This window comes from Pseudarthrobacter sp. L19 (assembly GCF_050859435.1).
Classification (GTDB): Bacteria; Actinomycetota; Actinomycetes; order Actinomycetales; family Micrococcaceae; genus Arthrobacter.
In genome coordinates this window covers 2,278,494-2,393,836 of record NZ_CP193935.1, presented here as the reverse complement: position 1 = coordinate 2,393,836, position 115,343 = coordinate 2,278,494, and the positions used below count along the sequence as shown (strand labels likewise).

81 protein-coding genes, 2 tRNA genes, 24 pseudogenes and 1 riboswitch (2 of these 108 cut by a window edge) are annotated in these 115,343 nt (G+C 70.2%); of the genes and pseudogenes, 37 read left to right on the top strand and 70 right to left on the bottom strand.

Going from position 1 to position 115,343, the window contains the following annotated elements; genetic code table 11:
- From ACRQ5B_RS11385 to ACRQ5B_RS11375, 3 genes and pseudogenes are all read right to left on the bottom strand, one after another.
- Positions 1-2,268: pseudogene (locus tag ACRQ5B_RS11385) on the bottom strand (NAD-glutamate dehydrogenase) (it extends 2,597 nt beyond the left edge of the window).
- Positions 2,269-2,327: 59 nt separating this feature from the next.
- A pseudogene (locus tag ACRQ5B_RS11380) lies at positions 2,328-3,643 on the bottom strand (AAA family ATPase).
- Positions 3,640-4,281, bottom strand: a complete 642-nt coding sequence (locus ACRQ5B_RS11375; RefSeq protein ID WP_432393914.1) for a hypothetical protein — start codon at positions 4,279-4,281, stop codon at positions 3,640-3,642. The pseudogene ACRQ5B_RS11380 and the gene ACRQ5B_RS11375 overlap by 4 nt, the downstream one beginning before the upstream one ends.
- Before the next feature lie 149 nt (positions 4,282-4,430).
- Here ACRQ5B_RS11375 and ACRQ5B_RS11370 point away from each other — a divergent pair, with 149 nt between their 5' ends.
- Positions 4,431-4,646 (top strand): helix-turn-helix domain-containing protein, encoded by a 216-nt coding sequence (locus tag ACRQ5B_RS11370; RefSeq protein ID WP_290255681.1) that lies wholly within the window; start codon positions 4,431-4,433, stop codon positions 4,644-4,646.
- A 10-nt stretch (positions 4,647-4,656) separates the two neighbouring features.
- On the opposite strand, the gene ACRQ5B_RS11365 is transcribed toward ACRQ5B_RS11370, so the two are convergent.
- A complete protein-coding gene (locus ACRQ5B_RS11365; RefSeq protein WP_432393912.1) occupies positions 4,657-5,220 on the bottom strand; it encodes a hypothetical protein in 564 nt (187 codons plus the stop codon).
- 212 nt (positions 5,221-5,432) lie between these two features.
- On the opposite strand from ACRQ5B_RS11365, the gene ACRQ5B_RS11360 reads away from it, so the two are divergent.
- Both ACRQ5B_RS11360 and ACRQ5B_RS11355 read left to right on the top strand, forming a co-directional pair.
- The gene (locus ACRQ5B_RS11360) at positions 5,433-5,981 is read left to right on the top strand and encodes a hypothetical protein (RefSeq protein WP_432393910.1); all 549 of its coding nucleotides are present in this window, start codon (positions 5,433-5,435) and stop codon (positions 5,979-5,981) included.
- Positions 5,982-6,240: 259 nt separating this feature from the next.
- The gene (locus ACRQ5B_RS11355; RefSeq protein ID WP_432393908.1) at positions 6,241-6,660 is read left to right on the top strand and encodes an Rv3235 family protein; all 420 of its coding nucleotides are present in this window, start codon (positions 6,241-6,243) and stop codon (positions 6,658-6,660) included.
- A 91-nt stretch (positions 6,661-6,751) separates the two neighbouring features.
- Here the strand turns inward: ACRQ5B_RS11355 and secA are convergent, their stop codons facing one another.
- The 7 genes and pseudogenes from secA to mtrA form a co-directional block, all read right to left on the bottom strand.
- Complete coding sequence (gene secA, locus ACRQ5B_RS11350) at positions 6,752-9,490, bottom strand: preprotein translocase subunit SecA (protein WP_432393906.1); 2,739 nt, start codon at positions 9,488-9,490, stop codon at positions 6,752-6,754.
- An 84-nt stretch (positions 9,491-9,574) separates the two neighbouring features.
- Positions 9,575-10,857: pseudogene (locus ACRQ5B_RS11345) on the bottom strand (winged helix-turn-helix domain-containing protein).
- A 27-nt stretch (positions 10,858-10,884) separates the two neighbouring features.
- Positions 10,885-11,604 carry a ribosome hibernation-promoting factor, HPF/YfiA family gene (hpf, locus tag ACRQ5B_RS11340; protein ID WP_290255687.1) on the bottom strand — a complete coding sequence of 240 codons (720 nt, stop codon included), beginning with the start codon at positions 11,602-11,604 and terminating at the stop codon, positions 10,885-10,887.
- A 130-nt stretch (positions 11,605-11,734) separates the two neighbouring features.
- Positions 11,735-12,736 carry a ComF family protein gene (locus ACRQ5B_RS11335; RefSeq protein WP_432393904.1) on the bottom strand — a complete coding sequence of 334 codons (1,002 nt, stop codon included), beginning with the start codon at positions 12,734-12,736 and terminating at the stop codon, positions 11,735-11,737.
- A 254-nt stretch (positions 12,737-12,990) separates the two neighbouring features.
- A pseudogene (locus ACRQ5B_RS11330) lies at positions 12,991-14,657 on the bottom strand (LpqB family beta-propeller domain-containing protein).
- Positions 14,658-14,728: 71 nt separating this feature from the next.
- The gene (gene mtrB, locus ACRQ5B_RS11325; protein WP_432398748.1) at positions 14,729-16,555 is read right to left on the bottom strand and encodes an MtrAB system histidine kinase MtrB; all 1,827 of its coding nucleotides are present in this window, start codon (positions 16,553-16,555) and stop codon (positions 14,729-14,731) included.
- 151 nt (positions 16,556-16,706) lie between these two features.
- Complete coding sequence (gene mtrA / locus ACRQ5B_RS11320) at positions 16,707-17,381, bottom strand: MtrAB system response regulator MtrA (RefSeq protein WP_432393902.1); 675 nt, start codon at positions 17,379-17,381, stop codon at positions 16,707-16,709.
- Between the two features lie 130 nt (positions 17,382-17,511).
- Here mtrA and ACRQ5B_RS11315 point away from each other — a divergent pair, with 130 nt between their 5' ends.
- A complete protein-coding gene (locus ACRQ5B_RS11315) occupies positions 17,512-18,222 on the top strand; it encodes a DUF4166 domain-containing protein (protein WP_432393900.1) in 711 nt (236 codons plus the stop codon).
- Between the two features lie 18 nt (positions 18,223-18,240).
- On the opposite strand, the gene ACRQ5B_RS11310 is transcribed toward ACRQ5B_RS11315, so the two are convergent.
- The 8 genes and pseudogenes from ACRQ5B_RS11310 to ACRQ5B_RS11275 form a co-directional block, all read right to left on the bottom strand.
- Entirely contained in the window at positions 18,241-19,284 is a 1,044-nt protein-coding gene (locus ACRQ5B_RS11310) for a hypothetical protein (protein WP_432393898.1), read from the bottom strand.
- Positions 19,281-19,703, bottom strand: coding sequence for a chorismate mutase (locus ACRQ5B_RS11305; protein WP_432393897.1), 423 nt, complete (start codon positions 19,701-19,703; stop codon positions 19,281-19,283). Before ACRQ5B_RS11305 ends, ACRQ5B_RS11310 begins: the two co-directional genes overlap by 4 nt.
- A 109-nt stretch (positions 19,704-19,812) precedes the next feature.
- The gene (locus ACRQ5B_RS11300) at positions 19,813-21,525 is read right to left on the bottom strand and encodes an ABC transporter ATP-binding protein (RefSeq protein WP_432393895.1); all 1,713 of its coding nucleotides are present in this window, start codon (positions 21,523-21,525) and stop codon (positions 19,813-19,815) included.
- Positions 21,522-22,535: an ABC transporter permease gene (locus ACRQ5B_RS11295; protein ID WP_432393893.1), complete on the bottom strand. Its 1,014-nt coding sequence runs from the start codon at positions 22,533-22,535 to the stop codon at positions 21,522-21,524. The genes ACRQ5B_RS11300 and ACRQ5B_RS11295 overlap by 4 nt, the downstream gene beginning before the upstream one ends.
- Before the next feature lies 1 nt (position 22,536).
- Positions 22,537-23,628: an ABC transporter permease gene (locus tag ACRQ5B_RS11290; RefSeq protein ID WP_432393891.1), complete on the bottom strand. Its 1,092-nt coding sequence runs from the start codon at positions 23,626-23,628 to the stop codon at positions 22,537-22,539.
- Positions 23,629-23,759: 131 nt separating this feature from the next.
- Positions 23,760-25,394: an ABC transporter substrate-binding protein gene (locus ACRQ5B_RS11285; RefSeq protein WP_412883521.1), complete on the bottom strand. Its 1,635-nt coding sequence runs from the start codon at positions 25,392-25,394 to the stop codon at positions 23,760-23,762.
- Between the two features lie 215 nt (positions 25,395-25,609).
- A complete protein-coding gene (gene mnmA / locus ACRQ5B_RS11280; protein WP_290255698.1) occupies positions 25,610-26,734 on the bottom strand; it encodes a tRNA 2-thiouridine(34) synthase MnmA in 1,125 nt (374 codons plus the stop codon).
- Positions 26,735-26,876: 142 nt separating this feature from the next.
- Positions 26,877-28,102 (bottom strand): annotated as a pseudogene (locus ACRQ5B_RS11275) (cysteine desulfurase family protein).
- 111 nt (positions 28,103-28,213) lie between these two features.
- On the opposite strand from ACRQ5B_RS11275, the gene ACRQ5B_RS11270 reads away from it, so the two are divergent.
- Positions 28,214-29,224, top strand: coding sequence for a DMT family transporter (locus tag ACRQ5B_RS11270; protein WP_412883524.1), 1,011 nt, complete (start codon positions 28,214-28,216; stop codon positions 29,222-29,224).
- Here ACRQ5B_RS11270 and ACRQ5B_RS11265 read toward each other — a convergent pair.
- The 4 genes and pseudogenes from ACRQ5B_RS11265 to ACRQ5B_RS11250 all read right to left on the bottom strand — a co-directional run.
- Positions 29,131-29,739 (bottom strand): hypothetical protein, encoded by a 609-nt coding sequence (locus ACRQ5B_RS11265; protein WP_432393888.1) that lies wholly within the window; start codon positions 29,737-29,739, stop codon positions 29,131-29,133. The genes ACRQ5B_RS11270 and ACRQ5B_RS11265 overlap by 94 nt on opposite strands.
- A gap of 84 nt (positions 29,740-29,823) precedes the next feature.
- Positions 29,824-30,423: a hypothetical protein gene (locus ACRQ5B_RS11260; protein ID WP_432398747.1), complete on the bottom strand. Its 600-nt coding sequence runs from the start codon at positions 30,421-30,423 to the stop codon at positions 29,824-29,826.
- A pseudogene (locus ACRQ5B_RS11255) lies at positions 30,424-30,693 on the bottom strand (hypothetical protein); the annotation flags it as partial. It lies immediately after the preceding gene.
- Positions 30,600-30,917: pseudogene (locus ACRQ5B_RS11250) on the bottom strand (hypothetical protein); the annotation flags it as partial. The pseudogenes ACRQ5B_RS11255 and ACRQ5B_RS11250, both read right to left, overlap by 94 nt.
- On the opposite strand from ACRQ5B_RS11250, the gene ACRQ5B_RS11245 reads away from it, so the two are divergent.
- The 4 genes and pseudogenes from ACRQ5B_RS11245 (at position 30,894) to ACRQ5B_RS11230 (ending at position 34,093) form a co-directional block, all read left to right on the top strand.
- Positions 30,894-31,865, top strand: coding sequence for a J domain-containing protein (locus ACRQ5B_RS11245; RefSeq protein ID WP_400160340.1), 972 nt, complete (start codon positions 30,894-30,896; stop codon positions 31,863-31,865). The pseudogene ACRQ5B_RS11250 and the gene ACRQ5B_RS11245 sit on opposite strands and share 24 nt — an antisense overlap.
- 29 nt (positions 31,866-31,894) lie before the next feature.
- Entirely contained in the window at positions 31,895-32,362 is a 468-nt protein-coding gene (locus ACRQ5B_RS11240) for a tRNA (cytidine(34)-2'-O)-methyltransferase (RefSeq protein ID WP_432393885.1), read from the top strand.
- Positions 32,363-32,569: 207 nt separating this feature from the next.
- Positions 32,570-33,172: a sigma-70 family RNA polymerase sigma factor gene (locus tag ACRQ5B_RS11235; protein WP_432393883.1), complete on the top strand. Its 603-nt coding sequence runs from the start codon at positions 32,570-32,572 to the stop codon at positions 33,170-33,172.
- A 1-nt stretch (position 33,173) separates the two neighbouring features.
- A pseudogene (locus ACRQ5B_RS11230) lies at positions 33,174-34,093 on the top strand (anti-sigma factor).
- 93 nt (positions 34,094-34,186) lie between these two features.
- On the opposite strand, the gene ACRQ5B_RS11225 reads toward ACRQ5B_RS11230, so the two are convergent.
- The 6 genes and pseudogenes from ACRQ5B_RS11225 to ACRQ5B_RS11200 all read right to left on the bottom strand — a co-directional run bounded on the left by ACRQ5B_RS11225 (position 34,187) and on the right by ACRQ5B_RS11200 (position 40,654).
- The gene (locus ACRQ5B_RS11225) at positions 34,187-35,596 is read right to left on the bottom strand and encodes a gluconate:H+ symporter (RefSeq protein ID WP_432393882.1); all 1,410 of its coding nucleotides are present in this window, start codon (positions 35,594-35,596) and stop codon (positions 34,187-34,189) included.
- Positions 35,597-35,631: 35 nt separating this feature from the next.
- Positions 35,632-36,165, bottom strand: coding sequence for a gluconokinase (locus ACRQ5B_RS11220; protein WP_290255708.1), 534 nt, complete (start codon positions 36,163-36,165; stop codon positions 35,632-35,634).
- Between the two features lie 70 nt (positions 36,166-36,235).
- Positions 36,236-37,014, bottom strand: a pseudogene (locus ACRQ5B_RS11215) (PIG-L deacetylase family protein).
- Positions 37,015-37,018: 4 nt separating this feature from the next.
- On the bottom strand, positions 37,019-37,969 hold the full coding sequence (locus tag ACRQ5B_RS11210; RefSeq protein ID WP_432393880.1) for an electron transfer flavoprotein subunit alpha/FixB family protein: 951 nt from the start codon (positions 37,967-37,969) through the stop codon (positions 37,019-37,021).
- An 11-nt stretch (positions 37,970-37,980) separates the two neighbouring features.
- A pseudogene (locus tag ACRQ5B_RS11205) lies at positions 37,981-38,780 on the bottom strand (electron transfer flavoprotein subunit beta/FixA family protein).
- A gap of 254 nt (positions 38,781-39,034) precedes the next feature.
- Positions 39,035-40,654 (bottom strand): S1C family serine protease, encoded by a 1,620-nt coding sequence (locus ACRQ5B_RS11200; protein ID WP_432393879.1) that lies wholly within the window; start codon positions 40,652-40,654, stop codon positions 39,035-39,037.
- Between the two features lie 262 nt (positions 40,655-40,916).
- Here ACRQ5B_RS11200 and ACRQ5B_RS11195 point away from each other — a divergent pair, with 262 nt between their 5' ends.
- From ACRQ5B_RS11195 to ACRQ5B_RS11185, 3 genes and pseudogenes are all read left to right on the top strand, one after another.
- Complete coding sequence (locus tag ACRQ5B_RS11195; protein ID WP_432393877.1) at positions 40,917-42,968, top strand: TPM domain-containing protein; 2,052 nt, start codon at positions 40,917-40,919, stop codon at positions 42,966-42,968.
- A 151-nt stretch (positions 42,969-43,119) separates the two neighbouring features.
- Positions 43,120-43,881 carry a PspA/IM30 family protein gene (locus ACRQ5B_RS11190; protein WP_432393875.1) on the top strand — a complete coding sequence of 254 codons (762 nt, stop codon included), beginning with the start codon at positions 43,120-43,122 and terminating at the stop codon, positions 43,879-43,881.
- A 194-nt stretch (positions 43,882-44,075) separates the two neighbouring features.
- Positions 44,076-45,499, top strand: a pseudogene (locus tag ACRQ5B_RS11185) (cryptochrome/photolyase family protein).
- Between the two features lie 126 nt (positions 45,500-45,625).
- On the opposite strand, the gene ACRQ5B_RS11180 reads toward ACRQ5B_RS11185, so the two are convergent.
- The 4 genes and pseudogenes from ACRQ5B_RS11180 to ACRQ5B_RS11165 form a co-directional block, all read right to left on the bottom strand.
- Positions 45,626-45,699: transfer RNA gene (locus tag ACRQ5B_RS11180), tRNA-Met, on the bottom strand.
- A gap of 128 nt (positions 45,700-45,827) precedes the next feature.
- Positions 45,828-45,901 (bottom strand) — tRNA-Met (locus ACRQ5B_RS11175).
- 128 nt (positions 45,902-46,029) lie between these two features.
- Positions 46,030-49,034 (bottom strand): annotated as a pseudogene (locus ACRQ5B_RS11170) (UPF0182 family membrane protein).
- A gap of 91 nt (positions 49,035-49,125) precedes the next feature.
- Positions 49,126-50,337, bottom strand: a complete 1,212-nt coding sequence (locus ACRQ5B_RS11165) for a YlbL family protein (protein WP_432393873.1) — start codon at positions 50,335-50,337, stop codon at positions 49,126-49,128.
- Positions 50,338-50,571: 234 nt separating this feature from the next.
- Between ACRQ5B_RS11165 and ACRQ5B_RS11160 the strand changes: the two genes are divergently transcribed.
- Positions 50,572-52,029, top strand: a complete 1,458-nt coding sequence (locus ACRQ5B_RS11160) for a zinc-dependent metalloprotease (protein ID WP_432393871.1) — start codon at positions 50,572-50,574, stop codon at positions 52,027-52,029.
- Positions 52,030-52,144: 115 nt separating this feature from the next.
- Here the strand turns inward: ACRQ5B_RS11160 and ACRQ5B_RS11155 are convergent, their stop codons facing one another.
- From ACRQ5B_RS11155 to nudC, 3 genes and pseudogenes are all read right to left on the bottom strand, one after another.
- Positions 52,145-52,750: a M48 metallopeptidase family protein gene (locus ACRQ5B_RS11155; protein ID WP_432393870.1), complete on the bottom strand. Its 606-nt coding sequence runs from the start codon at positions 52,748-52,750 to the stop codon at positions 52,145-52,147.
- Positions 52,750-54,841: pseudogene (locus tag ACRQ5B_RS11150) on the bottom strand (ATP-dependent DNA helicase UvrD2). The gene ACRQ5B_RS11155 and the pseudogene ACRQ5B_RS11150 overlap by 1 nt, the downstream one beginning before the upstream one ends.
- Before the next feature lie 117 nt (positions 54,842-54,958).
- The gene (nudC, locus tag ACRQ5B_RS11145) at positions 54,959-56,041 is read right to left on the bottom strand and encodes an NAD(+) diphosphatase (RefSeq protein WP_432393868.1); all 1,083 of its coding nucleotides are present in this window, start codon (positions 56,039-56,041) and stop codon (positions 54,959-54,961) included.
- Between the two features lie 166 nt (positions 56,042-56,207).
- Here nudC and ACRQ5B_RS11140 point away from each other — a divergent pair, with 166 nt between their 5' ends.
- The gene (locus ACRQ5B_RS11140) at positions 56,208-57,581 is read left to right on the top strand and encodes a macrolide 2'-phosphotransferase (RefSeq protein WP_432393866.1); all 1,374 of its coding nucleotides are present in this window, start codon (positions 56,208-56,210) and stop codon (positions 57,579-57,581) included.
- A 6-nt stretch (positions 57,582-57,587) separates the two neighbouring features.
- Here the strand turns inward: ACRQ5B_RS11140 and ACRQ5B_RS11135 are convergent.
- From ACRQ5B_RS11135 to ACRQ5B_RS11125, 3 genes and pseudogenes are all read right to left on the bottom strand, one after another.
- A pseudogene (locus ACRQ5B_RS11135) lies at positions 57,588-61,061 on the bottom strand (ATP-dependent helicase).
- Positions 61,058-64,341, bottom strand: a pseudogene (locus ACRQ5B_RS11130) (ATP-dependent helicase). Before ACRQ5B_RS11130 ends, ACRQ5B_RS11135 begins: the two co-directional pseudogenes overlap by 4 nt.
- Before the next feature lie 65 nt (positions 64,342-64,406).
- Positions 64,407-64,823: an MGMT family protein gene (locus tag ACRQ5B_RS11125; RefSeq protein ID WP_432393864.1), complete on the bottom strand. Its 417-nt coding sequence runs from the start codon at positions 64,821-64,823 to the stop codon at positions 64,407-64,409.
- 85 nt (positions 64,824-64,908) lie between these two features.
- Between ACRQ5B_RS11125 and ACRQ5B_RS11120 the strand changes: the two are divergent.
- The 4 genes and pseudogenes from ACRQ5B_RS11120 (at position 64,909) to ACRQ5B_RS11105 (ending at position 68,460) form a co-directional block, all read left to right on the top strand.
- Positions 64,909-65,618, top strand: a pseudogene (locus ACRQ5B_RS11120) (3'-5' exonuclease).
- A gap of 380 nt (positions 65,619-65,998) precedes the next feature.
- On the top strand, positions 65,999-66,949 hold the full coding sequence (locus ACRQ5B_RS11115) for an ABC transporter substrate-binding protein (RefSeq protein ID WP_432393862.1): 951 nt from the start codon (positions 65,999-66,001) through the stop codon (positions 66,947-66,949).
- A 12-nt stretch (positions 66,950-66,961) separates the two neighbouring features.
- The gene (locus ACRQ5B_RS11110) at positions 66,962-67,726 is read left to right on the top strand and encodes an amino acid ABC transporter permease (RefSeq protein ID WP_432393861.1); all 765 of its coding nucleotides are present in this window, start codon (positions 66,962-66,964) and stop codon (positions 67,724-67,726) included.
- Complete coding sequence (locus ACRQ5B_RS11105) at positions 67,723-68,460, top strand: amino acid ABC transporter ATP-binding protein (protein ID WP_412883549.1); 738 nt, start codon at positions 67,723-67,725, stop codon at positions 68,458-68,460. The genes ACRQ5B_RS11110 and ACRQ5B_RS11105 overlap by 4 nt, the downstream gene beginning before the upstream one ends.
- Before the next feature lie 65 nt (positions 68,461-68,525).
- On the opposite strand, the gene hemL is transcribed toward ACRQ5B_RS11105, so the two are convergent.
- The 11 genes and pseudogenes from hemL to hemE form a co-directional block, all read right to left on the bottom strand.
- A complete protein-coding gene (hemL, locus tag ACRQ5B_RS11100) occupies positions 68,526-69,857 on the bottom strand; it encodes a glutamate-1-semialdehyde 2,1-aminomutase (RefSeq protein ID WP_432393859.1) in 1,332 nt (443 codons plus the stop codon).
- 13 nt (positions 69,858-69,870) lie between these two features.
- The gene (locus ACRQ5B_RS11095; protein ID WP_432393858.1) at positions 69,871-71,004 is read right to left on the bottom strand and encodes an LLM class flavin-dependent oxidoreductase; all 1,134 of its coding nucleotides are present in this window, start codon (positions 71,002-71,004) and stop codon (positions 69,871-69,873) included.
- Positions 71,001-71,984: a porphobilinogen synthase gene (gene hemB, locus ACRQ5B_RS11090; protein WP_432393856.1), complete on the bottom strand. Its 984-nt coding sequence runs from the start codon at positions 71,982-71,984 to the stop codon at positions 71,001-71,003. Before hemB ends, ACRQ5B_RS11095 begins: the two co-directional genes overlap by 4 nt.
- A gap of 10 nt (positions 71,985-71,994) precedes the next feature.
- Complete coding sequence (locus tag ACRQ5B_RS11085) at positions 71,995-72,921, bottom strand: uroporphyrinogen-III synthase (protein WP_432393854.1); 927 nt, start codon at positions 72,919-72,921, stop codon at positions 71,995-71,997.
- Positions 72,922-72,938: 17 nt separating this feature from the next.
- Complete coding sequence (hemC, locus tag ACRQ5B_RS11080; RefSeq protein ID WP_432393852.1) at positions 72,939-73,937, bottom strand: hydroxymethylbilane synthase; 999 nt, start codon at positions 73,935-73,937, stop codon at positions 72,939-72,941.
- Complete coding sequence (locus ACRQ5B_RS11075) at positions 73,934-75,235, bottom strand: ferrochelatase (protein WP_432393850.1); 1,302 nt, start codon at positions 75,233-75,235, stop codon at positions 73,934-73,936. The genes hemC and ACRQ5B_RS11075 overlap by 4 nt, the downstream gene beginning before the upstream one ends.
- Positions 75,232-75,933, bottom strand: coding sequence for a hydrogen peroxide-dependent heme synthase (gene hemQ / locus ACRQ5B_RS11070; RefSeq protein ID WP_290255731.1), 702 nt, complete (start codon positions 75,931-75,933; stop codon positions 75,232-75,234). The genes ACRQ5B_RS11075 and hemQ overlap by 4 nt, the downstream gene beginning before the upstream one ends.
- A 102-nt stretch (positions 75,934-76,035) precedes the next feature.
- Complete coding sequence (locus ACRQ5B_RS11065) at positions 76,036-76,698, bottom strand: hypothetical protein (RefSeq protein WP_432393847.1); 663 nt, start codon at positions 76,696-76,698, stop codon at positions 76,036-76,038.
- A gap of 109 nt (positions 76,699-76,807) precedes the next feature.
- The gene (locus tag ACRQ5B_RS11060) at positions 76,808-77,419 is read right to left on the bottom strand and encodes a hypothetical protein (protein ID WP_432398804.1); all 612 of its coding nucleotides are present in this window, start codon (positions 77,417-77,419) and stop codon (positions 76,808-76,810) included.
- Between the two features lie 418 nt (positions 77,420-77,837).
- Positions 77,838-78,353, bottom strand: a pseudogene (locus ACRQ5B_RS11055) (protoporphyrinogen/coproporphyrinogen oxidase); the annotation flags it as partial.
- Between the two features lie 53 nt (positions 78,354-78,406).
- Positions 78,407-79,539: pseudogene (gene hemE / locus ACRQ5B_RS11050) on the bottom strand (uroporphyrinogen decarboxylase).
- A gap of 158 nt (positions 79,540-79,697) precedes the next feature.
- Here hemE and ACRQ5B_RS11045 point away from each other — a divergent pair.
- A complete protein-coding gene (locus tag ACRQ5B_RS11045) occupies positions 79,698-81,029 on the top strand; it encodes a glutamyl-tRNA reductase (RefSeq protein WP_432393846.1) in 1,332 nt (443 codons plus the stop codon).
- Positions 81,030-81,105: 76 nt separating this feature from the next.
- Here ACRQ5B_RS11045 and ACRQ5B_RS11040 read toward each other — a convergent pair whose 3' ends face one another.
- Together ACRQ5B_RS11040 and moeB are read right to left on the bottom strand one after the other, a co-directional pair.
- On the bottom strand, positions 81,106-82,107 hold the full coding sequence (locus ACRQ5B_RS11040; RefSeq protein ID WP_432393844.1) for an SDR family NAD(P)-dependent oxidoreductase: 1,002 nt from the start codon (positions 82,105-82,107) through the stop codon (positions 81,106-81,108).
- An 11-nt stretch (positions 82,108-82,118) separates the two neighbouring features.
- Positions 82,119-83,330, bottom strand: coding sequence for a molybdopterin-synthase adenylyltransferase MoeB (moeB, locus tag ACRQ5B_RS11035; protein ID WP_432393842.1), 1,212 nt, complete (start codon positions 83,328-83,330; stop codon positions 82,119-82,121).
- A gap of 82 nt (positions 83,331-83,412) precedes the next feature.
- Here moeB and ACRQ5B_RS11030 point away from each other — a divergent pair.
- From ACRQ5B_RS11030 to ACRQ5B_RS11020, 3 genes and pseudogenes are all read left to right on the top strand, one after another.
- A pseudogene (locus tag ACRQ5B_RS11030) lies at positions 83,413-84,077 on the top strand (TetR/AcrR family transcriptional regulator).
- 63 nt (positions 84,078-84,140) lie between these two features.
- Positions 84,141-84,365, top strand: coding sequence for a DUF3107 domain-containing protein (locus ACRQ5B_RS11025; protein ID WP_412883562.1), 225 nt, complete (start codon positions 84,141-84,143; stop codon positions 84,363-84,365).
- An 8-nt stretch (positions 84,366-84,373) separates the two neighbouring features.
- Positions 84,374-84,676 (top strand): hypothetical protein, encoded by a 303-nt coding sequence (locus tag ACRQ5B_RS11020; RefSeq protein ID WP_432393841.1) that lies wholly within the window; start codon positions 84,374-84,376, stop codon positions 84,674-84,676.
- 4 nt (positions 84,677-84,680) lie between these two features.
- On the opposite strand, the gene ACRQ5B_RS11015 is transcribed toward ACRQ5B_RS11020, so the two are convergent.
- From ACRQ5B_RS11015 to thiO, 4 genes and pseudogenes are all read right to left on the bottom strand, one after another.
- On the bottom strand, positions 84,681-85,043 hold the full coding sequence (locus ACRQ5B_RS11015; RefSeq protein ID WP_432393839.1) for a VOC family protein: 363 nt from the start codon (positions 85,041-85,043) through the stop codon (positions 84,681-84,683).
- A 44-nt stretch (positions 85,044-85,087) separates the two neighbouring features.
- A complete protein-coding gene (locus tag ACRQ5B_RS11010) occupies positions 85,088-85,909 on the bottom strand; it encodes a thiazole synthase (RefSeq protein WP_290255750.1) in 822 nt (273 codons plus the stop codon).
- Between the two features lie 5 nt (positions 85,910-85,914).
- Entirely contained in the window at positions 85,915-86,151 is a 237-nt protein-coding gene (gene thiS, locus ACRQ5B_RS11005; RefSeq protein ID WP_432393837.1) for a sulfur carrier protein ThiS, read from the bottom strand.
- Positions 86,148-87,442: pseudogene (gene thiO, locus ACRQ5B_RS11000) on the bottom strand (glycine oxidase ThiO). The gene thiS and the pseudogene thiO overlap by 4 nt, the downstream one beginning before the upstream one ends.
- A riboswitch (TPP riboswitch) is annotated at positions 87,433-87,550 on the bottom strand. (Overlaps the previous pseudogene by 10 nt.)
- 26 nt (positions 87,551-87,576) lie before the next feature.
- Between thiO and thiE the strand changes: the two are divergent.
- Positions 87,577-88,269, top strand: coding sequence for a thiamine phosphate synthase (gene thiE / locus ACRQ5B_RS10995; RefSeq protein ID WP_432393835.1), 693 nt, complete (start codon positions 87,577-87,579; stop codon positions 88,267-88,269).
- Between the two features lie 34 nt (positions 88,270-88,303).
- Here thiE and ACRQ5B_RS10990 read toward each other — a convergent pair whose 3' ends face one another.
- The gene (locus tag ACRQ5B_RS10990; RefSeq protein WP_432393833.1) at positions 88,304-89,017 is read right to left on the bottom strand and encodes a ferritin-like fold-containing protein; all 714 of its coding nucleotides are present in this window, start codon (positions 89,015-89,017) and stop codon (positions 88,304-88,306) included.
- 41 nt (positions 89,018-89,058) lie between these two features.
- On the opposite strand from ACRQ5B_RS10990, the gene ACRQ5B_RS10985 reads away from it, so the two are divergent.
- From ACRQ5B_RS10985 to ACRQ5B_RS10975, 3 genes are all read left to right on the top strand, one after another.
- Positions 89,059-90,600 carry an RNB domain-containing ribonuclease gene (locus ACRQ5B_RS10985; RefSeq protein ID WP_432393831.1) on the top strand — a complete coding sequence of 514 codons (1,542 nt, stop codon included), beginning with the start codon at positions 89,059-89,061 and terminating at the stop codon, positions 90,598-90,600.
- A 296-nt stretch (positions 90,601-90,896) separates the two neighbouring features.
- Positions 90,897-92,717 carry a DEAD/DEAH box helicase gene (locus tag ACRQ5B_RS10980; RefSeq protein ID WP_432393829.1) on the top strand — a complete coding sequence of 607 codons (1,821 nt, stop codon included), beginning with the start codon at positions 90,897-90,899 and terminating at the stop codon, positions 92,715-92,717.
- Between the two features lie 8 nt (positions 92,718-92,725).
- Positions 92,726-93,607 (top strand): DNA-methyltransferase, encoded by an 882-nt coding sequence (locus ACRQ5B_RS10975; protein WP_432393828.1) that lies wholly within the window; start codon positions 92,726-92,728, stop codon positions 93,605-93,607.
- A gap of 16 nt (positions 93,608-93,623) precedes the next feature.
- Here the strand turns inward: ACRQ5B_RS10975 and ACRQ5B_RS10970 are convergent, their stop codons facing one another.
- A complete protein-coding gene (locus ACRQ5B_RS10970) occupies positions 93,624-94,226 on the bottom strand; it encodes a MarC family protein (RefSeq protein ID WP_432393826.1) in 603 nt (200 codons plus the stop codon).
- Between the two features lie 15 nt (positions 94,227-94,241).
- A pseudogene (locus ACRQ5B_RS10965) lies at positions 94,242-95,086 on the bottom strand (PHP domain-containing protein).
- Between the two features lie 84 nt (positions 95,087-95,170).
- Here ACRQ5B_RS10965 and ACRQ5B_RS10960 point away from each other — a divergent pair.
- Positions 95,171-96,748 (top strand): aminopeptidase P family protein, encoded by a 1,578-nt coding sequence (locus ACRQ5B_RS10960; protein WP_432393824.1) that lies wholly within the window; start codon positions 95,171-95,173, stop codon positions 96,746-96,748.
- A 72-nt stretch (positions 96,749-96,820) separates the two neighbouring features.
- Here the strand turns inward: ACRQ5B_RS10960 and ACRQ5B_RS10955 are convergent, their stop codons facing one another.
- Positions 96,821-97,696, bottom strand: a complete 876-nt coding sequence (locus ACRQ5B_RS10955) for a general stress protein (protein ID WP_432393822.1) — start codon at positions 97,694-97,696, stop codon at positions 96,821-96,823.
- A gap of 77 nt (positions 97,697-97,773) precedes the next feature.
- Here ACRQ5B_RS10955 and ACRQ5B_RS10950 point away from each other — a divergent pair, with 77 nt between their 5' ends.
- The 3 genes from ACRQ5B_RS10950 to ACRQ5B_RS10940 all read left to right on the top strand — a co-directional run bounded on the left by ACRQ5B_RS10950 (position 97,774) and on the right by ACRQ5B_RS10940 (position 100,910).
- A complete protein-coding gene (locus ACRQ5B_RS10950; RefSeq protein ID WP_432393820.1) occupies positions 97,774-99,057 on the top strand; it encodes a magnesium transporter MgtE N-terminal domain-containing protein in 1,284 nt (427 codons plus the stop codon).
- Between the two features lie 66 nt (positions 99,058-99,123).
- Positions 99,124-99,753: a DUF1003 domain-containing protein gene (locus ACRQ5B_RS10945; protein WP_432398746.1), complete on the top strand. Its 630-nt coding sequence runs from the start codon at positions 99,124-99,126 to the stop codon at positions 99,751-99,753.
- Between the two features lie 14 nt (positions 99,754-99,767).
- A complete protein-coding gene (locus ACRQ5B_RS10940; protein ID WP_432398745.1) occupies positions 99,768-100,910 on the top strand; it encodes an Mrp/NBP35 family ATP-binding protein in 1,143 nt (380 codons plus the stop codon).
- Between the two features lie 506 nt (positions 100,911-101,416).
- On the opposite strand, the gene ACRQ5B_RS10935 is transcribed toward ACRQ5B_RS10940, so the two are convergent.
- From ACRQ5B_RS10935 to sigE, 3 genes are all read right to left on the bottom strand, one after another.
- Positions 101,417-101,794, bottom strand: coding sequence for a twin-arginine translocase TatA/TatE family subunit (locus ACRQ5B_RS10935; protein ID WP_290255766.1), 378 nt, complete (start codon positions 101,792-101,794; stop codon positions 101,417-101,419).
- Positions 101,795-101,884: 90 nt separating this feature from the next.
- On the bottom strand, positions 101,885-102,952 hold the full coding sequence (locus ACRQ5B_RS10930; RefSeq protein WP_432393817.1) for a hypothetical protein: 1,068 nt from the start codon (positions 102,950-102,952) through the stop codon (positions 101,885-101,887).
- 88 nt (positions 102,953-103,040) lie between these two features.
- Positions 103,041-103,670: an RNA polymerase sigma factor SigE gene (gene sigE / locus ACRQ5B_RS10925; RefSeq protein ID WP_412883577.1), complete on the bottom strand. Its 630-nt coding sequence runs from the start codon at positions 103,668-103,670 to the stop codon at positions 103,041-103,043.
- A gap of 241 nt (positions 103,671-103,911) precedes the next feature.
- Between sigE and ACRQ5B_RS10920 the strand changes: the two are divergent.
- Positions 103,912-104,543, top strand: a pseudogene (locus ACRQ5B_RS10920) (O-methyltransferase).
- Positions 104,544-104,626: 83 nt separating this feature from the next.
- On the opposite strand, the gene ACRQ5B_RS10915 reads toward ACRQ5B_RS10920, so the two are convergent.
- From ACRQ5B_RS10915 to ACRQ5B_RS10900, 4 genes are all read right to left on the bottom strand, one after another.
- Positions 104,627-104,794: a DUF3117 domain-containing protein gene (locus ACRQ5B_RS10915; protein ID WP_290255770.1), complete on the bottom strand. Its 168-nt coding sequence runs from the start codon at positions 104,792-104,794 to the stop codon at positions 104,627-104,629.
- Positions 104,795-104,984: 190 nt separating this feature from the next.
- Positions 104,985-106,238: a hypothetical protein gene (locus ACRQ5B_RS10910; protein WP_432398744.1), complete on the bottom strand. Its 1,254-nt coding sequence runs from the start codon at positions 106,236-106,238 to the stop codon at positions 104,985-104,987.
- A 74-nt stretch (positions 106,239-106,312) separates the two neighbouring features.
- A complete protein-coding gene (locus ACRQ5B_RS10905) occupies positions 106,313-106,714 on the bottom strand; it encodes a DivIVA domain-containing protein (RefSeq protein WP_432393814.1) in 402 nt (133 codons plus the stop codon).
- Between the two features lie 65 nt (positions 106,715-106,779).
- Entirely contained in the window at positions 106,780-107,508 is a 729-nt protein-coding gene (locus tag ACRQ5B_RS10900; RefSeq protein WP_432398743.1) for a TIGR00730 family Rossman fold protein, read from the bottom strand.
- A gap of 311 nt (positions 107,509-107,819) precedes the next feature.
- On the opposite strand from ACRQ5B_RS10900, the gene ACRQ5B_RS10895 reads away from it, so the two are divergent.
- From ACRQ5B_RS10895 to ACRQ5B_RS10880, 4 genes are all read left to right on the top strand, one after another.
- Positions 107,820-108,575: an amino acid ABC transporter ATP-binding protein gene (locus tag ACRQ5B_RS10895; protein WP_290255773.1), complete on the top strand. Its 756-nt coding sequence runs from the start codon at positions 107,820-107,822 to the stop codon at positions 108,573-108,575.
- A 213-nt stretch (positions 108,576-108,788) separates the two neighbouring features.
- Entirely contained in the window at positions 108,789-109,538 is a 750-nt protein-coding gene (locus tag ACRQ5B_RS10890; protein WP_432398742.1) for a glutamate ABC transporter substrate-binding protein, read from the top strand.
- A gap of 61 nt (positions 109,539-109,599) precedes the next feature.
- Positions 109,600-110,247 (top strand): amino acid ABC transporter permease, encoded by a 648-nt coding sequence (locus ACRQ5B_RS10885; protein ID WP_432393812.1) that lies wholly within the window; start codon positions 109,600-109,602, stop codon positions 110,245-110,247.
- A complete protein-coding gene (locus ACRQ5B_RS10880; RefSeq protein WP_432393810.1) occupies positions 110,244-111,095 on the top strand; it encodes an amino acid ABC transporter permease in 852 nt (283 codons plus the stop codon). The genes ACRQ5B_RS10885 and ACRQ5B_RS10880 overlap by 4 nt, the downstream gene beginning before the upstream one ends.
- 109 nt (positions 111,096-111,204) lie before the next feature.
- Here the strand turns inward: ACRQ5B_RS10880 and dapE are convergent.
- Positions 111,205-112,340: pseudogene (gene dapE, locus ACRQ5B_RS10875) on the bottom strand (succinyl-diaminopimelate desuccinylase).
- Positions 112,341-112,411: 71 nt separating this feature from the next.
- Between dapE and dapD the strand changes: the two are divergent.
- Positions 112,412-113,422, top strand: coding sequence for a 2,3,4,5-tetrahydropyridine-2,6-dicarboxylate N-succinyltransferase (gene dapD, locus ACRQ5B_RS10870; protein ID WP_432393808.1), 1,011 nt, complete (start codon positions 112,412-112,414; stop codon positions 113,420-113,422).
- A gap of 65 nt (positions 113,423-113,487) precedes the next feature.
- Entirely contained in the window at positions 113,488-114,336 is an 849-nt protein-coding gene (locus tag ACRQ5B_RS10865) for a hypothetical protein (RefSeq protein ID WP_432393806.1), read from the top strand.
- Positions 114,337-114,387: 51 nt separating this feature from the next.
- On the opposite strand, the pseudogene ACRQ5B_RS10860 reads toward ACRQ5B_RS10865, so the two are convergent.
- A pseudogene (locus ACRQ5B_RS10860) lies at positions 114,388-114,998 on the bottom strand (hypothetical protein).
- A gap of 108 nt (positions 114,999-115,106) precedes the next feature.
- A protein-coding gene (locus tag ACRQ5B_RS10855; RefSeq protein WP_432393804.1) for a TetR family transcriptional regulator C-terminal domain-containing protein crosses the window boundary here: on the bottom strand, positions 115,107-115,343 show its 3' portion. Its footprint extends 120 nt past the window's final position; the window shows 237 of its 357 coding nt (coding positions 121-357); its start codon lies off the right edge, out of view; its stop codon occupies positions 115,107-115,109.

The window sequence follows — 115,343 nt, the reverse complement described above, 5'->3', positions numbered from 1 at the left end:
TGCGGAGCACGCGGTCGGCGTCGAGGGTGGCAACCTGTTCGATCGCCGTGTCGAGCGCGGCGCGGACCTCGGCCTGCCGGGCCTCACGGTCGCCGTCGTTTACGGCCGGATCGAACCGGGCGGCGAAGAGGGCGTTCAGGCCGCGGGCGACCTCCGGGTTGGCCAGGAGGGTGTCGGCCATGAACTCGAAGGAGTTGGTATTGCCCATCTGGCGCATGTACTTGGCGTAGGCGCGCAGCACCACGACCTGGCGGGGGTGCATTCCTTCGCGGAGCACCAGCCGGTCGAAGCTGTCCGATTCGACGGCGCCGGAGACGGCGGCGCCGAAGGATTCCGCGAGCAGGGTGCCCGTCGTGACGGGATCGACGCCGGCCGGGTATTTCAGGCCGAGGTCGTAGAGGAAGAAGTCGCGGTGGTCCGCGGTCTCGATTTCGAAGGGGCGCTCGTCCAGGACCTCGAGGCCGAGGTTGTGGAAGAAGGGCAGGATCTGGCTGAGGCTCTTGGGCTCGAGCATGTAGAGCTTGACGCGGGCGTCCTCTTCCAGGATTGCTCCGGCGCCTTCGGGCAGGTACACGTGGACGCCGGGCTGCTCGGCGGCGTGGTCTCCCCGCGTTCGGCGGCGGCACCGTACTTCTCGAACCGGGCGATGTCTTCGAGCGCGTCCTCGACCTCGTAGTCGACCCGGTAACTGGCCGGGAAGGCCTCGGCCCAGACCGCGGCGAGTTCCTTGGAGCCGTTGCCGCCGTCGGCCTCAGCCCGGGCGCGGAGGACCTCGGAGATACCCTCGCTCCAGGACCGGGCTGCGAGGACCAGCCGCTTCTCCAGGTCCTCGGTGTTGACGTTGGTGGTGTCGGCGTCCTTGGGGAGCCGGATCCGGAAGAACAACCGCGCCAGTGCCGACTCGGTCATCCGGGCCTCGTAGTCGATGGAGACGGCGTCGAAGGTTTCGCGCAGTTCCTTCTCGATCCGCAGGCGGACGTTGGTGGTGTACCGGTCGCGGGGCAGGTAGACCAGCGCCGACATGAAGCGGCCGTATACGTCCGGGCGGAGGAACAACCGCGTCCGCCGGCGTTCCTGCAGCCGCTGGATGCCGGTGGCGATGGCGGCGAGGTCCGGGATCTCGATCTGGAAGAGCTCGTCGCGCGGGTAGGTCTCGAGGATGCCGAGCAGGTCCTTGCCGGAGTGCGAGTCCGGCGGGAAGCCGGCGTCGCGCAGCACAGCGTCGACCTTTTCCCGCACCACCGGGATGTCGCGGACGGAGCCCGCGTAGGCGGTGGTGGCGAACAAGCCGATGAAGCGGCGTTCGCCATCGACGTTGCCGGCGGCGTCGAAGCTCTTGACGCCGATGTAGTCCAAGTAGGCGGACCGGTGCACGGTGGAGCGGGAGTTCGCCTTGGTGATGACCAGGGCGCTCTTCTCGCGGGCCTTCTTGCGGCCGGTTTCGGTGAGGTGCTGGATCTGGTGGCGGGTGTCGCTGCTGTCGCGCAGCAGCCCGAGGCCGCTCTCCTCGCGCAGTTCGAGGACGTCCTCGCCGGATTCGTTCCGCAGGTCGTATTCGCGGTAGCCCAGGAAGGTGAAGTTGCCGTCGTCGAGCCAGCGCAGGAGTTCCTGCGCCTGCCGCAGGCCGGCCACGTCGGCGGCGTTGGTGACCTTTTCGAGGCCGTCGGAGACCTCGTGGGCCTTGTTGCGCATCTTCGGCCAGTCCTCGACGGCGGCGCGCACGTCGCCGAGCACCCGGTTCAGGCCTTCGATCAATTCCGCCCGGCGGTCCTCGTTGACGCGGTCGATTTCGACGGCGATCCAGGATTCCATGTGGGAGGCGTTGTCGCCCTGGGCGATGAGGTGCGAGAGGTTGGGCATCGCGGCCGTGTCGCCGCTGGAGATGCCGAGGTGGGAGGGGACCCGCGCCACCTTGACCAGCCGGCCGGTTTCCCGGTTGCGGGTGACGACGAAGAGCGGGTGCATGACCAGGTGGATAGGGGACTTCTGCCGGACCAGTTCGGCGTTGACGGAGTCGACGAGGAAGGGCATGTCGTCGGTGACGATGTAGACGACGCTGGCATCCGCCTCATCGATGACCTCGATGTTGGCGTGGCCGGGCTGCCGGGCGGCGGCGGTCCGCAGGTGGGCCTGGGCGCGGGCCGAGAGCGTTTCCTGGCCGTAGCCCTTGGCATCCTCCTCGGCGAGGTGCTCGTAGTAGTCCGCGAAGAACCTCTCATCGGCTCCGATCGAAACGGGTTGATCCTCCACGCTGGACCCTGACGACATCGACAAACGCCTCCATTAAGAAAGTTCGCGGCCGCACCGTTGCAGCCCTCATGAGGAGCCTAGTCTTTAGCCCACCGGCTTGCTGTGGAAGAAAAGACAGAGGTTTTAGATTTTCGCTGGGCAGGTGCACAAACCAGATGTGCGATGGCGCTGCGGAGGGGCGAATCGGGGGCCGTCTCGTGCAGCAGCGAGCCTGCCAGCAGAGCGGCGTCGCAGGCCGCAGCGTCGGAGGGCAAGAAGGCGGTGACGGGCGCCGCCGGACCATAACGGGCCCACGCCTCCTTCAGTTGACGCTCCGGTGCCCGGCCGACGGCGGCGGGTCGAACCTTGTTGAGGACGACCCGCGGCAGCGCCTCGGGTACGGCGGCCGAGAGCTCCGCCAGGCCGCGGACCAGCCTCGGAACGCCGACGGGGTCTGCGGAGCCGACGGCGTAGACGGTGTCAGCCAACTGCAGGCTGCGCAGGGTGGAAGCGTTGCGGCGCGGTGCCATCGAGTCGAAGCTCAGCTCCTCGTCGGCTTCGAGGCAAAACCCGGTGTCGATGACGGTGACATCGGCGATCTCGCGCGCCCGGCGATAGACCAGGGCCAGGGCCGCCGCGCGGAGTTCGGTCCAGCGGTCCGCGCGGGTGATCCCCGTGAGGACCCGGAAGCTTCCCGCCTTTGTGGCCACCGGCAGGGCCAGACGAAGGAGGGCATCCCCATCGAGGGAACCCTGGTCCGCGAGACGGCACGCCTGGGCGAGACCGGCCGCCTCGTCGAGCAGGCCCAGGGCAGCGGCGACGCTGGCTCCGTAGCTGTCGGCGTCGACCAGCAGGACCGACCGGCCGTCCGCCGCCAGTTCGCCGGCCATGTTGACCGCGAGCGTGGTCCTCCCGGGTGCCCCCGCCGGCCCCCAGACCGCGATGATCTCTCCGGTGCCCGTCTGCATCCCGGAGGGCTCCCGCCGTCGGAACCCGCCACGTTCCCTGGTGTACGCGGCGCGACGGCGGCGGTAAAGGCGTCACTGCCGGCCTCCGGCCCGGCCGCGGAGAGTCCGGCCACCGCGGAGGCGATGACCGCCGCGAGCTCTTCGGCCGCCACATCGGTGGGGCGCGCCGTCACACCGATGCCGCGCAGCCGCGCCGCCTCTTCCGGACTGTCGGTCAGGGCGACGACGGCGACCCCCACGGCGGAGAGCCGGTCCACCAGCGAGGCCGTGAGCTCCCCCGCGTCCCCGGCCACGACGGCGGCCCGGGCCAGGCCACTCTGGCAGGCGGCGAGAAGTTCGGCCAGTTCTTCGCAGCGCCGGACCACCGAGACGGGGCCGTGGAGCCGCTCCAGGCTGCCGACCAGGAGTTCGGTGCCGTGCCCGACCGTGACGACGGGAATGCTCATTGGCCAGACCCGCCCGGATTCCACACCACCGAGATCCTGGCCTTGTTGGCCTGGGCGCCCAGCAACTTGGGCATCTGGCCGTCAGGGACCAGCACCATGACGACCGTGGAGCGCTGCGCCCCCAGGGCGTTGCTGCCCGGGGTCAGCTGTGCGATCTCGGCCCCGCGGAGCAGCAGGGCGGGTTCACTGAAGCCGTTGCGGTTGTCCGGCAGGGCGACCCACACGTCGACGCGGGAGCCGGCCACGGCCTGCGGCGGCAGTGCCTCGTCCACGGTGACGGCCACTGGTTTGCGGGCCAGCGCATCGGGCTGGCCAAAGCTCTCCCGCGGCAACAGCTGGTCCTTGCCGATCCGCTGGATGGCGACCAGGCCCTCGGAGAGTCCCGCCTCGGGGGTCAGGTAGCTCCCCTTGACGTCACCGAGGCGGACGTTGACCCGGTGCAGTTTCTCGGGAGTCAGCTTCTCCCCGACGGCGATCGGCTCGCTCGCAGCGAAGGCCTCGGTGGTCCGGTCCGCGGCGGCGACCAACGAGACGACCCCGGCCGTTGACGCCAGCACGAGCAGGACGCCGACCAGCAGCCTCGGGTCTTTCCACGACGGCTTCTTCAGCCTGGCCCCGCCGCCCTCTGTCTCCGCCATGCGCAGTTCCCCCATCTGTGCGTCCGCGCCGCCGGCGCCGGTTTCCCCATTGTCACGAATTGTGGGCCCTGCGGGAAGACCGGGAACCCGGGGGACTGCAAAGTGTGGATAACCGCATCAATGTCGACGCCCGGTGGCAAAATGGGAGCATGCCCCGATTCCTCACCCTCGCGGATGTCGCCGAACAGCTGCAGATCAACTCCCCCGCCGCCTACGCGCTGGTGCGGAGCGGTCAGCTCAAGGCCATCCAGGTCGGCGGCCGCGGTCAGTGGCGGGTGGAGGAAGCCATGCTGGAGCAATACATCCAGGAGCGGTACGCCGAGGCCAGCCGGATGATCGAGGAAGCCAAGGCCAAGGGCTCCTGAGCCCGTCGGGCTAGCTTCCTCCGCGCCCGGACCGGATGGCAGCGAGGGCGCCGAACGGCACCGTTGACACGGCCCGGACGTTGGCGGCGCGGCGTTCTTCGCCGGGTTCCGTCTCCGCGAGATCCAGGAAATCCCTCCCCACCCGATCGATAACCCCATGCAGGGCCGGGCCGCCCGCGGCGCCGATCAGCTGAACGGTCAGCCGGGATCGATCCCTGGCCAGTTCCCGCAGTGCACTCGCCAGGCCAAGGCGGCCCGACGGCTTCCCCGCCGGAACCGCCTGGAGCGCAAGACCGGTGAAGCGGACGGCGGCAGCGTGCGGAATCAGCACCTGATGCCGGCCTGTCGCCAGCACCAGCCATCCCAGGCCCACGTGGTCGAGCCGCCCTTCGCAGATGTCACCCGTTGTGAGGTGTACCGCGATCCCTTGTCCCACCGTGCCGCGAAGCCGGTCGGCCAATTCCACGCCGGTGGCGTCGACCCGGGCGCGTTCGTCCACCTCGGCGTCTAAATCGAGCCGCCGTTCGGCGGCGAGTTGCGCTTCGAGGTCCGAGAAGAGGGCGTCCCACCGCATGCGGGCCAGCGTAGGCGCCTCCCGCGGACGGGGTCAATGGGCCGCTCGCGCATGCATTCGCCCGCCTCCGGGCGGTATCGGCCGGTTATGCACAACCCGTCCCTTGCCCTAGACACCCGATCGCACACGGGTTCACACTATGAAAAGCGCATCAAACAGCACCAAAGTGCATCAAACTTTATCTAACCCACTTAAATCCCTGGGAGGCCGGGATGACGATTCGGCAGCATCTACCCGTCGGCACTTCCACCGGCCGCTCCGGCGATGCGGTGGTGGCGGCGCTCATCCTGCTCCTGGGCGGGCTGCTCACGGGGTCGGGCATGATCCTGGCCGCCCACCTGCGGACCGCCGCGGTGCGCAGGCAGGCCGTGGGTTTCGACACCAGCCTGGGCGTCACGGCCACCACGGCCGGGCTGATCGTGGTGGTCTGGTGGGTGCTCTCGTTCCTCCTCGCCTTTAGCTCGGCGTTGCTGGAGCGCGGCGGCCGCACCCGGGCTGCCGCCGCCACGGGGAAATTCAGCCCGGCGTTCATGCGCCGGCTGGCCCTGGCCGCCATCGGTCTGCAGCTGGTGACGGCTCCCCTGGCCCGAGCGGCAACCGTCCCCGACGGCGGGGACACAGGTACTTCCCTGCCGGCGGCCGTGGCGGCCGCCTGGGCCCCGCAAGGGAACGCCGCAACAGTCGGGCCGCGTGCACCGTCGCCGCCCCGGCCGGACCCGCGGTGGCTGCCCTCCCCGTCCCCGCCCCGCCGGGCGCCCTGATCCAGCCCCAGCTGAGACCGGAGCCGCCGGACACCGGCGGCCGGCAGGTGACGGTCAGAACCGGCGACTCGCTGTGGAGTCTCTGCGTCGCGGAGCTCGGGCCGTTGGCCTCCGACGTCGACATCGCGACCGCCTGGCCGGAGCTCTACCGGACCAACCGACCCGTTATCGGTCCCGACCCCGGGCTGCTTCGACCGGGCCAGGTCCTGGTCATCCCGCCGTCGCTTTCATCCAGCTCCCCGTCCGCCGAAGGAACCCCATGAGCCCGCTCGCTGAACCCCGTCCCGGCTACGCCGCCCCGCAGTCCCCCACCGCACTCCGCCCGGTCGACCCGGACCGCGACATCGAGGCGCTGTGCCGCTCCACGGTGCAGGCGGCCATCGAAGTGCTGGCCGGAACCCGGCCGGCGCAGCAACTCGCCCGGCGGCTGGATGAACGGTGCCTGACCGCCCTCCAGCACCGCGCCGCGCTGACCCGCCGGGTCGCCTCCGGCACGTCGCCAACGGCGGGGCGCCTGCACCGCAACCCGTGCGTGCGGTCGGTCCACGCCTGCCGGATCTCCGAGGACGTGTACGAGGCCAGCGCCGTGGTGTCCGACGAACTCCGGGTCCGGGCCGTAGCCCTGCGGCTGGAACGGAGCCGGCTCGTCTGGCGGGTCACCGTGCTGGAAATCGGCTGAACCCGCAACCCAGGCTCACGCCCCAAAGGAAACACCGCGGGTCCGGAACACTACGTTCCGGACCCGCGGTGCAGGTGGTTGGACCTGTTGCCTAGCGGCGCTTCTTCTTGCTGGCGCGGCGCGGGGACTCCTGGGCCGCGGCCTTCGCCGGGTTGCCGGAGCGTCCGGAGGACTTGGCCTCGACGCGGGTCTGCGCCGTGCCGTCCTCGCTCGGGGCCGTGTACTGCAGCTGCGCCGGCTTTTCCGGAGCCTCCAGGCCGGCGGCGTGGATGTGCGGTTCCTGGTGTTCGGTGTGCTGGCCGGACTCGTCGGCGACCACCACGTCCTGGGCCGGGGTGACCTCGACCTCAAGGTTGTACAGGAAGCCGACGCTCTCCTCCCGGATGGCCTCCATCATGGCCTGGAACATGGTGAAGCCCTCGCGCTGGTACTCCACGAGCGGGTCACGCTGGGCCATGGCCCGGAGGCCGATGCCCTCCTTGAGGTAGTCCATCTCGTAGAGGTGTTCCTGCCACTTACGGCCAATCACGGAGAGGACCACACGGCGCTCGAGTTCGCGCATGCTCTCGGAACCGATCTGCTCCTCCCGGGCCTGGTAGACCAGGCGCGCGTCGGAGAGGATTTCCTCCTTGAGGAATTCGACCGTGATCCGGGACTTCCCACCGGCCTCGTCGATGACGTCGCGGGGCGTGAAGCTGACCGGGTACAGGGTCTTGAGGTTGGACCAGAGCAGGTTGAAGTCCCAGTCGTCGCCGGTGCCTTCGGCCGTGGCGGCGTCGATGAACGCGTTGATCGTGTCCTCGATGAAGTACTGGACCTTCTCGTGCAGGTCGTCGCCTTCGAGGATGCGGCGGCGGTCGCCGTAGATGGCCTCGCGCTGGCGGTTCAGGACGTCGTCGTACTTGAGGACGTTCTTGCGCTGTTCGGCGTTGCGGCCTTCCACCTGGCCCTGGGCCGAGGCGATGGCACGGGAGACGAGCTTCGATTCGAGGGCAACGTCGTCCGGGACGGAGCTGCTCATCAGGCGCTCGGCGGCGCCGGAGTTGAAGAGCCGCATCAGGTCATCGGTCAGCGACAGGTAGAAGCGGGACTCGCCCGGGTCGCCCTGGCGGCCGGAGCGGCCGCGGAGCTGGTTGTCGATGCGGCGGGATTCGTGCCGCTCGGTGCCCAGCACGTAGAGACCGCCCAGGTTCAGGACCTCCTCGTGCTCGTCCTTGACGGACTGCTTGGCTGCCTCGAGGGCGGCGGGCCAGGCGGCCTCGTACTCCTCCGAGTTCTCCTGCGGGTCCAGACCACGCTTGGCGAGCTCGGCGACGGCGGTGAACTCGGCGTTGCCGCCGAGCATGATGTCGGTACCGCGGCCGGCCATGTTGGTGGCCACGGTGACGGCGCCCTTGCGGCCGGCCTGCGCGACGATCGAGGCCTCACGGGCGTGGTTCTTGGCGTTGAGGACCTCGTGCCGGACGCCCTCCTTGGCCAGGAGGCGGGAGAGGTATTCGCTCTTCTCGACGCTGGTGGTGCCGACCAGGACCGGCTGGCCCTTCTCGTGCCGCTCGGCGATGTCCTTGACGACGGCGTCAAACTTCACGGTCTCGTTCTTGTAGACGAGGTCCGGCTGGTCGATGCGCTGCATGTCCCGGTTAGTCGGGATGGCGACGACGCCGAGCTTGTAGGTGCTCATGAACTCGGCGGCTTCGGTCTCGGCGGTACCGGTCATGCCCGCGAGCTTGTCGTACATGCGGAAGTAGTTCTGCAGCGTGACCGTGGCGAGAGTCTGGTTCTCGGCCTTGATCTCGACGCCTTCCTTGGCCTCGATCGCCTGGTGCATGCCCTCGTTGTAGCGGCGGCCGGCGAGGATACGGCCGGTGTGCTCGTCGACGATCAGGACCTCGCCGTCGAGGATGACGTAGTCCTTGTCGCGCTTGAAAAGTTCCTTGGCCTTGATGGCGTTATTCAGGAAGCCAATCAGCGGGGTGTTGGCGGACTCGTAGAGGTTGTGGATGCCGAGGTAGTCCTCGACCTTTTCGATGCCGGCCTCGAGGACGCCGACGGTGCGCTTCTTCTCGTCAACCTCGTAGTCGGTGTCGGGCTGGAGGCGCAGGACCACCTTGGCGAACTCGCTGTACCAGCGGTTCGTGTCGCCCTGGGCCGGGCCGGAGATGATCAGCGGGGTACGGGCCTCATCGATGAGGATGGAGTCCACCTCATCGACGACAGCGAAGTTGTGGCCGCGCTGGACCAGCTCGGACTTGTCCCAGGCCATATTGTCGCGCAGGTAGTCGAAGCCGAATTCGTTGTTCGTGCCGTAGGTGATGTCCGCGGCGTACTGCTCGCGCCGGTGGGCGGGGTCCTGGTTGGCCAGGATGCAACCGCTGGTCAGGCCCAGGAAGCGGTACACGCGGCCCATCAGGTCGGACTGGTACTCGGCGAGGTAGTCGTTGACCGTGACCACGTGAACGCCCTTGCCGGCGAGGGCGTTCAGGTAGGCCGGAGCGGTGGCCACCAGAGTCTTGCCTTCACCGGTCTTCATTTCGGCGATGTTGCCCAGGTGCAGGGCGGCGCCGCCCATCAGCTGGACGTCGAAGTGGCGCATACCGAGGGTGCGTGAGGAGGCCTCGCGGACGGCGGCGAAGGCCTCGGGCAGCAGGTCGTCGAGCTTCTCGCCGTCGGCGTGCCGGGCCCGCAGCCGGTCGGTCTCTTCGCGCAGCTCGGCGTCGGTGAAGGTCTGGAAGGAGCTTTCCAGGGCATTGATGGAGTCGGCGTAGTTCCGAAGTTGCCGCAGGGTCTTTTTGTCACCCGTGCGGAGAAGTTTTTCGATCAGTGATGCCACGTGAAATTGCTCCCAGTCTCAAGCTGCCGAATTCCGGCGTGTTTAGTCTACGGGAGGGACACAGCGCGGACCGCGCCTGTTCCCTCAAAGCGGATGCAGGCCAGCCACCGCCTGTGCGAGCGCCGGCGCCAGATCGCCCACGGGGGCCACGATAATCCGGTCCAGCTCCAACCACTCTGCCATGAGCTGCAGTTCTGCCGCGAGTTCGACGGCGGTGTCCCCCGGCGCGTCCGGCTCCGCGAAACTGCCGCGGACCAGCAAGCTGCCGGCGGCTCGGTCCGCTTTGAGATCGACGCGGGCGACGATGCCGTCGCGGAGCAGGAAGGGAAGGACGTAGTAGCCGAAGCGGCGCTTGGGCTCCGGCGTATAGATTTCCAGCCGGTAGTGGAAGCCGAAGAGTTCCTCGAGCCGCCGTCGTTCGAAAACCAGGGAGTCGAACGGGCTCAGCAGGGCCCGGCCGGTGGCGGTGCGGGGCAACCGCGCCTCCACGTGCCGGTAGACGGGCCGGTCCCAGCCGGCCACGGTCACCGGTTCCAGCCGTCCGGCGTCGACGAGGTCGGCGAGCGCCTCGGCGGCGGCCCGCTGCGGGGTGCGGAAGTAGTCGGCGAAGCAGCGCAGGGTGCCGATCCCGTGGGCCTGCGCCGCTGCGTCGATCAGGCGGAGCATGGCGGCGCCGGCGTCGGGCCGGCCGCCGCGCTGCTCTTCGCCTGCCGGTCCTGTGCTTTCCGGTCCTGGGATTGCCAGTCCTGCGGCTGCGGCCACGGCGGTGGACGGCAGGACCCGGGAGGTGAGGGTGTAGCGGCGTTCGAAGCTGCCCGTCCGCGACGCCGCCGTCACCGTCCCCTCCTCGAAGAGGTGCTCGAGGACCCGTTTGACGGTGTTCCAGTTCCAGCCCCAGTTGTCCGTGCTCCGGGTTTCCACGTGTCCCAGCCGGGCGGTGAGTTCGGCGGCGGTCAGCGGCGGCCCCGCGGCCAGCTCGGACAGGATCCGCCCGGCAACGTCGCCGCGTTCCTCCGGGTCCATGGCGTGGGCGCCGACCCACTTCCGGTTCTGCCACAGCCTCAGGTCCTCGAAGTGCTCGGGCCGGATGAAGCTGGCCTCATGCGCCCAGTACTCCATCATCCGGCGCGGATGCACCCCGGAGAGGCGTTCCAGGATGCTCCGGTCGTAGTTCCCGAGCCGGGAGAAGAACGGCAGGTAGTGGCTGCGAGCCAGCACGTTGACCGAATCGATCTGGACCAGCTGCAAGCGGGCAAGGTCCGGCCCACCGCCCGTGAACTTACCGGGGCGGCGGGCCGGACCTTGTCCAATCCCTGGGCTGCCAGTGCGATCCGCCGTGCCTGCTTGAGGCTCAGCGTTGCGGGCACATCTTTCCCTTCGTCGGTTGGCCCCGCCTAGGCGGTGGCGGGCTCTCCTTCAGAACGATAGGCGATGATCTTTTCCTCCAGGGGAGCCTCGCCCGGGGCGCAGGTCTGGTCGAGGCTGATCACGCCGTAGGTCCAGCCTTCGCGGCGGTACACGACGGAGGGAGCCTTCGTTTCCTTGTCCACGAACAGGTAGAAGTCGTGGCCGACCAGTTCCATGTTGTCGACGGCTTCGTCGAGCGTGAGGGACGCCGCGGGGAAGACCTTGCGGCGGATGAGGACCGGCGAGTCCCCGGCGGGGAGATCGTTCTCCACCTCGTAGGGGGATTTCTCCTCCGGCTTCGCCTCGGACCAGTGGGCCGCCTCCTCGTAGATCGGTTCGCGGGTGCTCGCCGGTTCCAGGGAGGCCGTCGCCTCGGTCACGGATTTGGGGGTGTGCCGGCCGTGGTGGACCTTCTTGCGGTCCTTGGCCCGGCGCAGCCGCTCCAGAAGCTTGTTATAGGCCAGATCGAAGGCGGCGAATTTGTCCGCCGCGCTGGCTTCGGCACGGATCACCGGGCCGCGGCCCAGGACTGTCAGCTCAACCGTGAGCAGCTCTGCAATCTGCCGGACTTTGGTTTCCTTGGTGACCTTTGCATCCACCCTCTGGACCTTGTCGCCGAGGGAATTGATCTTCGAGATCTTCTCCTCCGCGTACTCGCGGAACCGGTCGGAGACCGTCAAATTGCGACCGCTGATCATGAACTCCATGGTGCCCTCCAAATGACTTCGGTGACACGACGGCGGCACTTCGGGGGGCTCATCTGACGGACAGTCGAGCCCCTTTCCGAGCCGCTATCGACAGGTACATCTGTTCTTGGTACCCATGTTCGACGTTAGTTCATCGCCACCTGTTCTTCACCCTTTTGTGGTTTATTTTTTCCATTGCGGCCCCGTCCGGCGTCCTGCCGCGGGTCTCGGGTTCCGACATATGGGAGGCGGGCGGGCGTGTCGCGGCGAGCACGACCGCTCCCCTGACGTCGGCTCCCGCTGACCGCAGAACCCGGGCCGCTTCCGCCAGCGTGGCGCCGGTGGTGAGGACGTCATCGACGAGGAGACAGGGGCGTCCGGCCAGCGCCGGCCCGGTCAGCCCGCGGCGGATCCGCATCGACCCGCGCAGCCGCCGGGTCCGCCCGGCGCGGTCCAGACCCTTTTGAGACGTCCCGCCCTTCCGAGAGGTCCCGCCCTTCTGAGTAGTCCCGCTCTGCCGGGTGGTCCCGTTCCACGCAACCGCAAGGTTTCGGGTCTTGCGTAGTATGTCGGCGGTTTCCGTCCCGGGCGGCAGGCGCCCGCGGGCCCGGGCGAGGGAGAGAACCAGGTGGACCGGGCTGAAGCCCCGACGTCGGAAGGCGGCGGACGTCGTGGGCACAGGGACGAGCAGGGTGCCCGGGGGCGGTCCGGCGGCCACGAGCGCGGCGCCCAGACACCGGACGAGGTCCTCGGCCACCGCCCGCTGGCCGTGTTTCTTGAACGACAGCAGGGCTTGGGCGAGCTCGGCGCGGTAGACCCCGGCCGCGACCACCGGCAGCAGGACCGAACCGTCCATGTCCATCAAGGCGGGGGCGCGCGACTCGGCCCGGAACGGCCTGCGGGTCAGCTGCCGGAGCCTTCGGCCGCAGGCCGGGCACAGGACCCGGTCCTCCGCCCCGCAGCAGACGCATTCCGCGGGGAGGACGAGCGTCAACAGTTCGGCTGCGGCGGCTGCCACGGCGTCGGCCAGGCGGGCCGACCACGATCGGTAGCGGCCGCGGTGCCCAGCAGCCTCGGGCGCCGGGAGGAGGTCCGGGTCCGCGCCCCGCGCCGGTCGGCGGTGCTGCGGTCGTTCGTACCCGGCGGACGTCATGGCCGTGGCCCGTCCCGGCAGGGGTTGTCGGAGTGGCAGCGTCCCGGGACCAGGCGGCCCCGAGGCCGACGGTTGCCGGGACGGCAGCGCCCCGGGACCGGGCGGTCCCGGGGCGGGAAACAGTGGACGGGGCGGTCCGGGAGCGGGCGGCGGGGCACCGGGTTGAGTCATGGTTCCAGCCTGCACCGCCCCCGTGGCCGCGCCCGCGTCAGGATGCGGCTATGTGGACAACCGGCCCGGCTCCCCGCAGGCTCCTACCCCGGGAAGGCCGGGTCGATGGCGCCCTTGAGTTGCAGGGACCAGCCGTTGCCGAGCCGCTGGAAGATGCCGTCCGCCGATTGGCCGTAGATCTCCGCCGTGCCGTTGCCGGCACTGAGCCCGGTGAGCCCGGCCCATGGGGCCAGCTCCTGCGGGGCGGTGCCGGTCATCGACAGCAGCTCCGGGGTGACGTTTTCCGTCGCGGTCCCCTTCATCACGGCCACCGTCAGGTCGTTGACCCACACCCCTGGTCCGGGTCATGCGCGGTGAGCAGGGTCACGGGGGCGGTGAGATCCTTGGGCGTGCCGTCCGCGTTGCGGATGATGCCGGTGAGCTGCACGCGGGTTTTGCCGTTCAGCGACGAAATCACCATCGCGCGCGTCCCGTCCCGGGCCACCCGGAATTCCTTCACCACGGCTCCGGCGAGCCAGGCGCCGGTGAGCGTCACCGTCGGAACGGTGCCGCCCTCGGCCACCCCGGTGGGCCGGTAGGCGGCGACCTCGGTGGCACCGTTCGCCCCGGGACCGGCGCTCCAGACCCAGTCGAAACGGTCGAACGAGGGCCGGGACAGCGTGCCCCGGTTCGCCAGGGCCCGGGCGGGCTGCCCGGGAATGATCGAGTACAGCGTGGTGCGGCCGGCGTTCAGGAACGCCGCCGCCTGGCTGGCCGGAGACTCGGCGGGGAACCGCGGGCCCAGGGCGCTGACGGACGCGATGTCCGGGAGCGGCCCGATCTTGTTGTTCTCCACCCGGACCAGGTCGTTGTTGCTGACGGCGATCTGCCGCGCCGGCACGTCCTTGTCGCGGATCGGGGGCAGCACGGAGCCGTTGTCGTCCACCCGAACCAGGTCCTGGTTGGCGCGCAGCTCGACGTTGATCACGTCGGGCTGGCTGCGGAAGGTGAGCGCCAGCTGGGTCTGCATCCTGAGCCGGTCCTCGTTGGAGGCGTCGGTGAGGTCCTTGGCCGTCAGATCCACCTGGGCGGCGCCGGAGACCACGGGCACGGATTCCCGGGCCAGTTTGATGCCGGCCGGGAAAGCGCTGACCGCCGCGCCCTTCAGGTACGGGGCGGGTCCGCCCAGCAGGGCGCTGGTCATGGCCTTGACGGTCTTCTTCTTGATGAACCAGCGCACGTCCGGGACCGCGTACGTGAATGTCGGGTCGTAGAAGTAGATCGGGTACGCGCCGTAGATGACCTTGAAGGTCTCCTCCGGGATGGCGGTGCCGTCGGGGATGTCCGCAATCCGCCACTCGCCGTCGACCTTGGTCAGCGTCGCGGGGACGTTCTCGGTGGTGCCCTCCGGCAACTGGGTGGCGATCCCGTCGGCGTCGACCGTGTACGCCAAATCAAGCCGGTAGTTGTAGACGTTCTCGACGGCGGTGGGCACCACCTGCGCCGAGCGGTAGACCAGTACCCGCTGGTCCGGTTTCCACTTCACCGAGGACGCCTGGGTCAGGTACTGCCGCGCCACCGCGTAGTCGTCCTCGTAGCCGCTGCCGGCCAGGTAGAAGTCCTCGATCACGGATTCGGGTCCGGCGCCGGGGCGTGGCGCGACGGGGAAGAATACCGGGGCGTTGTTTGGCTTGCCGGCGCTCTCATCGCTGCTCTTGCCCACCGGGCCGGAGCGGGGAATCTGCGCGCAGGCGCCCAGCAGCAGCACCATCGCCAGCAGGGCCGCCGCGAAGCGGACCAGCCTCCCGGCCCGCGTGCCGGCCGAACGTCCCGTGGTGGTCCTCATGCCTGGTCCTCCCCTGCGGCGGGGCTGTTCGCCGGGCCGCCTGATGTCCCGCCCGCGCCCGTGCCGGGGACCGCAGCCGCACCCGTGCCCGGAACTGTTCCGGGGCCGGCATCCGGGGCGGCGTGGTTCAGAAGCACCATCTGATTGCCGGCGCCGCCGTCGAGTCCGACGTCGGCCGGCTCGAGCTGCAGCGGCGACCGGCCGATGCTCTCGCCCTGGCGCAACGGGAGGGTGAGCCGGAAGTTCGAGCCGCTGCCCTTCTTGCCCCAGGCCTGCAGCCAGCCGTTGTGCAGCTTGGTGTCCTCGGTGGCGATCGAAAGGCCCAGGCCGCTGCCGCCGGTGGTGCGGGCCCGGGCAGGGTCGGCACGCCAGAACCGGTCGAAGACGCGCGCTGCCTCGGCCTGGGTCATGCCGATGCCGTGGTCCCGGACGGCGACGGCGACGGCGGTGTCGTTCGCGGCGACGGAAACGTTGACGGGCCGGCCTTCGCCGTGTTCGAGCGCGTTGAGGATGAGGTTGCGCAGGATCCGGTCGATCCGACGGTCGTCCATTTCGACGATGATGCTGCCCTCGGGCGCGTGCAGGGTCACCTCGGAGCCGTATTCGGCGGCCACGGGGGCGACGCCCTCGAGGACGTGGTCCACCAGCTGCAAGATGTCCGTGGGTTCGGCGTCGAGCATGGCCACGCCGGCGTCGAAGCGGGAGATCTCCAGCAGGTCCGCCAACAGCGACTGGAAGCGTTCCACCTGGTGATAGAGGAGCTCGGCGGACCGCTTGTTGATCGGGTCGAAGTCCTCGCGGGCGTCGTAGAGGACCTCGGCGGCCATCCGGACGGTGGTCAGCGGCGTCCGGAGCTCGTGCGAGACGTCCGAGACGAAGCGCTGCTGCATCTGGGACAGGGTGGCGAGCTGGGTGATCTGTTCCTGCAGGCTGGCGGCCATGTGGTTGAAGGAGGCACCCAGACGGGCCACCTCGTCCTCGCCCTTGACCACCATGCGTTCCTGCAGCTGGCCGGCGGCGAGCTTTTCGGAGACGACGGCGGCGTGGCTGACCGGGCTGACGACGTTGCGCGTGACGTACCAGGCGACGGCGCCGATCAGCAGCACCAGCACGGCCGCGCCGACCAGCAGGACATTCTGGATCTCGTCCAGGGTTTTCTGCGCCGTGTTCAGGTCGTAGATGAGATAGAGCTCGTACACGGTGCCGTTGAACGTCACCTTGTTGCCGACGGCGATGCCTGGCCGGTCCTCGGTGCCCACCGGGAACTCGGTGGAGGCCCAGAACTGGTCCTTGCCCGACTGCTGCACGGCCTTGCGCAGGTCCGGCGGGATGACGGCGATGGTGAGCTGGTCCGAGGCCCGGGATTCCACCCAGCGGTTGCGCGGCTTGGTCTGCTCCGGCATCGCCTCGAAGACGTACCGGCGCTGGATGACCGAGCCGCGGCCCTCGACGGCGTTCAGGGTGTCGTAGACCAGGGTGATGACGCTGGACTGGTCCGTGACCTGGGCGCCGTCGAAGGTGTCCTGGACCTGCTTGACGTTGTAGCGGGTCTCCGATTCGGCCTGCGCCAGCCGCTCCTGGAAGAGGTTGTTGGCGATCTGGTTGGAGAGGTAGGCGCCGACGACGGCGAAGGACCCGATGGCCAAAAGCAGGGTGGTCAGCACGGTCCGGAACTGCAGCGACCGGCGCCAGCGGCGCTGCAGGGCGCGCAGCAGGTAGCGGGTGGCAGGCAGGGTACGGGAGGCGCCGATGAGCACCAGGCGGAGCACGCGGACGGCGACGATCCGGGCGCGGCGGGCCCAGATGCCGGCGCGGAACACCATGGACCGGCCGCGGCGGGTGGTCAGGGCTTCATTCTCCGGCCGCTCCGAAGCGGGCTCGGAGGAAGCGGGCTCGGGGGTCGCCAGCGACGGAGCCTCCGGCCCGGACGTGGCCGGTGCGGGATGGGCCGGTGCGGGGGTACCGCTGCCGGGCTCAGGACCCTGCTTTGTAGCCGACACCACGGACCGTCAAGACAACTTCGGGGGCTTCGGGGTCGCGTTCGATCTTCGAGCGCAGCCGCTGGACGTGGACGTTCACCAGGCGGGTGTCAGCCGCGTGGCGGTAACCCCAGACCTGCTCCAGCAGCAGTTCCCGGGTGAAGACCTGCCACGGCTTGCGGGCCAGGGCCACCAGCAGGTCGAACTCCAGCGGCGTCAGCGAGATCCGCTCGCTGTCGCGGCTGACCACGTGGCCGGCGACGTCGATCGTGACGTCGGCGATGCGCAGGGTCTCGGGGGCCTTCTGGTCGCCCGGGCGGAGGCGGGCGCGGACGCGGGCCACGAGCTCGGCGGGCTTGAACGGCTTGGGGACGTAGTCGTCGGCGCCGGATTCCAGACCCCGGACCACGTCGGAGGTGTCCGCCTTCGCGGTGAGCATCACGATCGGCACGTCGGATTCGGCGCGGATCTGGCGGCAGACCTCGATGCCGTCGATCCCCGGCAGCATCAGGTCCAGCAGGACCAGGTCCGGCTTGGCGGAGCGGAAGACCTCGAGGGCCTGCCCGCCGTCCGCGCAGAAGACGGGGTCGAAGCCGTCGTTGCGCAGCACAATGCCGATCATCTCGGCCAGGGCCTCGTCGTCGTCCACTACCAAAATCCGTGCCTTCATACGTTATATATTCCCTTATTGAAATGGCTTTGTCGTATTCGTGCGGCTCCCGGCATGGCGCGGACCGCCGGCCGGGGCGGGTAGATTCGTCTCAGGGCCGGCGGGCGGCCCGCAGTCCGAGGAGGATGCCGTGAACCGTGTGGACCCCATCTACCGGCTGGGCCTGGGCGGGGACTTCGCCCGGCTGCAGCCCGAACTCCAGGACTATTTCTCCCTCGCCCAGGGCTCCGGCCACTACGGGGTGGGCGAGGGCGTGTTCGACGTCGTGGGCTGCCGGCAGCGCTGGCTGCGACCCTTCATGCGGGCCGTCACCGGTGAGCAGGCGTTCTTCCCCGAGTACGGCGAGGGCATCCGGTTTCGGATCGAAAACCACGCCCACCTGGACCCCTTCGGCCGGCCCAGCCTGACGGCACGGCGCGAGATCTTCTTCCCGGGCGTCACCCGGGTCTTCTCCGACACCACCAGCTGGGACACGACCGGCGGCCGGCACCGGCTGGTGGACTATGTGGGCCGGTACCGCCGGCTGGCCACGGACCTGTTCCTCAGTGTCACCCCGGAAGGCCGGCTCCGCGGTATCTCGGAGGCCTCCCGGTTGCTGCTGGGGCCGCTGCGGCTGCCGCTCCCGGGCCCGCTGGACGCCAAGGCCTACGCCGAACAGTGGTGGGACGCAGCGGAGGGCAAGCACCGGATCCAGGTCAAGGCCATCCAACCGCAGGTCGGCCTGGTGCTGGTCTACGCCGGCCGCTTCGACTACCGGCTGGAACCGTACCCGGACGGGACCGGAGCCCCCGGCTACCTGCCCGCGCACGCCCGGCCGGACCGCTGGGAGTCCCGGGTCTGAGGCGGGGGCTCCGGGCCGCTAGCCCAGGGCGATCTGGTTCAGCGCGTCGGCCGCGTGGGTCAGCCGTGCCAGCACCCTGGTGGCCGACGTCGGCGAGTGGCCGGCCAGTCCCCCGGCGGGGGTGAGCCGGACGGCGCCGAGCGAGGAGGCCGGCAACCCGAGCTGGCGCCAGGGCCGCCAGAGCGCCTCGGCCAGGGTCCGGGCGGGCGGCGGCTCCGCCGCGGGGTCCTCCACCGGCAGCACCCCGGCCCAAATCTTCCGTCCGGACTCCACCGCCCCGGCGAGGAGTTCCCACTGACGGGAGGTCAGGGCGCGCAGCGGCACGGCGATGCCGTCGGCGCCGGCGGCGAGGATCCTCTCAAGCGGTGCCTCCACCTCGGGGACGGCGATAACGACCTCGTCCGCGCCGGCGGCGTGCAGGGCGTCCACCACCAGGCGCCAGGATCCGGTGACCTCGGAGCCGGCCACGGCCCGCAGGGTCCGGTAGCCGCTGGCGGTGGGAATCGTCCCGGCCAGGACGGCGGCGGCGTCGGGCTCCTCCAGCTGGACCACCAGCCGGGCGCCCGGTACGGCGGCGGCCACGGCGCGCAGGTGGGCGCCGACGCCGGCGGCGAGGGACTCGGCGAGGTCCCGCCGCGCGCCGTGGTCCAGCAGTGCCCGCTCCCCGCTGTGCAGGTGCAGGCCGGCGGCGAGGCTGAGCGGTCCGCGGAGCTGGATTTTCAGGGCGTCGGCGGACACCGTCTCGGTGCCGGCGACGTCTGCGAGGACGTTGATGTCGGTGGCCAGCGCGGACCGGGCCCGGCGGGCGTCCTGGCCTGGACGGTCCACCAGCCGCCAGCCGTGCGGCTGCACGTCGACGGCGAGGCCCTCCAGGAGCGCGGCGGTCCGGCCCAGGGCGTCCGAGCCGACGCCGCGGGCGGGCAGTTCCGCCAGGAACGGCAGGTGCGGCCCGCCGAGTTCGCCGCGGATGATCCGGGCGGCTTCCAGCGGGTCCGTCCCCGGCCAGGGCCCGTGGGCGGTGGCGGTGACCTTGCCGGCGGCCCCGGAGTCGGCGCCGCTCACGCCTGAGTGGAGACGGCGGTCCCGGCGGCGTCCGCCCGGCCCGCGGCCTGGTGGTCCTCGGCGATGGCCTCGTGGTGGCGGATGACCTCGCCGATGATGAAGGTCAGGAATTTTTCCGCGAAGGCGGGATCCAGGTGCGCCTCGGCGGCGAGCCGCCGGAGCCGGGCGATCTGGGCGGTTTCGCGGCCCGGGTCCCCCGCCGGCAGCTGGTGCCTGGCCTTGAGGTGGCCCACCTTCTGCGTGGCCTTGAACCGCTCGGCCAGGAGGTAGACCAGGGTCGCATCGATGTTGTCGATGCTGGACCGGATGGAGAGCAGCTCTGCCATCACCGCGGGATCGACCTGGCCGGCCAGGGAACTGGCGGCGGGGTCGTAGTCGTCATCGGCGTCGTGGTGGAGGCTGTGGCTCTGCTCGGTCATTGCTCCAGTCTAGGGGCTGGCCGCCCGATGACCCGGGTGTTAAGCGGCGCTGCCCGCCGTCCGGTGCGGACGGCGGGCAGCGCTGTGATGCTGGGTGCGGGCGCGGGCGTCAGCTGCCCAGGACGGCGCGGAACTGCTCCCGGCGCCGGGCCTGCTCCTCCGGGTCGGGGACCGGGAGGGAAGCGATGAGCTTCTTCGTGTAGTCGTGCTGCGGGTTGCCCATGACCTGGCTTCCCAGCCCCTGCTCGACCATCCGGCCCTTGTAGAGGACGCCCACCCAGTGCGAGAGGATGTCCACCACGGCGAGGTCGTGGCTGATGAACAGGCAGGCGAAGCCGAACTCGGCCTGGATGTCCTTGAACAGCTCCAGGACCTTGGCCTGCACCGACACGTCCAGCGCCGACGTCGGTTCGTCGGCGATCAGCAGTTTCGGGTTCAGGATCAGGGCCCGGGCCAGGGAGGCGCGCTGCCGCTGGCCGCCGGAGAGTTCGTGAGGGTACCGGTCGGCGTAGGCCGCGGGAAGCTGCACGGACTCCAGCAGCTCGCGGGTCCGCTGCCGGGCCTGCGCCGGCGTCGGCTTGGAGTGGATGACCAGGGGCTCGGCGATGCACTCCCCGATGGTCAGCTGCGGGTTGAACGACGCCGCCGGGTCCTGGAACACGAAACCGATCTGCTTGCGCAGCGGTTTGAAGGTGCGCTCCTTGAGGTTGAGCATCTCGTAGTCGAGAACCTTGAGGCTGCCGCCGGTGGTCTTGTTCAGGCCCGCGATGGCCCGGCCGATGGTGGTCTTGCCGGAGCCGGACTCGCCCACCAGGCCAAAGACCTCGCCCTCCGAGAGGGTGAAGTTCACCCGGTCGACGGCCTTGAATGCCGGGCTGCCGAGGCGGCCCGGGTATTCGATGGTGAGGTCCCTGGCCTCGACCAGCACCTTCCCGCCCTGGTGGGCGCGTTCGGTCATCCCCGCCGAGGCGGAGTTGCGGCCCAGGTGCGGGACGGCGGCGAGGAGCTTCTTCGTGTAGTCCTGCTTCGGCTCCGCGAACAGCACCCGGGAGGTGGCCTCCTCGACGACGTCGCCCTGGTACATCACGACGACGCGGTCGGCGAGGTCGGCCACGACGCCCATGTTGTGGGTGATCAGCACGATCGAGGTGCCGTACTGGTCCCGGAGGTCACGGAGCAGTTCGAGGATCTCGGCCTGCACGGTCACATCCAGTGCGGTGGTGGGCTCGTCCGCGACGATCAGTCCCGGGTTCAGGGCCAGCGCGGCGGCGATAACGACGCGCTGTTTCTGGCCGCCGGAGAACTGGTGCGGGTAGTAGTTGACGCGGGTCTCCGGGTCCGGGATGCCCACCTTGCGGAGGGCTTCGACGGCGCGGGCCTTGGCGTCCTTGGCGCTGACCTTGCCGCCGTTGCGGCCGGCGTGCGCGCGGATGCCTTCGGCGATCTGCCAGCCCACCGTGAACACGGGGTTCAGGGCGGTGGAGGGTTCCTGGAAGACCATGGCGACGTCGCGGCCGCGGATTTCCCGCAGCTTGGAGGCGCTGACGCTGATGACGTTGTTGCCGTTGATCAGCACCGCACCGGAGCTGATGGCCGTCTCCGGCAGCAGGCCCAGGATGGTCTTGGCGGTGACGGTCTTGCCGGAGCCGGATTCGCCGACGATCGCGACGACCTCCCCCGGGTTGACCTCGAGGCTGACGTCCTTCACGGCGTAGACGTCCCCGGCGTCCGTGGCGAAGGTGACCTTGAGGTGGTCGATGTCCAGCACGGGGCCGGCGCCGCGGCCGTGCTGGTCGGCTGCGTGGCCGATATTGGTGGTCATGACGTGCTCACTTCTGCTGTTGGTGCTGCCGTGGCCGGGCCGGGTCCGGCTTTGCCGGAAGCCGCCTTCTTGCGGCCGCGCAGCCGGGGGTCGTTGAGATCGTTGATGCTCTCGCCCACCAGGGTCAGGCCGACGACGGTCAGGACGATGGCCAGGCCGGGGAAGACGCCGGTCCACCAGATCCCGGAGGTGGTGTCGGAGAGGGCCTTGTTCAGGTCGAAGCCCCACTCGGCGGCAGACGTCGGTTCGATGCCGAAGCCCAGGAAGCCCAGGCCCGCGAGGGTCAGGATGGCCTCCGAGGCGTTGAGCGTGAAGATCAGCGGCAGGGTCCGGGTGGCGTTGCGGTAGATGTGCCGGGTCATGATGCGCACGTTGGAGGCGCCCACCACCTTGGCCGACTCGACGAACGGTTCGGCCTTGAGCCGGATGGTCTCGGCGCGGATAACCCGGAAGTACTGCGGGATGAACACCACGGTGATGGAGATCGCCGCGGCGAGGATGCCGCCCCAGAGGCTGGAGCGGCCGCCGCTGATCACGATCGCCATGACGATGGCCACCAGCAGGGACGGGAAGGCGTAGACGGCGTCGGCGATGACCACCAGGATCCGGTCCAGCCAGCCGCCGATGTAGCCGCTGACCAGGCCGAGGATCACGCCGATGAAGATCGACATGATGACGGCGACGACGATCACCATGGCGGCGGTCTGGGCGCCCCAGACGACGCGGGAGAACACGTCGTAGCCGCCGACGGTGGTGCCGAGCAGGTGCTTGCCGCCGGGTGCCTGCTGGGCGGGGAACCCGCCGTCGGCGTCGGAGATCTGCGCGAAGCCGTATGGCGCGATCAGCGGGGCGAAGACGGCGGTGAGCAGGAAGATGGCGGTCAGGATCAGGCCGGTGACCAGCATGCCGCGCTGCAGGCCGACGCTCTTGTTGAAGTGGGACACGACCGGCAGGCGCCGGAACCACGGTTCCCTGCGGTTTTCCGCGGCGATGGTGGATTCAGTGCTCATGTCAGTACCTCACGCGGGGGTCGATCAGCGCGGCGACGATGTCCACGATGAAGTTGGTTACGGCCACGATCACGGCCAGCAGCACCACGATGCCCTGGACGGCCACGAAGTCGCGGGCCGTCAGGTAGGTCGCGAGCTGGAAGCCCAGGCCTTTCCATTCGAAGGTGGTCTCGGTCAGCACGGCGCCGCCGAGCATGACCGCGATCTGCAGGCCCATGACCGTGATGATCGGGATCAGCGCGGGCTTGTAGGCGTGCTTGGTCACCAGGCGGTATTCGCTGACGCCGCGGGAACGCCCGGCCTCGACGTAGTCCTTGCCGAGGGTGCCGATGACGTTGGTGCGCACGAGGCGCAGGAAGATGCCGGCGGTGAGCAGGCCGAGGGCGACGGCGGGCAGCACCGCGTGCGCGGTGACGTCGCCGAGCGCGGCCATGTTGCCGCTGCGCAGCGAGTCCAGCCAGTAGATTCCGGTCGGTGCGGACAGCGCGGTGAGGGCCAGTTCCGTGGAGGTCTTGGCCCGCCCGGCGACCGGCAGCCAGCCCAGCCACACGGAGAAGGTCAGCTTCAGCAGCATGCCGGCGAAGAACACCGGGGTGGCGTAGCAGAGGATCGCGAAGATGCGCAGGACGGCGTCGGGGGCCTTGTCGCGGCGGTGCGCGGCCAGCATGCCCAGCGGAATACCTACCACCAGGGCCACCAGCAGGGCGTTGATGGACAGCTCGAGGGTCGCGGCGCCGTAGGTGGTGAGCATCTCGGAGACCTGGCGGTTGTCCGAGAGCGTGGTGCCGAAGTTGCCGGTGATCAGCTGGCCCAGGTACTCGAAGTACTGGACGAAGATGGGCCGGTCATAGCCGGCGGCGTGGATCCGCTCGGTCAGCTGCTCGGGAGGGAGCCGGCCGCCGAGGGCGGCCGTGATCGGATCGCCCGTGATGCGCATCAGGAAGAACACGAGCGTCACGAGGATCAGGATGGTCGGAAAGATCAGCAGGAACCTGATCAGGATGTATTGGCCCAGTCCCCCGCCGGACGACTTCTTCTTGGTCGGCATCAGGCCGTCGGCATCGCTGGGCGGTGCCTCGATAAGTGTTGTCATTGGTACCTAAATGTGTGTTTCCGTCGGCTTCGTGGGCCTTGGGAATCGGTTGTCCTGCCCTCAGCACGGAGGCGGGACGCCGCGCGGGCGCCCCGCCTCTGTGGCTGGTCAGGACCGGATGGGGATGGGACCTACTTGGAAATTACGCCAAGCCGGGTCTTGAAGGATGCGTCGAGGGTCTTGTCGACGCCCTGGACGTCCTTGCCGGCAACCATGAGCTGGGCGCCCTGGAGCAGCGGCAGGGAGGGCAGGTCCTTGGCGACGGCCGTCTGGGCGTCACCGAGCACCTTTTCGCGCTCACCCTTGTCAACGGTGGTGAGCTGCTTCTTGATCAGGTCCGTCACGGCCGGGTTCTCGTAGTGGTTCTTGAGGAAGTTACCCGGGATGAAGAACGGGGTCAGGTAGTTGTCGGCGTCGGAGTAGTCCGGGAACCAGCCGAGCTGGTAGACGGGGTAGACGTCCTTGGTGCGGTCCTTGGAGTAGGTGACCCACTCGGTGGACTGCAGGTCGACCTTGAAGAGGCCGGACTTCTCCAGCTGTTCCTTGATCATGGCGTACTCGTCGCCGGAGGACTTGCCGTAGTGGTCCGGGTTGTACTGCAGCTTCAGCGTGACCGGGCCGGTGACGCCGGCGTCGCTGAAGGCCTGCTTGGCCTTGTCCAGGCTGGGCTTGCCGTTGCCGTCGCCGTACATGTCCTTCATCGGCTTGATGGCGCCGACGAAGCCGTCCGGAACGACGGAGTACGCGGGCAGGTAGGTGCCCTTGTAGACCTGGGAGGCGATCGCGTCGCGGTCGACGATGTCGGCCATGGCCTGGCGGACGGCCAGGGCCTTCTTCGGGTCGGCCTCGGGGGTCTTGGCGCCGAAGGGCATGGTGTCGAAGTTGAAGACGATGTAGCGCAGCTCGCCGCCCGGGCCCTTGTGGACCTTGACCTTGGAGTCCTTCTCGAGGTCGGCGGCGTCGGTCGCGGTCAGGCTGCGGCCGGCGACGTCGATGTTGCCCTGCTGGACATCGAGCTTGAGGTTGTTGGAGTCGGCGTAGTACTTGATGGTGGCGCTGTCGTTCGCCGGCTTGCCCAGGAGGCCCTTGTAGTCGGGGTTGGCCTTGAGGCTGATCAGTTCGTTCTTCTTGTAGCTCTCGATCGTGTACTGGCCGGCGAAGGGCTTGGCCTTGACGATGTCGTCGTCGCTCATCAGCTTGTCGGCCGGGAAGACTTCTTCGTCCACAATCGGGCCGGCGTTGGCGGCGAGCACGCCCGGGAAGACCTGGTCGTTGCCCTGCTTGAGCTTGAAGACGACCGTGGTGTCGTCCTTGGCGGTGACCGAGTCGAGGTTGCCCAGCAGCGATGCGGGGCCGTTGTCATCGTTGATCTTGACGACGCGGTCGATCGAGAACTTCACGTCCGAGGAGGTCAGGGCGTGGCCGTTGGCGAACTTGAGCCCGGACTTGAGCTTGACGGTGTACTCGGTGGGGCTGGTGAAGGAAGCAGACTCGGCAATGTCCGGGCTGGAGTCGGCCGTGCCCGGCTTGGAGTTGAGCAGGAACGGGTAGATCTGGTTCATCACCATGAACGAACCGGCGTCGTAGGAACCTGCCGGGTCGAGGGTGACCACCTTGTCGGTGGTGCCGTACGTAATGGCGCCGCCGGAGGCCGAGCCACCGGAGGACGTTCCGCCGCCGGAGGGGCCGGTGCAGGCCGTCAATGCAAAGGCGGAAACCCCGGCCAGCGCGATGGCGCTCTGCAGGGCCTTTTTGTTCATTGCCATCTGTGAACTTTCTGTTCGATGAGTGCTCGTGGGCCGCCGAAAAGCTCGACTCGGGGCGGCGCACGGTCCTGATTTTCTGATTCAACCAGAACACCGCAGGGTGTACCGCTAAATCTTGTGAGTTGAGACACAAAATTTACACCACGCGGGGCATCTCATCGTTTCCTTCAGGTTTCGGGCCGGTTTCCGGCCCTCCGGAAGGAAGGCAGCGGCGGCTAGAGGGCCGCCCTCTGCAGGGAGCGGGCGGCGTCGATCGTCGCCTGCCCCAGGACCCGGCTGCCCTGGTAGAGCACCACGGTCTGGCCCGGGGCGACGCCGCGCAGCGGCTCGGCCAGCGTGACCACCAGCTCGCCGGATCCGGCGTCGTGCTCCATCCGGGCCGACGCGGGCACGGGGTCGCCGTGGGCGCGGACCTGGGCGTGGCAGTCGAAGTCGGCGCCGGTGGCGATCTCGGCGATCGGCAGGCCGGCCCAGGAGACCTTGATGCCGCGGATCTCGTCGATGGCCAGGAGCGCCTCGGGGCCCACCACCACCTTGTTCTCCTTTGGGCGGATCTCCAGGACGAAGCGGGGCTTGCCGTCGGCGGCGGGCGTGCCGAGCTTGAGGCCGCGACGCTGGCCGACGGTGAATGCGTTCGCGCCGGGGTGTTCGCCCACCTTGGCGCCGGTCTCGTCCACGATGTCGCCGCCGGTCATCTCGATCTTCTCGGCGAGCCAGCCGGCGGTGTCGCCGTCGGGGATGAAGCAGATGTCGTGGCTGTCGGGCTTGTTCGCCACGGACAGGCCGCGGCGTTCGGCCTCGGCGCGGACCTCGGCCTTGGAGGGGGTGTCCGCGAGCGGGAACATCGAGTGCTTGAGCTGTTCGTGGGTGAGCACGCCCAGGACGTAGCTCTGGTCCTTGGCCCAGTCCGCGGCGCGGTGCAGCTCAGGGTTGCCGTCCGCATCGGTGATGACCTTGGCGTAGTGGCCGGTGCAGACGGCGTCGAAGCCGAGTGCGATTGCCTTCTCCAGCAGCGCGGCGAACTTGATCCGCTCGTTGCAGCGCATGCACGGGTTGGGCGTGCGGCCGGCAGCGTATTCGTCGATGAAGTCCTGGACCACGTCCTCCTTGAACCGCTCGGAGAAGTCCCAGACGTAGTACGGGATGCCCAGCACGTCGCAGGCCCGCCACGCGTCCCGGGAGTCCTCGATGGTGCAGCAGCCGCGGCTGCCGGTGCGCAGCGTTCCCGGCATGCGGGAGAGCGCCAGGTGGACCCCGACGACGTCGTGCCCGGCTTCGACCGCGCGGGCTGCTGCGACGGCCGAATCGACGCCGCCGCTCATGGCTGCAAGAACTCGCATACTGGCTTTCTCTGGGGATTGGGAGGAGGGCGCCGGAATAACACACCGCCCAGCCCCGATTCTACCGCCGCGCCGGAGGCTGCCCCAAAAACCGCCCGGACCGACGTCGGCGGTGTACCAGCCGGCGGCGCCGTCGGGAGGCCTAGCCCGAAGCGTTGCGGCGGGCCAGGGTGCCCGCGGTCTGGATGCTGGATTCGTGGCCGGCCATGCCGGCCTGCCGGGCCCGGGCGTACGCGCCGGGCAGGGCGGCCAGCAGCGCGTCGACGTCGGCGTCGGTGGAGGCGTGGCCCAGGCTGAAGCGCTGGGCGCCGCGGGCGGTGTCCTCCTCCAGCCCCATGGCCAGCAGCACATGGGAGGGACGCGGGACCCCGGCGGTGCAGGCGGAACCGGTGGAGGACTCCACTCCGGCGAGGTCGAGGAGGAACAGCAGCGAGTCGCCCTCGCAGCCGGGGAAGGTGAAGTGGGCGTTGCCGGGCAGCCGGCCCTCCCCCGGGGCGCCGCGCAGCACCGCCTCGGGCACGGCGGCGCGGACGCCGTCGATGAGCCGGTCCCGCAACGCCGCGATCCGGGCGGTCTCCTCCCCAGCCGGGCCGTGGCCGCCTCGCCGGCGGCGGCGAACGCCGCGATCGAGGCGGTGTCCAGCGTGCCGGAGCGCACGTCACGCTCCTGCCCGCCGCCGTGCTGGACCGGGGTGAGGGTGACGGCGCGGCCCAGGACCAGGGCCCCGACGCCCACCGGGCCGCCGATCTTGTGGCCGGAGATGGACATGGCGTCCAGGCCGCTGGCGCGGAAGTCCACCGGCAGGGATCCGAAGGCCTGCACGGCGTCCGAATGGACCGGCACGCCGGCGGCATGGGCAAGCCGCACGGCCTCGGCCACGGGCTGGATGCTGCCGACCTCGTTATTGGCCCACATCAGCGTGAGCAGGGCGATCGATTCCGGATCCCGCTCCAGCTCGGCCGCGAGCGCGGCCAGGTCCAGCACCCCGTCGGAGTCCACGGGCAGCCAGGCCACCTCGGCGCCCTCGTGCCGTTCCAGCCACTCGACCGTGTCCAGCACGGCGTGGTGTTCAATCGTGGAGCACAGGATCCGGGTGCGGCGGGAATCCTGGCCGCGACGGGCCCAGTACAGGCCCTTGACGGCCAGGTTGTCCGCCTCGGTGCCGCCGGAGGTGAAGATGATCTCGGAGGGGTGCGCCCCCGCAGCGGCGGCGAGCGCCTCGCGGGCATCCTCGACGGCGCGGCGGGCCCGGCGGCCGGAGCCGTGCAGCGATGAGGGGTTGCCGGTGCGGGCAAGCTCCCTGGTCAGGGCGGCGAGCGCCTCCGCGGCGAGCGGGGTGGTGGCGGCGTGGTCGAGGTAGGCAGGCACCCTCCAATTCTATCGGCGGCGCCCGGCACGCCGGCGGGGGCCGAAGAAGGGTTGCGGAACGACGTCGAAACGGTTGCCAATCCGGTCCCCGCGCTGGTGTACATTCAAGCGGTGAAAGCGCCCCTGTACCTGGTCCTGGCTACCTTGTTCTGGTCCGGCAACTTCGTCGTCGGGCAGGCCGCCGTGGCGTCCATGTCGCCGCTGGACCTGACCTTCTGGCGCTGGACCCTGGCCGCCCTGCCGCTGCTGGCCCTGGCCCACTTCGTGGAGAAGCCGGACTGGCGCGCGGTGTTGCGCCGCTGGCCGGTGCTGCTGCTGCTCAGCGCGTTGGGGATGAGCGGCTACACCCTGCTGCTGTACGGGGCATTGGGCTTCACCTCCGCGGTGAACGCCTCCCTCATCACCGCGGCGAACCCGGCCCTGATCGTGGTGCTGGCGGTGCTGTTCCTGGGCGAGCGCACCACCCGGCTGGGCTGGCTGGGCATCGGCCTGGGACTGCTGGGGGTGCTCCTGGTCCTGACCCAGGGCCAACTGGAGCGGATCCTGAGCCTGTCCATCAACACCGGTGAGCTGCTGATGATCGGCGCGATCGTGGTCTGGGGCTGCTACACGATCATCGCCCGCCGGCTGGCGTTGCCGCCGATCGCCGCCACGGCGGTGCAGGTGGCCATGGCCTCCGTGACCCTGGCCCCGCTGGCGCTGGCCTTCCACGCCCGGCTGCCGGACACCCCTGCGGAGGCCTGGTCGCTGGCCTACATCGCCGTGTTCCCCTCGCTCGGCGCCTACCTGTTCTGGAACCTGGCCCTGCGGACCACTCCGCCCGGGACGGCCGGGAACTACCTGAACCTGATGGTGGTGTTCACCGCCGCGATCACCGTAACGCTGGGCACGCCGCTGACGGTGGTGCAGATCGTCGGCGGGATCCTGGTCATCGCCGGAGTCCTGCTGACCGGGTTGCGGGGCCAGCCCCGGGCCCTGCCGCTCACAGCGGCCCCGGCTACGGCGTCTTCGGCGTCGTCCCCGGCGCGTCAGGATGACGGCGGCAGCACGGCCAGGCGGGCGGCGACGTCGGCGCGGGCCGCGGCCAGCGAGCCCCGGTCCGGGCACGCCACGGACACGTAGACGGACGAGCCTGCCTTCGCGAACATCCGGGCGTAACTGACCGCTGCCCGCGTGCCGGTCGCGCCGCCGTAGTACACCAGTACCTCCACCCGCGGGCCGGGCTTGTCCGCGTCCCCGCCCCACCGGAGGGTGTCGGTGGCGAGGTAGCCGGGCAGGATGCTGGGGTCCAGGTAGTGGAACAGCGCCTCGGTGGAGGCCTTGTCGTTCCCGGGAACAGACAGCGGCCCCTGGTTGGTGCTGACCCGGGCCGCCACCTGGCAGCCGTCGGCCTTCTTATAGATGCTGGCCCCGGCGGTGCCTTGGCCCGCGGCGGACCAGCCGGGGGCGTCCTTGAGCCCGTCCGAGAGTTGGACGGGGACCCCGGCGGCGAGGCTCTCCCCGCACTGAACGGCAGGTCGCGGGCGGCGACGGCGTCCGCGTCGTGGCCCGGGGTGACGGTAGGGGTGGCGGGGGCCGGCACGCCGGTGGAGGTGGCGGGCGCCGGGACGGCCGGGTCGGGGACGCCGACGCTGCACCCGGACACGGCCAGCAGCAGGACGCCCAGTAAGGACAGGGCCGCAGCCGGGGCGCGGCGGAACGAGCGGGCGGGCATCGGACTCCTAGGCCAGCACCCGGAGGGCCCCGGGCACCACGTCGATGGTCAGGGGCAGCGGTCCCAGCCGCTCGCCGTCCGCGTAGGCGACGACGCCGTCGGCCTCGAGCACCACCCGGCGCACCCGGCGCAGTTCCACGGCGGGGTGGCCGACGTGCCGGCCGGTGAAGACCTTGGGAAAGACCGCCAGGAGCGCGGCACGGGAGAGCGGGTGCACCACGAACAGGTCCAAAAGACCGTCCTCCAGGCTCGCCTCCGGCGCGATCGCCATGCCGCCGCCCATGGAGCGGCCGTTGGCGACCGAGACCAGCATGGCGCCCTGCCGGCGGCGCTCGCCGTCGACGGTCAGGGTGTAGTCGATGGCGGTGAATCCGGCCAGCTCGCGGAGCATGGCCAGGTTGTAGCGGGACTGGCCCCGCGGCCAGCGCCAGGCGTTGGCGCGTTCGTTGACGGCGGCGTCGAAGCCCGCGGAGAGGACGCCGGCGAACCAGTGCGTCCGGCCGGCGGAGACCGCCCGTCCGGCATCGATCCGCCGGCCGCCGGAGCCGAGGGCGGCGAGGACGCGTTCCACCGCGGCCGGAATGTCGTGCCGCGGCAACTCCAGCATCCGGGCCAGGTCGTTGCCCGTGCCGGTGGGGATGATACCCAGCGGGGTCCCGGCGGCAGTCCCTGCAGCGGCTGAGGGGCGCGGCCGTCGGCCCCGGCGACGGCGGGCACGGCGGCGAGCGCGTTGACGCCCAGGTGGACCATCCCGTCGCCGCCGACCACCACCAGGGCGTCCACTCCGCCGGCGACGGCGTCGGCCACCCGCGCCGCGAGGGCGGCGTAGCTGTCCTCGCAGAGAAGCTCCACCTCCGCACCGGACGCCCGGAAACACTCCGCCGCTGCCCCGCCCGCGTGCCGGCCGCGGCCGAACGAGGCGCGGGGGTTCACGGCGAGGGCGATCTTCATGGCCTGAATTATGCCAGCCGCGGGGGAACCTTCCACGGCTCCGCGCTCGTTGTTCCCCTCAAGCCGGTTAAACTGGCGACGCCGGGGCCGCCGGCGGGAAGTCCCCTCGAGGCAAAGGAACGGTGCGTGACGCAGGGCAGCAGTTCGCATTACCAGGTCCTTCGGATTCCGGTCACGGCGACGGAGAAGGACATCAAGGTGGCGTACCGGAAGGCCGCACGCACCGCCCACCCGGACCACGGCGGGGACCCGGCCACCTTCCGTCGCGTCACCCTGGCCTACGAGACCCTCATCGACGCCCGCCGCCGGGCCGACTACGACCGTTCCTACGGCAGCGGAACCTCGGCCGCCAGCAGGATTCCGCCGGAAGACGAGGGCGCGCACTTCGACGCCCCGGCCGCCGGCAGCCGCGCCTCGGCCCACGTGCGCCGGCCCAACACACCGCGCAGTACAGCCGCCGACGCCCCGGTATATGTCCCCTCCTTCGAGGAGCTTGCGGCGGCCGGCGAGGTGCCGCTGATCCCTGCGTCGACGGCGCGCCAGCAGGTCCACGGGATGCCCCGCCGCCGGGGCATCTTCGGTGCCGAGGCCCGGATCCAGCGGGAACTGCGCACGGTGCAACTGCTCTCCCGCCAGGTCCTCCCCGGCATCCCGGCCGCCCGGCTGATCAACGGGCTGCAGTCCCCGGCGGACAACAGCCACATCGACCACGTGCTGCTCTCCGGCTACCGGATGGCCATCATCGGGTCCATGCTGCTGCCCCCGGGCGCGTACGCCTGGGACGGTCGCACCCTGAACCACGGCGGCCGCTCGGTGGCGCCGCCGCAACTGGCCCACGTGGTCCGGCGGATGCAGGACATCTTCCCCGAACTCAACGTCACCGGCTGGACCGTGGTCCACAGCACCGACGGCAACCTGCACGAGCCGGTGATCGACCGGCCCGGACGCCGGCGGGGCGGGGAGGACGCCCTGGAGACCGTCCAGGTGGTCAACGCCGCCGGCCTGGCGCGGGGACTGAAACAGTTCCTCGGCTCGGGTCCGGCCCCTAACACGGTCCTGGTGCCGGTCCTGGCCCGGCTGCTGCGCGGGATGCACTAGCGGCCGGGGCCGCTGGCTAGGATGGGAACGTGTTCCGCATCCTCTTCGACAGCCCCGAAATTCCCGGTAATACCGGCAACGCCATCCGCCTCGCGGCCATCACCGGGGCCCAGCTGCACCTGGTGGAGCCGCTGGGCTTCGACTTCTCCGACGCCAAGCTCCGCCGCGCCGGCCTGGACTACCACGACCTCGCCGTCGTGACCGTGCACCCGGATCTGGCCACGGCGTGGGAGGCCCTGCAACCGGAACGGGTCTTCGCCTTCACCTCCGACGGCGACACCTCCTACACGGACATCGCCTACCGCCCCGGGGACGTCCTGATGTTCGGCAGGGAATCCGTGGGCCTCTCCGAGGAGGCCAAGCACGACCCGCACGTCACCGCCCGGGTTCGGCTGCCCATGCTGCCGGCGCTACGTTCGCTGAACCTGGCCAATGCCGCCTCGATCGCCGTCTACGAGGCGTGGCGGCAGAACGGTTTCGCCGGCGCCAAGCTCTGAACGGCCCCGTTTAAGTCCCTCCCATCCAACTCCGGCGCGGCGCCGAATCCTTCATGGACACCACATATGCCAGCCAAGGGAAGGAGCGAGGAGCGGCCGGTGAGCACACTCCAGGTACACAGGTCCGGCGGACCGCACCGAACGGGGCACCCCCTGCGGGCCCGGCCTGACCTCCGCGCGGGCAGCGGCGCCCTATGCTTGAAGGTGATGGAAACTCCGAACGCCCCGAACCGCGAGGCCGCTCCCCCGTCGAGCCCCGCCGATGTGAACCACCGGCTCGGTGTGCTGCTCGAACAGATCGCCGGCGGCAGCCAGGCCGCCTTTGCCGAGTTCTATGAGCTCACATCCCGCCGTGTCTTCGGCATGGCCCGCAGGGTCCTGATCGATCCCGAACTCAGCGAGGACACCACGCAGGAGGTCTTCCTCCAGGTCTGGCAGAACGCGGCCAAGTTCGACGCCGCCGCCGGCAGCCCGCTGGCCTGGCTGATGACCATCTCGCACCGGCGCGCCGTGGACAAGGTCCGCTCGACCCAGTCCGCCAGCGACCGGGAGGCCCGCTACGGTGCCAGCAGCCAGGACATCGACCACGACTCCGTCTCCGACGAGGTCGGCAGCCGGCTCGAAGCCGAGGCGGTGGTCCGGTGCCTGGAAACGCTGACGGACACCCAGCAGGAATCCGTCAGGCTCGCATACTACGGTGGCCTGACCTACCGTGAGGTGGCAGAGAAACTGAACGCCGCCGTGCCCACCATCAAGTCCCGCATCCGCGACGGCCTGATCCGACTGAAGAACTGCCTGGGGGTGAGTTGAGATGAACGACATTAATCCGCTGAACGGCGGGCGACCCGCCGGCGGTTTCTCCGCCGACATCGCCACCGATCTCGCCTCCGGCCGCGCCGTGGACTTAGCCGAGGTGTACGCGCTGCACGCCCTCGACGACGGCGAACGCGACGCCGTCGACCGCTACGTGTCCTCCGCCCCCGCCGCCGAGCGGGCCGAGTTCGAGGAGCGCGTCCGTCAGGCCCGGGAGACTCTGGCCATGAGCTTCACCGCCGAGGAGGAACCCCCGCCGGGCTCTTCGACAAGATCTCCGCCGCGCTGCCCGCCGCCACTTCGGCGTCGACCCCTGCGACCCCGGAGTCAGGGACCCTGGAGTCCGGTGCACCCGTCGTTGCCCTCCCCGGTGCCACCGCCCCGGTGGTCGCCCGGCCCGTCCGGGACGCCGCCCAGGCGTCCGGCACCGATGACCTCGCCGCGGCCCGGCAGCGCCGGGAGCAGCGCCGCCGCCCGCAGGGCATGCGTACCTGGCTGATCGGTGTCGCAGCGGCGGCCGCCGTCGCCGTCGGCGGGGTGGGCGTTGGGGCCTACATCGCCAACCAGAACGACCCGATGGCCCAGGTGCTGCAGGCCGGTGACGTGAAGAAGGAAACCATCGACGTCATCGGCGGCGGCACGGCGTCGCTGACGCTGTCCTCCTCGAAGGACGCCGTCGTGGTCAAGATGAACGGCGTGCCCGCTCCCCCGTCCGGCAAGGTCTACCAGATGTGGCTGATCCCCAAGGACGGGTCGGCCCCGATATCCAAGGGCCTGATGGACGCCGAGGCGCTGTCCAAGCCCGCCGTGGTCACCGGCATCGGCTCGGCCGCGGCGCTGGGCATCACGGTGGAACCGGTGGGCGGGTCCAAGACACCCACCATGCCCACGGTGGCGGCGGCCTCGCTGGGCGCCTAAGCGGCCACGCGGACATACCTCGACAACGACAAAAGCCGCGCCGGCCCCGGAATTCCGGGACCGGCGCGGCTTTGTCGTATCAGTCGAACGGCGCTAAATCACCAGCGACAGCAGCATCACGAAGCCGAAGCCCACCACGGAGATCAGCGTCTCCATCACGGACCATGTCTTGAAGGTCTGCCCCACGCTGAGGCCGAACAGTTCCTTGACCAGCCAGAAGCCGGCGTCGTTGACGTGCGAGAGGAACAGCGAGCCGGCACCGATCGCCAGGGCCAGCAGGGCCGCGTGGGTGGGGGTCAGCGAACTGGCCAGCGGACCCACGATGCCGGCCGCGGTCACCGTGGCCACGGTTGCCGAGCCGGTGGCGAGGCGCAGCGCTACGGCCACGATGAAGCCCAGAACCAGGACGGACATGTTGGCGCCCTCGGCCCACTTCTTGACCGCGTCGCCGACGCCGGCGCCGATCAGGGTCTGCTTGAAGCCGCCGCCGGCGCCCACGATCAGCAGGATCGCAGCAATCGGGCCAAGGCTCGCGCCGATCTTGGTGGTGATCTTGTTGCCGGTGAAGCCGACGGCGTAGCCGAAGGTCACGATGGCCAGCAGTACCGCCAGGGTCATTGCCACGAGCGGCTGGCCGACGAAGTCAAAGAAGACCCGTGCCGCGGGGGCGGTCTTGGGATCCGGCCAGACGATGTCCACGACGGCCTTGAGCAGCATCAGGACCACCGGGAAGATGATGGTCAGCAGGGTCACCAAGAAGCTGGGCTGGCGCTTGACGCCCTCCAGATCGGCCCCGTGACGGGTGTCGATGCCGCCGGCAACCTCGGGGGCACCCACCGGCACCCAGCGGGCCGCGAGCCGGGCAAACAGCGGCCCGCAGATGATAACGGTGGGGACGGCCACAAGCAGGCCCAGGGCCAGGGTGGTGCCTAGTTCGGCCTTGACGGCGCTGATCGCGATCAGGGGTCCGGGGTGCGGCGGCACCAGGCCGTGCAGCACGGACAGGCCCGCCAGGGCGGGGATGGCGATGCGCATCAGCGGCATCTTGGACCGCTGGGTGACCAGGACAATCACGGGCAGCAGCAGCACCAGGCCGATTTCAAAGAACATCGGCAGGCCGATGATGACGGCCACCAGGGTGATGGACCAGACCACGCGGTTGCCGGTGGCCTTGGCCAGCAGCGTGTCCACCACGCGGTTGGCTCCGCCGGAGTCGGCCAGCAGCTTGCCGAGCATGGCGCCGAGGGCGATCAGCAGGCCGACTTCCTTGAGGACGCCCCCAACGCCGTCCTCGAAGTTGCTGATGATCTTGGCCAGTTCGACGCCGGAGGCCAGGCCCACGAACGCGGAGCCGAGGACCAAGGCCAGGAACGGGTGGAGCTTGAATTTGGCGATCAGGACGACGATGAGCGCGATGCCCACGGCGGCGACCACCAGGAGTTGGGTGTCGTGGCCGGACCAGGCCTCGACGGCAGCGGGAAGCTGCAGGGCAAGTGTTTTCACAGGGTATTCCTAAAGGGAGGGGGTGGCCTGAAAGGTCAGAGCGCGGCGGTGCCGGCGGCCTCGAGGTGGAGCCGGTCGATGATTTCCTGGGCCTCTTCGGCGGGCGTCGCGCCGACCGAGAGGGTGATGGCGTTCTCGTCCGCGGCGGGCTTTTCCAGCGCGTCGAACTGGGAGTCCAGCAGCGCCGGCGGCATGAAATGTCCGTGCCGGGAGGCGAGCCGGTCCGAGATGCGGTCCTTGCTGCCCTCGAGGAAGACGAAGGTGACGCCCTCCCCGCGGAGCACGTCGCGGTACCGTTTCTTCAGGGCCGAGCAGGTCACGACGCCGGGCCGGCCGGAGTCGGTGTGGTCCCGGATCCATTCCGCGATGCGTTCGAGCCAGGGCCACCGGTCCTCATCGGTCAGTGGCTGGCCCGAGTGCATCTTGGCGACGTTGGACTCCGGGTGCAGGTCATCGCCCTCGGCCAGATCCCAGCCGAGACGTCCGGCCAGCAGGCCCGCGACGGTGGATTTACCGGATCCGGAGACGCCCATGATGACAAGGACAGGGTGCTGCGCAGTCTTCGCCATTAAAGTCTGCCTTCCATAAATATGATTTAAACATGGTCAGCATATGGCAGTGGAGGCGGGCAAACAAACACTAGAACCCTGCGATGGTCTCCGGCCCGTTGACCGCCACGACGTGGAACGCCTCGGCGCTGCGGCCAGCCGGCAGTCCGCCGCGCTGCGCGGTGGACTGCAGGAGCCCCCGGACGGTGCGGTCCATCGCGTCGACGTCGGGGTGCTGGCTGACGTGGACGTGGATGGCGGCGAGCTTCTGCTCCACCTGGCCGGTGACATCGACGAAGTGGTTCTCGCGCTCCTCCGGACCGGCGATGAGCCACAGCCAGGGCAGCTTATAGGCCTCCAGGCCGGCGGCGGCCAGCTCCGGGTAGGCGAACGGGTTCTCCACGGCCGGGTAGACCGCCCGGGTGACGGCCTCCCCACGGCCAAGTGGTCCGGGTGGCTCTTTTGAATCCGGGTCCAGTTCCGTTCCGGGTGCATGGCAAGCACGACGTCGGGCCGGATCGTGCGGATCAGCCGGACCACGTCCCGGATCACCTCGTGGGTGGGTTCGAGGTAGCCATCGCGCTGGTGCAGGTAGTGGATGTCGGTGACCCCGACGAGGCCGGCGGCGCGCTGCTGCTCCTCGATCCGCTGCCGCACGATTTCCTCCCGCGCGTCCGGGTCGAAGCCGCCGGCGTCGCCGTCGGTCATGATGCAGTAGCTGACCTCCACCCCGGCCGCGGTCCAGGCCGCGATGGTCCCGGCGGCGCCGAAGTCAATGTCGTCCGGGTGCGCGGTGAAACAAAGCACCCGCCCGATCCGGTGCTGCGCCGGGTCGAACGGGCTTTGTGCCGATGTGGCGGTGGTATCCAAATGCCTAGCCCTTGCGTTTGTTGATCTCTTCGGTGGCCTGCGGCAGGACCTGGAACAGGTCTCCGACGATGCCGAAGTCGGCGATCTCGAACACCGGCGATTCGGCGTCCTTGTTCACCGCCACGATCACCTGGGCGGTCTGCATGCCGGCCTTCTGTTGGATGGCGCCGGAGATCCCGGCAGAGATGTAGAGCTGCGGGGAGACGGTCTTGCCGGTCTGCCCGATCTGGGCGTCGTGGCCGATCCAGCCTGCGTCCGTGGCGGCGCGGGAGGCGCCGACGGCTCCACCCAGGGCGTCCGCGAGGTCCTCGAGCGGGCCGAAGTTCCCCTCGACGCCGCGTCCGCCGGCCACGACCACCCGGGCCTCGGTCAGGTCGGGACGGCCGCTGGCGGCCTTGGCGCTGCGGGAGACCACGCGGGCCGCGGCGCCGGCGTCGGCCGGTACCTCGACGGTGGCGGTCTGCGGCACGGTGGCCTCGGCGGCGGGTTCGGCGGTGATGCTGTTGGCCTTGACGGTCAGCAGCGCCACGGCGGTGGTGGCGCGGGCCGTGGTGGTGTAGGACCCGGCGAGGACCGGCTTGTGGGCGGTGCCGTCCGGATCGACGGCGACGACGTCGGTGATGACCCCTGCCTCAAGCTTGATCCCGGCGCGGGCCGCGATCTCGCGGCTTTCGGCGGTGTTGTCCAGCATCACGGTGGTGGCCCCGCTCTCCCGGACGGCTGCGGCCAGGAAGGCGGCCTTCGGGGCGATGAGGTAGTCCTCCAGGTCCGCGGCGGAGGGTCGGTAAAGGGCGTGGACGCCGTAGTCGCCGAGCATGGCGGCGGCGCCGTCGTGAAGCTCGCCGGTGACGGCGGCGGAGGCCTCGCCCAGGCTCCGGGCGAGGGTGAGCAGTTCCAGGCTGGATTTCTTCAGCGCCTCGCCCGGGTTGTCAATGAAAACCAGTACGTGTGCCATGGATGATCCCCTTAGAGCAGCTTCTGGGCGGCGAGGAAGTCGACCAGCCGGATGCCGGCGTCGCCCTCGTCGGTGATGATGGTCCCGGCGGTGCGGGGCGGGCGGGCCTCGGCGGTCTCGACGGCGGTCCACGAGCCGGCGCGTCCCACCTGTGCCGGGTCGACGCCGATGTCCGCGAGCGACAGGGTGGTGATGGTCTTTTTCTTCGCCGCCATGATGCCCTTGAAGTTCGGGTAGCGGGGGTCGTTGATCTGGTCCGTGACCGAGACGACGGCGGGAAGGTCCGCCTCGACGGTGAGCGCGGAGGTGTCCCCTCGCGGCGGGCGGTGAGGGTGCCGCCCTCGATCTCCAGGCTGGCCGCGAACGTGACCTGCGGCAGTCCCAGCCGTTCGGCCAGCTGCGCGGGGACCAGCGAGGTCTCCCCGTCGGTGGAGGCCATGCCGGTGATGATGAGATCCGCGGGCGCGTCGGCGCCGAGGTGGCGGACGGCGGCGGCGAGGGCCAGGGAGGTGGCGGCCGCGTCGGAGCCGGCGAGGGCGTCGTCGGAGAGGTGCACGCCCTCGGAGGCGCCGATCTGGAGGGATTTCTTGATGGCGTTGACGGCCCCCGCGGGTCCCATGCTGAGCGCGATGACCTTGTTCCCGGCGGCCTCGCCGCCGCGGGCCTCGATCAGCTGCAAGGCCGCCTCGAGGGCGTACTCGTCCAGCTCCGAGAGGATGCTTTCGGACCGGTCCAGGGTGTTGTCCGGGCCGCTGAGGTGGCGGTCGAACTGGGCGTCCGGTACGTGCTTGACCAGCACAATGATCTTCAAGGGTTCTTCCACTGTGTCTACAGCAGCCTTCCGTGCGGGGGCAGCCAGCCGGGTGGGTGGTGGCCTGGGAGCGGTTCCCGGCGCGGCCGGGTCTTCCTAGCTAACCATATAGCGGCGGCCACTTCCGGCCGGGGTTAGCCGGATGTCGGGAAGGGGCCGCCCGGGTACCTTGCGGTCCCGGGCGGCCCCTTCCTGGTGCGGGTTCCGGCCGTGGCTGCGGCCGGGCTGGTGCCAGTGTTACTGGGCGGCTGCTGTTACTGGTCGGCTGCGGCGCCCAGCGTGACGTCCACCTGCTTCTCCTGGCCGCCGCGGAGGACGGTGACCTTGACGGTGGCGCCGGCGGCCTGTTCGCGAACGGCTGCGGTGAGCTGGTTGGGGTCGCTGATGACCAGGTCCTGGAACTTGGTCACGACGTCGCCGACCTTGATGCCGGCCTTGTCCGCGGCGGAACCGGGCTCCACCGTGGCGACGTCCGCGCCCACCGAGAAGCCGGAGGCGGAGGAGCCGGAGGGCTTGGCCTTGACGCTGACGCCCAGCTGGCCGTGGCTGGCCTTGCCGTTGCTGATGATCTCCTGGGCCACGCGCTTGGCGTTGTTGATCGGGATGCTGAACCCGACGCCGATGTTGCCATTGCTGCTGCCGCTGCTGGAGTCACCACCGGCCGAGGCGATGGCCACGTTGACGCCGATGATCTCACCCTTGCTGTTGACCAGGGCGCCGCCGGAGTTACCCGGGTTGATGGCCGCGTCCGTCTGGATCACGTTGATCGAGATGCTGCCCTGGTTGCTGGTGCTGGGCGCCTGGCCACCGCCGGGAGGGGCGAACTGAAAGCCCTGGTCACCACCCTGGGAGTTGTCCGCGCCGTCCTTGGGGGCGGCGGAGGACGCGACGCTGATGGTGCGGTTCAGGGTGGAGACGATGCCGTCCGTCACGGTTCCGGTCAGGCCCAGCGGGGAGCCGATCGCGACGGCGGTGTCACCGACGTTCAGCTTGCTGGAGTCGCCCAGGCTGGCCGGGACCAGGCCGCTGGCGTTGTCCACCTTGATCACGGCGAGGTCCGAGAGCGGATCCGTGCCGACGATCTTCGCGCTGTAGACCTTGCCGTCGTTGAGGCGGACCTCGACGGCGGCCTTGGCGGTCTTGCCGTCCAGGGTAACGACGTGGGTGTTGGTAAGGATGTGGCCCTCGCCGTCGAGGATGATGCCGGAGCCGGTGCCGCCCTCGGAGCCGCTGGTGGCCTTGATGGTCACCACGCTGGGCGAGGCCTTCTGTGCCGCGGCGGTGATGGCGTTGACGTCGTCCTTGTTATTGACGATCACCGTGCCGGGCTGGGTGCTGCTGCCGGTGGAGGAGACCTGCCGGCCGCCGATCAGGGCGCTGCTGCCGGCCACGACGCCGCCGCCCACCAGGCCGGCCGCCAGCATGCTGGCGATCAGGACCGGGACGCCGAAGCCGGCCTTGCGCCGCGGCGCGTTGTTCGGGTGGTTGAACGAGGAACCGGGAGCGTGCTGGGCCTGGCTCTGGTGGGCCTGCTGGCCGTTCCAGCCGGCGAAGTGACCCTGCTGGTTGGGTTGCTGGCCGTGCTGGTGCTGGCTGTGCTGGTGCTCCCCGTAGGGACCCGACGGCTGTCCCGGAGCGCCGAACTGCTGCGTCTGCGGGGACGGGTTCTGGGCTGACGGGTTCTGGCTGTACGCCGGTTGGTGCTGCGGGTAGACCGGGCGCGGGGCGTCCTGCCCCGGCTGGTCAATCCGCATCGTGGGGTTCTCCTGGCCGGAACCCTGCGCCGGTGCGCCGTACCGGTCCGTGCCCTCGCCCGGCTCCCGCTCCGGCTGTGCTGGATCCGGCGAGCCGCCCTGCAGTGGGTTCTCAGTCATGGAACTTCCTTTCATCCGTGTCTGCCATTAACTATGGTCGCTCAGACTGATACAACTGCGGACATTCGCTGGGAGGTTCCTGAACGCCCCGGCTTTTCGCTGGTGGCATATTCCCGGCGATGGACTGCCCCCGGGGGCACCATAGAATCAAATGGAATTGCCACAGCGACCTGCGGCTTCACACCTGCGTGGGGGCGCTGCCGCAGTTCTGGGACGACCGGCACGGACCGTGCCGGCCACCGATGCGCTGAAGGGTTTGCAGATGCGGTCAATGATGAAACGTTTCCTCGCGGGGGTTGGGGTCGCCGGACTGCTGGTCCTGCCCGCCGCCCCGGCCCTGGCCGAGGACCCGGTCACCATCCCCTCCGGCCAGAACGTCGTGGACAACGCCAACGTGCTGGGAAGCCGCAAGGGTGAGGTCCAGGACGCGGTCCAGAAACTGCTCAAGGACCACAAGTACAACCTGTACGTCGTGACCGTGAAGACCTTCGAAAATCCCTCGGACCCTGAGGGTTGGGCGCAGGCGGTTGCAACGAAAAAGGGCATGGGCCGCGCGGACGTCATCCTCACCATGTCCGACGACGGCAAGTACTACTTCTCGCCGAACTCGGCCAGCGCCATCTACTCCAAGAAGAGCACCATCACCCAGAACGCCATCGCCGCCAACCTCGGTGCCGGCAAGCGCGACTTCGCCCAGGCGGCCATCGACACCGCGGCGGCCGTGGGCGACGCGGCCGGCGGCGGCAGCGGCACCGTGCCCTCCGGCGCGGGAGCCGGCTCCGGCGTGCTGGTGGGCGTCGGCGTCGTCGCGCTCGGTGGCGCGGGAACCTACCTCTACCTGCGCAACCGCCGCAAGAAGGCCGTCACGGCAGGCACCGCCGGGGAGGGCCAGCAGGCCGAACTCGATCCGCTGGCCGGCCTCAGCGTGGACGAGCTGCGCCGCAAGAGCGGCTCGCTGCTGATCGAGGCGGACGACGCGATCAAGTCCAGCGAACAGGAACTCGGCTTCGCCCAGGCCCAGTTCGGCGACGCCGCCGTCGGCAACTTCACCAAGGCGCTGCAGGACGCCAAGGCGCACATGACCGAATCCTTCAAGCTCCAGCAGCAGCTCGATGACCACATCCCCGACACCGAAGCGCAGCAGCGCTCCTGGTACGGCGAGATCATCCGCCGCTCGGAGGCCGCCCTCGCGTCCCTGCAGGAGCAGAAGGCCGACTTCGACTCCCTGCGTGAGCTGGAGAAGAACGCACCCCAGGCCCTTGCCGCCGTCGGAACCGGGGCCCGCGAGGCCGAGACGAAAATCGCCGCGGCCGACCAGTCGCTCACGGACCTGCGCGCCCGGTACGCGGACAGCGCCCTCACCGCCGTGACGGACAACATCACCCAGGCCAAGGAGCGGCTGGCCTTCGTCCAGAACGCCTCCTCCACGGCGCAGGACAAGCTCGACGCCGGAGACACCAGCATGGCCGCGGTGGCGGTCCGGGCCGCAGAGGAAAGCCTGCACCAGACGAACGTCCTCCTCGGCGCCATCACCAAGGTGGCCGCCAACCTCGACGAGGCCCGTAACGGGCTGGAAACCGCCGTCGTGGACACCTCCCAGGACCTCGCCCAGGCCCGCGCCATGATCCAGTCCGGCGCACACCCTGAACTCGCCGGCCCCGTGGCCGGGGTCGAGGCGGCGCTGGCCCAGGTCAATGCCGAGATCCAGGCCGGCAAGATCGATCCGATCGCCACCCTGGAAAGGGTCGAGGCCGCCCACCAGAGCCTGGACACCGCCCTGACCGGCATCCGCGACCAGCAGGAACAGACCCGCCGGGCCCAGGCCTCGCTGCAGCAGAGCATCATGTCCGCCCAGGCCCAGATCAGCGCCACCTCGGACTACATCACGGCCCGCCGCGGCGGCGTCGGCACCGAGGCGCGGACCCGGCTGGCGGAGGCCCAGCGCAACCTCGACTACGCCCTGTCCATCTCCCGGACGGACGCGGTCACGGCCCTGCAGTACGCCCAGCAGGCCCACGCCCTCGCGGCGCAGGCCGCCCAGCAGGCCCAGGCCGACGTCGACCAGTTCGGCGGCTACGCCAACCAGGGTTACGGCCGGGGCGGCATGTTTGGCGGCGGCGGTGGAGGCGGCGGTCTGGGCGGCGCCATCCTCGGCGGCATCCTGATCAACTCCATCCTGCACGGCGGCGGCGGAGGCGGCTGGGGTGGCGGAGGCGGCGGCTGGGGCGGCGGTGACTCCGGCGGAGGCTGGGGTGGCGGCGGCGACTTCGGTGGCGGCGGCGATTTCGGCGGCGGCGACTCGGGCAGCTTCTGACCCGACGGGAGCAGGCTCACAGAGACTAGCGCCGGCGGACCCGGTCCGGCCGGCGGGTAGAGGCAGTACATCCACAGATCACCGATTCCAGTGACCCCACTGGAGAGGACGAGAGGTAGCACCATGAGTTAAGCAGTCCATTTTCGGCCGCATGGCACAGCTGGCGAAGGCGAACATCAACTCGCTGCTGGACCAGGCCGAGGATCCGCAGAAGATGCTGGACCAGATGGTCCGCGACTACACCAACAACATCGCCGAGGCGGAGTCCGCCGTCGCCCAGACCATCGGCAACCTGCGGATGCTGCAGGATGACTACAACGAGGACCTCAAGAACGCCCAGGACTGGGGCAACAAGGCCCTCGCCGCCTCCCGCAAGGCCGACGAATACCGGGCCAAGGGCGACTCCGTGGACGCCGAGAAGTTCGACAACCTGGCCAAGGTGGCGCTGCAGCGCCAGATCACCGCGGAAAACGAGGCCAAGTCCGCCGAGCCGAGCATCGCCTCCCAGACCGAGGTAGTGGACAAGCTCAAGCAGGGCCTGGACCAGATGAAGAACAAGCTCAACGAGCTGACCAGCAAGCGCAACGAACTGGTGGCCCGGTCCAAGACGGCCGCCGCGCAGAGCCAGGTCCACGACGCGCTCAAGAGCATCGACATCATGGACCCGACCTCCGAGGTGGGCCGTTTCGAAGAGAAGATCCGCCGCGAGGAGGCCAAGGTCCGCGGCCAGCAGGAGCTCGCCGCCTCCAGCCTGGACGCCCAGTTCAACGCCCTCGAGGACCTCGGCGAGCAGACCGAGATCGAGGCCCGGCTGGCCGCGCTGAAGTCCGGCGGCAGCCAGCAGGCCCTCGGCACCGGCAACGGCTCCCACACCGGCTCCACCGTGGACGAGGCCGACTTCGACAAGCTCTGATCAAGGTCCCCGGCAGCGTGTGACGCGCCGCCGGACGACGACGGCGAGGGCCGGGTTCCGCCGCGGAACCCGGCCTTTGCCGTACCCGCGCGTTTCGTGCCCTGTGCTTCCTGCGGGACCTTGTGCCCTGTGCTTTCCGCCCTGCGCTTCCGGCCCTGCGCTTTCTGCGGGGCGGCATCCAGTAGCGTTGAGCCATGTCTTCGACTTTGGTTTGGCTTCGCGACGATCTGCGCCTGGATGACAATCCGGCCCTGACGGAGGGGGCCGCAGCCGACGGGCCGCTGACGGTGGTCTACGTCCTGGACGAGGAGTCCCCCGGCATCCGGCCCCTGGGCGGCGCCACGAAATGGTGGCTGCACCATTCGCTGGAGTCCCTGGCCGCGGACCTCAAGGAGGCCGGCAACCGGCTGGTGCTGCGCCGCGGCCGCGCGGACCGGATCATCCGCGACCTGGTCAAGGAAACCGGCGCGGCCCGCGTGCTGTGGAACCGCCGCTACGGTGGCCCGGAGCGGGCCGTCGACGCGGGCCTCAAGGACTGGGCCGCCAAGGAGGGCCTCGAGGCCGAGAGCTTCCAGGCCAACCTGCTGTTCGAGCCGTGGACCGTCCGGAACGGCTCCGGCGGCCCCTACAAGGTCTTCACCCCGTTCTGGAAGGCCTGCCTCGACTCCCACGACCCCCGGCAGCCGCTGGACCCCCCGCAGCAGCTCCCGGCCCCCGCCAAGACCGGTGAGCGACAGTTGCCGGCCACCGACACCCTCACCGACTGGGAGCTGCTCCCCCAGCGGCCGGACTGGAGCGAGGGCCTGGCCAAGGAATGGACCCCCGGCGAGGCGGGCGCCCACGAGCGGCTGGAGACCTTCCTGGACGGCCCCGTGACCGAGTACGGGACCGGGCGCGACCGGCCCGGCGTCGAGGGCACCAGCAGGCTCTCCCCGCACCTGCGCTTCGGCGAGATCAGCCCGTTCCGGGTCTGGCACGCCTTGCGCGCCCGCTTCCCGCACCACGCCGCCGCCGACGTCGGCGTGTTCCGCTCCGAGATCGGCTGGCGGGAGTTCTGCTGGCAGCTGCTGTTCGAGAACCCGCAGCTGGCCACCCGCAACTTCCGGCCCGAGTTCGACGACTTCGCTTGGGAAAAGCCCTCCGCGGCGGACCTCCGGGCCTGGCAGCAGGGCCGGACCGGGTACCCGCTGGTGGACGCCGGCATGCGGCAGCTCTGGCAGACCGGCTGGATGCACAACCGGGTCCGAATGGCGGCTGCCTCGTTCCTGGTGAAGAACCTGCTGGCGGACTGGCGCACGGGTGAGGAATGGTTCTGGGACACCTTGGTGGACGCGGATTCCGCCTCCAACCCCGCCAACTGGCAGTGGGTGGCCGGCTCCGGCGCGGACGCCTCCCCTATTTCCGGATCTTCAATCCGGTGACGCAGAGCAAGAAGTTCGACGCCGCGGGCCGCTACCTGCGCGCCTACCTCCCGGAGCTGGCTGACCTGGACGACAAGGCCATCCACGAGCCCTGGAAGGCCGCGGACGGCGCCGGGGACTACCCGGAGCCGGTGGTGGGGCTGCCCGAGTCCCGCGCCCGGGCCCTGGACACGTACCAGAAGCTCAAGGACGGCTAAACGAACCCGCCCCGGCCTGGGCCCCTTGTGCCGGGGCAGGTTAGACCCTGCGCCGCCCGGGACGGCGAGCCCAACCCCGGGAACGTGAAAGGCCCGGATCCTCAATGGATCCGGGCCTTTCCTTTGTTGCGGGGACAGGATTTGAACCTGTGACCTCTGGGTTATGAGCCCAGCGAGCTACCGAACTGCTCCACCCCGCGTCGCATGATCAAGCCTACCCTACGTTTGGCCTGGCCCCGACCACCGGCCCCAGACGGCCCCGAGAGAGGCCCCGCAACGCCGGTTAAGCGAGAAGTCCGGAACATTTCTGTTCCGGACTTCTTTCCAGTTGCGGGGACAGGATTTGAACCTGTGACCTCTGGGTTATGAGCCCAGCGAGCTACCGAACTGCTCCACCCCGCGTCGCACCAACAACATTACCTGCCGGTGAACGCGGGGCCAAATCGTAGCGGCGTGATCTGCATCGCACCGCCCCTAGCCGGAGGTGGCCGGCGCCCCGTCACGGGGTGCCGGCCACCGGGCCCACGCGGCTACTTGGTGGGCGAGGGTGAGGCTGTCGCCGTCGGGGACGCCGTAGGCGAGGGGCTGCCGCCGCTGGCCGGCGGGGTCAGCTTCCCCTCGGCGTCGATCGCCCGCTGCAGGGCGGCGGAGAGCTTCTTCTGCTGATCGCCGTACGCGGCGAAGTCGCCCTTGGCCAAGGCTTCCTGGCCGGCCTTGATGGCGCTGTTCGCATCATCAAGTGCCGCCTCGAGATCGGCGTTGGCGTTCGAGCCGCCGGTGGGCGGGGTGGTCCCGGTGCCTGGGCCCGGCGTCGCCGGTGTCTGGCCGTTATTCGCCGCGTCGCCCGCGGTGGCGCCGGAGCTGCCGCCGAAGAGCTGGTTCAGCGCCTCGTCCAGGGTCGGGGCGAAGCCGATCTTGTCGCCGAAGGCCACCAGCACGCGCTGCAGCGTCGGGTAGGAGGTCTCCCCGTCGACTTCAGGTAGACCGGCTGGACGTAGAGCAGGCCGCCGCCCACGGGCAGCGTCAGCAGGTTGCCGTTGAGCACCGCGGACGCGCCCTGCCGGAGCAGGTTCAGCGCCTGGGACACCGTGGGGTCCGAGTTGAACTTGTTCTGCGCCTGGCCCGGGCCGGGGACGTTGGCCTCCGGCGGGATCTGCAGCAGCCTCAGCTGGCCGTAGCTGTCCGCCTTCACGCCCTTCTGGTTGCCGGCGTCGGAGTCCGCGGCGAGGAAGCCGTAGAGAACGTTCCGGGCGTTGCCGTTGACCACCTGCGGGATGAACGAGGAGGTCAGCTGGAAGGCCGGCTTGTCCTGGTCCGGCATCTGCAGCGACATGTAGAACGGAGGCTGCTTGACGCCGTCGTCCTTCACCGTGGGGTCGTTCGGGACGCTCCACGCGTCGTTGTTGGTGAAGAAGTTGTCCGGGTTGGTCACGTGGTACCGGCCCAGCAGCTCACGCTGGACCTTGAAGAGGTCCTCCGGGTACCGGACGTGGCTCATCAGCGCACCCGACATCTCCGAGAACGGCTTCAGCGTGGACGGGAAGATGCTCTGCCAGGCTTTCAGGACCGGGTCCTGGTCATCCCAGGCGTAGAGGGTGACGGAGCCGTCGTAGGCGTCCACGGTGGCCTTGACCGAGTTCCGGATGTAGTTCACCGAGCTGCTGGGCAGCGCGGCGGTCCGGCCCGCGGAGGTCTGTGAGTCCCGGGTGGCGTCTGAAAGCTGTTCCTGCTGCGAGTACGGGAAGTACGGGCTGGTGGTGTAGCCGTCCACGATCCACTTCACGCGGCCGTCGACGACGGCGGGGTAGGCGTTGCCGTCGACCGTCAGGTACGGGGCCACCTTCTCCACGCGGTCCTTGGGGCTTCGGTCGTAGAGGATCTGCGAATCGGCGTTGACGCCGTCGGAGAGCAGGAGGTCCGAGGATTGGAACTTCACCGCGTACAGGATCTTGTTGAAGAAGCTGCCCACGTTCGGGCCGCCGTTGCCGGTGAAGGTGTACTGCGTGCCGGCGTCGCCCTCCTTGGCGGCGGGGCGGTCCTGCTCACGGTGCGGCGCGCCGTCCGGGGCGCCGACGATCGAGTAGTCCGGGGAGTTTTCGCCGAAGTAGATCCGCGGCTGGTAGGTGGTGTCGGTGCCGAGGACACCGGTCGACGGGATGCCGGACTGCAGGAAGTCGGGCTTGCCGTCAGCGGTGAACTTGTTGCCCTTGGCCGCGACGACACCGTAGCCGTGGGTGTAGACGACGTGCTTGTTCAGCCAGGACTGCTGGTTGCTGGCGAGGCCGCTGGGGTTCAGCTCGCGCACCGCGATCACGGTGTCCTGGATCTTGCCGTTGACCTCGTACCGGTCCACGTTCAGGGTGCTGGGGAACTGGTAGTACGGACGGTACTGCTCGAGCTGCGAGAACGCGTCGGAGATCAGGTTCGGGTCCAGCAGGCGGATGTTCGCCGTCGTCTGGGCGTCCGGGGCCAGCGCGCCGGTGGTGGCGTTGGTGGTGGCCTCGTAGCGCTTCTCCTGGATCTTATCCAGTCCGTAGGCGGCACGGGTCATGGCGATGTTGCGCTCGATGTAGGTCTTTTCCAGGGTCTGCTCGGAGGGGCGGACCTGGAACTGCTGGATGACCCACGGGTAGACGCCGCCGGCCAGGATGGAGGTGATGACCAGCATGGCGGTGCCGATGACGGGGAGCCGCCACTTGCCGATCACGGCCGCGACGATGAAGAGCACGGCCACCAGCGCGGCGGCGACGGCGAGGATCGCCTTGGTGGGGATCACGGCGTTGACGTCCGTGTAGAGGGCGCCGGCCCAGCGGCCGCTGTTGTTCAGCACGGCCGAGTAGCGGTCCAGCCAGAAGTTCACGCCGAGCAGCAGCAGGAAGGCCGCGCCGGTGACGGCCAGGTGGATCTGGGCCGCGCGGCTGGTGAAGACGCCGCGTTCCATCAGGCGGATGCTGCCGTAGAGGTAGTGGGTGAGGATTCCCGCGATGCCGGCGACGACGGCAACGCTGATCAGGAAGCCGGTGACGAAGCCCAGGAACGGCAGGGTCATCATGTAGAAGCTGATGTCCAGGTTGAACTGCGGATCATTCTGGCCGAACGGCTTCTGGTGCAGGAACAGCAGCACCTTCTGCCACTGGCTGGCGGCCGCGCTGCCGGCGAAGAGGCCGAACAGGACGGGCAGTCCGATCATGACCACGCGGCGGATCGGCTCAAGCTGGGCCTGGTACCGGTTGAGGTTGTCCCGGATTTCGGAGTCCGGGGCGTAGACCGGCCGGGCGGTGTAGGCGATGCGGATCGCGAAGAACATGGCCGCGAACATCACCGCGAAGCCGGCCAGGAAGATCAGGATCCTGGACACGTTCTCGGTCACGAAGACTTCGAAGTAGCCCAGCTGCTGGTACCAGAGGACGTCCGTCCACACATTGGCGAAGAAGATGAAGCCCACGACGAGCAGGGCCACGACAATCAGCGTGGGCGTCAGGGCGCCTCGCCGCTGCTGTTGCCTTCCGGGTGGGACGGTGCTGGGACGGGACAAACTCGATACCTCATAGCTGGTCGTCGGTGCTGCTGTTTTTCAGTTGTCTCTTGTGCCACGAGCGGCACGGAGGCTTAGTTCCGGGGTCAGTCTAGTTCCTGGTGCAAGCGGGAAGCTCGGCCGTGTCGCCGCCTGACGCGGAGAGCTCGACGGCGTGCCGTGCCTCGGCCAGGGTCTCGACCTTCACCACCTGCAGGCCGGCCGGGATGTGGCCGACGACTTCGTCGCAGTTGGCCGCGGGCGCGAGGAACAGGGTGGCCCCGCCGGAGCGGGCGCCGACCATCTTCTGGTCGATGCCGCCGATGGGCCCGACGGCGCCGTCGGGGGTGATGGTTCCGGTGCCCGCGATGTGCTTGCCGCCGGTGAGGTCGCCCGGGGTCACGGTGTCCACGATCCCGAGGGCGAACATCATGCCGGCGCTCGGGCCGCCCACCTTGTCCAGGGAGATCTTCACGTCGAAGGGGAAGGTGAACTTGTACTGCAGCACCACGCCGAGGAGGTAGCGGCCGTTCTCGGACTTGGCCGGGGTGATGGTGAGCGTCTGCTGGCTGCCACCCCGGTCCACCACCACGGGGACGGGTTTGCCGTTGCCGGCGGCGAGCTCGGACTGGATGACGCTCAGCGCGGAGATCGGCTTGCCGCCGATGGAGACCAGCAGGTCGCCCTCCTGGATCTTGCCCTTGGAGGCGGAGTCGTCGGGGATGCTGGCAACCTGGAGCTTCTGCCCGAACGGGATGCCGAGTTCCTTCAGGGCGGCCGCGACGGCGTTCTCCTGCGAGGTGGTCATGGCCACGGCGCTTTCCTGCTGCGACTGTTCCTTGGTGACGCCGGTGGGGAAGATCAGTTCCTGCGGGTAGACGGCCTTGGCGGGGTTCAGCCAGGCGGTGAGGGCCTCGAAGACGCTCACGGGTCCGTTGGGGCCGCCGTCGACGTACACCGTGGTGAGGTCCAGGTTGCCCCTGGCCGGGTAGGACTCGTGCCCGGAGACGGTGATGACCGGCTTGCCGTTGTCCGTGCCCAGGGTGTTGAAGGTGGGTCCCGGCGATTCGATCACGTAGGGAACGGGCAAGCTGAGCGCGGCGACGCCGAGTCCGATCGAGAGCAGGCCGGAGACCACCATGGCGGAGGGGCGGCGGCCTCCTCCCCCAGGGCCGCCCCGCCGGCCGGCACCCGCTCCACGGCGCGGCCAGAGGCCCGCGTGGTCGGCGCCGTCGCCGTCGGCCGCGGGGCTTTCGACCGTGCCGTTGGCGGTGCTGTTGGCCAAGGGGCCGTTACCGGGCTGCCCGTCCTGGGTAAACGTCACTGAAGGACCTCTCGTGCCGGCGTCCGGCACCCCTGCCGGGGTGGTCCGGGCGCTGGGCCGGCGCCCGGAAACGGCGCGTCAGCCATGCAAATATTCCAGAGCCCCACACTACGGGCTCGCGGGGTGCCCGAGTGCTTTGCCGACAGCGAACGGCGCCGGTTTCTGCAAGACAGCCGCTGAGCGGGAGGGGTAGCGTGAAGTTGAGTACCAGTCACACCGACGATCGGCGGGATCATGACCTCTAACCCACACCAACCGTCCAACGGGGACGACGAGCCCAAGGATCCGCTGGCGGAAATGCTGCAGAACCTGATGGGCGGCAAGGGCATGGGGAACATCGATCCGGCCGAACTGGCCAAGGCCGCGGGCCTGCCCGATGACCCCAACCTGCTGGCACAGATGTTCTCGCAGGTCCAGGCCATGATGAGCTCCTCCTCCGACGGGCCCGTCAACTGGCAGCTGGCGCACGAGAACGCCCGCCGGGTCGCGGCCAGCGGCTCCGACCCCTCCGTCACCGCCGCCCAGTCCCGCGAGGTGGACGAGGCGCTCCGGCTGGCCGAGCTGTGGCTGGACCAGGTCACCGAGCTGCCCTCCACGGGCCTGATCGGCCGTGCCTGGTCCCGGGCCGAGTGGGTCGAGGAAACCCTGGGCACCTGGAAGCGGCTGACCGAACCGGTGGCCAACAGCATCGCCAACGCGCTCTCCACCGCGATGACCGAACAGATGCCCGAGGAAATGAAGTCCATGATGGGCGGCGCCTCCTCGATGCTGCAGAACATGGGCGGCGCGATCTTCGGCATGCAGCTGGGCCAGGCGATCGGCGCCCTCTCCGCCGAGGTGGTCAGCTCCACCGACATCGGCGTCCCGCTGGCCGACCTGGAGATGGCGCTCCTGCCCGCCAACGTGGCCAAGTTCGGTGAGGGCCTCAGCCTTCCCGAGAACGACATCCGGCTCTTCCTGGCCGTCCGCGAGGCAGCCCACGCCCGGCTCTTCGTCCAGGTCCCCTGGCTGCGCGGCCACCTGCTGGGCGCCATCGAGGCCTACGCCCGGGGCATCCACATCGACACCTCCAAGATCGAGGACCTCGCCCGGGAGCTGGACCCCAGCAACCCCGAGGGCATCCAGGAGGCACTCTCCCAGGGTGTCTTCATGCCGCAGCGCACCCCCGCCCAGGACCAGGCACTGGAGAAGCTCGAGACCGCTCTGGCCCTGGTGGAGGGCTGGGTGGACGAGCTGACCGCCGCCGCTACCGAGAAGCTGCTGCCGTCCGCGGCGGCCCTTCGCGAGACGGTCCGCCGCCGACGCGCCACCGGCGGACCGGCCGAACACGCTTTCTCCTCCCTGGTGGGCCTGGAGCTGCGGCCGCGCCGGCTGCGCGAAGCCGCCACCCTCTGGGCCCAGTTGAAAGAGGAACGCGGCGTGGAGGGCCGGGACGCCATCTGGCAGCACCCCGACCTGCTGCCCACCGCCGAGGACCTTGATGACCCGAAGGGCTTCAGCGAACGCCGCAAGCTGGCGGAGGCCTCCGACACCGAGGTCGACGACGCGTTGCAGAAGCTGCTCAGCGGCGGCTTCGACGAGGCGCCCGAGCCCGGCACCGGTGACAGCACCGGTGACGGCGGGAGCGACGAGGGTGACGGCGGCGCAAAGGGAGACGGCGGCGCCTCCGACGGGGACTCCCCCAAGGCCTAGCCCGCCGAGCGGCGTCCGGGCCTGACCGGCCCGGGCTGCCCCGCGGTCCAGCCGCCCGGCGCCTGCGTCCGGGCTTGGCCCGCAGCGCTTAGCTGGCGGCGCTTAGACCGCGGACTTAGCCGACCGGGGCTTCCTCGACATCGTCCTCGTCGGCGGGGAGCCCGCGGGCGGTGGCGAAGGAGACGCCCTCGAGGAAGGCCTTGGCCCGCTCCGTCTCCGGGTAGGCCGACAGCAGCCGCCAGAACGCGGCGTTGTGGGCCGCGACCAGCAGGTGCGCGAGTTCGTGAAGCAGTACATAGTCGATGACCCACTGCGGCATCTGCTGCAGCTTGTGCGAGAGCCGGATGGTGCCCTCCGACGGCGTCGCCGAGCCCCAGCGGGAGTTTTGGTTGGTCACCCAGCGGACCGACACGGGCTCGGCCCGGCCGCCCAGGTAGGTGGCGGAGAGCTCGGCAGCCCGGGATGCCAAGGCCGCGTCGCTGCCCGGCCGGCGCCGGCCGCTCCCGTTCTGGCCCCGGCTTCCCTGGGCGCGGAGCTTGGCCAGCATCCGTTCCACCCATTCGCGTTCCTGGGCTCCGCTGAAGTGCGCGGGGATGGCCACGACGGCGGTGCCGTTCTCCCAGAATGCCGCCACCGTGCGGCGGCGGCGGGCCGAGCGCCGCACCTCCACCGGCGCGCCGTCCGCCGTCGTCGTCGGCGTTTCCGCAACCTTGCCCGGCATCAGGCGGTGGTGCTTTCCGCGAGGATGGCCAGGACCGCCTCGCCGTACTTCTCCAGTTTGGACGCGCCGACGCCGGGCAACGTCGCGAGCTCCTGGAGGGTCGCCGGGCGGGCCTCGGCGATGGCCGTCAGGGTGGCGTCGGTGAAGACCACGAACGCCGGGACGTCCGATTCCAGCGCCGTGGCCTTCCGCCACTGGCGCAGCGCGTCAAAGGTCTGCTCCTCGTAGCTGGGCGGGCACTGGTTGCAGCGGCCCACCTTGCGTTCGGCGCCGCTGCTGAGCATGCTGCCGCACACCCGGCACGACGCCGGCGCGGCGGCCTTGCGGCGCGGGGCCGAGCCCTTGCCGCGGGCGCTGGAGGACGCGACGGAATCCGGCCGCAGGCCGTCCAGGAAAGCGGGAGGGCTTGCGGTTCGCGCGGCCGCCGGGGGTCCTTGCGGTGGACCAGGAGAGGTACAGGTGTTCCTTGGCGCGGGTGATGCCGACGTAGAGGAGCCGGCGCTCCTCGTCGACGGCTTCCGGGGTGTCGGCGAACGAAATCGGCATCAGGCCCTCGCTCAGGCCCACCAGGAACACCGCCTCCCATTCCAGGCCCTTGGCCGCGTGCAGCGAGGCGAGGGTGACGCCCTGGACCGTCGGGGCGTGCTGGGCGAGGGAGCGTTCCTGGAGTTCGTTGACGAACTCGGCGAGGCCGAACTGCGGCCCCCGGGCTGCCACGAGCTCATCCGCCAAGGCCACGAGGGCGGCCAGGGATTCCCAGCGTTCCCGCAGGGCGCCGCCGTTGTGCGGCGCCTCCTCGGTGTAGCCGAGCGAGGACACGATGTCCCGGACCAGCTGGCCCAGCGGTTCCGGCCCGTCCGCGCCGTCGATGGCCCGGGTGGCGGCCCGCAGCTGCAGGATGGCGTCCCGGACTTCCTTCCGGGCGAAGAACCGTTCCCCACCGCGGAGCTGGTAGCCGATGCCGGCCGAGGCGAGGGCCTGCTCGTACGCCTCCGACTGGCCGTTGGTGCGGAAGAGCACGGCGATCTGGCTGGCCGGCGTGCCCGCCTCCAGCAGTGCCTTGATGTTCTGGGCGGCCGTGGCGGCCTCCGCCTCGTCGTCGGAGCACTCGGTGAAGTGCGGCACGGGTCCGGCGGGGCGTTGCGCGACGAGCTGCAGCGGCGTCGCCCAGGCCGCGTCCGCGACGGGGCCGCCGCTGCGCCGGCCGGCGAGCAGGTCGTTGGCGAGCCGGACCACCTGCGGGGTGGACCGGTAGTCGCGGACCAGCTTGACCACGGTGGCTTCCGGGTACTGCGCCTTGAAGCCCAGCAGGTGCTTGGGGGAAGCGCCGGTGAACGAGTAGATGGTCTGGCTCGCGTCGCCCACGACGCAGAGATCGTCACGGCCGCCCAGCCAGAGTTCGAGGAGCCGCTGCTGCAGCGGCGAGACGTCCTGGTATTCGTCCACCACGAAGTGCCGGTACTGCTCCCGGACGGTGGCGGCGACCTTCGGGTCCTCCTGAAGGATGCCGACGGTGATCAGCAGGACGTCCTCGAAGTCGATGACGTTGCGGTCCGTCTTGACGTCCTCGTAGGACTGGAAGACGCGGGCGACGGCGGTCAGGTCGAACCCGCCGGGGGTGCCACGGGCCTGGGCCTTCTCCAGGTAGTTGGCCGGGGTGAGCATGGAGACCTTGGCCCATTCGATCTCGGAGGCGAGGTCGCGGATGGAGGCCCGGTCGGTGCTGAGCCGCAGCCGGCGGGCGGCCTCGGCGATCATCTGGGCCTTGTGGTCCAGCAGGTTCGGCAGGGCACCGCCGATTGCCTGGGGCCAGAAGAACTGCAGCTGGCGGAGGGCGGCGGCGTGGAAGGTGCGGGCCTGGACGTTGCCGACGCCGAGGTCACGGAGCCGGCTGCGCATTTCCGCCGCGGCCCGGGCGGTGAACGTGACGGCCAGCAGCCGCTGCGGGCTGTAGACGCCGGAGTGCACGCCGTAGGCGATGCGGTGAGTGATGGCGCGGGTCTTGCCGGTGCCGGCGCCGGCGAGGACGCACATGGGCCCAGTGAGGTTGCTGGCCACCTCGCGCTGTTCGGCGTCGAGGCCGCCGAGGATGCGGTCCTCGAGGGAACGCTCATCCGCGGCGGGAAGCCCTTCTGCCGGCGGGGTGCCGGGAAATGACCCGGCGGAGAAAAGATCTGTGTTCACGTCTGCTGCTCAAATATCGGAGGGTCAGGGGGTGACGGGAGCGTCGTGGATGACGCCGCCGTACCAGTGTTCAATCAGGGCCCGGGCTATGGAGAGCCGGCTGGAGATGGTGATCTCTCCATTGGAGACCGCTTCCTGCAGTTCCTCCCGGCTGAACCAACGGGCTCGGGTGACCTCGACGCCGTCGGGCCGGGCCTCGGTGTCCTCGGTGGTGGCGGTGAAGCCGAGCATCAGCGATGCCGGGAACGGCCAGGACTGCGACCCCAGGTACTGGGACGCGGTCACCCGCACGCCGACCTCCTCGCCGATCTCACGGACGACGGCCTGTTCGAGTGATTCGCCCGGTTCGACGAAGCCTGCCAGCGTGGAATAGTTCTTCGCGTCCAGCGGTCCGCCGCCGCCGAGCAGGAGCCGGCCGTCCGGGCCGACCACCGTGACGATGATCGCGGGATCGGTGCGGGGGTAGTGCTCGGAGTTGTCCGCCGGGCACCGCCGCACCCAGCCGCCGGCTTCGGTGGTTGTGGCGGTCCCGCAGCGCGGGCAGTGGGTGTGGGTGGCGTGCCAGTTGGCGATGGCGCTGGCTTCGATGAACAGTGCAGTGTCCGGGGCGTCGAGACGTCCCGCCACCTCGCGGAACCCGGCCCATTGCGTCCCGGCAGGGATCCCGTCGACGTGCTGCTCGAACGGCTCGGCGCGGACCTCGAACTGCTCCGGCAGGATGAACAGCACGAACTCGCTGCCGGGCGTGGACGCCGGGGCCGGGTTCCCGTTGCCCTCGTCGAGGGAAGCCCCGAGGTAGACGACGTGGAGGGGTTCGAAATCGGTGCCCTTGAGCCGGCCCGCGAGCGCCTTGGCGTCGAGGAACACTATGCCGTCCCCGCCCACCAGCGCCTGGCGGCGGGAGAGCACCATGGCCTGCACGCCGTCGGTGTCCAGGAGTTCCTCGAGCATCCCGGGGCGCATGCGTGCGGCGGAGCGCCGGTCGATGAGGGCGGGTCGGACCGGAAGGACGGTCTCCCTGAGGTGGTTGGCCGGCTGTCCGGTCCCGCCCTGCCGGGACGCGGCAGGAGTCGTGGTGGTGGACGCGGACGGCTCCGGAAGACTCATATCTCCACCGTACCCACCCCCGCTGACAATTGACATTTGCCCGGAAGGCCGGCGGCGGCCTCGCGGGGACCGTGTCCGCCGGGTCCGGAGGGCGTTTTCGGGCCGAACTTTCAGACTCGCCGCCCTGCCTCGCCGTGTTGGGCGCCGGTCAATCTACCGTGGGAACGTGAGAAGAAACCCAATCGAACTGGCAGCGGTAGCGACGGCAGCAGTCCCCGGACTGACCCCTACGGCCGTGTGCTCCGCGCCCGACGATGCGGCTGACTTCGACTCCGCCCTGCTGCTGGATTCCGAGGGGAAGCGCTGGCGCGTCCGGTCGCCGCGGCATGCGGAGGCCAGCGCACGGCTGGAGACCGAGTTCCTGGTGCTGCGGGCCTTCACCCCCGGGATCCGTGCCGAACTGCCGTTCCTGATGCCCACCGTGGCCGGAACCGTGCGGCAGGGTGAGTTGAGCACTTTTGTGTACGCCCACCTCGCGGGACGCACCCGTACCGTGGAGGAGCTGGGCGCCGGGACGCCCGCGCTGGCCCGGGAGGTGGGTGCCGCCCTCGCCGCGATCCACGACCTTCCGCATTCGCTGGTCAGCAACGCCGACCTGCCCACCTACACCCCTAACGAGTTCCGCCAGCGTCGGCTCAACGAGCTTGACCAGGCCGCCACGACCGGGAAGATCCCGCCGCTGTTGCTGCGCCGCTGGGAACACGCGCTGGAGGACGTCACCCTGTGGCGCTTCAACCCCAGCGTGGTGCACGGGGACCTGCATGAGGACAACATCATGGTCGACGGGGAGCGGGTCACCGCCGTGACCGGTTGGACCGACCTGCGGATCGGCGACCCCGCCGACGACATGGCCTGGCTGGTCGCCTCCAATGACCAGGACTTTGTGGACAGCGTCCTGGCCGCGTACTCCTCCGCCCGCCGGGACACCCCCGATGCGCACCTGTTGCGCCGGGCTGCCCTTTCCGCGGAGTTCGCCCTGGCCCAGTACCTGGTCCGTGGTTTGGCTGCCGGGGACACCGCGATGGTCGCGGAGGGCGAGTCGATGCTGGCGCTGCTGGCCGACGACGTCGCGGCCCACGGCGGCCAGCCGATCAGCGTCGAACCGCTGCCCGCTCCGGCGCCCACACAGGCACCGGCGGTCACGGTGCAACCGATCGAGCCCGGGGCCGAGACTCCCGGGATGGCCGCGCCTGAGGCGGCCACGGGGCAGCCCGCCCCGCTCGCCGCGGCTCCCGCCGTCCACGTCACCCCGATCCCCGACACCCCGGCGGCCGACGAGGAATCTTCGGACGGTGTCCCCTCGGACGCGAAGGGCGAGGACGCCGGAGAGGACAACGCCGAGGACAACGCCGATGACACCGCCGACGATGGCGCCCAGGCCGACGCCGCACCTTCCCGCCCCACCACGGAGGACCGCTCCCCCGCGGACGGCAGCGAAACGGACTCCGACAGCCCTGACGTTGCCGGAAGCCCTGCTCCGGCCAGCAGCGAGGACACGTCCACGACGGCACTGACCGTCGTGCCGCTCCACCGCCACTAGCCCGTCCTACCTGCTGGGGCTGCCCACCGGCCTGCCGAGCGCGCCGGCGACGATCCGTTCGAGTTCCGCGGCGCTGCCCAGGTCATGCGGGCGCACCACGGCGTCGTCGGCCACGTAGTAGAAGGCCGCCCGGACGTCCTCGAGCGGCACGCCCTTCAGCCGTGACCAGGCGAGCCGGTACACGGCCAGCTGGACCGCCTTCGTGGTGAGCTGCCGCGCCGAGGGCCGTCGGCCGGTCTTCCAGTCCACCAGGTCCCAGCCGCCGTCGGCGTCGCGGAAGACGGCGTCGATGCGGCCGCGCACCACCACGTCGCCGATTCGGGTCTCCACCGGAACCTCCACGTGCGCCGGAGCCCGGTCCGCCCACTCGGAGCGCCGGAAGGTCTCGACCATGGCCTCCAGGCCGTAGGCCTCATCGATGTGCCCGTCCGAGCCGGGGGCCTCCCCCAGGTCCAGCATCCCGGCTGTGCCGAAGTACTCCTCTACCCAGGAGTGGAACGCGGTGCCCTTGCGGGCGGACATCCCGGGCTCGCGCGGCACGGGCCGCCGCAGCCGGGCCACCACGGCGCCGGGGTCCTCGTCCAGGTCCACCAGGGTGGAGGCGGAGATGTGTCCGGGCAGGTGCACCTCGTGGACGGTGGTGCGCCGGTTGCGGCGGTCCAACAGGGTGGCAGCCTCCTGGGCCCAGCCGCCGGCGGGCCGCGCAGCGGCTGCCCCGGCGGCGCGGGCGCGGGCAGGTGCCCGGCCCCGGACCGCTGCAGGTGGTCCAGGACCAGGGCGGCCGCGGAGTCCATGGCCGCACGGCGCCCCGGCCGCAGGCGCAGCCGCGCCCCGGTGCGGGGGTTGACCGGGCCCTCCAGCGGGTCGTAGGGCCACCCGGCCAGCTCGAGTTCCGAGTTCAGCGGGCTTTCCTCCGGCAGGGCGTCCTCGGTGACCGAGAGCGGGTGGACCGCGGCACTCCCCGGCCCACCAGGGTCTCCAGTTCGGCCAGGAACGGAGACATGTCGGCGATGCCGGCCCGGGAGCCCACCCACGCGGCGCTGGAGACCCAGAGCACGTGCTTGGCCCGGGTGTAGGCCACGTAGGCCAGACGGCGCTCTTCGGCCTCGCCGTGGGCCTGGACGTCGGCCTTGAAGTCCTTTTCGGCGTCGAGCCAGCCCTTCTGGTCCGGGTGCTCGAGGTCCCATTGCGGCAGGTCCGCGCGGTCGCCGCGCAGGGGCCACGGCAGGGCCGCGGAGCCGCTGCTCCAGCGGGAGTCGCGGCTGCTCGGGAACGCGCCGGCGTTCAGGCCGGGGACGAACACCACGTCCCACTCCAGGCCCTTGGAGGCGTGCACCGTGAGCAGCTGGACGGCCTCGTGGTTGGCCTCGGGCGCGGCGGCGTCGAGGCCGTTCTCCTCGGCTGCGGCCGCCTCAAGCCAGGCAAGGAAAGCCAGGACGTCGACGCGCTGCGAGGTGTGCAGGAAACCCGCGGCCGCGTCCTGGAAGGCGTCCAGGTTGCGGCGGGCCTGGTGGATGCTGATGCCGGGCCGGGCTGCCACCTCGATGTCGAGCAGCATGGACCGTTCCACCTCGCCCAGCAGGGTGGTCAGGTCGTCGCCCATGAAGCTGCGCAGCTGGCGGAGTTCGGCCGAGAGCCGCTGCAGCCGGCCGAGGGCCTCGGCCCCGAGCTGCCGTCCGTGGGCCGAGGTCCAGCCGGGCCGGGGCAGCCAGTCCAGCGCCTCGACCAGGCTGGCGCCGTCGGTGAGGTCCGTTTCGATGACGGCCGCGTCGGCGTCGTCGTCGAGGTCGTCGCCGGCCCCGGGCGCCCCGCGCCGCCGGGCCAGGAAGCTGGACCAGTCGCGGAAGGCCATCAGGTCCGCGGGTCCGATCCGCCAGCGGGCGCCGGCCAGCAGCCGCATCAGCGAGTCCGACCGGCCCGGATCCGCCAGGACGCGGAGGGTGGCGACGAGGTCGACGATTTCCGGGGTGTCCAGCAGACCCCCGAGGCCGACGATCTCATACGGGATGCCGCGGAGCTCGAATTCCTTGCGGATGCACTCCATCTGGGCGCGGCGCCGGCAGAGTACGGCCATCGCGGGCGGTTCGAAGTCCCCGGTGCCGGCGTTGCCGCTGAAGTCGGTCCGGCGGTAGGTCAGGATGTCGCCGGCGATGGCGGCGGCTTCCTCCTCGTCGGTGCCGAACCGGCCCATCACCACGCGGCCCTCCACCGCGGCGGGGCTGGGTTGCAACGGCGGAACCTCGACGGCGGGGGCGGTGTCCCGGGCGCCGGCGGGCCCGGCTTCCCCGGCGGCGCGGCTGAGGGGTGCCGAGATGACGTTGGCGGCGTCGAGGATGGTGCGGCCGTTGCGCCAGGCCGTGGTCAGGTACGACGTCGGCGCCACGGCGAAGCGGCAGGCCCCGCCCTCGTCGCCGCCGTTGCCGCCGGCATCGGAGCCGGCTTCTCCGACCAGGACCGGGAACTCCCGCACGAAGTGGAAGAGCTGCCCCGCGGAGGCGCCGCGGAAGCCGTAGATGGACTGGTTGGGGTCCCCCACCGCGGTGACGGCGTGGCCGCCGCCGAAGAGCCGGGAAAACAGCACCAGCTGGGCGTGCGAGGTGTCCTGGAATTCGTCCAGGAGCACCACCTTGTAGCGCTGGCGTTCGGTCTGCGCGGCCAGCGGGATCTCGCTGGCAACGCGGGCGGCCAGGGCCACGAGGTCGCCGAAGTCGAGGGCGCCGCGGGCCCGCTTGGCCTCCGCGTACCGGCCCACCATGTCCGCCACGCTGGCGCGGGTCCGGAACAGGGCGCTGAGCTCGGCCGCGGCCTGGGTGGGGTTCTTCTTGGCGGTGGCCAGGTACGGCAGGGACTCGAATTCCTGGACCCGGTCCAGCAGCCAGGCACGGACCCCGGCCGGCTCCTGCAGGTGTTCGGCGCACTCCCCGCGAGCTGGATGACTGCCTTGACCAAGGTGGATTTAGCGGCGCGGAAGTGCTCGTAGTCGCCGTCGTAGGCTTCGACCACCTCGCTGGCGAGCTGGAAGGACTGCGCGGCGCCCAGGAGCACCACGTCGCGTTCGACGCCGAGCCGGAGGCCGTAGTCGGAGACGATCCCGCTGGCGTAGGAGTGGTAGGTGGAGACCTTCGGCTCCAGTGCCTCGGTGCTGAGCAGGCCGGCGGGGAAGACCGAGTGGTCCCGGTCCTCGGCGGCGATCCGGGCCAGGGCGGTGAGCTTGGCCCGGATCCGGGTGGCCAGCTCGCCCGCAGCCTTGCGGGTGAAAGTCACGCCGAGGACTTCTTCGGGGCTGACCCAGCCGTTGGCGACCAGCCAGACCACCCGGTCCGCCATGGTGGCGGTCTTCCCGGAGCCGGCGCCGGCGATGACCAGCCGGGGTGCCAGCGGCGAGGAGATGATCAGGGACTGCTCCTCCGTGGGGCGGTTCTTTTCCCCGAGCATGGCCGAGAGCTCCTCGGGACTGAACCGTGGTTCCGGGAGGCTCATTCGGTGACCTGCTTTCCTCGGGCGCAGAGCGGGCAGACCTCGGGTAGGCGGCACCCGTGTCCGCCGTGGCCGCCCTTGGCCGGGTCGTGACGGGCCTCGAACGTGCTGCCGGACATGACCCGGGCGGAGTCGTTCACCAGGTCCAGGGCCCAGTTGGCGTCGGGATCCAGCGGCGGCTGGTGTTGCACGCCCGGGCTCTTGGTGGTGGTGCCCAGCTGGGCGAGGACGGCGCCGCCGGGCCGGGGCGGCGGCCCGTCGTCGGGGCCGGCGAACCCTCCGGCGAGGACGGCCGCCTGGTAGGCGCCGAGCTGCGGGTGGCGTTCCAGCTCGGCCTTGCCGGGCTGGCGTTTACCGGTCTTCAAATCCACGATCACCAGCCGGCCCTCGCCGTCGATCTCCAGCCGGTCCACCTGGCCGCGGAGCACCGCCGCGCGCGCGGGCCAGCCGTCGCCGTCGTCTGCCGCTCCGGCGGGGACCACGTCGGCCAGCTTGACCTCGAAATCCTGCTCGACCCCGAGCAGGCTGCGGCCCTCGCTGCGCATCACCAGGACGTACTGGGCGAGCTTGCGCACCATGCCCTCGGCCCGCTGAAAGTCCAGCTTGCCCTCCCAGTTGTCCTTCATGCCCAGGGTGGGCCAGCGCTTGACCAGCTCGGCCACGTATTCGCCGCCGGAGGCCTCGGGAAGGTCCTGGGCGATGGCATGGACGAGGGTGCCGAGGCTGCGGGCGAAGTCGGTGGCGGCCTCCCCGCCGGCGGCCTGGACGAACCAGTCCAGCGGCGACTTCTGCACCGTCTCGACCTTGGAGGGCGAGACGAAGACCGTGCCGCCGGGCGGCACCACCGGCTCCGCCGAGGACAGCGGGGCCAGACCCCACCACTGGTCCGGATGGGCGCCGGGCACGGGCGGTTCGGCGGCGGCGAGCGCGCCGAGGACGGCTGCGGCCTCCTCGCCCTCGGCGGTCCCGGCCTGGGCGTGCTGGCGCAGTTCCGAGACCAGGGCCCTCAATGTCAGCGGCCGTTCCACCGGCGTGTAGCCCCGCCGGTCCTGGCCCGGGGACAGCGGCGCTGCGTAGTCGAGGAAGGACGAGGGCTGCTCGTCCTCGGACGACACGGCGGTGCAGATCAGCACCTCGCGGGCGCGGGAAACGGCAGTGGAGAAACTGCGCAGTTCGTCGTAGCGGATGTCCCGGAGCCGGCTGAGCGGATCGAGTCGCAGGGCGTAGTCCACCCCGTGCTCCACCGCGTCCGCGAACAGCGTGCTGCCCAGCAGCTCGCCGCGCAGCCGCGTGTTGGGCCAGACGCCCTCCTGCAGTCCGGGCACGATGACGACGGGCCATTCCCGCCCGGCCGCGCTGGCCGGGGTCATCAGCTCCACCGCATCCTCCAACTGGGCGCGGGCGGCCAGCGTGTCCATCGGCAGTTCCTGGCTGAGCAGATACTCGAGGAACTGCTCCGGCCCGGACCCGGGCAGCTGGTCCACGTAGCGTTCGGCGGTGTGGAACAGGGCCATCATGGCGTCCAGGTCCCGGTCCGCCCGGGCGCCCGCGGCACCCCCGGCCAGGGCGGCCTCGGTCCACCGCTTCGCCAGGCCGGTGGCGTTCCACAGCGCCCACAGCACGGTCTCGGCGTTGGCGCCCGGCGCCGCCGCGGCCTCGCGTCCGGCGTAGATCATCCGGGCGATCCGCCGCGCCGAGCGTCCTCCACGCCGGTCGCGGCGAGCGCGCCCGGTTCCAGCAACGCCTCGACCAGCAGGGCATCGCTGGCGCGCCCGCCGCCGCCGAGCAGCTCGTCCTGCCGCAGCGTCTGGCGCAGCCGCCGCAGCTCGATGGAGCTGGCCCCGCCGATGCGGGAGGTCAACAGCGACACCGCGGCTTCGGCGGTGAGGGCCTCCGGGTCCAGGGCGACGGCGTAGGCGTCCAGCAGCGGCCGCACCGCAACCTCGTCCCGGACGGCGGCCTCGGCCACGGGAACCCGCACGGGAATGCCCTGCCCGGCCAGGTGCCGTTGCAGCTGGCTGAGCTGACCGCCGTTGCGGACAATCACGGCGATGTCGCCCAGGGCGCGGCCGTCGTTCAGCTGCGCCTCGAGGATCCGCTGGGCGACGTAACGCAATTCGTGGACCGGTGAGGGCAACAGGTGTCCCTCCACGGTGCCGGACACTGGCGGGTTTGGGGCGGCGGGGTTTGGGGCAGCGGGGTCCGGTGCCGCGGGTGCCGGGTAGTCGAGCCGACGGGCGGTGGCGCCGCCGGAGCGGAGCGAGATCCGTTCGGCGACGGCCTGCCAGGCCTGCCCGACGGCGGGGGCTTGACGGTGCGCCGTCCAGAGCGGCCGTTCCAGCACACCGCCGCCCGGGGCGAGCAGCCGGGGCAGCTCCGCCACCAGGTCCGGCCGGGCACCGCGGAAGCCCTGGACGACGGTGTCCGGGCAGTAGGTCACCAGGGCGTCCTTGCCGGAGGCGATGTCGGCCAGCAGCTCGAAGACCGCCGGGTTCGCCTCCTGGATGTCGTCCACCAGGATCAGTTGCAGGCGGTCCCGTTCGGCGGCCAGGAACTCCGGCGCGTCCTGGAAGATCTGGCGGGCGGCGGTGATGATGCCGGCGGGGTCAGAGGATTCCGGCATCCGCAAGTCCAGCACGTCGCGGTACTCGGCGTAGAGCGCCGCGGCCGCCTCCCAGTCCGGCCGCCCGCAACGGCGGCCCAGGGCGGCGAGGTCCTCGGCGGTGCGCCCGGATTCGATGATCCGGTCGAAGAGCTGCCGCACCTCCTGCCGGAAGCCGCGGGTGGGCAGGGCGGCGCCAAGATCCTCCGGCCACGGCAGCTCGAAACCCGGACGCGCGTGGCCCTCGAGGAGTTCCTTGATGATCAGGTCCTGTTCCGGACCGGAGAGCAGCTTCGGCGCCCGCGGCAGCGGCAGGACCCCCTCGGCTTTAGCCCGCCGGATCAGATCGAAGGCGTAGGACGCCCAGGTGCGTGCCGGCGTCGTGCTCAGACTGCGGTCCAGCCTCGCGGTGAAACGGTCCCGCAACGCGTCGGCGGCGAGCCGGCCCGGGGCCAGGATGAGCATCCGTTCGGGGTCCAGGCCGTCCCGCCGGGCCCGGTGCACCGCGGCCTCCACCAGCACCGTGGACTTCCCCGTGCCGGGCGCGCCGGGTACCAGGACCGGACCGCTCCCGCGCGCGGGTTCGACGGCGGCGCGCTGGTCCGCGGACAACTCCGGGGCCTGCGCGTGCCGGGTCCGCGGCGGCAGCAGCGTCAGCCCGGGCACGGTGGGATTAGGCACAGTGGAGGCCGGGGTGGGGCTGGCTACGGTGTCACTTAAGGCGGCGGGGCGGTGGCTGGGGCTACTCACACAAACATTTCATCATCGGGCACCGACAGTTTCCGGCTGGCGGGCTCCAGCCGCTCCGCCACGGCGTCGATCGCGGCGAATTCCTCGTCGGTGGGCGCCCAACGGGCAGCCGCAAGGTCCACCCGCCACCGGCCCTCGCCGCTGCGCTGGAAGTCCCGGACATCACCGCGCAGGGGTGTCCCCTCGGTCAGGTAGTGGGCGAGCGCGTCCCGCTCGTGGCCCGGCGGTGCCTCGCCGCTGGCCCGGATGATGCGCCACCAGGGAATCGAGCTGCCGTGGTGGCTGAGCACCGCACCGACCTGCCGGGGGCCGCCGGAACCCAGCAGCTCCGACACGTCGCCATAGGCGACGGCGGACCCGGCAGGCACCATCGCACCGAGCTCCAGCACCGCCTCCACGTACTCCATCCGCATGCCATCAAGGGTACCGTCGCCGCCTCCGCGCCCCGGCCGCAGGTCGCTGCCCAAGACTGTCCGTGGCAGCAGGTAGCGTAATTGCATGAGCACCTGGCACACCCTCCCCGCGCAGCATTCGACCTCGAAACCACCGGCCGGAATTCCCGCGCGGCCCGGATCGTGACGGCGTCGGTGACCGTGGTCGACGGGGACGGCGCCGTCATCAAGGAGCACGAGTGGCTCGCCGATCCCGGCGTCGAGATCCCCACCGAGGCCAGCGACATCCACGGCGTCACCACGGAGCGTGCCCGCAGCGAGGGACGCCCCGCCGCTGAGGTGGTCCGGGAACTCGCCGGGGTGCTGCAGGAACTGTTCGACGCCGGGGTGCCCGTGATCGCCTTCAACGCCAGCTACGACTTCACGGTCCTCGCGGCGGAATCCGCGCGCTACGGGGTGCCCCAGCTGCACCGTTACCCGGTCCTGGACCCGTACATCATGAACAAGCAGGTGGACCGCTACCGCAAGGGCAAGCGCACGCTGACGGCCCTCTGCGAGGAATACGGCGTGGACCTGGACAACGCCCACACCTCTGCCGCCGACGCGCTCGCCACCCTGCGGGTCCTGGACGCGATGGCCGGAAAGTTCCCGAAGCTTCGGATGCCGGCGGCCAACCTGCACCAGCTGCAGGTGGAATGGGCCACCGCCCAGGCAGCGGACTTCCAGAGCTACCTGCGGAAGACCAAGCCGGCCGCAGTGATCGAGGGTGACTGGCCCGTCCTGCCGCCCGAGGACGCCAGCGGCGGCGGCTTCTAGCCGCACCGCGGAAGCCGGGCTGTGGCGTCATAAATCGACACGTCCCGCTCGGAAGAGCGCCCGGAACCCTGCTTTTGGGCGTCTGATCGGCAGAATGAGACGGACCACACACAGCTTCCACACAGCCCGGACGCCTCACCACACCGGACGGGATTCTGTGCATTGTTCGGTGGCCGCCGCTCTCAAGCCACACAGCCCACATGACACGCGCGTTGTTCGCTCGCACCCTGTCACAGCGCCCGGAAATTCGATTTGATCCGGCCCAACGCCCCGGTGACACAATTATCTTTTGCGGTGCCGCCCTGGTGCGGCATGCCCTCCGGCGGCCGGACCTGCTGTCCCGCCGCCGCCCCAGGACTTCAGACGAAAGTGATTGCGTGATGAAAAGCAAAGCCTTGAAGTGGCTCACCGCCCTTCCGGTGGCCGTGGCCCTGTCGGTCTCCCTCGCCGCGTGCGGCGGCGGGTCCGCCCAGAGCTCGGGCTCCCCGACTGATGCCCTCCAGGGCAGCGACCAGACCTCCCTGGACAAGTACACCACCAAGGATGTCCCGGCCCTGGACAAGATCGACAAGTCCAAGCTCGGCCTCATCAGCGACGGCACCCTGCGCGTGGGCACCCTCTCCGACGCCCCGCCGAACATCTTCATCGATCCCTCCGGCAAGTTCACCGGCTACGACAACGAGCTGCTGCGGGCCATCGGCGCGAAGCTGGGCCTGAAGGTGGAGTTCGCCTCCACCGACTTCTCCGCCCTGCTCTCCCAGGTCAAGAACAAGCAGTTCGACGTCGGATCCTCCTCGATCTCCACCACGGACAAGCGCCGCGAAACCGTGGGCTTCACCAACGGCTACGACTTCGGCTACATGGCCGTCGTGACCAAGAGCGACTCCAAGATCAAGGGCTTCGCGGACCTCAAGGACGGCGTCCGCATCGGCGTCGTCCAGGGCACCGTCCAGGACGACTACGTCACCAACACCCTCAAGCTCGAGCCGGTCCGCTTCCCGGACTACAACACCGTCTACGCGAACGTGAAGTCCGGCCAGGTTGACGCCTGGGTGGCCCCGTCGCAGCAGGCCACCGGCCAGGTCAAGGACGGCGACAACACCAAGATCGCCGAAAAGGTTGTCAACACCCAGAACTTCACTGCCTACGCCGTGAACAAGGACAACCAGCCGCTGATCGACGCGCTGAACGCCGGCCTCGATGCCGTGATCGCCGACGGCACCTGGACCAAGCTGACCGCCCAGTGGTACACGGACCGCCCCACTGCCAAGGAACAGACCCCGCAGGGCTGGAAGCCGGGCAGCAAGGCCGTCCAGGTCCCCGCAAAGTAGCGGAGGCGCTCCATGGATATCCTCAAACTGCTCTCCGAAACATTCTTTGACTGGAATGCCATCTGGGCCGTCGTACCCAAGATGTTCGCCGTCGGACTGCCGAACACCCTGGTGCTGGCCATCTCGTCCGGCGTCATCGGAACAGTCCTCGGCATGCTCCTTGCCCTGATGGGGATCTCCCGGAACGCTGCCGCCCGCTGGGTGGCCCGCATCTACACCGATGTGTTCCGCGGCCTGCCGCCCATCCTCACCATCCTGGCCATCGGGCTGGGGTTCGGGCCGATCTACCGGCAGCTGACCGGGTCGACCAGCCCCTACCCGATGGCCATCGCGGCGCTGTCCCTGATGTCCGCGGCCTACATCGGCGAGATCTTCCGTTCCGGCATCCAGAGCGTGGACAAGGGCCAGCTCGAGGCCACCCGGGCCTTGGGCTTCGGCTACGGCCCGGCGATGCGCCTGGTGGTGGTACCCCAGGGCGTCCGCCGGGTGCTGCCCGCGCTGGTCAACCAGTTCATCGCGCTGATTAAGGAGTCCTCCCTGGTCTTCATGCTCGGCCTCATTGCCAGCGAGCGGGAGATCTTCCAGATCGGCAAGGACGCGGCCAGCAACAGCGGCAACCTCTCGCCGTACGTGGCGGCCGCGGTGTTCTACCTGGCCATGACCGTCCCGCTGACGCACTTCGTCAACTGGATCGACCGCCGGCTGCGTTCCGGCCGGCCGGAAAAGAAGCAACCGGACGAGGCTGCCGCCGTCGTCGGAAAGGGAGCCCAGGCATGAGCGAATTCGCGTCCGGATCACTGACGGCGAAGAACATCCACCTGTCCTTCGGGTCGAACCACGTCCTGCGCGGCATCGACCTGCACGTCGAGAAGGGCACCACGGCCTCCGTGATCGGCCCCTCCGGCTCCGGCAAGTCGACGCTGTTGCGGGTGATGAACCGGCTGATCGAACCGGACCAGGGCGACATCCTGCTCGACGGCCGGTCCGTGCTCAAGGACAACCCGGATGAGCTGCGCCGCCGCATCGGTATGGTCTTCCAGCAGTTCAACCTCTTCCCGCACAAGACCGTGGAGGAGAACGTCTCCCTGGCCCTGCGCAAGCTCCGCGGCATGTCCAAGGAGCAGGCCCGCGAGGAGGCCCTGGCGCAGCTGGATCTGGTGGGCCTGAAGCACAAGGCCGATTCCCGGCCCGCGAACCTCTCCGGCGGCCAGCAGCAGCGCGTGGCGATCGCCCGGGCGCTGGCCATGAAGCCCGAGGTGATGTTCTTCGACGAGGCCACCTCGGCGCTGGACCCGGAGCTGGTCAAGGGCGTCCTGGCACTCATGGCCGACCTGGCCAAGGGCGGCATGACCATGGTGGTGGTGACCCACGAGATGGGCTTCTCCCGCAACGTCTCGGACACCGTGACGTTCATGGACGCCGGCAAGGTGGTGGAGTCCGGCGCCCCGGAGCAGGTCTTCACCGCCCCGCGGACCGAACGGCTCCGCGGCTTCCTGGCGGACGTCCTCTAGCAGCACCTCCTTAAACGACTGAAGGCACCCGCCGCGGCGGGTGCCTTCAGTCGTTTAGGCGCCGGTCAGGCGGTGGCGGCCGCGGCGGCCTTAGCGGCGGCCGGGAGCGCGTCGAAGATCCGGTTCATGGCGGCGTCGTCGTGCGCGGCGGACAGGAACCAGGCCTCGAAGACCGACGGCGGCAGGTACACCCCGGAGTCCAGCATGGAGTGGAAGAACGGCGCGTACCGGAAAACTTCCTGGCCCTGGGCGTCGTCGTAGTTGTGCACGCCGCGGGCGGAGGTCCCGAAGGCCACGGAGAACAGGTTCCCGGCCCGCTGGATGGAGTGGTCGACGCCGGCGGCGTCCAGCGCCTCGGACAGGGCGCCGGAGAGTTCCAGGGAGCGGGCGTCGACGAAGTCGTAGACCTCCGCGGTGGCGTGCGTGAGGGTCGCGACGCCGGCGGCCATGGCTACCGGGTTACCGGAGAGCGTGCCGGCCTGGTAGACCGGGCCCACGGGGGCGAGGTAGTCCATCACGTCCGCGCGGCCGCCCAGGGCCGCCGTCGGCATGCCGCCGCCGATCACCTTGCCGAAGGTCAGCAGGTCCGGAGCCCACGGTTCGGCGGCGTCGGCCGCGCCCCCGGTGAGGCCCCAGTAGCCGGCGTAGCCGGTGCGGAAGCCGGTGAGGACCTCGTCCAGGATCAGCAGCGCGCCGTGCTCCCGGGTGATCCGGGACAGGCCCGCGTTGAAGCCCTCCCCCGGGGTCACGACGCCCATGTTCGCGGGTGCGGCCTCCGTGATGACGGCTGCGATGTTGGGCCCGTGCGCGGCGAAGGCGGCCTCGACGGCGGCGAGGTCGTTGTAGGGCAGCACGAGGGTTTCCGCGGCGGTGGCGGCGGTGACGCCCGCGGAGCCCGGAAGCGCCAGGGTGGCCAAGCCGGAACCGGCGGCGGCGAGCAGGCCGTCGAGGTGGCCGTGGTAGCAGCCGGCGAACTTGATGACCAGGTTGCGGCCGGTGTAGCCGCGGGCCAGCCGGATGGCGGTCATGGTGGCCTCGGTGCCGGTGGAGACCATCCGGACCCGTTCCGCGGCGGGGACGCGTTCGCGGACCAGCGCGGCGAGGTTCGCCTCGTCCGGGGTGGAGGCGCCGAAGGACAGGCCCCTGTCGACGGCCTGGTGGACGGCGGTGAGCACGGCCGGGTGGGCGTGGCCCAGCAGCGCCGGACCCCAGGAGCAGACCAAGTCCACGTACTGGTCGCCGTCGGCGTCGGTCAGGTAGGCGCCCTTGGCGGAGACCATGAACCGCGGCGTACCGCCCACCGAGCCGAAGGCCCGGACCGGGGAGTTCACGCCGCCGGGCATCAGCCCGCGGGCTCGGTCGAACAGTTCCTCATTGCGGTGGTGGCTGGAAGTCATGAATCCTATTCTTTCAGTTCCGGGAGCCGGGGGTCCGGCTGCCCGTCTCGGTCTCCCCGGCCAGCAGGACGGCGACGCGCGGGGCCACGTCGGTGCCGAACAGCTCGATGGAGCGCATCATGGCGGCGTGCGGCAGGGTGCCGTTGCTGTACTTGAGGTCGAAGCGGTCTGCGCCCAGGTTCCGCTTGAGCAGGGCAATCTTCGCTGCCACCGTCTCCGGCGAACCGACGTAGAGCGCCCCCTCGGGACTGCACAGCTGGTCGAACTCGGCCCGGCTGCCCGGACCCCAGCCGCGTTCGGAACCAAGCTGGTTCCGCTGCGCCAGCCAGTGCGGGAAGAACTCCTCCCGCGCCTCCTCGTCGGTGGCGGCGACGTGCCCTGGCGAGTGGGTGGCGACCTGCTGCAGGGGGTGGCCGTACTTTTCCATCGCCTCCCGGTACAGCCCCGCCAGCGGCCCGAAGGCCCGGGGCGCCCCGCCGATGATGGCGAAGATGATCGGGTAGCCGTACTGGGCGCAGCGGAGCACGGACTCGGGGGTGCCGCCGACGCCGATCCAGGCCGGCAGCAGGTGGTGCTCCAGCGGCGGGTAGACGCTCAGCCCGTTGATGGGTGCCCGGGTGCGGCCCTCCCATTTGATGGGTTTCTGCGCCCGGACCTTGTCGAAGAGTTCGAGCTTTTCTTCGAACAGGACCTCGTAGTCGGCCAGGTCCAGGCCGAAGAGCGGGAAGGACTCGATGAAGGAGCCGCGGCCCAGCATGACCTCGGCGCGGCCGTTGGCGATCGCGTCCACGGTGGCGAAGCGCTGGAACACCCGGATGGGGTCATCGGAGCTGAGCACGGTGACGGCTGAGCCGAGCCGGATTCTCTTGGTGCGGGCGGCCGCGGCGGCGAGGAAGACCTCGGGCGCCGAGACGGCGAAGTCGCGGCGGTGGTGCTCCCCCACGCCGAAGGCGTGCAGCCCCACCTCGTCGGCGAGTTCCGCCTGCTCCAGCAGCTGGCGCAGCACCTGGGCGTGCGGGACGGGCTGGCCGTCCGGGAAAACTCCGACGTCGCCGAAGGTGTTCAGGCCGAGCAGGATGGTGTCCGGGCCTACCGGCGCGGTGGGGTTCGCGGCGGACGCGGGGTCCGGCTGCACTGCGTGGCTCACCGGGTCTCCTTCAGCCAGCCGGCGAGCTCGGTGGCCCAGTAGGTCAGGACCATGTTGGCGCCGGCGCGCTTGATGCCCAGCACGGACTCGGTGATGGCGGCGCGGCGGTCGATCCAGCCGTTCGCGGCGGCGGCCTCGATCATCGAGTACTCGCCGGAGATCTGGTAGGCGGCCACGGGGACGGGGCTCATGGCGGCGACGTCGGCGAGGATGTCCAGGTAGCTCATGGCGGGCTTCACCATCACCATGTCGGCGCCCTCCTCGAGGTCCAGTTCCACTTCCAGGATGGCCTCGCGCCTGTTGGCGGCGTCCATCTGGTAGGTGCGGCGGTCGCCGGTGAGCTGGGAGTCAACGGCCTCGCGGAACGGGCCGTAGAACGCGGAGGCGTACTTGGCGGCGTAGGCCACGACGGCGGTGTTGGCGTGGCCGGCCTGTTCCAGGGCCTGGCGGATGACGGCGATCTGGCCGTCCATCATGCCGGAGGGTCCGAGGACATGGGCGCCGGCCTCGGCCTGGGCCACCGCCATCTGTCCGTAGATCTCCAGGGTGGCGTCGTTGTCGACGTAGCCGTTGCCGTCCAGGACACCGCAGTGGCCGTGGTCGGTGAACTCGTCGAGGCAGACGTCGCTCATCACCACCAGCTCATCGCCCACCTCAGCCCGGACGTCGCGGATGGCCTTGTTCAGCACGCCCTCGGGATCCAGGGAGGCGGTGCCGCGGGCGTCCCGCTCGGCGGGGATGCCGAAGAGCATGATGCCGCCCACGCCCAGCTCCACGGCCTCGGCGGCGGCGCGCTTGAGCGAATCGGTGGTGTGCTGCTGCACCCCGGGCATCGACGCGATCGGGTTGGGCTCGGTGAGGCCCTCACGGATGAAGGCGGGAAGGATCAGTTCGGCCGCGTTGAGCCGGTGTTCTGCCGTCAGGCGGCGCATCGCGGGGGTGGTGCGGAGCCGGCGGGGGCGGTGGGTCGGGAAGCTCATGGCTGGTCCTTCACTGTGGTGGGCGGTCGGGGAAAGTGTGCGGGCGGTCCGGAACCAGGGCGTGGACGACGGCAGCCACCAGCCCGGAGGCGGTGGGCTCCTCGGCGACGGCGGCGACCTCCAGGCCGAGCGCCGCGGCCTGGGCCGCCGTCGAACGGCCGATCGCCACGAGCCGGCACTCCCCCAGCGGGGTGAGCCCGGAGTGGATCCGCCGGGCGGCGCTCGGGGAGGCGGCGACGACGGCGTGCAGGGTGCCGGCGTCCACCGCATCCCGGGCCTGCGCCGGGGTCAGGACGGGGGCGCCGTGTCCGGGCTCCCGGTCGGCGGATCCATCGGTGGTGGCGGTAGTGGTGATGCGCCGGCGCGGGTCGGCCGGGTAGTCCACCGTGCGGTAGGCGGTGACCGCCTGGACGGCGGCGCCCCGGGCGGCGAGGCCGCGGCGCAGCGCCGGATCAGCGATGTCTGCCTGGGGCAGGAAGACGCTGCCGGCACGGGCGGGCCAGATGTCCAGCAGGCCCGCTCCTGACTGTTGCCCGGCCGGGGACAGGTCGACGGGGATGTCCAGGGCTTCGAGGACGCGGCGGGTGGCCGGGCCGATCGCGGCGATCTGCAGGCTGCCGGGAAGCCAGGCGTTGAGCGCGGAGCCACGCTCGGCGGCCAGTTCCTGGAGGACCTGGACCGTGGTGACGCTGCTGACCACCAGCCAGGTGTAGGCGCCGGCGCCGAGGGCGTCGAACGCCACGCCCAGGGAGTGCTGGTCGGCGGCCTGTTCGAAGTCAATCAGCGGCAGCAGTAGCGGCTCGGCGCCGGTGGCGCGCAACGCGGACACCAGCGCGCCGGCCCGGTCGGGGCTGCGGGTCACCAGCACGCGGGCGCCATCCAGCGGCCGCGGCACGGCGGTGCCGTCCGCCCCGGAAGTGGCGCTGCGGCGTCCCATCAGGCTGGTGGTCCTCCTCAGGAAGCGGTCAGGTCGGCGATGTCCGCCGCGCCGGCCGCGAGCAGTGCCTCGGCGAGCTCGATGCCGAGCAGGGTGGCGCCCACCTCGGTCAGCCCGTCAGTGGCCTTCTTGTCCCGGACGCTGGCGGTGCCGTCGACGGCGCAGACGACGGCGTCCAGGTGCAGCATGCTGCCCTTGCGGTAGGCATAGGCACCCACCGGGGCGGCGCAGCCGGCCTCGAGCCGGGCCAGCAGGGCCCGCTCGGCGGTGACGGCCAGGCGGGTGTCCGGGTCATCCAGCGCCGCGAGGGCCTGGGCAAGGACGCCCTGGGAGCCCTCGGTGGACCCGGCCTTGCGCGGGGCATCGGGGGTGCGGCACTCGATGGCCAGCGAGCCCTGCCCGGCGGCGGGGAGCATCACGTCGGGGTCGAGGTATTCGCTCACGGCGTCCAGCCGGCCGATGCGGTGCAGTCCGGCGGCGGCGAGCACGACGGCGTCGAGGTCGCAAGACTTGCCCGGCACCACGGCGTCGGTGGCGTTCCCCGGCAGCCCGGGCACGCGGCCCAAGCGGGTGTCCACGTTGCCGCGGATGTCGCGGATGTCCAGGTCCGGGCGGGCGGCGCGCAGCTGGGCGGCGCGCCGCGGCGAGCCGGTGCCCACCGTGGCGCCGGCCGGCAGCTGGGCCAGGGTGAGCCCGTCCCGGGCGCAGAGCACGTCCCGGACGTCCACGCGCTTCGGGGTCGCGGCCAGGCTCAGGCCGAGGGCCGGGCCGACGGGCAGGTCCTTGAGCGAATGCACGGCCACATCGCAGGCGTCCTGGAGCAGGGCGTCGCGGAGGGCGGCGACGAAGACGCCGGTGCCGCCCATCTGGGACAGCGGGCCGGTGAGGACGTCACCGTCGGTGCGGATGTGCACCAGCTCCACGGGGAACCCGCCGACGGCCGCCAACTGGTCCGCGGTCTGCTGGGTCTGGGTGAGGGCGAGCTTGCTGGCCCTCGTGCCGATCCGGACGGTCACGGCGCGGCGTGCCCGGTCGCTTTGCCAGCCTCGGCGGCGTCCGGGTAGGGATCGTGGCCCGTGCCGACAGTGGTGTCGGCGCCGGAGATCGTCGGCTTCTCACCGCGGAAGTTGGCGCAGCAGCCGGGGCGGCAGACGTCGTACCACGGGCCGAGCTTGGTCAGGTGCGGACGCTCGGTGATGGTGTTGGAGCTGGTCCGTTCGGAGATCAGGTCCACGATGCCGGCGACGAACTTGCGGTGCGTACCCGGGGTGGGGACGCGGGTGGCGGCGACGCCGAGCTTTTCGCAGGTCTCGAGGGCCTCGGTGTCCAGGTCCCAGACGACTTCCATGTGGTCGCTGACGAAGCCGAGCGGCACGATCACGACGCCCTTGACGCCCTGGCCGGCCAGGTCCTCGATGGCGTCGTTGATGTCCGGCTCCAGCCACGGCACGTGCGGGGCGCCGGAGCGGGACTGGTAGACGAGGGACCACGGGGCGGTGTCACCGGTCTGGGCCTCGACGCGGCGGATGACCTCGCCGCCGGTGGCGAGGTGCTGCGCGGCGTAGGCGGAGTCCTGTTCGAACCGGCGCGGTTCGCCCTCGGAGCGGCCGGACGCCTCGGCGTCGCGAGTGGGGATGGAGTGGGTGGCGAAGAGGATGTGCACCGGGGCGTCCGGCGTTCCGGCGGTGGCCAGCTGGGCGCGGACCTCGGCCAGGCCGGCGGCGGTGCCCTCGACGAACGGTTCGACGAAGCCGGGGTGGTCGAAGTACTGGCGGACCTTGTCCACCTCGAGCTTGCCGTCCAGGCCGGTCTCGGTCAGGGCCATGCCGATGTCCTCGCGGTACTGGCGGCAGCTGGAGTAGCAGGAGTAGGCGCTGGTGGTGATCATCAGGACCTTGCGGTGCCCGGCGTCGTAGATCTCCTGCAGGGTCTGCGGGATGTAGGGGTCCCAGTTGCGGTTGCCCCAGAACACCGGCAGTTCGATGCCGCGCTTGGCCAGCTCGGCCTCCATGGCGGCCTTGAGCTCGCGGTTCTGGGCGTTGATGGGGCTGATGCCGCCGTTGGCGCGGTAGTGGTGCGAGACCTCTTCGAGGCGCTCGTCCGGGATGCCGCGGCCGCGGGTGACGTTGCGCAGGAACGGGATGACGTCGTCCTGGCCCTCGGGGCCTCCGAAGGAGGCGAGGAGCACGGCGTCGTAGTCCTTGGGGGCCATGCGGCCCGCCTCGGTGACGGGGTTGACGGAGGTCAGGTCGTTCTCAGCGGTCACGTTGCTCTCCAGCGTCATTGCGGTTTCCTTGGGATCGAGCGGGCTCATGCGAGGACTTCCGCGACCTCGGCGGCGCTGACGCGGCGGCCGGTGTAGAACGGAACTTCCTCGCGGACGTGGTGGCGGGCTTCGGTGGCCCGCAGGTGGCGCATCAGGTCCACGAGGTCCACCAGTTCCGGAGCTTCCAGGCCGAGGATCCATTCCCAGTCGCCGAGGGCGAAGGAGGACACGGTGTTGGAGATGACCTGGGGGAAGTCGCGGCCCAGGAGGCCGTGGTCGCGGAGCATGGCGCCGCGCTCGGCCTCGGGCAGCAGGTACCACTCGTAGGAGCGGACGAAGGGGTAGACGCAGAGCCACTCGGCCGGTTCCACGTTCCGGGAGAAGGCCGGGGTGTGGTTCTTGGCGAATTCTGCCTCGCGGTGGACGCCCATGGCGGACCAGGCGATCTCGGTGCCGGCGAAGAGCTTACTCCGGCGGATGTCCCGGATCGCGCGCTGCAGGGCCTCGGGCTGCGGGCCGTGCAGCCAGACCATGATGTCCGCGTCAGCGCGCATGGCGGAGACGTCGTAGCTGCCGCGGTGGATCACGCCGTCCTCGGCAAGCCGGCCGAGGAGCGCCTCGAAATCCTCGGCCGCGTCGCCGCTGCGGAGGACGTCGGAGGAGCGCTTGAAGACTGTCCAGAGCGTAAAGAACTGCTCGGCTGATTCTTCGGTTTTGGTGACAGATTCGGCAGAAGTGTGGCTCATATGTACCAGTCTGCCCCCTCCCCGAGATGAAGTCGAAACAGGGAACTTCTACAGGCCGTAGAAGTGATCAACATCACACGTGTGGCCTCTGGGCCGGGCGTGTCAGGCCCGTCGCATCCGGAGGTAGACGGCGCCGGCGCCGAGGGAGACGGCCACCAGGCAGATGCCCCAGCCCACCAGGGCGGATCCGCCGAAGGGCTGCACATCGGAGGCGGCCTGCATGCTGTCGCCGGACCGGGCTCCAGCTGCCGGGGCGGCCGTCGCGGCGGCCCGGGTGCTGGCCGACGTCGGGCTGCCCGCGGGCGTGGGCGTCCCGGCGGCGCCGGGGGTCGCTGTCGCCGTGGCGGTGCCCGGCGCGGCGGGGGCTTCGCTGAAAGCCGGCACCGGTGCGATGCCCGCCCCGGCCGCCGGGGAGGCGGGGACAGCGGGAACCGCGGGGGCCGGGACAGCCGGTGCCACGGTTCCGGGAGCGGCGGGAGCCGGGGTTCCGGGTCTGGCGGGAGCGGGTGCCGACGGTGAGGAGGGCCGGCTGGGGGTGCCGCTGGGCGCGGGCGAGGAGGACGTCGGCGGCGCGGTGCTCCGGGTAGGGGTGGGGGTGGGGCTGGACTCGTCGTCGGCGGTGGGCGTCGGCGACGGGCTCCACGAGCCGCTCAATCCGTCGATGAGGCCGCCGAGCCCCACGGAGACGGACGCGGTGGGGGCATCGGGGCTCGGTGTGGGCGTTGCAGCCTGGGTGGCGGGGACTCCCGCCGTAAGGACCAGCACCGCTCCGAGCGCCGCTGCTGCCGTGCCGCGCCGGAGTCCCCCATGGCCGGTCGGCGAACTACAATCTTCGGACCTGTGCGTAACCATGGTCATCGACTGTAGCGGCCGGTCAGTGGGCGGGGAAAATTTGCCGAACCGTTATTTTCCCGCTAGCGGAGGCACGTCCGGAGCCGCCACGGGAGGCCGCGGGGCCGGGTTCAGGGTGCGGAATTCCGGGCGTCGGCGTGCAGCAGCGGGGCGATCTGGCGGGGGTGTCCGCGACGATCGCGGCGAGACCGTTGCCGGCCACCCAGCCGCCGACGACGGCGAGGTCCCCCTCCGCGGCGCAGAGTTCCCGGACCCGGGCCACGCGTTGTTTGTGGCCCAGGGACGCGAACGGCAGGGCACCCGCCCAGCGCACCACATCCCACCCGACGAGGTCGTCGCGGGAGAGGCCAACGCCCAGCAGCGTGGAGGCGTCCCGGAGGGCCGCCTCCAGCAGGTCCGCCTCGGTGTCGGGTTCGGGCCTTGCGCCGGCGGGTGCGCTCTCCGGGGCACCCGTCGTGGCGCCCCGGCCGTAGGAGAGCCGGAGGACGTGCAGGCCCGGGGCGGTGGATTCGTCCAGCCAGGCCCATTTGGCGGTGGCGTGGGTGAGGGCTTTGGCCTGGATGCCGGGGCTTTGCGGGGCCACCAGCACCCCGGTGCCGCGCGGGGCGGTGTCCAGCTCGGGCCGGTCCAGCACCAGGGTGACCAGCTTGACGTCCGGGCCGGCAGCGGGACGCAGGGCGGTGATTTCCGGTAGGACACCGGAGAGCAGGCCGACGGCGGCCGGGCCCTCGACGGCGACGACCAGCCGTTCGGCGTCGTACTCCTCTCCCCGGCGGTGACCTGCCAGCCGGTGAGGGTCCGCCGGACCGCGGCGCCAGGGGTCCCGCCGCGGAGCGTGACGCCCAGGTCCGTGAGTTCGGCCAGCAGCGCGGTGACCAGCGTGTACATGCCGCCGCGGAGGCCGGCCACGGCGGAGCCCGCCTTCTGCAGGGCGGCGCTCCCTCCGGGCCCGCAGGGGTGGCGGGGGTGGACGCCCGGCGCTGGGCCTTGACCGCAGCGGCGAGGGATCCGTGGGTGCGCAGCCCGGCCCGCAGGCCGGGTGCCACCATGTCCACGTCGAGCAGTGCCGGGTCCGCCGAGTGCACGCCGCCCACCACCGGCGAGACCAGCCGGTCCAGGACGCGGCGGCCCATCCGGGCGCGGACCAGGGCGGCAACGCTGGTGGCGGCGCCCCCGGTCCCCACGGACGCCGGCAGGAGCGTGTCGACCCAGGCGCGGAGCGAGCCGGCCAGGCCCAGGGTGCGGCGGACCTCGGGGTCCCAGGGGTTCGCCGGGATGCCCAGCACGCCGGTTTTGGGCAGTTCGCGCGGGCCTTCGGGCAACTGCACCCAGGCCCCGCCCGGGTTCGGGGCGACGATCTGCGGCCCCAGGCCCAGTTCACGGGCCAGCGCGGCGACGGCGTCGGAGCGGGTGGCGAAGGATTCGGCGCCGCTGTCCAGGGTCAGGCCGGCGACGACGTGGCTGCCGACGCAGCCGCCCCAGGTTCCTGTGGCCTCGAGCACCGTGGTGCGGACGCCGGCCCCGGCCAGTTGGCGGGCAGCCAGCAGTCCGGAGATGCCGCCGCCCACCACCACCGCGGTGGCGGCGTGGGTGGCGTGGGCGTCGTCGGGGGCCACGGGGCTCACTCGGGGGCGATGGAGTGGATGAGTTGCACCACGCGGGTCAAAACGTCCGGGTCGGTTTCCGGCGGGACGCCGTGGCCCAGGTTGAGCACGTGGCCGGGGGCGGCGGCACCGGCAGCGATGACCTCGCGGACGTGAGCCTCAAGCACCTCCCACGGGGCGGCCAGCAGGGCCGGGTCGATGTTGCCCTGCAGCGGCACGGTGCCGCCCAGGCGGCGGTTGGCCTCGTCCAGCGGCAGGCGGTAGTCGACGCCGACGACGTCCACGCCCACGTCGCGCATGGCGACCAGCAGTTCCGAGGTTCCGGTGCCGAAGTGGATCAGCGGGGCGCCGAGGTGGCGGACGTGGTCCAGGGCCCGGGCCGAGGCGGGGGCTACAAAGCGGGTGTAGTCGTTCAGGCCGAGGGAGCCGGCCCAGGAGTCGAAGAGCTGGGCGGCGGAGGCGCCGGCCTCGAGCTGGGCCCGCAGGAACATGCCGGAGGCGTCGGCGGCCCAGTTGGCCAGCGCGGTCCAGGTTTCCGGGTCAGCGTGCATCATGGTGCGCGGGCCCAGGTGGTCGCGGGAGGGACGGCCCTCCACCATGTAGGCGGCCAGCGTGAAGGGGCCCCGGCGAAGCCGATCAGCGGGGTGGTGCCGAGCTCGGCGACGGTCAGCCGGACGGCCTCGCGGATCGGTTCCAGCGCCTCCCAGGTCAGGGTGGGCAGGGCCGCGACGTCGGCGGCGGTGCGGACCGGGGCGTCCAGGACGGGTCCGACGCCGGGGACGATGTCGACGCCGACGCCGGCCAGCTTGAGCGGGATGACGATGTCGGAGAAGAAGATCGCCGCATCGACGTCGTGCCGGCGGACCGGCTGCAGGGTGATTTCGGAGGCCAGCTCGGGGCGGAGGCAGGAATCCAGCATGGCCACGCCCTCGCGGACCTTGAGGTATTCAGGCAGCGAACGGCCGGCCTGGCGCATGAACCAGACGGGACGGCGGGAGGGGGTGCCGCCGCGGTAGGCGGTGATCAGCGGCGACCCGGAGGTGCGGCCGTCCATCAGGGGGTGGCCGGCGTCGAGCCCGCCCTGGGCGCCGGGGGTGCCGTCCGTTCCGTCCAGTGTCGAGTCGTGGGGTGCCGCCGCGCGTGAAGTCATGCCTTTGATTCTGCCCAAAACCGGCCCCAAAAGATAACGACAGGCTGTCAAACGGCGGCCGCGGGCGGCCGATGTGCTGCGGCTCACAGCCGGGAGTGCCCAGTCCCACGTCCGGAAACTCTTCTACCGGAGCACGAAAAAGCTATGATGGTCGTGCTGTGGTTCTTTTCTCATTGGTGGCTACACACGCCGACATCGATCTCGAGACCGTTGCTCAATTGAGCACCGGTGCCTCCGGCCTTGCCACTTCAGCCCTCGCAGAATCCCCCGCCGTCGCCGGCGCCGTGGTGCTCTCCACCTGCAACCGGTTCGAAATTTACGGCGAGGCACCGAACCCCGACGACGTCGAGGCGGCCCGCGCCGCCCTGATCTCCCGGATCAGCGACACCAGCGGCCTGAACAAGCAGCTCGTCTCCCGCGCCTTCAACACCCGCACCGGCGCCGACGTCAGCCGGCACCTCTTCGCCGTCAGCTCCGGCCTGGACTCCGCCGTTGTCGGCGAACGCGAAATCGCCGGCCAGGTGCGCCGCGCCCTGATCTCCGCCCAGCACGAGGGAACCGCCAGCTCCGGCCTCGTCCGGCTCTTCCAGGCTGCGTCGAAGACCGCCAAGGATGTGGGCGCGCAGACCGCCCTCGGCTCCCGCGGCCTCTCGATCGTCTCGGTCGCCCTCGACCTGGCCACCGATCTCTCCGAGAGCAACGACTGGGCCAGCAAGAAGGTCGTGGTCTTTGGCACCGGCGCCTACGCCGGCGCCACCATGTCCCTGCTGCGGGAACGCGGCTGCACCGACATCTCCGTCTTCTCCTCCTCCGGCCGCGCCGCCGGCTTCGTCGCCACCCGCGGCGGGACCGCCCTGGACAGCGACTCCCTGCCGGGCGCCGTCGCCGCGGCGGACGTCATGATCGGCTGCAGCGGCTCGGACAGCCGGGTCGAGGCCGATGAGCTGGCCCGCATCCGCTCGGCCTCGCCGCAGCCGCTGATCGCCATCGACCTGGCGCTCACCCACGACTTCGATCCCGCGGTGGCCGAGCTCGACGGCGTCGAACTCCTCACCCTCGAATCTGTCCGCCTCGCCGCGCCGCAGGAGCAGGCCGAGTCCCTGACCCAGGCCAGCGGCATCGTGGCCGGGGCCGCCACCGCCTTCGAGCAGGAGCGCGAGGCGCGGTCCGTGGACTCCGCCATCGTGGCCCTGCGCCGGCACACCATGGACGTCCTCGACGCCGAGATGGAGAAGGTCCGCGCCCGGCACGGCTGTACCGCCGCCGCCGAGGAGGTCGAGTTCGCCCTCCGACGCATGGTCAAGCAGCTGCTGCACGTCCCGACGGTCCGCGCCCGTGAGCTGGCGGCCAACGGCCAGCAGGCCGACTACGTCGCCGGCCTGGAGGCCGTCTACGGGATCACCGTCGAACAGCCCGCCCAGCCTGCCGCCGGCAAGGCACCGCGCGCCGCGGAGGCCGGCTGCCCGGTGGACCGAAGCGAATCCGCCTGACCGGACCCCAGCCTGGCCTTTTCGCCTGACCGGACCCCGGCTGACCCTCCCTGCCTGGCCTTCCCGCGAACGCCGCCTACGCGAACGCGTTGATCCCGGTCAATTCCGCCGACTTCTGCCACAGCTTTTCCGCCGCCCCGCGGTCGATCGCGTGGGCATCAACGCCGCGGACCCTGGCCTCCGGGGAGCCCGGAACGGTGGGCTCCGCGATGTCGCAGTCCTCGCAGTAGACCCCGCCCATTCCCGTCAGCCGCGGAGAGGTGGCGGCCCAGACCGAGGTTGCCGCGCCCTGCTCCGGGTTCTTGAAGCGTTCGTTGACGTTCCCGGCCTCGTCCATCCAGCCGGAGGCAATCATTTCCTCGCGGGGCAGGTGGCGCTGCAGTTCGGTCATGATGCCGCCGGGGTGCACGGCGAAGGCACGCACCCCGGCGGATTTGCCCAGGGCGTCGAGTTCGACGGCGAAGAGCGCATTGGCCGTCTTGGCCTGGCCGTAGGCCTGCCACTTGTCGTAGCCGGAGTCGAAGTTCAGATCCTCGAACCGGACCGGCGAGAGCTTGTGGCCGGTGGAGGACAACGCCACCACCCGGGCCCCGTCCCCGGCGGACAGGGCGGGCCACAGGAGGTTGGCCAGGGCATAGTGGCCCAGGTGGTTGGTGGCGAACTGCGCTTCCCAGCCGGGCCCGACGCGGGTCTCCGGGCTGGCCATGATGGCCGCGTTGTTGATCAGGATGTCCAGGCTGCCGGCGTCGCCGAGGAAACCGGAGGCGAGGAAGTCCGCCGCGAAGCTCCTGACGCTGTCCAGGTCGGATAGGTCCAGTGCGGCCACGGCCACGCCGTCGAGGCCGGCCTGATCCAGCACCTCGCGGGCGTGATCGGGCCGGCGCGCCGGGACCATGACCTTGGCGCCGGCGGAGGCCAGGGCCCGGACCGTTTCGAGGCCCAGCCCGGAATAGCCTCCGGTGACGACGGCGGTCCTGCCGTGCAGGTCGATTCCCGCTACCGCTTCGGCCGCCGTCGTGCGGGGCCCGAATCCGGAGCCGAGGGGGTGCTGCGGGGTGGTGCCGTTGTCCGTGACCATGGAGTTGCCTTTCAGTAGACGGGTTTGCCGGGCTCGACGTCCCGGACCCAGGCGAGGATGCCGCCCTCGAGGTGGCTGACGCGCTCGTATCCTGCGGCGCGGGCGGCGGCCAGGACGGCCGCGGACCGGGTGCCGGCCTTGCAGTGGAACACGATGTCCGTGTCCTGTGGCAGCTCGGCCCACGCCTCGCCGGCGAGGATCCGGCCCTGCGGGATGAGCCGGGCGCCCTCGATCCGGACGATGTCGTACTCGCCGCTCTCCCGGACGTCCACCAGCTCGAACTGCCGAAGCCCCGCGTTGCGGGAGGCGAGCATGGTGGCCAGCTGGGTGGCGGTGACCGTGTGTTCGGTGCCGGCGTCGGCGGCCGGAGTGATCCCGCAGAACGCCTCGTAGTCGGTCAGTTCGGTGACCCGGGGCGCGTCCGGGTCGCGGGAGACCTTGATTTCGCGCCAGCTGCCGCCCAGGGCGTCGAAGAGCGCCACCCGGCCCAGCAGGGAACGGCCGACGCCGGTGATGAGTTTGACCGCCTCGGAAACCATCAGAGAGCCGACGGCGGCGCACAGCATCCCGAAGACGCCGCCCTCGCCGCAGGAGGGGACGGACCCGGCTGGGGGCGCCTCGGGGTACAGGTCGCGGTAGGTGGGACCGTGCTGCTCCCAGAACACGCTGACCTGGCCGTCGAAGCGGAAGATCGACCCCCAGACGTAAGGCTTGCCCAGGATGGCAGCCGCGTCGTTGACCAGGTAGCGGGTGGCGAAGTTGTCCGCCCCGTCGATAATCAGGTCGTATCCCGCGAAAAGCTCCAGGGCGTTGGACGCGTCGAGCCGGACGTTGTGCAGGCGGACGTCAACGAGGGGGTTCAGCGCGGCGATTGCGTCCCGCGCCGACTCGGTCTTGGGCCGGCCGACGTCGGCGACGCTGTGGATCACCTGGCGCTGCAGGTTGCTCAGGTCGACGTCGTCGTCGTCGATGATCCCGAGCGTCCCGACGCCTGCGGCCGCCAGGTACAGCAGCGTGGGCGAGCCGAGGCCGCCGGCGCCGATCACCAGGACCTTGGCGTTCTTCAGGCGGCGTTGGCCCAGGGATCCGATCTCCGGAATGATGAGGTGGCGGGAATACCGTTCCACCTCCGCCGGGGTGAGGTCGGCGGCCGGTTCCACCAGCGGGCCGGGAGCCTGGCCGGCTGCGGCGGGAGTGCTGTTCTCGGTCAACTTCGAAGCCATACTTCAATCTATGCCCGAAGTTGCCGCCAGTCATATTACCCCCGCGTATTGTGGAACCAACAGCGAGGAAAGAAGGCCCAGAGTGGTTCATCAGGCACCGGTTGATCGGGGACAGACCGGAAAGCCGGCGGCGCAGCCGCGCACCGGCGGGCAGCGTTCCGCACGCCTGCCCCGCGATGAACGCCGGGCCCAGCTGCTGGCCGCCGCGCAGGAGGTCTTCGTCGCGAACGGCTACCACGGTGCCGCCATGGATGAGATCGCCGAGACCGCCCACGTGAGCAAGCCGGTCCTCTACCAGCACTTCCCTCCAAGCGTGAGCTGTACCTGGCGCTGCTGGACAGCCACCTCTCCACCCTCACCGCGCTGCTGCTGGGGGCATTGAACTCCACGACCGACAACGACGAACGCGTCCAGGCGGTCATGCGGGCCTACTTCAGGTTCATCGCCCACGATGACCAGGCGCACCGGCTGGTGTTCGAATCCGACCTGGTGAACGACGCCGACGTCGCCCGCCGGCTGGAAACCTTCAACAAGACGTTCGCCGACGCGATCGCCAAGGTCATCGCCGAGGACACCAAACTTCCGTTGCTGGAGGCCCAGCTGCTGGGCCGCGGCCTGTCCGGCATGGCCCAGGTCAGCGCCCGGTACTGGCTGGAAACGGACGGCAACCTGGACCTCGATGTGGCCAGCGACCTGATCTACCGTTTAGCTTGGCGCGGAATCAGCCGCTTCCCGAAAGAGTCCTAGACTACAAATAGAAAACCCCCTTTAGGGGAACGTGAACACTTTGATTGGCTGGGAGGCCTTGCTGTGGAAGTAAAGATCGGCATTCAGAACATCGGCCGCGAAATCGCCCTGGAGTCCGGCCAGGACGCCGACGCCGTGGCGGCGCTGGTCAGCGAGGCCATCGCCAAGGGCACCGAGCTGCGCCTCACCGACGAGAAGGGCCGCCAGGTCATCGTGCCGGCCAACGTCCTCGGCTATGTCGAGATCGGCGCCGAAGAGGTCCGCCGCGTCGGCTTCGGCGCCCTCTAGGACCCGCTGTGCTCTCCCTCATCGTGGTGGCGATGGTGGCCGTGGCCGCCGGCTTCGTCGTCTGGGCCAATGACAAGCGGCATGCCAAGTACGGCATCGCCGTACCCGCCGGCGTCGCCCTCACGGTGGGGATGCTCAGCTGGATCATCTTCCAGGCAGCGGGCCTCGGCTACCAGCCGGGCCTGACCTGGATGCCGTGGATCCTGCCGCTGCTGCTTGCCGCGGCCGCCGCGGTTGCCGCCGTCGTGCTCCTGGGCCGGTCCCGCACCGCCCAGGACACGGAGCGGCTGAACGCGATCCTGCGCTCCTAGGCTCCTACAGCGCCTGCTGCAGCACCCAGCGGTTGCCGTCCGGATCGCTGACGTGGGCGAACAGGACGCCGCCCATATCCTCGATTTCGCTGACCTCCGCCCCGCGGCCCACCAGCTCCGCGCGCGTCGCGGCCAGGTCCGGCGTGACCAGTTGCAGCCCCTCCAGGCTGCCGGCCTTCATGCCGGTCATGCCCGTTCCAATCACGATCGACGCCGCGGAGCCGGGCGGCGTCAGCTGGACCACCCGCATGCCCGGGATGTGTTCGACGTCGTGGTCCAGCACGAACCCCAGCCGTTCGGAATAGAACTCCTTGGCCGCGTCGACGTCGGCCACCGGAACCTGGATCACTTCAAGGCGCATCTGCATGCGCCTAGGCTACCCCGCTCCCCCGTCCGGCTCGTCGCCCGTCCCTAGAGGAACTCGGCGCGGCCTTCCATGCCGGAGGATGCCAGCGCGTGCTCGCGGCGCGGGATGCGGCCGGCCAACCGGGCCAGGCGGCCTGCGGCGACGGCGTGCTTGAACGCCTCCCCCATCAGCACCGGGTTCTGTGCCCGGGTCACCGCGGTGGCCAGCAGCACGGCATCGCAACCCAGCTCCATGGCCAGCGCCGCATCCGAGGCCGTGCCGATGCCGGCGTCGAGGACCACGGGCACCGAGGCCCGGGAGACGATCAGTTCGATGTTGTGCGGGTTCAGGATGCCCAGGCCGGTGCCGATCGGCGCGCCCAGCGGCATGACGGCCGTGGCGCCGAGGTGCTCCAGGCGCAGCGCCAGGACCGGATCGTCGTTCGTGTAGGCGAAGACCTTGAACCCGCGCGCCACCAGCTGCTCGGTGGCGTCGGCCAGTTCCAGGGCGTCCGGAAGCAGCGTCTGTTCGTCGGCGATCACCTCGAGCTTCACCCAGTCCGTCTCCAGCGCCTCGCGGGCCAGTTCGGCGGTGAGCACCGCGTCACGGGCGGTGAAGCACCCTGCGGTGTTGGGCAGCACCCGGATGTTGCGGTCGGCCAGCAGCTGGAACAGTGATCCGCTCTCCGCCGGGGAGTAGCGGCGCATCGCCACGGTGGTCAGCTCCGTGCCGGAGGCTTCCAATGCGGCGCCGAGGCCGTCGAGGCTGGGCGCGCCGCCGGTGCCCATGATCAGCCGGGAGCCCAGCTCCACGCCGTCGAAGGTTACCGGGTCGCGGTGCGCCGTGGCCTTCACTGCGGGCTCCTGCGCGGTGTCTGCTTCGTTCATGCCGTTCATCCTCCCTGTACCGCGGTGACGAGTTCGACGTCGTCGCCCTCGATAAGTTCTGTGGCGTGCCACCTGCTGCGGGGCACGACCTCGGCGTTGCGTGCGACGGCGACGCCGAGTTTGCGTCCGTCCGTGGCCTGGCCGTTGTCCGCCAGGGGCCGTCCGGTGATGCCGCTGACGAGGGCGCCAACCGTGGCGTTGTCCGGGAGCGCGTGCGGCTTTCCGTTTAGCGTGATGTTCATGCGGTTGTCCTGTGGGTCGCGGGGTGGAGAGCGTTGGTTGGGCTGTGCGCCTGGCTGCGCTCAGCGTCGGTGTGCGGGTGGTCGAAGCGGTCCGGGAGGAACCCGTCCCAGCGCGGGTCCGGGGTGCCGTCCAGCAGTTCCCGGCAGATGGCCGCGGCGGCCGGGGTCAGCAGCACCCCGTGCCGGAAGAATCCGGTGGCGATCACCAGGCCCGGGACGTGGCCGCCGCCGGCGGAGGTACGGACCCGGCCCAGCAGCGGGGCGTTGTCGGGGGTGCCGGGGCGGGCCCTGGCCGTGGCCTCGACGAGTTCCAGCTCGGCGACGGCCGGGACCAGCTGCTGGGCATCGCGCAGCAGCTGGTAGACCCCGCCGGCGGAGACGGCCCGGTCATAAGCCTGGTCCTCGCGCTGGGTGGCGCCAACCACCACGGTGCCGTCCCCGCGTGGAACGATGTAGACCGGAATGCCGCGGACCAGCCCGCGGACGGTGGAACTCAGCAGGGGACGCAGCCGCTCGGGCACCCGGAGCCGGAGGATGTCACCATGGACCGGCCGCAGCGGCAGGGTGAGCCCGGCCGGGAGGTCCTGTAGGGCGGCGGCGCCCAGTCCGTTGGCCACGATGGTTTCGGCCGCCCGGACCTCCCCTCCCCGCTGAGCCGGACGCCGGTGACCCGGCCGTCCGCTTGGATCAGGCTCTCGGCGCGTTGCGGGACGGCCCGGAATCCGGTGTCGGCGGCCAGCAGGGCTCTGATCCGGGTTATCAGGCGGCGCGGGTCCACCTGGTGGTCGGCGGGGATCTCGAAGGCACAGGAGATGGCCGGGCTGAGCAGCGGTTCGCGGCGGCGGGCCTCCCGCACGGTGAGGGGTTCGACGGACAGGCCGGAGGCCAGTTGGAGGGCGCGCAGGTCCGCGAGCGCCTGGCGGTCCGCGGCGTCGGCACCCACGGCGAGGGTCGGCGTCGGCAGGTAGCCGGTGCCCGCTCCCCCGTCGCCGTCGTCGGCGAGGCTGCCGGCGAAGGCGGGCCAGAGCCGGGAGGACTCCAGCATCAGGGGCAGGAGCCCCTCCTCCTGGTAGTGGAGTTCGCTCACGGGGGCCAGCATGCCGGCGGCGGCCCAGCTGGCCCCGTCCCCGGGGGCGTCGTCGACCAGCGCCACGGTCCGCCCGGAGCGCCGGAGTTCCCAGGCGATGCCGTGGCCGATCACGCCCCCGCCAATCACGACGGCGTCGAGGGGGCCGTCAGGCCGGGCACCGGGGTCCTCAGGCCGGGCAGCGGGGCCGGGGGTGGTGTTCATGGGTTCCTTCCCTACGCCGGTACTAGCCGGATCAGGTCAAGCGGTCGGCTCTGACGCCCTCTCAGCCCTGCGCCGTCGACGGCGTGCGGGGCTCCCGCGGTATGCGCCCAGTTTAGAGGAACTACGCTTGGGGCATGAGCCAGGATGTCCACAGCACCGCCCGTTTGTACCTCTGCACCGATGCCCGCAAGGACCGCGGAGACTTTGAAACCTTCGTCGACGCCGCGTTTACCGGGGGCGTGGACATCATCCAGCTCCGGGACAAGACCATCGAAGCCGCGGAGGAACTCGAACTCCTGGAGGTCCTGCACACGGTCGCGGCGCGCCACGGCCGGCTCTGGGCGGTCAACGACCGGGCGGACCTGGCCTCGTTGGCCGGCGCCCCGGTGTTCCACATCGGGCAGAAGGACATTCCGTTCCGTGCGGCCCGGGACTTCCTCGGCAAGGACACCGTGATCGGCCTGTCCACCCACTCCCCGGAGCAGGTGGACGCCGCCATCGCCGCCGCGCCTGGCCGCAGCGGGCTGGACTACTTCTGCGTGGGCCCGGTCTGGGCCACCCCCACCAAGCCCGGCCGTGCCGCCGTTGGCCTGGACCTGGTCCGCTACGCCGCCGACGCGATTGAGCGCGCCGAGGCCGCGGGCGACGGCGGAAAGGTGGCCGGCGTCGTGCCGTGGTTCGCAATCGGCGGCATCGACCTGACGAACGTGGAGCAGGTCCTCGACGCCGGGGCCCGGCGGATCGTGGTGGTCCGGGCGATCACCGAGGCCGACGACCCCGCTGCTGCGGCGCAGGCGCTGCTCTCCGCCCTCGACGCCCGGGCGTAAGCCCTGCCGGTTGCCCCGGGCGGGTGCAGGCTCTCTACCCGGCGAGGCCCAGCATGGTCATCCGGCGCGAGTGTGCCGTGGCCAGCGAGGTCAGCAGCGCCCGGACCGGATCCGTGCCCGCCGGGACGCCGTTGGATGGGGAGCCATTGCCCGTTGCCCCTGTGCCCGCTGCGTCCGAACCCTGGACGCCAAGGAAGGCGTGGTCGGCCGCGACCCGCTGCGCCTGGGTCAGCGCCTCGCCGAGGAGCCGCCGTGCCCACAGCGCCAGCCGGGAGGCCAGCCGTGGATCGTCGGCCAGGGCCTGTTTGAGCCGTTCGCGCAGCACCTCGGTGGCCTCTTCGGAGGCCTGGACCTGCTCCACCAGTGCCGCGGTGGCGGGATCCAGCCGCGGAATCAGGGAGCGGTAGAAGTCGGCGGAGACGGTGTCGATGACGTACGCCTTCATCAGCGACTCGAACCAGTCGGCTGGCCGCGTCCGCTCATGGAAGTGGTCAACCGAGCGCTGGAACGGCACCATGGCCCCCTCCACGTCCTCGCCCATCTCCTGCAGCCGGGCGCACACCAGTTCATAGTGCTCGAACTCCCGCACCGCCAGCCGGCCCAGCACGGCCCGGTCCCGGAGGGTGGGCGCATAGCGGGCGTCGGAGGAAAGCCGTTCAAAGGCGGAGAGTTCGCTGTAGGCCATCACGCCGAGCAGGTCCGTGAGAAAGCGGTGATCGCGGGCGGAATCCGGCGTCGGAGTGCTCATCGTTCAAGACTAGCGGCGGATTTCGGGCTACCCTGACTTTCGTGTCTCACCATCGCCTGACGCCGAGCGTCCGCCAGCAGCAAAACCAGCTAGCCAAGGCGCTGAAGGCCCTGCGCACCCTCCTGGAACTGCCCGGGCCGTTCCCCGAAGAGGCGCTGCGCGACGCCGAGGCGGCGGTGGCCGGGCACGAACTCCCCGGCCTGGACCTGACGCACGTGGAGTTCGTGACGATCGACCCGGCGTCGTCCACGGATCTGGACCAGGCACTGTTCATTGACCGCTCCGGGGACGGATACAAGGTTTTCTACGCGATCGCCGATGTCCCCTCCTTCGTGGCCCCCGGCGGACCCCTCGACGCCGAGACGCGCCGCCGCGGGCAGACGTTCTACACGCCCGAGGGCCGCATTCCGCTGCACCCCGAGGTCATCAGCGAGGCCGCAGGCAGCCTCCTCGCCGGCCAGCTCTGCGCGGCCTTCGTCTGGGAGTTCGAGCTCGACGCCGCCGCCGAGGTGTCCTCGGTCCTGGTGCGCCGCGCACGCGTCATCAGCCGCGCCAAGCTCAGTTACGCCGGGGTGCAGGCGGACCTCGACGCCGGCACGGCGGCCCCCGTCCTGGAACTGCTGAAAGAGGTCGGCGGCAAGCGGGTGGAGCTCGAGCGGCAGCGCGGCGGAGCGAGCCTGAACATGCCGGACCAGGAAATCGAACAGCTCCCCGACGGCGGCTACCGGATCGTCGCGGCTCCCCCGCTGCCGGTGGAGGACTGGAACGCGCAGATTTCGCTGATGACCGGGATGGCCGCCGCGGGACTGATGCTCGAGGGCAAGGTGGGCATCCTGCGGACCATGCCCGCGCCGGACGAACGCTCCCTGCGCCACTTCCGCCGGCAGACCGGGGCGCTGGGCAAGCCGTGGGACGGGGAGACCAGCTACGGGGAATACCTGCGGACGCTGGACCCCACGGATCCCAAGCAGCTGGCGATCCTGCACTCGGCCGGGATGTTGTTCCGCGGCGCCGGGTACACCCCCTTCGACGGCAGCGTCCCGGACGACGCCATCCAATCCGCCATCGGCGCGTCCTACGCGCACTCCACCGCCCCGCTGCGGCGCCTGATCGACCGGTTCGTCCTGGTCATCTGCGAGGCGCTCTCAAACGGCGGCGAGGTTCCGGCCTGGGCCCGGGAGGCGCTGCCGTCCCTGCCCGCGATCATGGCCGCTTCGGACCAGCTCGCCGGAAAGCTGGAGCGGATGTCGCTGGACACGGTCGAGGCGGCGCTGCTGGTCAACCACGTCGGCCAGGAGTTCGACGCCGTCGTCATCTCCGGGTCGAAGCCCGCCAACGGTGACGGCGCGGGGGCCGGCAACGGTGCCGGCGCAGCCCAGGGCACCAACGGCAAGGGAAACGGCAACGGGAACGGGACAAAAGCCAACGGCAACGGAAACGGTCCGTCCGGAATCGTGCAGATCGCGGAGCCTGCCGTGACCGCCCGCTGCCCGGGTGAGATGGAGTCGGGCAGCCTGGTCCGGGTGCGCGTCGTCTCGGCCGACATCGCCGCCCGGGAGGTGCGGCTGGAGCTGGTCGGCTAAGACCGCACCGCGCCGCACCGCGCCGCAACGGCCGCGCCGTCGGGGACGAAGGGGCCGAACGGCTGAGACTGGAAGGGTAGTAATGGATGCCCGGTCGTTGATTTCCTCGTAATTTCGAATCAACAAGCCCGCCCCTACGCGATCTTGAGACACACCCGCTGGTCCCAGTGCCAGCACCTAGATAGCCCGCGATCGGCTCCACTGGACTTGCTTGCGCCTATCGAGCGTGCTCCGGAACGGCCCTCCGCCGCCCCGTCGAGCAGGCAGCGCAACCCAAATGAATAAGGAAACTCCCCGTGAGTGAATTGCACACGCATCAGCTTCTGACCGACGAATCCGGCACGGAATCGATCGAACCGGAAGAAACCATCAGCTCCGACGAGGCGCCCCACGCCCTTCCGGAAAAAACGTTCGCCGACTTCAACGTCCGCGCCGACATCGTCGAGTCCCTGGCCGACGCGGGGATCACCCACCCCTTCCCCATCCAGGCCATGACCCTGCCGGTGGCCCTGGGCGGCCACGACATCATCGGTCAGGCCAAGACGGGCACCGGCAAGACCCTCGGCTTCGGTATCCCCGCGCTGCAGCGGGTCATCGGCCGCGACGACGCCGGCTACGACGCCCTCCCGACACCGGGCGCCCCGCAGGCCCTCGTGATCGTCCCCACCCGGGAGCTCGCCGTCCAGGTCGCCAACGACCTGCAGAACGCCGCCCGCAAGCGCAACGCCCGGATCGCCACCATCTACGGCGGCCGCGCGTACGAGCCGCAGGTCGATGCGCTGCAGAAGGGCGTGGAGGTCGTCGTCGGCACCCCCGGACGCCTCATCGACCTGTTCAAGCAGAAGCACCTGGTGCTCAAGAACGTCAAGATGGTCATCCTCGACGAGGCCGACGAGATGCTGGACCTGGGCTTCCTGCCCGACGTCGAGACGCTGATCGCCGCCACCCCGGCCGTGCGCCAGACCCTGCTGTTCTCCGCCACCATGCCCGGCCCGGTCATCGCCATGGCCCGCCGCTACATGAGCCAGCCCACCCACATCCGCGCCGCGGACCCCGAGGACGAGGGCCTCACCAAGCGGGACATCCGCCAGCTGATCTACCGCGCCCACAGCATGGACAAGGTCGAGGTGGTGGCCCGGATCCTGCAGGCCCGCGGCCGCGGCCGGACCATCATCTTCACCAAGACCAAGCGCACCGCCGCGAAGGTCGCCGAGGAACTCGTGGACCGCGGGTTCGCGGCCGCCGCCATCCACGGTGACCTCGGCCAGGGCGCCCGCGAACAGGCGCTGCGCGCCTTCCGCAACAACAAGGTGGACGTCCTCGTCGCTACCGACGTCGCCGCCCGCGGCATCGACGTCGACGACGTCACGCACGTGATCAACTACCAGTGCGTCGAAGACGAGAAGATCTACCTGCACCGCGTGGGCCGCACCGGCCGCGCCGGCAACAAGGGCACCGCCGTCACCTTCGTGGACTGGGACGACATGCCGCGCTGGGGCCTGATCAACAAGGCCCTCGGCCTGAGCGTTCCGGAACCCATCGAAACCTACTCCTCCTCCCCGCACCTGTTCGAGGACCTCGATATCCCCGAGGGCACCAAGGGGCGCCTGCCGCGCGACAAGCGCGTCCTGGCCGGCGTGGACGCCGAGGAACTCGAGGACCTGGGCGAGACCGGCAAGAAAAACACGCGCAGCAGCGCAGGCACCGGCTCCCGCGACGGCGGACGCTCCGGCTCCCGCGACGGCGGACGCTCCGGCTCCCGCGACGGCGGACGCTCCGGCTCCCGTGAGGGCGGACGCTCCGGCAACCGCGAGGGTTCGCGGGCCGGTTCGTCCGAAGGCGGCCGCGAAGGTGGCCGTTCCGGTTCCCGCTCCGGTTCGCGTGAGGGTTCGCGCGAAGGCACCCGCGACGGCTCACGCCGTCGTCGGACCGCACCCGAGCAGGAGACGACCGCAGCGCCCGTGGAGGCCACCGGGCGCGCCGCTGCCGCGACGTCCGCCACCGAGGTTGACCGGGCCACCCGTGCCCGCCGCCGCACCCGGACCCGCCGTCACAACGGCGAAGTGGTTTCCGGCGAGGCCCAGGGCGGTACCGCGACGCGCAGCGCCGAGGCCTAATTTCCACCATGCCTGATTCCGTCTGGGCGCCGGACGGCAGCAACCTGGTGGTACACGCGGACAACGCGCAGTACCTCCAGACGCTGCCGGACGGCGCCTTCACCCTCATCTACGTGGACCCGCCCTTCAACACTGGCCGGGTCCAGAAGCGCCAGGAAACGAAGATGGTGCTCAACGCCGACGGCGTGGGCGACCGGGTGGGTTTCAAGGGCCGCTCCTACGACACGATCAAGGGCGCCCTGCACAGCTACGACGACGCTTTCAGCGACTACTGGTCCTTCCTGGAACCGCGGCTGGTCGAGGCGTGGCGGCTGCTGGCGGATGACGGCACGCTCTACCTGCACCTGGATTACCGCGAGGTGCACTACGCCAAGGTGATGCTGGACGCGATCTTCGGCCGCGAGTGCTTCCTCAACGAGATCATCTGGGCCTACGACTACGGCGCCCGCGCGAAGTTCCGCTGGCCCACCAAGCACGACAACATCCTCGTGTACGTCAAGAACCCGGCGAAGTACCACTTCGACAGCGCCGAGGTGGACCGGGAGCCGTACATGGCGCCGGGCCTGGTCACGCCGGCCAAGCGGGAGCTCGGCAAGCTGCCCACCGATGTCTGGTGGCACACCATCGTCTCCCCCACCGGCCGGGAGAAGACCGGCTACCCGACCCAGAAGCCCGAGGGGCTGATCCGCCGCGTGGTGGCAGCCTCCAGCCGGCCCGGGGACTGGTGCCTGGACTTCTTCGCCGGGTCCGGGACACTCGGTGCCGTGGCCTCAAAGCTGGGCCGCAAATTCGTCTGCGTGGACCAGAACCAGGCGGCCATCGACGTCATGGCCAAGCGCCTGTCGAGCGCCGCCGAGTTCACCGCGTACCCGGCCACTCCGCTTGCCTGAGAATCCGGCCTGAGCGCTACAGCCAGCTCTTCACGAAGGAGTGCACGGCGTCGGCGATCATCTGCACGGCGATCGCCGAAAGCAGCAGGCCGGCGATCCGGGTGACCAGCTCGACGCCGTTCTCCCCCAGCGCCCGCTGCACCAGCCCGGCGAACCGCATCGCCAGGTACAGGGACGCCAGCGTTACGGCGATGCCCACCCCCACCGCAAGGTACTGCTGCACCGTCGAGGACCGCTGGACGAACACCATCACCGCGACGATCGCGCCCGGTCCGGCCATCAGCGGTGTGCCCAGCGGGACGAACGCCACGTTCTTGTACTTCGCAGCGCTCTCCTCCCCGCCGGTGGACCCGGTCAGCAGCTGCAGTGCGATCAGCACCAGCAGCAATCCACCGGCGCCCTGCAGGGCCGCCAGCGAGATGTGCATGTAGTTCAGGATGGACTGGCCGAAGATCGCGAAGGTGACAATCACGCCGGTGGCCACCACGAGCGCCTGCAGGGCCGAAAGGTTGCGTTCCTTCGCGTTCATCTGCGCCGTCAGGGACATGAAGATGGGCACAGTGCCCGGCGGGTCCATGATCACGAAGAGCGTCACGATCACCGAGGCCAGCAGCTGCATGGTCGATCCAGTCCATCAGCGCACCACCGCGGTGCCGCTGGCGAGTTCCTCGATGCGTGCCAGCACCTCCGGGGCGGTCGTGTTCTCGCCCAGCAGGTTCGGCTTCCCGGCGCCGTGGTAGTCAGAAGATCCGGTCACCAGCAGGTCGTGCTCCGCGGCCAGGCGGCGCAGGAAGGCCCGGCCCTGTTCCGGGTTGTCCCGGTGGTTGACCTCCAGGCCGGCCAGCCCGGCGTCGATCATCTCCCGGTAGGTGTGCTCGCCGACGATCCGGCCGCGGGAGGACGCCACCGGGTGGGCAAAGACCGGGACCCCGCCGGCAGCACGGACGAGTTCGACGGCGGCTGCCGGATCCGGGGCGTAGTGCTGCACCCAGTAGCGGGACCGGGAGGTCAGGATCGTCTCGAAGGCCTCGCTCCGGTCCTCGACGACGCCGGCGGCTACGAGCGCGTCGGCGATGTGCGGGCGGCCCAGGGTGGCGCCGGGGGCGACGTGGTGGATCACGTCGTCCCAGCTGAGCGGGTAGTCCTCTGCCAGCAGGCTGACCATCCGTTCGGCCCGGGTGAAGCGGGCGTCCTTGGATTTCGTGATCTCCTCCAGCAACCCGGGGTGGGCGGGGTCGTGCAGGTAGCTGAGCAGGTGCACGCTGATGCCCTCGCGGGTCCGGCACGAGACCTCCATGCCCGGGACCAGGGTCACCCCCGCTTCAAGGCCGCGGCAGAGGCCTCCGCCCAGCCGTCCGTGGTGTCGTGATCGGTCAGGGCCACCACGTCGAGTCCGGCCTCCGCGGCGGCGGCGATCAGCTCCGCCGGCGGCTGGGTTCCATCGGAAACATTCGAGTGGGCATGCAGGTCTATCCTCACCTGTCCAGCCTAGTAGATCGGGGTGCCTCCGGGCCCCGGGCGGCCTGTTGGCCTAAGCCGCGCCGCTGGTGAGACGATGGGGACGTGAACGATGCAGATAACACCCAGATCTCCGCTTCCCAGCCCCTCGAAGAGCGCGTCAACAACCGCTCCCAGCGCCCCGCTTCCGAGGCCTTCAAGGCCTTCATGGCCAGCAACTGGGCTTCCGCCACGGCAGAGCTGCCGGAACGGGACGCCGTCGCCGGCCACGCCGCCTCCCGCCGCAAGGCCATCTCCGAGCAGTTCAAGGGTGAACGCCTGGTGATCCCGGCCGGCCCGCTGAAGGTCCGCTCCAACGACTGCGACTACCGCTTCCGCCCGCACTCGGGGTTCGCGCACCTGACCGGTCTCGGCCTGGACCACGAACCCGACGCCGTCCTGATCCTCGAGCCCACGGACGAGGGCAAGGGCGACGACGGCAGCCACCACCACGCGACGCTGTACTTCCGTCCCCTCGCCGGCCGCGATACCGAACAGTTCTACGCCGACTCCCGCTCCGGTGAATTCTGGATCGGCGCCCGCCCCACCCTCGCCGAGTTCAAGGCCCGCCTGGGCCTGGCGACCGCCGACCTGGCCGAACTCGAACTGGCCATCACCAAGGACGTCGGCGCGCCCGAGATCGGCGGGATCTCCATCCGCCTGGTCCGCAAGGTCGACGAGAACATCGACGCGCTCGTGGACACCGCCCGCTACAACACCGCCAAGGACCCGGAAAACCTGGACCTCGGCGTGCTGGACGCCCTCGACGAGAAGCTCAGCGAGGCCCTCTCCGAACTCCGTTTGATCAAGGACGAGTGGGAGATCGAGCAGATGAAGATCGCCGTCGCCGCGACGGTGGAAGGTTTCACCGAGGTGGTCAAGGCCCTGCCGCGGGCGCTCACCCACCACCGCGGCGAGCGTGTGGTCGAGGGCGCGTTCTTCGCCCGCGCCCGTGAAGAAGGCAACGAACTCGGCTACGACACCATCGCCGCGTCCGGCAACAACGCCACCGTGCTGCACTGGACCCGGAACACCGGCAAGGTCAACGCAGGCGAACTGCTCCTGCTGGATGCCGGCGTCGAGGCCGACTCGCTGTACACCGCCGACGTCACCCGCACCCTGCCGGCCAACGGCACCTTCTCCGAGATCCAGCGCAAGGTGTACGAGGCCGTCCTGGACGCCGCCGACGCCGGTTTCGCCGCCGCCCAGCCCGGCACCAAGTTCCGCGACATCCACACGGCCGCCACCACAGTCCTGGCCGAGCGCCTGTCCGAGTGGGGCCTCCTGCCGGTCTCCGTTGAGGAGGCCATCAGCGTCGACGGCCAGCAGCACCGGCGCTGGATGCCGCACGGCACCAGCCACCACCTGGGCCTGGACGTGCACGACTGCGCGCAGGCCAAGCGGGAGCTGTACCTGGACGGCGTCCTCACCCCCGGCATGGTTTTCACCATCGAACCGGGCCTGTACTTCAAGGACGAGGACCTGGCCATCCCGGCCGAGTACCGCGGCATCGGCGTCCGGATCGAGGACGACATCCTGATGACCGAGGACGGCCCGGTCAACCTCAGCGCCGCCCTGCCGCGCAAGGCCGACGACGTCGAGTCCTGGATGGCGGGCATATACCAGGAAGTCGACGCCCAGTAGGCGACAGACCCCACCAACGAGAGAGGACCCCCGGCGCAGCGCCGGGGGTCCTCTTTTGTCTCGTGGGTTCAGCTACTGCTGAGGCTGGCCGCCCTCGGGCTGCTGGCCATCCTGCTTCGGCGCATCGCCGACGCGGATGCCGTACTGCGGGCGTCCGTCCGGCAAGTCCGGGTAACGGACGGCGGAGGGGCGGGCGGGCTGCTGGTTCTGCTCGCTGGCCGGGGCAACGTACTGGCCCTGCTGGGGTCCGGACTGCTGCTGGCCGGGCTGCTGGCCGGCTTCCGGGGAGCGCTGGCCGTAGGGGTCGGTCCAGCCGGCCGGACGCTGCGGGCCCTCCGGCTGGCCCTGCTGGCCACCGTACTGGGGACCGTTCTGCTGGTGGCCGCCCCAGGGCTGCTGGCCCTGCTGCGGGGTGTGCTGCTGGTAGCCAGCCGCGTCGGAGCGGTTCATCGGCAGCTGCTGGAGCAGGCGGCGCGCCTCGTGGGACGCCTCGAAGGCCACCACCACGTCGTAGTTGGTGGCCACCACCTGGCTGGTGGAGGTGAAGTCACGCTTGCCGCGCTGCATGGCGTAGGTGACGATGCCGAACAGCATGAAGAAGGCGGCGCCCATCAGCACGGAGGTCATGATGGAGAAGTAGCCGTCCGAGGTGGAGAAGAAGGAGAGCATGACGCCGACGAACAGGCCGAACCACATGCCGCTGAGCGCGCCGGAGAGCGCAACCCGGGGGTAGGTCAGCCGCCCGGTGACCCGCTCCACCATCTTCAGCTCGTTGCCCACGATCGAGACCAGCTGCACGGGGAACTGCTGGTCCGCGAGGTAGTCCACGGCCTTCTGGGCGTCCAGGTAGGAACTGTAGGAACCGACCGTGTCACCCTTGGGGACGGCGCGGGCATCGTCCGCCCCGCCCGGAACGTTGGCCTTCGGACCACCAAAAATGTTTGACATAGGCCCATTCTCACCCATCGAGCTGGTGGCTGCCTGCAAATTCAGCTAAAAGAGAGCAGACTCGGTAGCCTGTAGGAGTGAGCACCACACTTTCGCGGGTATTTGTCGCGCGCCTCCTCGGACTGGACGTCTTCGACCCCCTGGGCGACCGTCTGGGCCGGTTGCGCGATGTCGTCGTGCTCTCCCGCGGCAACCGCAGCGCACCCCACGTGGTGGGCATCGTCGTCGAGGTCCCGGGCAAAAAGCGAGTCTTCGTGCCGATGACCCGCATCACCTCGATCGACCAGACCCAAGTGATCTGCACCGGGCTGGTAAACCTGCGCCGCTTCGAACAGCGCGGCGCCGAAACCCTGGTGGTCGCCGAGATGTTCGACCGCCGCGTCACCCTGGCCGACGGCAGCGGCGACGCCACCATCGAGGACATCGCGATGGACCGCCACCGCTCCGGCGACTGGTTCGTCAGCAAGCTCTTCGTCCGCCGCGGCCACTCGCTCTCGCCGCTGAGCCGGCTGCGCCGCAACGAGACCCTCATCATCGACTGGGCCGACGCCCAGCAGGGCGCCCGCACCGAACCGCAGGCCGCCACCCAGTTCGTCGCCACCCACGAGGACCTCAAGCCGGCCGACTTCGCCGAGGCCCTGCAGGAGATGAGCGACAAGCGCCGCTTCGAGGTGGCCAGCGAGCTCCAGGACGAACGCCTCGCCGACGTGCTCCAGGAGATGCCCGAGGGTGACCAGGTGGAGATCCTGTCCGCCCTCGACGTCGAACGCGCCGCCGACGTACTGGAAGAGATGGACCCGGACGACGCCGCCGACCTCCTCGCCGAGCTCCCCTCCGCCCAGGCCGAGGAACTCCTGCAGCTGATGGAGCCGGAGGGCGCCGAGGACGTCCGGCGCCTGCTCGAGTACGACGAGGACACCGCCGGCGGCCTGATGACCCCGGTCCCGGTGATCCTCCCGCCCGAGGCGACCGTGGCCGAGGCCCTTGCGCACGTCCGGCGCGAGGAGCTCTCCCCCGCCCTGGCGTCGTCGATCTTCATCGCCCGTCCGCCGCTGGAGACCCCCACCGGGCGGTTCCTCGGCGTCGTCCACATCCAGCAGCTGCTGCGCTACCCTCCGCCGGAACCCCTGGGCAACCTGGTGGACAAGAATCTGGAGCCCGTCTCCGACCAGGCGCACATCAGCGAGGTGGCCCGCACCCTGGCCACCTACAACCTCAACTCGCTTCCCGTGGTCAACGACGACGGCCGGCTTGTCGGGGCGGTGACTGTTGACGACGTGCTTGATCATCTGTTGCCCGACGACTGGCGCGCCCACGAGGATGACGCCCCGATAAGGAAGCTTGGAGGCCGCATTGGCTGAACTCAGCACCCCCGGAACTCCAACGTCCGTCCCGGCACCCGCTCCGCCGGCACCCTCGACACCCCGCTGAGCGGCCGGCAACGCATCCTTCCGAAGCTCTCGCCGAACCCGGACGCCTTCGGCCACGCCACCGAGGGCTTCGCCCGCTTCATGGGAACGCCGCAGTTCCTGGTCTACATGACCGTGTTCTGTGTCTTCTGGCTGGCCTGGAACACCTGGGCACCCACCGACTGGCAGTTCGACTCCAAGGACCTCGGCTTCACGCTGCTCACCCTGATGCTCTCGCTTCAGGCCTCCTACGCCGCTCCCCTGCTGCTGCTGGCCCAAAACCGCCAGGATGACCGGGACCGCGTCTCGCTGCAGCAGGACCGGCAGCGCGCCGAGCGGAACCTCTCGGACACCGAATACCTGACCCGGGAACTGGCGTCCCTCCGCATCGCGCTGCGCGAGGTCGCCACCCGCGACTACGTACGCGCCGAACTGCGCAGCCTGCTGGAGGACATGCTGGAGGCGCAGGAGGAGCTCCGCAACCAGGAAGAGCCCGGCGCCGGTCCGGACAACCCGCGGGACAAGGTCAAGGAACACCTCCGGGAACGCCGGGACAAGCAGCGCGGTCCGCGCACCCAGCAGATCCCCCGCGTCCGCGCCGACGGCGGCGCCGAGACCCAGGGCCGCCGCTCCGTCCCCGAAAGCTGACATCCGTGAACACCCTGCAGGATCACTCCGGCGCGCCCGGACTGGAACCGGCGGTCCGCGCCGCGCTGGCCACCGTCATTGACCCGGAGCTGCGACGCCCCATCACCGAACTCGGGATGGTCGACGCGGTGGAGATCGACGACGGCGGCCGGGTGAAGATCAGCGTGCTGCTGACCATCGCCGGCTGCCCGCTGCGCGGCACCATCACCGCCGACTGCGAGGCGGCGCTGGCCGCCGTCCCGGGCGTCACCGCCGTCGACGTCGAACTGAAGGTGATGACGCAGGACCAGCGGGACGCGCTCAAGGAGATGCTCCGCGGTCCGGGCGGTGCCCGCGGCATCCCGTTCAACCAGCCCGGCTCCCTCACCAAGGTCTACGCCGTGGCCAGCGGCAAGGGCGGGGTGGGCAAGTCCTCCGTCACGGTCAACCTCGCCTCCGCGCTGGCCGCGAAAGGCCTGCGGGTCGGGATCGTCGACGCCGACGTGCACGGCTTCTCCGTGCCGGCGCTGATGGGCATCACCGCCGCCCCCACCCGGGTGGACGACATGATCCTGCCGCCGGTGGCGCACGGCGTGAAGGTCATCTCCATCGGCATGTTCGTCGCCGGGAACCAGCCGGTGGCGTGGCGCGGGCCCATGCTGCACCGGGCGCTGGAGCAGTTCCTGACAGACGTCTACTTCGGGGACCTCGACGTGTTGTTCCTGGACCTGCCGCCGGGCACCGGGGACATCGCCATCTCGGTGGCGCAGCTGCTGCCCGGTGCGGAGCTCCTGGTGGTCACCACCCCGCAGGCCGCGGCCGCGGACGTCGCCGAACGTGCCGGCACCATCGCCGCGCAGACCGGGCAGACGGTGGCGGGCGTCGTGGAGAACATGTCCTACCTGCAGCTGCCCGACGGCGGCCGGATGGAGCTGTTCGGCAGCGGCGGCGGCAAGGTCCTCACCGAGCGGCTCTCCGCCACGGTCGGCGCCGACGTGCCGCTCCTGGGCCAGATTCCGCTGGAGATCCTGCTGCGCGAGGGCGGCGACGCCGGCACCCCGCTGGTGCTCGCGCACCCGGAAACCCCGGCCGCGGCGGCACTGGAAGCCATCGCTGGCCGGCTCGCCTCCGCCCCGCGGAATCTCGCCGGCCGCCCGCTGGGACTCCAGCCCCGCTGACGGGCTTCCTCATCAGCTCCGGGGCCTTCACCGCCACTCTTGCGGCAAGCCACGTCGAAATGCCCGGCCTCCAGCCGCAGGTTGAAGCAGGGTCTCGATTGCTGTCGATTATGCTGGTGCGATGTCACCCCAGAGGCTCGGCATCTTTCTTATGTGCGTAGGTGCACTCGATGCACCCATCGGGGCCATGCTGGCTATCCAGGTCTCGGCGGAGCGGCTGGGCGCTTCGCCATACATCATCATTCTTTGTGGCCTCGTCCTGATGCTTGCCGGATACTACACAGGGAAGCGAAAGGCATAAGCCAAAGGATGTCGATCCGCAGAGGATAGACCGGAAGGCTTCCTGACGATTCGCTTTTGGTCTGTCTTTAGTCCGCCCGGTCATGGGACGGTTTACGGACGGTCGTCACAGGCAGGGGGCTGAGTGCCTGGGTGGAGTATCGCTGGGACCAGACCGTTGGCTATGGGGCCCGTCATCCGCGTTGACGACCCGCGTGTTCGCTGCCCTAGGTGGCTTCGGTGTCGAAGGGGGCCGGCACGCCCTCGGGCAGCCGTTCCACCACCCGGGCGGGCTTCCGCTCCTCCGCGGCAGCCACGGCCGCAGGAGCACCGGCGCTGACCGGCTTGGTGTCATCCTCCAGCAGGGCCTCGCGGATGATCCGGCGGGGGTCGTACTGGCGGGGATCGTACTTCTTCCAGTCCACATCGTCGATGTCGATGCCGACTTCTTCCTTGATCTGTTCCCGCGCGCCGGACGCCATCCGCCGGACTTCCTTGACGATGTTCGCCAGTTTCTGGGTGTATTCGGGGAGCCGGCTGGGACCGATCACCAGGAGGCCGATGATCAGCAGCAGAATGAACTCCGGGCCGTTGATTCCAAACACTCTAGGAAGATTACCCTCTCGTCCCGGGAGCCGACGATTCGGCGCCGGAACGTCCCCCGGCACTCCGTGTGCCGGCGAAAATGCGGGCGCTCATCGGGCCAGCAGCTCGACGACGCGCTGCAGGCCTCGGCCCAGCCGGGTCTGCAGGGACTCCGCTGCCGGGGCACCGGCGGCGTCGGCCCCGGGGCCTGCGGTGGCGGGCTGGGCGGACTGCAGCGCCGCGGCGACGCCGTCGTCCGTCCCGGCCGGCGGAGCCTCGGCGACCACGGTGAAGGTCGCGCGTTCGGTCCGGTAGATGGCCCGGTAGGGCGGCTGGCGGTTGACCCAGAGGACACCGGGTGTCCCGTGCCCTGAAGCCTCGGGAGTCGCTGGGTGCAGAGTGACGGGCACGAAGCCGTCGGCCGGGGCCGGGTGGCCGGTGAGGACGTTGACGGGCACGCCGCCCCCAGTGCCAGAGGGAGTGCCGGCAGAATCCGGGTGTTGTTCCAGCACCGTGGCGAAGGACTGCCCGTCGGTCAGGCGCAGCTCCAGGACGTCCTTTCCGTCCGCGGCGCCCGCACGCGCCCAGGCGAGGTGGTAGCCGAGGTCACGGAACTCGGGGCAGGCCCAGCCGCGGGTCTGCAGCGCGGAGAGTTGCTCGGCGCTGAGGGATTCGGCCGGCGCGATGTCCGGTTCCCCGCTCAACCGCCAGCCGGAGACGGATGCCATTTGGGCGGAAACGAAGCGGCCCGTGCCGGGCGGGGTGAGCGAATCGGTGAAGGCGGGGGCACCGGCGGCAGCCCCGGTTTCCTCACCGAGGACGTACGCGGTCCCCGCTGTCAGGCAGGTGGCAGCGGCCACGCCTCCGGTCACGGCGGCGGCCAGCCGGATCCGCGCGTTGCGGGCCGGCGGGGAAGGCACGGTCGGGGCGGCACGCGTTTCAGCTTCAGGGCGCGCGGTTTCGGGCTGTGCGGTACCCGTGCGCGTGGCTCCGGGCTGTTGCGCCATCTCACTGGTCCGTGCCAGCAGCCGGGCGGTCAGGTCGCCGCTGGCCTCCGGGACGGTGGCGTTGCGGAGCCGCTGCAGGTATTGCCTCTCGTGGGCCTGGCGCCGCCGGCAGCCGGCACAACGCTGCAGGTGCCGTTGCAGGCGGCGCTCGGCGGCCGCACTGGGAAGCACCCCGGCGGTCCGATGACGCCGGGCCTGCCGGGCGAGGAACTTACACGCCAGGCCCCCCAGGAGAACTCTCAGCTGTGCCATTGTCCCGTCAGAGCAAACCGGCGATGCGCGGCATCTTCAGGCGGGGCTTCAGGGCGGCCTTGGGCTGAGGACGGGGGTCGCGGTGCGCAAGCTTCTCGCGCAGCAGGGTCCGGCCGCGGTGGATGCGGGAGCGGACAGTGCCGAGCTTGACGTCCAGGGCGGCGGCGACCTCGTCGTAGGAGAGGCCCTCCAGGTCGCAGAGGACGACGGCGGCCCGGAAGTCCGGCGGCAGCTCCTCGAGGGCGGCCTGCACGTCCAGGTCCAGGTTGTTCAGCTCGAAGCTCTGCTCCGGGCCCGGTTCCCGGCCGGGGATCCGGGATTCGGCATCCTCGGCCAGCGCGTCGAAGCGGATCCGGCTCTTGCGGCGTGCCTGGTCCAGGAAGAGGTTGGTGGTGATGCGGTGCAGCCAGCCGTCGAGGGTGCCGGGCTTGAAGTTCTCCAGCGACCGGAAGACGCGGACGAAGACCTCCTGCGTGAGGTCCTCGGCGTCGTACTTGTTGCCCGTCAGCCGGTAGGCGAGGCGGTAGACCTTGGCGGAGTGGTTCGTAACCACTTCCTCCCACGTCGGCCGGACCCATTCGGCCTCGGCGGCGGGCTGGGCGTGATCACTGACTGGGACATTTGCCAGAACCGACATTGTCCACTCCCCTCGCAGATGGTGTTTACGTCTCCGTGGCGCCTGCTCCTGCAGGCTCCTGCACCACTGGTTCGACGCCGATCACCGTGGGGATGAGCGGATAGCCATCATTTCAAAAATTTCTGGGAAATTCCTGACCCGCCCGGGGACTTCCGCCATCGGCGGAATGCCGCGCCGGTTCGCGGGTCCGGACCCAGTACGCTGGAGGGAACACTCCCCTCCTGCCCGGAAAGCGATACCCATGAGCGCCGATAAGTCCACAAGCTGGTCCTACGCAGAAGATCTGCCTGCCGAGGACGAGGTCTTGCTGCACGCGCGTGAGCGGTCGTTCCAACTGGGTGTGACGCCGGTAGGTCCGGGAGTGGGCGCCGTGCTGACTGTGCTGGCCGCCGCGTCCAAGGCCCAGACCGCCGTCGAGATCGGCACCGGGGCCGGCGTCTCCGGTGTCTGCATCCTCCGCGGCCTGGGCCCGCAGGCGGTCCTGACCACCATCGACGTCGACGTCGAACACCTGCGCGCGGCGCGGGAATCCTTCCAGGAGGCCGGGAACCCGGCCAACCGCACCCGCACCATCTCCGGACGCGCCGGCGACGTGCTCCCCGGCTGACCGACAGCGCGTACGACCTGGTTTTCATCGACGCGGACAAGCCGAACTACCCCCGCTACGTGGAGCAGGCCATCCGGCTGCTCAAGCGCGGCGGCCTGCTGATCGTCAATGACGCCCTCGACCAGGACCGGGTGGCCAACCCCGCGGCCCGGGAGGCCACCACCGTGGTACTGCGCCAGATCGGCAAGGCCATCCGCGACGACGAACGGCTGGCGTCGGCCATGTTGCCCACCGGCGACGGACTCCTGGTGGCTGTCAAGAAGTAGTCCCCGACAAACGCAGAGGGGACCGGCTGCCTCGCGGCAACCGGTCCCTTTCTTCTTGTCCTGCCAGCCGTGCCGGCCGCGCCCTATTCGGTGACGCCGACCAGGCATTCCCTGAGGTTCGAGGCCTCAGCGGCGTTAAGTTCGACCACCAGCCGGCCCCCGCCCTCCAGCGGGACCCGCATGATCAGGCTGCGACCCTCTTTGGTCACTTCCATCGGTCCGTCGCCGGTGCGCGGTTTCATAGCAGCCATGCGGAATATCCCCTCCAAATTGTCCCGTGACTTTCCAGCCCGGCCGGGCTGTGTCCGCTTGGTCCTTTAAGCTGCCCGCCGGCCGCGAGCGGACGCCGGGGTTTGACACTCAATTTTCCTTAGCTTGGGCACCATTATCCCGTAATTACCTGAGCGTAGCTAATCGATGGAGATTATTCGGCGCGGCAGATCAGGGCGGATAGTCCCCGCCGCCGGGCAGTTGGGCCCAGGCCCAGAGCCACACAACCCACACCAGCTGGAGCAGCAAAAACATGACAACAACGGCGCCGCGGTAGGCCCGGGAGCGGGAAATCCAGGCCGCGCTGAGGGCCAGCGGGAAGAGCGGCAGGAGCATCCGGAAGGTGCTGCTTTGAGGGTGCAGGAACACCAGCAGGTACCCCACGTAACAAACGCACCAGAGGCGCAATTCGGTCCCCAGCCGTACCGCGGGCTTGGACATCATCAGGAGCGCAAACAGGGCCACGAACACAAACGGGGCCAGCAGCCCCAGGACGGGACCGAACAACTGGACACCGGTATCGAACCACGGCTTGAAGGGCACCAGGTCGTGGCCCCGCCATACCGTCTCGGTCCGCGTGTAGGCCTGGATGTCCCCGGTGACCGCCCATGCGATCGCGGGCCAGAGCAGGGCACCGACGCCCGCGACGGCGGTCAGGGCAGCCAGCGTCCAGAGCCCGGCGGGCGTATCGTCCGCGGAACCGCCGGCGGGCGCCTGGCCGGACAGGCGGCGGCCGCGCCCGACGCTGACGCGGCCGTACAGGCGGTACAGGAACAGCAGCCCGAGCATCGCTGCGAACGGGACGCCGGTGGGCCGGGACAGGTCCATCAGCAGCACCACCGGCATGGCCCACAGGTACCGCCGCTCCAGCACCAGCAACAGCGCCGCCCCCAGCAGGAGCAGGTTCAGCGACTCGGCGTAGGGCACCTGGAGGATGGGAGCCACGGGGAACGTCGCCACGAACACGGAACCCCACAGCGCGGTGCAGTGACCGGCCTTGAACCGGAACAGCCGGTAGACCACCAGGGCAGCACCCAGTCCCGCTAACGAGGCGATCAGGGTGAGCGAGGTTGCCGGGGCCAGGCCGGTCAGGCCGCTAAGCACCCGGCCCAGCAGCGGGAAGAGCGGGTAAAACGCCCAGGCGTTCTCTTTGACGTTGCCGGCCGCGTCCACCGGGAGTTCGGACGGATAGCCGTTCCGCAGCGCCTCGCCGTACCAGCGGGCATCCCAGATGTTGATGAAGTTCCAGTAATCGGGCTTCGGAGGGAACCAGGGGTTGACGCCCTGCTGCAGGGCGGCACCGGCGAAGATGCACGCGCTGACCAGACGGGCGGCAACGTACAGCGCCGAGATCTGAAGCCACCACGGCCACAGGGCGGCGCGGACGCCCACGGCGGTAATCAACCGCCACAGGGCGCCGTTCACGCCCTCCGGCGCGGCCGGGCCGGAGGAATGGACCTCGACGGCGGGGCCCGCCTCGCGGACGGGGCGCGGCTCGTTCACGGTGCCGGATGCGTGGCCGGTGCCGGGTGCGTGGCCGGGGCGGGATGTGGGGCCGTGGCGGAACGCGCGGAGTGGCCCGGGTCCGCGGCGGGCGCCGTCGCGGTCTCCCCGCCGGCCCGGGACCTCAGGTCCTCCAGTTCCCGGTCCTTGCGGGTGATCTGCGCCTTCAGCTCGTCCAGGACCTGGTCCACCTGGTCCATCCGGTAGCCGCGGACTCCCACGGCGAACCGGATCCGGTCGATATCCGCCGTCGTCGCGTCCTCGGGCAGCAGGACGGGCGGCAGCGACGCCACGGGCTCATCGAAGCCGTCGTCGAACGCACGGCCCACCCCGCGGCCGCGGCGAAACAGCCGCGGTACCAGGTCCGTAACGAGGAAAATGGCGACGGCTGCCAGCACGACCGCCAGGAAGACGAGGAAAAACTCACAGCTCCATGGTGCCAGAGAAGCCGGTGCGCGGCCGGTCAGGCGTTCGGCGCGGTCTCCCCGCCGGGCGCCGCGCCGGGGTTGTTGCCGCTGGGGTTGTGGTGCCGGGCAGCCCCCTCGACGATGAGTTCGACGGCGAGCGCCGGATCGTCGACCACCTGAACGAGGTCCAGGTCCTGCTCGGCCACCATGCCCTCGGCGACCAGCGTGGTCTGGATCCACTCGAGCATCGGGCTCCAGAACGCGGTGCCGATCAGCACGATCGGGAAGGACGTCACCTTGCCGGTCTGCACCAGGACCATGGCCTCGAACAGCTCGTCCAGGGTCCCCAGGCCGCCCGGCAGCACGATGAAGCCCTGTGCGTACTTGACGAACATGGTCTTGCGGGCGAAGAAGTAGCGGAAGTTGATACCCAGGTCCACCCACTGGTTCAGGCCCTGCTCGAATGGCAGCTCGATGCCCAGGCCCACGGAGACTCCGTTGCCCTGGACGGCGCCCTTGTTCGCGGCTTCCATGGATCCGGGGCCGCCGCCGGTGATCACGGCGAGTCCGGCCTCGGCCAGCTTCCGGCCCACCTCGACGCCGAGTTCGTAGTTCAGGCTGCCGGGCTGGGTCCGGGCGGAGCCGAAGACGCTGACCGCCGGGCCCAGGTCCGCCAGCGCGCCGAAGCCTTCGACGAATTCGCTCTGGATCCGCAGCACCCGCCAGGGATCCGTGTGCACGAACTGCCCGGGGCCCTTGGTGTCCAGCAGCGTCTGGTCGGACATCGTGACCTTCGCCGCCCGACGCCGCAGTTCCAAGGGGCCCTTGTGCCGGATGCCGTTGGCCGGCGGGTTCTCCCGCCGCCCGGCTCCCCCGTTACCGCCGGCGGCGCTGCCGCCGGGGGACGCGGGCGGCTCGGGCACGGGCTGCGGTTCGCTTTTCATGCCCCAAGGCTAGCCCCCGAGGCGGCACCGGATGTCCCAGGCCCGCCGGGCGCGCCCCGGGGTGCCAGGTGACGGGTATCTCTTGTGTCACGATGTGGACGAACTGGGAGTGATTGGCGTCATAAGGGGCTAATCTTCGCTAGATTCTTTCTATGACTACTCAAGTACCCGGCGATGCCCTCGTCTCCCTGAAGGCCGTGAATAAGCACTACGGCCAGTTGCATGTCCTCAAGGACATCAATCTGAACGTCCGCAAGGGAGAGGTCGTTGTTGTCATCGGCCCCTCGGGCTCGGGCAAGTCAACGCTGTGCCGCACCATCAACCGGCTGGAAACGATCGACGACGGCGTCATCACCATCGACGGCAAGGAACTTCCCGCAGAGGGCAAGGGCCTGGCCAAGCTGCGGGCCGACGTCGGCATGGTGTTCCAGTCCTTCAACCTGTTCGCCCACAAGACGATCCTGGAGAACGTCACGCTGGGTCCGATCAAGGTCAAGGGTGCCTCCAAGGCCGAGGCCGAAAAGGACGCCATGGCGCTGCTGGAGCGCGTCGGCGTCGGCCAGCAGGCGCCGAAGCTGCCCGCACAGCTCTCCGGCGGCCAGCAGCAGCGCGTGGCAATTGCGCGGGCCCTGGCGATGAAGCCCAAGGTCATGCTGTTTGACGAGCCCACGTCCGCGCTGGACCCCGAGATGATCAACGAGGTCCTCGACGTCATGGTCCAGCTCGCCAAGGAAGGCATGACCATGATCGTGGTTACCCACGAGATGGGCTTCGCCCGCAAGGCCGCGGACCGGGTGGTCTTCATGGCCGACGGCCAGATCGTCGAAGACGAGACGCCCGAGGAGTTCTTCACGAACCCGAAGAGCAGCCGCGCCAAGGACTTCCTCTCCAAGCTCCTGACCCACTAAGCACACCGCATCTCTCTCGGCCGCCGCCAGGCGGCCGTCCAATGAAAGGTATCCGATGAAGAAATTCTTTAACGGGAAGAAGCCCCTGTTCGTCGCGGCCACCGCGGCTCTGGCTCTCTCCCCAGCGCCTGCGGCGGCTCCGGCAGCACCGGCGGCGCTGCTCCGGCCGGCGGCGGGGACCAGGCACCGTACAAGGTTGCCGACAACGTCTCGCTGACCGGCAGCCCGACCTACGACGCGATCAAGTCCAGCGGCAAGATCCGCATCGGTGTCAAGCAGGACCAGCCCGGCCTCGGCTTCAAGGATGCAGCCACCGGCGAGTACTCCGGCTTCGACATCGAGATCGCCAAGTGGGTTGCCGCGTCCCTGGGCATGAGCAAGGACAAGATCGAGTTCAAGCCGATCCCGTCCGCCAACCGTGAGTCCGCCATCACCAACGGCGACATCGACTACTACGTCGGCACCTACTCCATCACGGACAAGCGCAAGCAGCTGATCGACTTCGCCGGACCGTACTTCGTCACCGGCCAGGGCATCCTGGTCAAGAAGGACAACTCCAGCATCAACAGCGAGAAGGACCTCTCCGGCAAGAACGTTTGCTCGGCCACCGGTTCCACCCCGATCCAGAACATCAAGGCCAACTTCCCGGGCACCAAGACCACCGAGTTCGACACCTACTCGCAGTGTGTTGAGGCCCTCAAGAGCGGCCAGGTTGACGCTGTCACCACCGACCAGGCCATCCTGCTCGGCTACGCCGCCCAGGAGCCGGACAGCCTGAAGGTTGTCGGCCAGCCGTTCACCACCGAGAAGTACGGTGTCGGCCTGAAGAAGGGCGACACCGCCCTGCGCCAGTTCATCAACAAGACCTTCACCGACGGCGGTTCCGTCTGGCAGAAGATCTACGACCAGACGCTCGGCCAGTCCGGCACGAAGGTCCAGCAGCCCGCAGTAGAGAACTACTAAAACCTGCGTTGAGGGGCGGCCTCCGGGCCGCCCCTCTTCCACTGTCGAAAGCGACGATTCTGTGAATACGCTGCTGAATAACTCGGACCTCTTCATTACGGGGTTCCGAAACACGCTCATCCTCTTTTTCTTCTCGGCGATCTTCGCCCTGATCCTCGGCACCGTCGTCGCCGCCCTGCGGGTGTCCCCCGTCCCCGCCATGCGTGCGACCGCGACGCTCTACGTCAACGTGGTGCGCAATACCCCGCTGACCCTGGTGCTGTTCTTCTTCGCTTTGGATTACCCGAAGCTGGGCCTGGTGCCGATCGACTTCACCACCGCCGCGATCATCGGCCTGAGCCTCTACACCGCCACCTACGTGGCCGAGGCTGTCCGCTCCGGTATCAACACCGTGCCGGTGGGCCAGGCCGAAGCCGCCCGCGCCATCGGCCTGCCGTTCACGCAGACCCTCACTCTGGTGATCCTGCCGCAGGCGTTCCGCGCCGTGATCCCGCCGATGTTCAGCGTCTTCATCGCCCTGCTCAAGAACACCACGGTGGCCGCGGGCTTCTCGGTCTTCGAGGCCGGCGCCATCCGCGCCAACCTCTCCGAGCGCGGCGAACCGGCCCTGACCGGCCTGCTCTGGGTGGCCCTGGTGTTCATCATCCTTGTCTTCATCCTTTCCGCCCTGCAGCGAAAGCTTGAACAGAAGTGGAAGGTTGCCCGATGAGTTCCGTCCTCTTTGACGCCCCCGGCCCCAAGTCCCGCGCCCGCTACCGGATCCTCGGCGTCGTCACCGCCCTGGTGATCCTGCTGATCATCGGCTTCGTCCTGCTCCGGTTCGCCGAAAGCGGCCAGTTCGAGGCGAAGAAGTGGCAGCTGTTCACCTTCCCGCTGGTGCAGCAGACCATCGCCCAGTCCGTCGGCGCCACGCTGTCGGCCTTCGGCACCGCGGCGGTCCTGAGCCTGATCCTCGGCATCCTGCTGGCCTTCGGCCGGCTCTCGGACCGCCGCTGGATCAGCGCCCCGTGCTACGGCTTCACGGAGCTGTTCCGTGCCGTCCCGCTGCTGATCCTGATGATGATCTTCTACTACGGCCTCCCCACCGTCGGCGTCCAGGGCATCACGCCCTTCACCGCCGTCGTGGCCGGCCTGGTGCTGTACAACGGCTCGGTCCTGGCCGAGGTGTTCCGCGCCGGCATCGAGTCGCTGCCGCGCGGCCAGAGCGAGGCCGGCTACGCGATCGGACTGCCCAAGAGCAAGGTCATGACCAGCATCCTGCTCCCGCAGGCGGTCCGGTCCATGCTGCCGGTCATCATCTCCCAGCTGGTAGTCATCCTGAAGGACACCGCCCTCGGGTTCATCGTGACCTACAACGAGATCCTGTTCCAGGCGAAGTACTTCGGCAGCCAGATCCAGTACGGCTCCCCGATCATCCCGGCCGCCATGGTGGCTGCCGTGCTGTACGTGGGCATGTGCCTGATCCTGGCCGCGATCGCCAAGTGGCTGGAACGCCGGCTCTCCCGCAAGCCGGGTGTGGCGGTGGCCCCGGCGGCCAGCGTCCCCGCCGACGCCTAGCCACACCAGCAACGCAGCTTCAACGCAGAACGGCCCGGAACCCCAGGTTCCGGGCCGTTCTGCGTTCCGGGCCGTTCTGTGTTTCGGGCGTGTGAGGGCCTGTGCTGCCCTACTCGGCGCCGGGCAGACCCAGCCAGGACCGCAGCGCGCGCAGGCACTCGCGGATGGCCGCGGCGTCGACGTGTTCGTTGTCCTTGTGCGCCAGCAGCGCATCCCCCGGGCCGAAGTTCACGGCGGGGACGCCCAGTTCGCTGAAGCGGGCGACGTCGGTCCAGCCGTACTTGGGCTTCGGCTCGGCCCCGACGGCGGCCACGAAGGACGCGGCGGCCGGGTGGTTCAGGCCCGGCCGGGCACCGGCGGCGCCGTCGGTGCGGACCAGGTCGAAGCCGGCCAGCAGCTCGCGCACGTGCGCCTCGGCCTGCGCCATCGTCTTGTCGGGAGCGAAACGGTAATTGATCTCCACCACGCAGCGGTCGGGAATGACGTTGCCGGCCGTCCCGCCGTGGACGCGTACGGCGTTCAGGCTCTCCCGGTAGTCCAGGCCGTCGACGGCGACCGTCTTCGGCTCGTACGCCGCCAGCCGTTCCAGGATGGGTGCCGCGGCGTGGATGGCGTTGCTGCCCATCCAGGCCCGCGCGGAGTGAGCCGCCTCGCCGACGGTGGTGGCCTCGAAGCGGATGGTGCCGTTGCAGCCGCCCTCGACGGTCCCGTCCGTGGGTTCGAGCAGGATCGCGAAGTCGCCCTCGAGGAGGTCTCCGTGGTTGCGCACCAGCCGGCCCAGGCCGCTCTTGACGCCCTCGACCTCCTCGTGGTCGTAGAAGACGAAGGTGACGTCCTTGTCCGGTGCCGCGCCGCCGTCGAACATCCCGGCCGCCAGGGCCAGCTGCACGGCGACGCCGCTCTTCATGTCGGTGGCGCCGCGGCCGTAGAGGATGCCCTCCCCGGTGCGCCGGAGGCCCAGTAGGAGGGAACGGTGCCGAGGGAGCCCTCGGTGGTGGGCAGCGGCACCGTGTCCAGGTGCCCGGCCAGGATGACCCGCTCGGCCCGGCCCAGCGAGGTGCGGGCGACGATCGCGTCGCCGTCGCGGGTCAGCTCCAGCTGCGGGATGGCCCGGAGCGCGTGCTCGACGGCGTCCGCCAGCCGGCGCTCCTCCCCCGAAACGCTGAAGATGTCGATGATGTCTGCGGTCAGGAGGGCCACGTCCTGGTGCAGATCCAGGCGGGCGGGGGCGCTTTGCTCAGTCACCGTCCCACTGTAGCGTCCGCGCACCGTCACCGTTTTAGAAGACGGCGGGGCCCGTCGATAGACTTGGGCGCATGACTGACAACGCTTCCTCCGCCGCGCCCGCCGACTCCCGCTCCGCCTACGGTTTCGGGGTGGCCACCATCGCCACCCGCGACGGGGAAGCCACCGTGCTGGACGCCTGGTTCCCGGCCCCGGCGCTCGGAACCGCCGCGGAGAGCCTGCGGGACGTCGCCAACGCGGACCAGGCGCTGCAGGACATCGCGGCGGCGGGCGACGATGCCGACCGCGGCACCGAGCAGAAGGTCATCTTCGCCCAGATCAACCTGGATGAGGCCCCCGCGGACACCGCCGATGCGTACCTGCGCCTGCACCTGCTCTCGCACCGCCTGGTCAAGCCCAACAGCATCAACCTCGACGGCATCTTCGGCAAGCTGCCCAACGTCGTCTGGACCAACTTCGGCCCTGCCCCGGTGGAGGGCTTCGAAATGACCCGCGCCCGGCTCCGCCGCCGCGGCGCCGTCACCGTCTACGGCGTGGACAAGTTCCCCCGCATGGTGGACTACGTCCTCCCCTCCGGCGTCCGGATCGCCGACGCCGACCGGGTCCGCCTCGGCGCGCACCTGGCCGAGGGCACCACGGTCATGCACGAGGGCTTCGTGAACTTCAACGCCGGCACGCTCGGCACTTCCATGGTCGAGGGCCGGATCTCCGCCGGTGTCGTCGCTGGCAACGGCACCGACGTCGGCGGCGGCGCCTCGATCATGGGCACCCTCTCCGGCGGCGGCAAGGAACAGATCTCGCTCGGCGAGCGGGTCCTCCTCGGTGCCAACTCCGGCGTCGGGATCAGCATCGGCGACGACTCCGTGGTGGAGGCCGGCCTGTACGTCACCGCCGGTACCCGAGTCAGCGTGGTGGGCCCGAAGGACGCCGACGGCGAGGACACCACCCGGATCGTGAAGGCCGTGGAACTCTCCGGCGTCCCGAACCTGCTGTTCCGCCGCAACTCCACCAGCGGCCAGGTGGAAGTACTGCCGCGCAAGGGACAGACCGTGGAGCTCAACGAGGCTCTGCACGCCAACTAGGCACCGGCCGAGAGCCTGACGGCTCAGGATTCGACCGGCCCCGCGGGGCCCGAGGGAGTATTTACGTGGCACGCAGACGTGGCTGGCGCCGCAGGATCGTGCTGTTGCTGGTCCTGGCGATGGTGGGCGGCGCCGTATACACCGCCGTCGCCTTCCTGCAGCGCTCCGAGACACTGGTGACCGAGGGCTGCAAGGTCCCCGGCGCCGACGAGGACCTCGCCACCGACCAGGCCGGGTACGCCGCCCTGATCAGCGCGGTCGCGGTGCGACGCGGACTGCCCGCCCGCGCCGCCAGCATTGCCCTGGCCACCTCGCTGCAGGAATCCAAGCTCCGCAACATCGGCCACGGGGACGAGGCCGGACCGGACTCGCGCGGGCTCTTCCAGCAGCGGCCCTCGCAGGGCTGGGGCACCGAGGCCGAGGTGATGGACCCGTACCATGCCACCAATGCCTTCTACGATGCGCTGGTCAAGATTCCCGGCTACGAGTCGCTGCCCATCACCGCCGCCGCGCAGGAGGTCCAGCGTTCGGCCTACCCGGGCGCCTACGCCCAGCACGAACCAACGGCACGGGCCTTCGCCTCCGCCCTGACCGGGCAGTCGCCGCAGTCGCTGGACTGCACGCTGCGCGCCCCCGACGCCGCCGGTGACCCGGCTGCCGTGCAGCAGCGGCTGACGTCGGCATTCGGAGCGCTCGACGCCGGCACGGAGGGGCGCACGCTCACCGTACAGGCGCGGGACACCCGGGCGTGGGCCGTGGCCCAGTGGGCGGTGACGAACGCGAAGTCGCTGTCCATCACCGCGGTAGCCGTCGACGGCCAGACCTGGACCCGGTCCGACCATAAGGGCTGGCAGCCCGGGGACGCCCCGGCCGGCCAGGTCAGCATCACGGTCGCGGCGGAACCGGCCAAGTAGCCGGGACCGTCATGCCGCAAAGACCTGCTGGCGCAGAAGATGGGCGGGCGATCAGGCCAACAGTTCGATGACCGGCTGGACGTAGCTGCGGAACAACTCCGGGTCCGCGGCCAGCGCCGAGCTCATGATGATCTTGTCCGGCTCCAGGTACCAGGCCCGCGGCTCGGCCAGCGGCAGCTCAATGATGGTCAGCTCAAAGTCGCGGGCATCCCGGCCGGCCTCCAGCAGGCGGTCCTCCACCATATCGGCCAGGATCGAGGCGGCGCCGTTGGCATCCCGTTCAGCCTCGAGTGCGCGGTACTCCCCTGGCGCTCCCTGGCCCAGCTGAGCGCTGCGCCGAAGTGTGCCTGCAGCACGCGCCGCAGGGCCGGGGAGTTGCCGAAGGCACGGAAGCCGGGCGGCCCCAGCTCGGGCTCCATCTCCGGGTGCGCCTTGAGCAGCTGCGACCACCAGGCCTCCCACTCTGTCTTCAGCGCCGGCATCCCGCCCACCTCGTTGATCAGGTGGGAATGGTTCGACGGATGGATCTTGGGAACGACCGGGCAGAGGACCGGATGACCCACGGTCTCCAGGCCGGCCGCGTCCCGTACATACAGCGCGATCAGCATGGGACCCGAGGTGTCCATGGTGATCCGCCAGCCGGGCCCGCCTGTGTGGTGCATCCGATGTGCCTCCCTTGGCAAGACGTACTTTTTCAGTGTATTCCCGTTGGCCGCACAGGTTAATGGCGGGCACGGGTTAGTGGCGGTGCAGGTGATGGTCCCCGGCGGTCAGGCAGGGACCGGGTGCCGCCGGTCCAGGGTCGAAAGGTGCGCCTCAAGGACGTCGCGGCACACCTGTGCCGTCATCCATTCCGGCTGCAGCAACGCGTGCAGGACCAGCCCGTCGAGGGTTGCCAGGAGTCGCTCGGCCTCGGTGACAAGTTGTTGCTGGTCCGGCTCCGCCCCGTCTCCGGCGAGGCTAAGCACGAGGCGGCCGACGACGGCGGCCACCGCCCGGTGGCTGCG

Coding starts and splice junctions, on each gene's coding strand:
- ACRQ5B_RS11375 (WP_432393914.1), bottom strand. CDS start 4,281: ATGGCGGAGACAGAGGGCGGCGGGGCCAGGCTGAAGAAGCCGTCGTGG.
- ACRQ5B_RS11370 (WP_290255681.1), top strand. CDS start 4,431: ATGCCCCGATTCCTCACCCTCGCGGATGTCGCCGAACAGCTGCAGATC.
- ACRQ5B_RS11365 (WP_432393912.1), bottom strand. CDS start 5,220: ATGCGGTGGGACGCCCTCTTCTCGGACCTCGAAGCGCAACTCGCCGCC.
- ACRQ5B_RS11360 (WP_432393910.1), top strand. CDS start 5,433: ATGACGATTCGGCAGCATCTACCCGTCGGCACTTCCACCGGCCGCTCC.
- ACRQ5B_RS11355 (WP_432393908.1), top strand. CDS start 6,241: ATGAGCCCGCTCGCTGAACCCCGTCCCGGCTACGCCGCCCCGCAGTCC.
- hpf (WP_290255687.1), bottom strand. CDS start 11,604: ATGGAGTTCATGATCAGCGGTCGCAATTTGACGGTCTCCGACCGGTTC.
- ACRQ5B_RS11335 (WP_432393904.1), bottom strand. CDS start 12,736: ATGACGTCCGCCGGGTACGAACGACCGCAGCACCGCCGACCGGCGCGG.
- mtrB (WP_432398748.1), bottom strand. CDS start 16,555: ATGGTGTTCCGCGCCGGCATCTGGGCCCGCCGCGCCCGGATCGTCGCC.
- mtrA (WP_432393902.1), bottom strand. CDS start 17,381: ATGAAGGCACGGATTTTGGTAGTGGACGACGACGAGGCCCTGGCCGAG.
- ACRQ5B_RS11305 (WP_432393897.1), bottom strand. CDS start 19,703: ATGACCGAGCAGAGCCACAGCCTCCACCACGACGCCGATGACGACTAC.
- ACRQ5B_RS11300 (WP_432393895.1), bottom strand. CDS start 21,525: ATGACCACCAATATCGGCCACGCAGCCGACCAGCACGGCCGCGGCGCC.
- ACRQ5B_RS11295 (WP_432393893.1), bottom strand. CDS start 22,535: ATGAGCACTGAATCCACCATCGCCGCGGAAAACCGCAGGGAACCGTGG.
- ACRQ5B_RS11290 (WP_432393891.1), bottom strand. CDS start 23,628: ATGACAACACTTATCGAGGCACCGCCCAGCGATGCCGACGGCCTGATG.
- ACRQ5B_RS11285 (WP_412883521.1), bottom strand. CDS start 25,394: ATGGCAATGAACAAAAAGGCCCTGCAGAGCGCCATCGCGCTGGCCGGG.
- mnmA (WP_290255698.1), bottom strand. CDS start 26,734: ATGCGAGTTCTTGCAGCCATGAGCGGCGGCGTCGATTCGGCCGTCGCA.
- ACRQ5B_RS11260 (WP_432398747.1), bottom strand. CDS start 30,423: ATGCTGGAGTTGCCGCGGCACGACATTCCGGCCGCGGTGGAACGCGTC.
- ACRQ5B_RS11235 (WP_432393883.1), top strand. CDS start 32,570: ATGGAAACTCCGAACGCCCCGAACCGCGAGGCCGCTCCCCCGTCGAGC.
- ACRQ5B_RS11220 (WP_290255708.1), bottom strand. CDS start 36,165: ATGGCGAAGACTGCGCAGCACCCTGTCCTTGTCATCATGGGCGTCTCC.
- ACRQ5B_RS11210 (WP_432393880.1), bottom strand. CDS start 37,969: ATGGCACACGTACTGGTTTTCATTGACAACCCGGGCGAGGCGCTGAAG.
- ACRQ5B_RS11200 (WP_432393879.1), bottom strand. CDS start 40,654: ATGACTGAGAACCCACTGCAGGGCGGCTCGCCGGATCCAGCACAGCCG.
- ACRQ5B_RS11195 (WP_432393877.1), top strand. CDS start 40,917: ATGCGGTCAATGATGAAACGTTTCCTCGCGGGGGTTGGGGTCGCCGGA.
- ACRQ5B_RS11190 (WP_432393875.1), top strand. CDS start 43,120: ATGGCACAGCTGGCGAAGGCGAACATCAACTCGCTGCTGGACCAGGCC.
- ACRQ5B_RS11160 (WP_432393871.1), top strand. CDS start 50,572: ATGACCTCTAACCCACACCAACCGTCCAACGGGGACGACGAGCCCAAG.
- ACRQ5B_RS11155 (WP_432393870.1), bottom strand. CDS start 52,750: ATGCCGGGCAAGGTTGCGGAAACGCCGACGACGACGGCGGACGGCGCG.
- nudC (WP_432393868.1), bottom strand. CDS start 56,041: ATGAGTCTTCCGGAGCCGTCCGCGTCCACCACCACGACTCCTGCCGCG.
- ACRQ5B_RS11125 (WP_432393864.1), bottom strand. CDS start 64,823: ATGCGGATGGAGTACGTGGAGGCGGTGCTGGAGCTCGGTGCGATGGTG.
- ACRQ5B_RS11115 (WP_432393862.1), top strand. CDS start 65,999: ATGAAAAGCAAAGCCTTGAAGTGGCTCACCGCCCTTCCGGTGGCCGTG.
- ACRQ5B_RS11110 (WP_432393861.1), top strand. CDS start 66,962: ATGGATATCCTCAAACTGCTCTCCGAAACATTCTTTGACTGGAATGCC.
- ACRQ5B_RS11105 (WP_412883549.1), top strand. CDS start 67,723: ATGAGCGAATTCGCGTCCGGATCACTGACGGCGAAGAACATCCACCTG.
- hemL (WP_432393859.1), bottom strand. CDS start 69,857: ATGACTTCCAGCCACCACCGCAATGAGGAACTGTTCGACCGAGCCCGC.
- hemB (WP_432393856.1), bottom strand. CDS start 71,984: ATGAGCTTCCCGACCCACCGCCCCCGCCGGCTCCGCACCACCCCCGCG.
- ACRQ5B_RS11085 (WP_432393854.1), bottom strand. CDS start 72,921: ATGGGACGCCGCAGCGCCACTTCCGGGGCGGACGGCACCGCCGTGCCG.
- ACRQ5B_RS11075 (WP_432393850.1), bottom strand. CDS start 75,235: ATGAGCCCGCTCGATCCCAAGGAAACCGCAATGACGCTGGAGAGCAAC.
- hemQ (WP_290255731.1), bottom strand. CDS start 75,933: ATGAGCCACACTTCTGCCGAATCTGTCACCAAAACCGAAGAATCAGCC.
- ACRQ5B_RS11040 (WP_432393844.1), bottom strand. CDS start 82,107: ATGGTCACGGACAACGGCACCACCCCGCAGCACCCCCTCGGCTCCGGA.
- moeB (WP_432393842.1), bottom strand. CDS start 83,330: ATGGCTTCGAAGTTGACCGAGAACAGCACTCCCGCCGCAGCCGGCCAG.
- ACRQ5B_RS11015 (WP_432393839.1), bottom strand. CDS start 85,043: ATGCAGATGCGCCTTGAAGTGATCCAGGTTCCGGTGGCCGACGTCGAC.
- ACRQ5B_RS11010 (WP_290255750.1), bottom strand. CDS start 85,909: ATGAACGAAGCAGACACCGCGCAGGAGCCCGCAGTGAAGGCCACGGCG.
- thiS (WP_432393837.1), bottom strand. CDS start 86,151: ATGAACATCACGCTAAACGGAAAGCCGCACGCGCTCCCGGACAACGCC.
- thiE (WP_432393835.1), top strand. CDS start 87,577: ATGAGCCAGGATGTCCACAGCACCGCCCGTTTGTACCTCTGCACCGAT.
- ACRQ5B_RS10990 (WP_432393833.1), bottom strand. CDS start 89,017: ATGAGCACTCCGACGCCGGATTCCGCCCGCGATCACCGCTTTCTCACG.
- ACRQ5B_RS10975 (WP_432393828.1), top strand. CDS start 92,726: ATGCCTGATTCCGTCTGGGCGCCGGACGGCAGCAACCTGGTGGTACAC.
- ACRQ5B_RS10970 (WP_432393826.1), bottom strand. CDS start 94,226: ATGCAGCTGCTGGCCTCGGTGATCGTGACGCTCTTCGTGATCATGGAC.
- ACRQ5B_RS10955 (WP_432393822.1), bottom strand. CDS start 97,696: ATGTCAAACATTTTTGGTGGTCCGAAGGCCAACGTTCCGGGCGGGGCG.
- sigE (WP_412883577.1), bottom strand. CDS start 103,670: ATGTCGGTTCTGGCAAATGTCCCAGTCAGTGATCACGCCCAGCCCGCC.
- ACRQ5B_RS10915 (WP_290255770.1), bottom strand. CDS start 104,794: ATGGCTGCTATGAAACCGCGCACCGGCGACGGACCGATGGAAGTGACC.
- ACRQ5B_RS10900 (WP_432398743.1), bottom strand. CDS start 107,508: ATGTCCGACCAGACGCTGCTGGACACCAAGGGCCCCGGGCAGTTCGTG.
- ACRQ5B_RS10895 (WP_290255773.1), top strand. CDS start 107,820: ATGACTACTCAAGTACCCGGCGATGCCCTCGTCTCCCTGAAGGCCGTG.
- ACRQ5B_RS10880 (WP_432393810.1), top strand. CDS start 110,244: ATGAGTTCCGTCCTCTTTGACGCCCCCGGCCCCAAGTCCCGCGCCCGC.
- dapD (WP_432393808.1), top strand. CDS start 112,412: ATGACTGACAACGCTTCCTCCGCCGCGCCCGCCGACTCCCGCTCCGCC.